This window comes from Salegentibacter profundi, assembly GCF_054121475.1.
In genome coordinates this window covers 1-115343 of the sequence record NZ_JBSYGG010000007.1, presented here as the reverse complement: position 1 = coordinate 115343, position 115343 = coordinate 1, and the positions used below count along the sequence as shown (strand labels likewise).

Annotated in this window: 108 protein-coding genes and 1 pseudogene (1 of these 109 running past the window's edge); 49 read left to right on the top strand and 60 right to left on the bottom strand. The window is 40.3% G+C overall.

Annotated features, from left to right (window positions below; genetic code table 11):
- The 7 genes from ACW6NC_RS10725 to ACW6NC_RS10695 all read right to left on the bottom strand — a co-directional run.
- On the bottom strand, positions 1-1447 hold the 5' portion of the coding sequence (locus ACW6NC_RS10725) for a PIG-L family deacetylase (protein ID WP_457865940.1). It extends 1040 nt beyond the left edge of the window; 1447 of the gene's 2487 nt are visible here — the first part of the coding sequence; its start codon is at positions 1445-1447; its stop codon lies beyond the left edge, outside the window.
- A 74-nt stretch (positions 1448-1521) separates the two neighbouring features.
- On the bottom strand, positions 1522-2061 hold the full coding sequence (locus tag ACW6NC_RS10720; RefSeq protein ID WP_457865938.1) for a mechanosensitive ion channel domain-containing protein: 540 nt from the start codon (positions 2059-2061) through the stop codon (positions 1522-1524).
- 60 nt (positions 2062-2121) lie between these two features.
- A complete protein-coding gene (locus tag ACW6NC_RS10715; protein WP_457865937.1) occupies positions 2122-2712 on the bottom strand; it encodes a Maf-like protein in 591 nt (196 codons plus the stop codon).
- A 3-nt stretch (positions 2713-2715) separates the two neighbouring features.
- Positions 2716-3636, bottom strand: a complete 921-nt coding sequence (locus ACW6NC_RS10710) for a geranylgeranylglycerol-phosphate geranylgeranyltransferase (RefSeq protein ID WP_457865935.1) — start codon at positions 3634-3636, stop codon at positions 2716-2718.
- Positions 3636-3962: a DMT family transporter gene (locus tag ACW6NC_RS10705; protein WP_457865933.1), complete on the bottom strand. Its 327-nt coding sequence runs from the start codon at positions 3960-3962 to the stop codon at positions 3636-3638. Before ACW6NC_RS10705 ends, ACW6NC_RS10710 begins: the two co-directional genes overlap by 1 nt.
- Positions 3963-4472 carry a KdsC family phosphatase gene (locus ACW6NC_RS10700; protein WP_457865931.1) on the bottom strand — a complete coding sequence of 170 codons (510 nt, stop codon included), beginning with the start codon at positions 4470-4472 and terminating at the stop codon, positions 3963-3965.
- Positions 4456-5217: a Rossmann-like and DUF2520 domain-containing protein gene (locus ACW6NC_RS10695; RefSeq protein WP_457865930.1), complete on the bottom strand. Its 762-nt coding sequence runs from the start codon at positions 5215-5217 to the stop codon at positions 4456-4458. The genes ACW6NC_RS10700 and ACW6NC_RS10695 overlap by 17 nt, the downstream gene beginning before the upstream one ends.
- A 113-nt stretch (positions 5218-5330) precedes the next feature.
- Here ACW6NC_RS10695 and ccsA point away from each other — a divergent pair, with 113 nt between their 5' ends.
- Positions 5331-8498: a cytochrome c biogenesis protein CcsA gene (gene ccsA / locus ACW6NC_RS10690; RefSeq protein ID WP_457865928.1), complete on the top strand. Its 3168-nt coding sequence runs from the start codon at positions 5331-5333 to the stop codon at positions 8496-8498.
- 71 nt (positions 8499-8569) lie between these two features.
- On the opposite strand, the gene fumC is transcribed toward ccsA, so the two are convergent.
- On the bottom strand, positions 8570-9967 hold the full coding sequence (gene fumC, locus ACW6NC_RS10685) for a class II fumarate hydratase (RefSeq protein ID WP_457865926.1): 1398 nt from the start codon (positions 9965-9967) through the stop codon (positions 8570-8572).
- Positions 9968-10148: 181 nt separating this feature from the next.
- Here fumC and ACW6NC_RS10680 point away from each other — a divergent pair, with 181 nt between their 5' ends.
- Positions 10149-10325, top strand: a complete 177-nt coding sequence (locus ACW6NC_RS10680; protein ID WP_198536999.1) for a hypothetical protein — start codon at positions 10149-10151, stop codon at positions 10323-10325.
- A 48-nt stretch (positions 10326-10373) separates the two neighbouring features.
- Here ACW6NC_RS10680 and ACW6NC_RS10675 read toward each other — a convergent pair whose 3' ends face one another.
- From ACW6NC_RS10675 to prfB, 4 genes are all read right to left on the bottom strand, one after another.
- Positions 10374-12872: a TonB-dependent receptor domain-containing protein gene (locus ACW6NC_RS10675; RefSeq protein WP_457865924.1), complete on the bottom strand. Its 2499-nt coding sequence runs from the start codon at positions 12870-12872 to the stop codon at positions 10374-10376.
- 121 nt (positions 12873-12993) lie between these two features.
- On the bottom strand, positions 12994-13362 hold the full coding sequence (locus tag ACW6NC_RS10670; RefSeq protein WP_457865922.1) for a hypothetical protein: 369 nt from the start codon (positions 13360-13362) through the stop codon (positions 12994-12996).
- Between the two features lie 34 nt (positions 13363-13396).
- Positions 13397-13741, bottom strand: coding sequence for an arsenate reductase (glutaredoxin) (arsC, locus tag ACW6NC_RS10665; RefSeq protein ID WP_457865920.1), 345 nt, complete (start codon positions 13739-13741; stop codon positions 13397-13399).
- A gap of 69 nt (positions 13742-13810) precedes the next feature.
- Positions 13811-14909, bottom strand: a protein-coding gene (gene prfB, locus ACW6NC_RS10660) for a peptide chain release factor 2 (RefSeq protein ID WP_457865918.1) whose coding sequence is annotated in 2 segments (ribosomal slippage) — positions 13811-14845 and positions 14847-14909 — 1098 coding nt in all. Because the reading frame shifts where the segments join, the coding sequence is not laid out codon by codon here.
- A 97-nt stretch (positions 14910-15006) separates the two neighbouring features.
- On the opposite strand from prfB, the gene ACW6NC_RS10655 reads away from it, so the two are divergent.
- Together ACW6NC_RS10655 and ACW6NC_RS10650 are read left to right on the top strand one after the other, a co-directional pair.
- A complete protein-coding gene (locus ACW6NC_RS10655; protein ID WP_457865917.1) occupies positions 15007-17433 on the top strand; it encodes a zinc-dependent metalloprotease in 2427 nt (808 codons plus the stop codon).
- 52 nt (positions 17434-17485) lie between these two features.
- Complete coding sequence (locus ACW6NC_RS10650) at positions 17486-18514, top strand: threonine aldolase family protein (RefSeq protein WP_457865915.1); 1029 nt, start codon at positions 17486-17488, stop codon at positions 18512-18514.
- Positions 18515-18578: 64 nt separating this feature from the next.
- Here ACW6NC_RS10650 and ACW6NC_RS10645 read toward each other — a convergent pair whose 3' ends face one another.
- Positions 18579-18902 (bottom strand): YbaB/EbfC family nucleoid-associated protein, encoded by a 324-nt coding sequence (locus ACW6NC_RS10645; protein WP_457865913.1) that lies wholly within the window; start codon positions 18900-18902, stop codon positions 18579-18581.
- Between the two features lie 61 nt (positions 18903-18963).
- Between ACW6NC_RS10645 and ACW6NC_RS10640 the strand changes: the two genes are divergently transcribed.
- The 3 genes from ACW6NC_RS10640 (at position 18964) to ACW6NC_RS10630 (ending at position 23628) form a co-directional block, all read left to right on the top strand.
- Entirely contained in the window at positions 18964-21090 is a 2127-nt protein-coding gene (locus ACW6NC_RS10640) for a S9 family peptidase (protein WP_457865911.1), read from the top strand.
- A 93-nt stretch (positions 21091-21183) separates the two neighbouring features.
- Positions 21184-22224, top strand: a complete 1041-nt coding sequence (locus tag ACW6NC_RS10635; RefSeq protein ID WP_457865909.1) for a PLP-dependent cysteine synthase family protein — start codon at positions 21184-21186, stop codon at positions 22222-22224.
- Between the two features lie 141 nt (positions 22225-22365).
- Positions 22366-23628, top strand: coding sequence for an aminotransferase class I/II-fold pyridoxal phosphate-dependent enzyme (locus ACW6NC_RS10630; protein ID WP_457865907.1), 1263 nt, complete (start codon positions 22366-22368; stop codon positions 23626-23628).
- 72 nt (positions 23629-23700) lie between these two features.
- Here ACW6NC_RS10630 and ACW6NC_RS10625 read toward each other — a convergent pair whose 3' ends face one another.
- Entirely contained in the window at positions 23701-24666 is a 966-nt protein-coding gene (locus tag ACW6NC_RS10625) for a transporter (protein ID WP_457865905.1), read from the bottom strand.
- Positions 24667-24770: 104 nt separating this feature from the next.
- Here ACW6NC_RS10625 and ACW6NC_RS10620 point away from each other — a divergent pair, with 104 nt between their 5' ends.
- From ACW6NC_RS10620 to ACW6NC_RS10605, 4 genes are read left to right on the top strand one after another with little or no spacing between them, the layout of a single operon-like run.
- Complete coding sequence (locus tag ACW6NC_RS10620) at positions 24771-25055, top strand: DUF4834 family protein (RefSeq protein ID WP_457865903.1); 285 nt, start codon at positions 24771-24773, stop codon at positions 25053-25055.
- A 26-nt stretch (positions 25056-25081) separates the two neighbouring features.
- Positions 25082-27499 (top strand): YfhO family protein, encoded by a 2418-nt coding sequence (locus ACW6NC_RS10615; protein WP_457865901.1) that lies wholly within the window; start codon positions 25082-25084, stop codon positions 27497-27499.
- Positions 27500-27504: 5 nt separating this feature from the next.
- Complete coding sequence (locus ACW6NC_RS10610; protein ID WP_457865899.1) at positions 27505-28785, top strand: glycosyltransferase family 4 protein; 1281 nt, start codon at positions 27505-27507, stop codon at positions 28783-28785.
- 9 nt (positions 28786-28794) lie between these two features.
- Positions 28795-30258 (top strand): lipopolysaccharide biosynthesis protein, encoded by a 1464-nt coding sequence (locus ACW6NC_RS10605; RefSeq protein WP_457865897.1) that lies wholly within the window; start codon positions 28795-28797, stop codon positions 30256-30258.
- Positions 30259-30337: 79 nt separating this feature from the next.
- Here ACW6NC_RS10605 and ACW6NC_RS10600 read toward each other — a convergent pair whose 3' ends face one another.
- Positions 30338-31585: a hypothetical protein gene (locus tag ACW6NC_RS10600; RefSeq protein ID WP_457865895.1), complete on the bottom strand. Its 1248-nt coding sequence runs from the start codon at positions 31583-31585 to the stop codon at positions 30338-30340.
- A 180-nt stretch (positions 31586-31765) separates the two neighbouring features.
- Positions 31766-34552, bottom strand: a complete 2787-nt coding sequence (uvrA, locus tag ACW6NC_RS10595; RefSeq protein ID WP_457865893.1) for an excinuclease ABC subunit UvrA — start codon at positions 34550-34552, stop codon at positions 31766-31768.
- A 237-nt stretch (positions 34553-34789) separates the two neighbouring features.
- Between uvrA and ACW6NC_RS10590 the strand changes: the two genes are divergently transcribed.
- The gene (locus tag ACW6NC_RS10590) at positions 34790-35374 is read left to right on the top strand and encodes an RNA polymerase sigma factor (protein ID WP_457865892.1); all 585 of its coding nucleotides are present in this window, start codon (positions 34790-34792) and stop codon (positions 35372-35374) included.
- Positions 35375-35639: 265 nt separating this feature from the next.
- Here the strand turns inward: ACW6NC_RS10590 and ACW6NC_RS10585 are convergent, their stop codons facing one another.
- Complete coding sequence (locus tag ACW6NC_RS10585; RefSeq protein WP_457865891.1) at positions 35640-36296, bottom strand: endonuclease III domain-containing protein; 657 nt, start codon at positions 36294-36296, stop codon at positions 35640-35642.
- 30 nt (positions 36297-36326) lie between these two features.
- Here ACW6NC_RS10585 and bcp point away from each other — a divergent pair, with 30 nt between their 5' ends.
- The gene (gene bcp / locus ACW6NC_RS10580) at positions 36327-36776 is read left to right on the top strand and encodes a thioredoxin-dependent thiol peroxidase (RefSeq protein ID WP_457865889.1); all 450 of its coding nucleotides are present in this window, start codon (positions 36327-36329) and stop codon (positions 36774-36776) included.
- A gap of 65 nt (positions 36777-36841) precedes the next feature.
- On the opposite strand, the gene ACW6NC_RS10575 is transcribed toward bcp, so the two are convergent.
- The 6 genes from ACW6NC_RS10575 to porX all read right to left on the bottom strand — a co-directional run bounded on the left by ACW6NC_RS10575 (position 36842) and on the right by porX (position 41525).
- Positions 36842-37219: a hypothetical protein gene (locus ACW6NC_RS10575; RefSeq protein ID WP_457865886.1), complete on the bottom strand. Its 378-nt coding sequence runs from the start codon at positions 37217-37219 to the stop codon at positions 36842-36844.
- A 50-nt stretch (positions 37220-37269) separates the two neighbouring features.
- Complete coding sequence (locus tag ACW6NC_RS10570; RefSeq protein WP_457865884.1) at positions 37270-38469, bottom strand: alanine dehydrogenase; 1200 nt, start codon at positions 38467-38469, stop codon at positions 37270-37272.
- A gap of 59 nt (positions 38470-38528) precedes the next feature.
- Positions 38529-38765 (bottom strand): hypothetical protein, encoded by a 237-nt coding sequence (locus ACW6NC_RS10565; protein WP_457865882.1) that lies wholly within the window; start codon positions 38763-38765, stop codon positions 38529-38531.
- A 292-nt stretch (positions 38766-39057) separates the two neighbouring features.
- Positions 39058-39204, bottom strand: coding sequence for a hypothetical protein (locus ACW6NC_RS10560; RefSeq protein ID WP_457865880.1), 147 nt, complete (start codon positions 39202-39204; stop codon positions 39058-39060).
- A 281-nt stretch (positions 39205-39485) separates the two neighbouring features.
- Positions 39486-39890 carry a tRNA (adenosine(37)-N6)-threonylcarbamoyltransferase complex ATPase subunit type 1 TsaE gene (tsaE, locus tag ACW6NC_RS10555; protein WP_457865878.1) on the bottom strand — a complete coding sequence of 135 codons (405 nt, stop codon included), beginning with the start codon at positions 39888-39890 and terminating at the stop codon, positions 39486-39488.
- Between the two features lie 84 nt (positions 39891-39974).
- Positions 39975-41525, bottom strand: a complete 1551-nt coding sequence (gene porX / locus ACW6NC_RS10550) for a T9SS response regulator signal transducer PorX (RefSeq protein WP_457865876.1) — start codon at positions 41523-41525, stop codon at positions 39975-39977.
- A gap of 36 nt (positions 41526-41561) precedes the next feature.
- Here porX and ACW6NC_RS10545 point away from each other — a divergent pair, with 36 nt between their 5' ends.
- The 19 genes from ACW6NC_RS10545 to hisIE all read left to right on the top strand — a co-directional run bounded on the left by ACW6NC_RS10545 (position 41562) and on the right by hisIE (position 60519).
- Complete coding sequence (locus ACW6NC_RS10545) at positions 41562-42791, top strand: HD domain-containing protein (RefSeq protein ID WP_457865875.1); 1230 nt, start codon at positions 41562-41564, stop codon at positions 42789-42791.
- Positions 42792-42815: 24 nt separating this feature from the next.
- Positions 42816-43844, top strand: a complete 1029-nt coding sequence (gene lpxD / locus ACW6NC_RS10540; RefSeq protein ID WP_457865873.1) for a UDP-3-O-(3-hydroxymyristoyl)glucosamine N-acyltransferase — start codon at positions 42816-42818, stop codon at positions 43842-43844.
- Positions 43837-45237, top strand: coding sequence for a bifunctional UDP-3-O-[3-hydroxymyristoyl] N-acetylglucosamine deacetylase/3-hydroxyacyl-ACP dehydratase (locus ACW6NC_RS10535; RefSeq protein ID WP_457865871.1), 1401 nt, complete (start codon positions 43837-43839; stop codon positions 45235-45237). The genes lpxD and ACW6NC_RS10535 overlap by 8 nt, the downstream gene beginning before the upstream one ends.
- A gap of 5 nt (positions 45238-45242) precedes the next feature.
- Complete coding sequence (gene lpxA, locus ACW6NC_RS10530; RefSeq protein ID WP_457865869.1) at positions 45243-46028, top strand: acyl-ACP--UDP-N-acetylglucosamine O-acyltransferase; 786 nt, start codon at positions 45243-45245, stop codon at positions 46026-46028.
- A gap of 12 nt (positions 46029-46040) precedes the next feature.
- Positions 46041-46607 (top strand): elongation factor P, encoded by a 567-nt coding sequence (gene efp / locus ACW6NC_RS10525; RefSeq protein ID WP_457865867.1) that lies wholly within the window; start codon positions 46041-46043, stop codon positions 46605-46607.
- Between the two features lie 61 nt (positions 46608-46668).
- Entirely contained in the window at positions 46669-47598 is a 930-nt protein-coding gene (locus tag ACW6NC_RS10520; RefSeq protein WP_457865865.1) for a UDP-3-O-(3-hydroxymyristoyl)glucosamine N-acyltransferase, read from the top strand.
- A gap of 6 nt (positions 47599-47604) precedes the next feature.
- Positions 47605-48000, top strand: a complete 396-nt coding sequence (locus ACW6NC_RS10515; protein WP_457865863.1) for a nuclear transport factor 2 family protein — start codon at positions 47605-47607, stop codon at positions 47998-48000.
- Positions 48001-48121: 121 nt separating this feature from the next.
- Positions 48122-48997: a succinate--CoA ligase subunit alpha gene (sucD, locus tag ACW6NC_RS10510; protein ID WP_457865861.1), complete on the top strand. Its 876-nt coding sequence runs from the start codon at positions 48122-48124 to the stop codon at positions 48995-48997.
- A 142-nt stretch (positions 48998-49139) separates the two neighbouring features.
- Positions 49140-49886, top strand: coding sequence for a 3-oxoacyl-[acyl-carrier-protein] reductase (gene fabG, locus ACW6NC_RS10505; protein WP_457865859.1), 747 nt, complete (start codon positions 49140-49142; stop codon positions 49884-49886).
- A 106-nt stretch (positions 49887-49992) separates the two neighbouring features.
- A complete protein-coding gene (locus ACW6NC_RS10500) occupies positions 49993-52023 on the top strand; it encodes a VWA domain-containing protein (protein WP_457865857.1) in 2031 nt (676 codons plus the stop codon).
- A gap of 15 nt (positions 52024-52038) precedes the next feature.
- Positions 52039-52854: a prohibitin family protein gene (locus tag ACW6NC_RS10495; RefSeq protein ID WP_457865855.1), complete on the top strand. Its 816-nt coding sequence runs from the start codon at positions 52039-52041 to the stop codon at positions 52852-52854.
- Positions 52855-53105: 251 nt separating this feature from the next.
- The gene (hisG, locus tag ACW6NC_RS10490) at positions 53106-53969 is read left to right on the top strand and encodes an ATP phosphoribosyltransferase (protein ID WP_457865853.1); all 864 of its coding nucleotides are present in this window, start codon (positions 53106-53108) and stop codon (positions 53967-53969) included.
- Between the two features lie 11 nt (positions 53970-53980).
- Complete coding sequence (hisD, locus tag ACW6NC_RS10485; protein WP_457865851.1) at positions 53981-55273, top strand: histidinol dehydrogenase; 1293 nt, start codon at positions 53981-53983, stop codon at positions 55271-55273.
- Positions 55270-56316, top strand: coding sequence for a histidinol-phosphate transaminase (hisC, locus tag ACW6NC_RS10480; RefSeq protein ID WP_457865850.1), 1047 nt, complete (start codon positions 55270-55272; stop codon positions 56314-56316). Before hisD ends, hisC begins: the two co-directional genes overlap by 4 nt.
- A gap of 118 nt (positions 56317-56434) precedes the next feature.
- Positions 56435-57574 (top strand): bifunctional histidinol-phosphatase/imidazoleglycerol-phosphate dehydratase HisB, encoded by a 1140-nt coding sequence (gene hisB, locus ACW6NC_RS10475; RefSeq protein ID WP_457865848.1) that lies wholly within the window; start codon positions 56435-56437, stop codon positions 57572-57574.
- Positions 57575-57639: 65 nt separating this feature from the next.
- Complete coding sequence (hisH, locus tag ACW6NC_RS10470) at positions 57640-58236, top strand: imidazole glycerol phosphate synthase subunit HisH (RefSeq protein WP_457865846.1); 597 nt, start codon at positions 57640-57642, stop codon at positions 58234-58236.
- A 97-nt stretch (positions 58237-58333) separates the two neighbouring features.
- Positions 58334-59095, top strand: coding sequence for a 1-(5-phosphoribosyl)-5-[(5-phosphoribosylamino)methylideneamino]imidazole-4-carboxamide isomerase (hisA, locus tag ACW6NC_RS10465; RefSeq protein ID WP_457865844.1), 762 nt, complete (start codon positions 58334-58336; stop codon positions 59093-59095).
- Between the two features lie 37 nt (positions 59096-59132).
- A complete protein-coding gene (gene hisF / locus ACW6NC_RS10460) occupies positions 59133-59888 on the top strand; it encodes an imidazole glycerol phosphate synthase subunit HisF (RefSeq protein WP_457865842.1) in 756 nt (251 codons plus the stop codon).
- Between the two features lie 10 nt (positions 59889-59898).
- Positions 59899-60519: a bifunctional phosphoribosyl-AMP cyclohydrolase/phosphoribosyl-ATP diphosphatase HisIE gene (hisIE, locus tag ACW6NC_RS10455; protein WP_457866018.1), complete on the top strand. Its 621-nt coding sequence runs from the start codon at positions 59899-59901 to the stop codon at positions 60517-60519.
- On the opposite strand, the gene ACW6NC_RS10450 is transcribed toward hisIE, so the two are convergent.
- From ACW6NC_RS10450 to ACW6NC_RS10400, 11 genes are all read right to left on the bottom strand, one after another.
- A complete protein-coding gene (locus tag ACW6NC_RS10450) occupies positions 60516-61364 on the bottom strand; it encodes a pirin family protein (protein ID WP_457865841.1) in 849 nt (282 codons plus the stop codon). The genes hisIE and ACW6NC_RS10450 overlap by 4 nt on opposite strands.
- A gap of 4 nt (positions 61365-61368) precedes the next feature.
- On the bottom strand, positions 61369-62109 hold the full coding sequence (locus tag ACW6NC_RS10445; RefSeq protein ID WP_457865839.1) for an NYN domain-containing protein: 741 nt from the start codon (positions 62107-62109) through the stop codon (positions 61369-61371).
- 90 nt (positions 62110-62199) lie between these two features.
- Positions 62200-63351, bottom strand: coding sequence for a baeRF7 domain-containing protein (locus ACW6NC_RS10440; protein ID WP_457865837.1), 1152 nt, complete (start codon positions 63349-63351; stop codon positions 62200-62202).
- Positions 63352-63563: 212 nt separating this feature from the next.
- Entirely contained in the window at positions 63564-64448 is an 885-nt protein-coding gene (locus ACW6NC_RS10435) for a cation diffusion facilitator family transporter (protein ID WP_457865835.1), read from the bottom strand.
- Between the two features lie 108 nt (positions 64449-64556).
- Complete coding sequence (locus ACW6NC_RS10430; protein ID WP_457865834.1) at positions 64557-65387, bottom strand: DUF1853 family protein; 831 nt, start codon at positions 65385-65387, stop codon at positions 64557-64559.
- Entirely contained in the window at positions 65387-66460 is a 1074-nt protein-coding gene (locus ACW6NC_RS10425; RefSeq protein WP_457865833.1) for an AI-2E family transporter, read from the bottom strand. Before ACW6NC_RS10425 ends, ACW6NC_RS10430 begins: the two co-directional genes overlap by 1 nt.
- Before the next feature lie 260 nt (positions 66461-66720).
- Entirely contained in the window at positions 66721-67551 is an 831-nt protein-coding gene (locus ACW6NC_RS10420; protein ID WP_457865831.1) for a GIN domain-containing protein, read from the bottom strand.
- A gap of 51 nt (positions 67552-67602) precedes the next feature.
- The gene (locus tag ACW6NC_RS10415) at positions 67603-67752 is read right to left on the bottom strand and encodes a hypothetical protein (RefSeq protein WP_457865830.1); all 150 of its coding nucleotides are present in this window, start codon (positions 67750-67752) and stop codon (positions 67603-67605) included.
- A gap of 15 nt (positions 67753-67767) precedes the next feature.
- Entirely contained in the window at positions 67768-69504 is a 1737-nt protein-coding gene (locus tag ACW6NC_RS10410) for a PspC domain-containing protein (RefSeq protein WP_457865829.1), read from the bottom strand.
- Positions 69497-69841 (bottom strand): PadR family transcriptional regulator, encoded by a 345-nt coding sequence (locus tag ACW6NC_RS10405; RefSeq protein ID WP_457865828.1) that lies wholly within the window; start codon positions 69839-69841, stop codon positions 69497-69499. Before ACW6NC_RS10405 ends, ACW6NC_RS10410 begins: the two co-directional genes overlap by 8 nt.
- Before the next feature lie 5 nt (positions 69842-69846).
- Positions 69847-70365 carry a DUF4870 domain-containing protein gene (locus tag ACW6NC_RS10400; protein ID WP_457865826.1) on the bottom strand — a complete coding sequence of 173 codons (519 nt, stop codon included), beginning with the start codon at positions 70363-70365 and terminating at the stop codon, positions 69847-69849.
- Positions 70366-70506: 141 nt separating this feature from the next.
- Here ACW6NC_RS10400 and ACW6NC_RS10395 point away from each other — a divergent pair, with 141 nt between their 5' ends.
- The 3 genes from ACW6NC_RS10395 to ACW6NC_RS10385 all read left to right on the top strand — a co-directional run bounded on the left by ACW6NC_RS10395 (position 70507) and on the right by ACW6NC_RS10385 (position 72120).
- Complete coding sequence (locus ACW6NC_RS10395) at positions 70507-70962, top strand: DUF4442 domain-containing protein (protein WP_457865824.1); 456 nt, start codon at positions 70507-70509, stop codon at positions 70960-70962.
- A gap of 28 nt (positions 70963-70990) precedes the next feature.
- Positions 70991-71791: a TIGR00266 family protein gene (locus tag ACW6NC_RS10390; RefSeq protein WP_457865822.1), complete on the top strand. Its 801-nt coding sequence runs from the start codon at positions 70991-70993 to the stop codon at positions 71789-71791.
- Positions 71792-71922: 131 nt separating this feature from the next.
- Positions 71923-72120, top strand: coding sequence for a hypothetical protein (locus ACW6NC_RS10385; RefSeq protein ID WP_093410819.1), 198 nt, complete (start codon positions 71923-71925; stop codon positions 72118-72120).
- A 121-nt stretch (positions 72121-72241) separates the two neighbouring features.
- Here ACW6NC_RS10385 and ACW6NC_RS10380 read toward each other — a convergent pair whose 3' ends face one another.
- The 7 genes from ACW6NC_RS10380 to ACW6NC_RS10350 all read right to left on the bottom strand — a co-directional run bounded on the left by ACW6NC_RS10380 (position 72242) and on the right by ACW6NC_RS10350 (position 79344).
- Positions 72242-73201, bottom strand: a complete 960-nt coding sequence (locus ACW6NC_RS10380) for a LysR family transcriptional regulator (protein WP_457865820.1) — start codon at positions 73199-73201, stop codon at positions 72242-72244.
- A gap of 81 nt (positions 73202-73282) precedes the next feature.
- Positions 73283-74614 carry a DUF58 domain-containing protein gene (locus ACW6NC_RS10375; protein ID WP_457865818.1) on the bottom strand — a complete coding sequence of 444 codons (1332 nt, stop codon included), beginning with the start codon at positions 74612-74614 and terminating at the stop codon, positions 73283-73285.
- Positions 74615-75616: an AAA family ATPase gene (locus tag ACW6NC_RS10370; RefSeq protein WP_457865817.1), complete on the bottom strand. Its 1002-nt coding sequence runs from the start codon at positions 75614-75616 to the stop codon at positions 74615-74617.
- Positions 75588-76784 carry a DUF4350 domain-containing protein gene (locus ACW6NC_RS10365; RefSeq protein WP_457865815.1) on the bottom strand — a complete coding sequence of 399 codons (1197 nt, stop codon included), beginning with the start codon at positions 76782-76784 and terminating at the stop codon, positions 75588-75590. The genes ACW6NC_RS10370 and ACW6NC_RS10365 overlap by 29 nt, the downstream gene beginning before the upstream one ends.
- On the bottom strand, positions 76777-77526 hold the full coding sequence (locus ACW6NC_RS10360) for a DUF4129 domain-containing protein (RefSeq protein WP_457865813.1): 750 nt from the start codon (positions 77524-77526) through the stop codon (positions 76777-76779). The genes ACW6NC_RS10365 and ACW6NC_RS10360 overlap by 8 nt, the downstream gene beginning before the upstream one ends.
- Positions 77526-78383: a hypothetical protein gene (locus ACW6NC_RS10355; RefSeq protein WP_457865812.1), complete on the bottom strand. Its 858-nt coding sequence runs from the start codon at positions 78381-78383 to the stop codon at positions 77526-77528. Before ACW6NC_RS10355 ends, ACW6NC_RS10360 begins: the two co-directional genes overlap by 1 nt.
- Positions 78358-79344, bottom strand: coding sequence for a stage II sporulation protein M (locus tag ACW6NC_RS10350; protein ID WP_457865810.1), 987 nt, complete (start codon positions 79342-79344; stop codon positions 78358-78360). The genes ACW6NC_RS10355 and ACW6NC_RS10350 overlap by 26 nt, the downstream gene beginning before the upstream one ends.
- A 34-nt stretch (positions 79345-79378) precedes the next feature.
- On the opposite strand from ACW6NC_RS10350, the gene ACW6NC_RS10345 reads away from it, so the two are divergent.
- Entirely contained in the window at positions 79379-80092 is a 714-nt protein-coding gene (locus ACW6NC_RS10345; RefSeq protein ID WP_457865809.1) for an RDD family protein, read from the top strand.
- Positions 80093-80094: 2 nt separating this feature from the next.
- Here ACW6NC_RS10345 and ACW6NC_RS10340 read toward each other — a convergent pair whose 3' ends face one another.
- Entirely contained in the window at positions 80095-80850 is a 756-nt protein-coding gene (locus tag ACW6NC_RS10340) for a peptidylprolyl isomerase (protein WP_457865807.1), read from the bottom strand.
- Between ACW6NC_RS10340 and ACW6NC_RS10335 the strand changes: the two genes are divergently transcribed.
- The 3 genes from ACW6NC_RS10335 to truA all read left to right on the top strand — a co-directional run bounded on the left by ACW6NC_RS10335 (position 80849) and on the right by truA (position 83187).
- Positions 80849-81490, top strand: a complete 642-nt coding sequence (locus ACW6NC_RS10335; RefSeq protein ID WP_457865805.1) for an NUDIX hydrolase — start codon at positions 80849-80851, stop codon at positions 81488-81490. The two genes, ACW6NC_RS10340 and ACW6NC_RS10335, sit on opposite strands and share 2 nt — an antisense overlap.
- Positions 81491-81564: 74 nt before the next feature.
- Positions 81565-82371 (top strand): lysophospholipid acyltransferase family protein, encoded by an 807-nt coding sequence (locus tag ACW6NC_RS10330; protein WP_457865803.1) that lies wholly within the window; start codon positions 81565-81567, stop codon positions 82369-82371.
- Positions 82372-82404: 33 nt separating this feature from the next.
- Positions 82405-83187 (top strand): tRNA pseudouridine(38-40) synthase TruA, encoded by a 783-nt coding sequence (gene truA / locus ACW6NC_RS10325; protein WP_457865801.1) that lies wholly within the window; start codon positions 82405-82407, stop codon positions 83185-83187.
- On the opposite strand, the gene recQ is transcribed toward truA, so the two are convergent.
- Positions 83188-85302, bottom strand: coding sequence for a DNA helicase RecQ (recQ, locus tag ACW6NC_RS10320; RefSeq protein WP_457865799.1), 2115 nt, complete (start codon positions 85300-85302; stop codon positions 83188-83190).
- 131 nt (positions 85303-85433) lie between these two features.
- Between recQ and ACW6NC_RS10315 the strand changes: the two genes are divergently transcribed.
- From ACW6NC_RS10315 to hemN, 4 genes are all read left to right on the top strand, one after another.
- A complete protein-coding gene (locus ACW6NC_RS10315; protein ID WP_457865797.1) occupies positions 85434-85829 on the top strand; it encodes a hypothetical protein in 396 nt (131 codons plus the stop codon).
- A 52-nt stretch (positions 85830-85881) separates the two neighbouring features.
- Complete coding sequence (locus ACW6NC_RS10310; RefSeq protein ID WP_457865795.1) at positions 85882-90213, top strand: CusA/CzcA family heavy metal efflux RND transporter; 4332 nt, start codon at positions 85882-85884, stop codon at positions 90211-90213.
- A gap of 10 nt (positions 90214-90223) precedes the next feature.
- Positions 90224-91363 carry an efflux RND transporter periplasmic adaptor subunit gene (locus ACW6NC_RS10305; RefSeq protein WP_457865793.1) on the top strand — a complete coding sequence of 380 codons (1140 nt, stop codon included), beginning with the start codon at positions 90224-90226 and terminating at the stop codon, positions 91361-91363.
- A gap of 81 nt (positions 91364-91444) precedes the next feature.
- On the top strand, positions 91445-92800 hold the full coding sequence (hemN, locus tag ACW6NC_RS10300; RefSeq protein ID WP_457865791.1) for an oxygen-independent coproporphyrinogen III oxidase: 1356 nt from the start codon (positions 91445-91447) through the stop codon (positions 92798-92800).
- 74 nt (positions 92801-92874) lie between these two features.
- Here the strand turns inward: hemN and ACW6NC_RS10295 are convergent, their stop codons facing one another.
- From ACW6NC_RS10295 to nhaA, 10 genes are all read right to left on the bottom strand, one after another.
- The gene (locus tag ACW6NC_RS10295; protein ID WP_457865789.1) at positions 92875-93009 is read right to left on the bottom strand and encodes a hypothetical protein; all 135 of its coding nucleotides are present in this window, start codon (positions 93007-93009) and stop codon (positions 92875-92877) included.
- Positions 93010-93016: 7 nt separating this feature from the next.
- Complete coding sequence (locus ACW6NC_RS10290; protein WP_457865787.1) at positions 93017-93718, bottom strand: sulfite exporter TauE/SafE family protein; 702 nt, start codon at positions 93716-93718, stop codon at positions 93017-93019.
- A gap of 3 nt (positions 93719-93721) precedes the next feature.
- Positions 93722-94168 (bottom strand): FixH family protein, encoded by a 447-nt coding sequence (locus ACW6NC_RS10285; RefSeq protein ID WP_457865786.1) that lies wholly within the window; start codon positions 94166-94168, stop codon positions 93722-93724.
- Positions 94169-94198: 30 nt separating this feature from the next.
- Positions 94199-95614, bottom strand: a complete 1416-nt coding sequence (ccoG, locus tag ACW6NC_RS10280; RefSeq protein WP_457865784.1) for a cytochrome c oxidase accessory protein CcoG — start codon at positions 95612-95614, stop codon at positions 94199-94201.
- A 29-nt stretch (positions 95615-95643) separates the two neighbouring features.
- Positions 95644-96528 (bottom strand): cbb3-type cytochrome c oxidase N-terminal domain-containing protein, encoded by an 885-nt coding sequence (locus ACW6NC_RS10275; protein WP_457865782.1) that lies wholly within the window; start codon positions 96526-96528, stop codon positions 95644-95646.
- The gene (locus ACW6NC_RS10270; RefSeq protein WP_457865779.1) at positions 96525-96713 is read right to left on the bottom strand and encodes a CcoQ/FixQ family Cbb3-type cytochrome c oxidase assembly chaperone; all 189 of its coding nucleotides are present in this window, start codon (positions 96711-96713) and stop codon (positions 96525-96527) included. Before ACW6NC_RS10270 ends, ACW6NC_RS10275 begins: the two co-directional genes overlap by 4 nt.
- Positions 96714-96715: 2 nt before the next feature.
- Positions 96716-98917, bottom strand: a complete 2202-nt coding sequence (gene ccoN, locus ACW6NC_RS10265) for a cytochrome-c oxidase, cbb3-type subunit I (protein ID WP_457865777.1) — start codon at positions 98915-98917, stop codon at positions 96716-96718.
- Between the two features lie 2 nt (positions 98918-98919).
- Complete coding sequence (ccoS, locus tag ACW6NC_RS10260; RefSeq protein WP_457865775.1) at positions 98920-99111, bottom strand: cbb3-type cytochrome oxidase assembly protein CcoS; 192 nt, start codon at positions 99109-99111, stop codon at positions 98920-98922.
- 80 nt (positions 99112-99191) lie between these two features.
- Entirely contained in the window at positions 99192-101567 is a 2376-nt protein-coding gene (locus tag ACW6NC_RS10255) for a heavy metal translocating P-type ATPase (protein ID WP_457865773.1), read from the bottom strand.
- A gap of 154 nt (positions 101568-101721) precedes the next feature.
- Positions 101722-103059 carry a Na+/H+ antiporter NhaA gene (gene nhaA, locus ACW6NC_RS10250; RefSeq protein ID WP_457865772.1) on the bottom strand — a complete coding sequence of 446 codons (1338 nt, stop codon included), beginning with the start codon at positions 103057-103059 and terminating at the stop codon, positions 101722-101724.
- Between the two features lie 276 nt (positions 103060-103335).
- Here nhaA and ACW6NC_RS10245 point away from each other — a divergent pair, with 276 nt between their 5' ends.
- The 4 genes from ACW6NC_RS10245 to ACW6NC_RS10230 all read left to right on the top strand — a co-directional run bounded on the left by ACW6NC_RS10245 (position 103336) and on the right by ACW6NC_RS10230 (position 107330).
- Entirely contained in the window at positions 103336-104529 is a 1194-nt protein-coding gene (locus ACW6NC_RS10245) for a hypothetical protein (protein WP_457865770.1), read from the top strand.
- Between the two features lie 221 nt (positions 104530-104750).
- Positions 104751-105833 (top strand): magnesium/cobalt transporter CorA, encoded by a 1083-nt coding sequence (gene corA, locus ACW6NC_RS10240; protein WP_457865768.1) that lies wholly within the window; start codon positions 104751-104753, stop codon positions 105831-105833.
- A gap of 12 nt (positions 105834-105845) precedes the next feature.
- Positions 105846-106949, top strand: a complete 1104-nt coding sequence (locus tag ACW6NC_RS10235; protein ID WP_457865766.1) for a lactonase family protein — start codon at positions 105846-105848, stop codon at positions 106947-106949.
- 60 nt (positions 106950-107009) lie between these two features.
- Positions 107010-107330, top strand: a complete 321-nt coding sequence (locus ACW6NC_RS10230) for a hypothetical protein (RefSeq protein ID WP_457865764.1) — start codon at positions 107010-107012, stop codon at positions 107328-107330.
- 54 nt (positions 107331-107384) lie between these two features.
- On the opposite strand, the gene ACW6NC_RS10225 is transcribed toward ACW6NC_RS10230, so the two are convergent.
- The 5 genes and pseudogenes from ACW6NC_RS10225 to ACW6NC_RS10205 form a co-directional block, all read right to left on the bottom strand.
- A complete protein-coding gene (locus ACW6NC_RS10225; RefSeq protein WP_457865763.1) occupies positions 107385-108290 on the bottom strand; it encodes a succinylglutamate desuccinylase in 906 nt (301 codons plus the stop codon).
- An 18-nt stretch (positions 108291-108308) separates the two neighbouring features.
- Positions 108309-109358, bottom strand: coding sequence for a glutathione synthetase (locus ACW6NC_RS10220; RefSeq protein ID WP_457865761.1), 1050 nt, complete (start codon positions 109356-109358; stop codon positions 108309-108311).
- Positions 109355-111205 carry a flavohemoglobin expression-modulating QEGLA motif protein gene (locus ACW6NC_RS10215; RefSeq protein ID WP_457865760.1) on the bottom strand — a complete coding sequence of 617 codons (1851 nt, stop codon included), beginning with the start codon at positions 111203-111205 and terminating at the stop codon, positions 109355-109357. The genes ACW6NC_RS10220 and ACW6NC_RS10215 overlap by 4 nt, the downstream gene beginning before the upstream one ends.
- 663 nt (positions 111206-111868) lie before the next feature.
- Complete coding sequence (locus ACW6NC_RS10210; RefSeq protein ID WP_457866017.1) at positions 111869-112513, bottom strand: aminotransferase class I/II-fold pyridoxal phosphate-dependent enzyme; 645 nt, start codon at positions 112511-112513, stop codon at positions 111869-111871.
- 211 nt (positions 112514-112724) lie between these two features.
- Positions 112725-112850: pseudogene (locus ACW6NC_RS10205) on the bottom strand (GntR family transcriptional regulator); the annotation flags it as partial.
- 188 nt (positions 112851-113038) lie between these two features.
- Here ACW6NC_RS10205 and ACW6NC_RS10200 point away from each other — a divergent pair.
- Complete coding sequence (locus tag ACW6NC_RS10200) at positions 113039-114274, top strand: M14 family metallopeptidase (RefSeq protein ID WP_457865758.1); 1236 nt, start codon at positions 113039-113041, stop codon at positions 114272-114274.
- Between the two features lie 240 nt (positions 114275-114514).
- Here ACW6NC_RS10200 and ACW6NC_RS10195 read toward each other — a convergent pair whose 3' ends face one another.
- The gene (locus tag ACW6NC_RS10195; protein WP_457865757.1) at positions 114515-115012 is read right to left on the bottom strand and encodes a DUF6252 family protein; all 498 of its coding nucleotides are present in this window, start codon (positions 115010-115012) and stop codon (positions 114515-114517) included.
- A 112-nt stretch (positions 115013-115124) separates the two neighbouring features.
- Entirely contained in the window at positions 115125-115316 is a 192-nt protein-coding gene (locus ACW6NC_RS10190) for a hypothetical protein (RefSeq protein ID WP_457865756.1), read from the bottom strand.
- Between ACW6NC_RS10190 and ACW6NC_RS10185 the strand changes: the two genes are divergently transcribed.
- A partial coding sequence (locus ACW6NC_RS10185; RefSeq protein WP_457866015.1) for a hypothetical protein occupies positions 115293-115343 on the top strand: 51 nt, incomplete at its 3' end. The genes ACW6NC_RS10190 and ACW6NC_RS10185 overlap by 24 nt on opposite strands.

Genomic DNA, 115343 nt, shown 5'->3' with positions numbered 1-115343 from the left:
TAAATTTATATATAACCGGTCTTTCGATAGGAATTTCTGTGCCATCAAAGTTCATTATGAAATGGACCTGGATTTGGTCAGGGGTTTCCGGAAGTCCTATAAGCTCAGGATTGGGTACTTTGTACATTCCGATAGTGGGGTCTTCCCTGAGCCAGTAAGGATTGGTTATTTCTGTCGATTCGGGAAGTCTCAATAAAAGCTCTTCTTTCCAGGAGTGGTTGTTATCCATGGTCGTATTAACCGGGATGCTGGAATTATTAGGACTTAAGACTACGGAGTTAAGCTTGATTGGAAAATCGCTGCGATTGATGGCTTCCAGGTTAAGCTGAACTTCCTCTCCTTTGGTGGCGGAAGGGCTTGCCGATACCGCCTCAAGAAAAAGCCCTGAACAGGCAAGAATAATTTTCTTGATGTGTCTTGACTTTACTTCTCTCCAATGCTCATTTTTGAGCTCTTTGATAAGCTTGTAGGCTTCTAAGAGTTGTGGGAGACTCTGGGAGGGATCCCTAAAATTAAATTCAGCCTCAACCTTAGCAAGAATTTTTCCGATTTCTTTTCCGCCATCAATCCTGCTCCAGCTGGTATCGATGCCTTCAAAAACACCAGTTTGCGGCATACTCCCTTTGATGAGTTCCAGGTATTCTTTGCTCTGGCCTCGGGTTCCTGTGCTTCCAAAACCTTGAGATTGATGCTGACTGCGGCTTACTGCCGCAATTTCTGAATTTGAAAGACCGAGTTGAGGGAAATATACCCCGACATCGAGAGAAAGCATATCGGATTTATCAGCTTCCTCGAAAGCTTCCCGACTTCCATAAAACCAGTAGGAAGTATTAAAGAACACTCTTTGGGGTTGAAAAACGGATGTAAATTTCAATTGCTCTGGAAAGGCAGTGGGTTGACCTGCCAATTCAAAGGCTTCCAGGCTTAAAATGGCTGACGAGGTATGATGGCCATGAGTACTGCCCGGGGAACGGTGGTCAAAGCGATTTATGATTACATCGGGTTTGAATTTCCTTATAGCCAGTACCACATCACTTAAAACTTTTTCTTTATCCCAGATTTGCAGGGTTTCTTCCGGATTTTTTGAATAGCCGAAGTCGTTAGCACGGGTAAAAATCTGCTGGCCTCCATCAATTTTCCGGGCAGCCAGTAATTCCTGGGTGCGTATTAATCCGAGTTGCTCTCGTAGTTCCGGGCCGATGAGATTTTGTCCTCCATCACCTCGAGTTAAAGAAAGATAGGCTACCCGAGCATGGCGTTTGTTGGAAAAATAGGAAATAAGTCTGGTGTTTTCATCATCTGGATGAGCTCCGACATATAAGACGGAACCCAGAAAATTTAACTTCTTAATTTCCTGATGAATTTCTGAAGCATTCAGTTTCTCGGGTTTTTGTGCCTGGGCATATCCCAGCACTAAAAACAGAAAAAGGCTTAAGATTTTTGGCATGTAATCTAAAATTATGTCTTTCTCAAATATAATAACTTTAGCGGCTCTGACGGTAGTGCCTTGCGCTTTAACATTTAAAGCGCCTCTTTTCCTTCATCGCCATACCCGTCTTTTTCTATCAATGAAACTGCTTTTTGAAGAATTAAATTGTTAGGATAGGTGATTAGCTCACCTTCTAAAGTCCTTAAATGCAAATGGAAAGCCTTTATGTCTTCAATAATTGCTTCAATAGGTAAATCCTTATCATGGATCTTTATTTTGTCACCTATTTTGTAGGGAAAACTAAAAAACAAAATAATTCCCGAGGTAATATTACTTAGAATAGACCAAATGGCGAATAATGCCACTCCGAGTACAGCAAAAACAGAAGAAAAAACCAGGGATAGTTCGGCAAGGCCTACACCCCAGGCCAGTGAAAGCAAAAAAGCTGCGATCAGAAGGATAAGGATGTTTATATACTGAAACATCAGCCTGGTACGGGTAATATGTATTTCTCCTCTTTGTCCTACGCGGTGGGCCGCCTTTCTAAGAATGAACTGAATAAAAAGCAGTACGATTATGGTAATAAGTGTATATGCGATTTCGTTGCGATATGAGCTGAGGATCTCGTACATTTAAGTTAATTATTTGGATTAAATAATATGTTTCAAAATATTGTAAATCAGTTTTTTAATTCAAAATCTCCCAATATCCAGGAGCGTGTCGTAAACCAGGTGTGTAGGAAGACCCACCACGTTAAAATAGCTACCCTCAATATGTGTAATTCCTATAAGACCTATCCATTCCTGGATGGCATATCCTCCTGCTTTATCGAATGGTTTGAATTGATCCACATAATAATCGATCTCCTCTCTGGTGAGGTCTTTAAAAGTTACTTTGGTTTTTGCATTTACAGTATGTTGCTTTTTGGAGGTGGTAAAACAAACCGAGGTGATTACATGGTGGGAGTGACCAGAGAGATCGCTTAGCATAGCTTTAGCTTCCTCCGGGGAACTGGGTTTACCCAGGGCTTTCCCTTTATGGCAAACAATAGTATCACTGGTAATGAGGATCTGGTGTGATTTTATTTCTTTTTGGAAGGCTTCAGCTTTGAGGGCTGCAAGAAAATCAGTGATTTCCTCATTCTCCAGCGAGGGGGGATACACCTCTTTAACAGGCCGTACATCAATGCTAAATGGTATGCCTAACTCCCTGAAAAATTGTTGTCTCCGGGGTGATCCTGAAGCAAGGATGATCTCTTTGTCCTTTAGAAAATTTTTCAACATAAATTATCGTAGTAATATTTGATGAAAACCGATAGATATTAATCCGAAAAATAAGATTATTTTAAGGATTAGGCTTAACCTGGTAAAGTCTTTTTTTTCCGAAGCACTCCAGATCTGGACCATAAAAAACAACAATGGAGCGAGAATGAGAATCAAGACATACAAAACAGCGGTGGTATTTTCAAATAGATATGAATACAAATAATAGAGTATGGCAATTAAGGGGATAAGGCCAATGGCAAAGATTACCTTATTGGTCCGGGCAGTACCCAAAATGATGGGAAGGGTCTTTCCGCCGGAATTATAATCTCCTTTGAGGTCTTCCTGATCCTTAACCATTTCCCTTAACAAATTGATGAAAAAACCGAAAAAGGAATAATCCAGTAAAATTGCAAAATACATCGCCTGGTGTTCCCTGTTGACCGCATTGATGGCCGGAAGGAGATCGAAAATCCCTGGAAGGGCGGCAACCCCAGCCACTAAAAAGCTCACCGCTATATTTCCTGCTAAAGGAACATTTTTAAGATAGGTGGAATAGATATAAAGTAGGGCAGAACTAAAAATAAACAAGGCAGAGAAGGCGGGTAGACCGATTACGTTGGCCAGGTAAAAACCAATGCCCACTCCAATGACATTGAGGCTAATAAACCAGTTAAATCCTGCCTTTTCAGATACTCCATTTCCGATGTAAAGCTTCTTAGGCTTATTGATCCTGTCTGAAGTCACATCATAGATGTCGTTGATGATATAACCTGCGGCGGCCAGGCACAGATTGGCTAAAATCAGCAGGGCATAACCGAAATCACTAAGGGCAACAGCTGCCGAAGTACTTTTAAAGAAAGCATACCGGATTAGTATTAGGCAAACAGCCACAAAGAGAAGGTTTCCAAAACGTATGAGTTTTAAAAATTTAATTAGCTTCATTATTTCGTAACTGCTTTTAGCCCTACCAAAGAAATAATCAGGGTGCTTAGGAAAAAAATACGCCAGAAATGAACAGGTTCTTTAAAGACCAGGATTCCCAGGATGACTGTGCCTACAGCTCCTATTCCCGTCCAAACAGCATAGGCGGTGCCGATAGGTAAGGTTTGGGTTGCTTTATAAAGCAAAAACATGCTTAAAAACAGACAGATCAAAAACCCGATCATCCACCAGGTTGCCGCACTGCCATTGCTGAATTTGGCCTTTCCCAGGCAAAAAGCAAACCCGACTTCAAATAATCCAGCGATCAGTAGAATTACCCAGTTCATTTAGTCTTCTATCCATTTGCCCTGAACCTTCATCACTTGTTCGATAATATCGCGCACACAACCTTTGCCTCCCTTTCTATGGGATACGTATTTGGAGATGTTTTTGATTTCTGCTACCGCATCCTGGGGGCAGCAGGGAAGCCCGATCTTTTGCATCGCGTAGTAGTCCGGAATATCGTCACCCATATAGAGGACCTCTTCAGGGCTTATTTCGTAAAGATCGAAGAATTCATCCATTTGCGTTACTTTGTCCTGGATGCCCAGGTAAATGTCAGTAAGTCCGAGACCGCGCAATCGACTTCTAACGCCTTCATTCTTACCTCCGGATATAATGCAAACTGTATAACCAGCCTGATGAGCAGCCTTCAGAGCAAAGCCGTCTTTCATATTCATGGTGCGAAGGAGTTCCCCTTTGGTGCTTATTTGAATGCTTCCATCGGTTAACACCCCATCTACGTCAAATACAAAAGTAGTAATGTCATTAAGGTGTTCTTTATAATTCTTTTCCATAGAATTCCTGGATAGATTGAGTTAATAATTTATAGAGTTCCTGTCGTTTGGGATCCAGCATTCCCAAATGACTGGATATTGTCTGCTTGTCGTTTCTTAGAGCGGGGCCAGTTTGAGATTCCAGGGGGGTCAGATTCTCAAGTTTATCCACAGTTTCCCTGATAAGGGGCTTGAGTATTTCAAAGGAAATTCCATTTTCCTTGCAAATTTCGGCCCCCAGCGCATATAGATGATTCGTGAAGTTATTCACGTACACCGCAGCCAGGTGCAAGGCTTTTCGTTGCTCGGAATCTATTTCAAAAATCTTCGTGGAAATTTCCCTGGCAATTTCTTTTAATAGGCTAAGATTTTCGCTGTTATTGGCTTCGAGGCCTATTGGAATTTCCCTGAAATCGACTCCCTTTTTCTTCGAGAAAGTCTGTACCGGATAAAAAACACCGCGATTTTTGAATTTATCCAGTGCTTTTAAGGGTACACTTCCGGAGGTATGCAAAACCATAGCGCCATTATCTTTAAGTAAAGCCGCAATTTCAGAAATAATATCATCCTTAAGAGCGATCAGATAGACATCCGCCTTATCCAGTTGGTCTAGGGAAGTGGTAGTTGGAGCAAAATCTTTAAGGTCAACCAAGCTCTCAGGCCTGTGATTATAAACCTGCTGAAGCTTTATCTTCCCAGTCTTGGAAAAAGCTTTTGCCAGATGAAAAGCCACATTGCCGGCTCCTAAAATCACAAGGTTGATCATTTGGCTAAATTATTAAAAATTTGTCTGGATTTAAAGGTGGGAGATTGAATAGATTTTAATCTGCTAACTGGTTAAAATTTCATAAATTTGCGGCCGTTTAAAGCCTTATCTCCATGCAGAATAAAATTGCCTCTGTTCTTTTTTCTACCCGTCTTTTAGCTGTCTTATTTGTAGTATTTGCCGTAGCCCTTGCACTGGGCACTTTTATTGAAAGCTGGTACACTATAGAAACCGCCCGAGTTATGATCTATAACACCTGGTGGTTCGAAGGTATTATGCTTCTCTTTGTAATTAACTTTGTAGGAAATATTAAGAGGTATCAGCTTTATAAACGCGAAAAGTGGTCCTCATTACTGCTTCACCTATCCTTTATTTTAATTCTTCTGGGCGCCTTTGTCACCCGATATATCAGCTATGAAGGGGTTATGCCCATCAGGGAAGGGGAGACCACCAATGTTTTCCTTTCACATAAGACTTTTATGACCACTTTTATCGATGGAGAGATAGAGGGAGAACCCAGAAGAAGGGTTCTTCAGGAAGAGGTGCTTTTTGCCCCGGAAACGGAAAACAATTATGTGCTTAATACTGACTTTAAAGGGCAACCGGTTAAGGTGGAAGCCCTGGATTTTATCCATGGCGCAGAAGAAACCCTTGTTCCGGTTGAGGATGGAGAAAATTATCTAAAAATAGTAGAAGCTGGTGCCGGAGATCGCCATGATCATTTCCTTAAAGAAGGGGAGGTGGAGAATATTCATAATGTCCTTTTTACCCTCAATAATCCTACAGAGGGCGCGATTAATATAGAATATGACAAAGCCAGTGATCAATACCTTATTAATTCACCATTCGAAGGGGACTTTATGAGGATGGCCGATCAGTTAAAAGGAGACCTGGCAAAAGATTCGACCCAGACCCTTATGCTGAGATCCTTATATAATATTGGGAATATGCAGTTTGTGATCCCAGAACCTATGATAAGAGGGAAATATGATGTGGTTCAAACCAAACAAAAATCCGAGGGTCAACCCGATGGAGTGATCCTGAAAGTCTCTTCTCAGGGTGAATCGCAAACCGTTAAATTGCTCGGTGGGCAGGGGATTGTTAATGAGCCTAAAAAAGTTGAGTTGGCCGGTCTTGATATTTTTCTGAATTATGGCAGTAGGGAAATAGAATTGCCCTTTAGTATAAAGCTCAATGATTTCATCGCCGATAAATACCCCGGAACCGAAAAGAGTTATTCTGCCTTTAAAAGTAAAATAGAAGTCATAGACCAGGAGCACGGGAATTTCCCCTATGAAATATACATGAACCACGTGTTGGATCATAAAGGATATCGTTTTTTCCAGGCTAGTTTTCATCCTGATGAAAAAGGAACCGTTCTTTCTGTGAATCATGATTACTGGGGAACCTGGATCACCTATATTGGATACACCCTGCTTTATATAGGTTTGATGTGGATTCTCTTTGCACCGGGGTCCCGTTTTGGAAACCTCAAAGTGATGCTTGACAAGGTAAAGTCCAAGAAGAAAAATCTCGCAGGAATCCTCGCCTTTTTACTGATTCCCCTTAGTGGCTTTGCCCAGGATCAGGGAGAACCAGATCATGCGCACATCGAAGCGCAACAGCGGCAGATAGATTCTATCTTACAGAAAAATGCAGTCAAGGATGACCATGCTGCTGAATTTGGGAAACTGGTTATTCAGGATGCCGGTGGAAGAATGAAACCCGCAAACACCTATTCTTCTGAATTATTGAGAAAGCTTAGCAAAAAAGATTCCTATAAAGGGCTGAGTTCAGATCAGGTGCTGATTTCTATTACCGAAAATCCAACTATCTGGTATACGGTGCCGCTTATTTATGTCAAACCTAATAATGACAGTATAAGGCATATTGCCGGGGTTAAAGAAGATAAAGAGTACTTGGCCTTAACCGATTTTTTTGATAACAATGGTTCATACAAACTCTCCCCTTATTTGGAAGAGGCCTACCAGGCAGCAGTGCCTAACCAGTTTCAGAAAGATTTTATCGAAACGGATAAAAAGGTCAATTTGATGTATCAGGCACTTCAGGGTAAAGTGTTGAAGATTTTTCCGATTCCTGAGCACGAAAATAATAAATGGGTATCCTATCCAGAAGTTGAAGAAGCCGGGTTTAAGGGAATGGATTCGGTTTATACCAAACAAATCCTTCCCCTATACATGAATGCCTTGCAGGAAGCTAGAAAGAGCGGAGATTATACCCGGGCGGAAGAATTCCTAAGCAGCATTAAGGGTTTTCAAAAGAAATTTGGAGCAGAGGTCTTGCCTTCGGAAGAAAGGATTAATGCGGAGATCACTTATAATAAATACGATGTTTTTAGAAATCTTTTCTGGATGTATATGGTTGCAGGGCTTTTCATGCTGGTGGTGGTCATCGTACAGATTTTTTCAGATAATAAACCAATCAGAATTCTGATCACATCGAGTGTTGTCATTATAAGTTTGTTGTTTGTTGCCCATACCTTAGGACTTGCGGCTCGTTGGTACATTTCCGGACACGCTCCCTGGAGTGATGCTTATGAATCAATGATTTATGTTGCCTGGGCCACGATGTTTTTTGGTCTGGCCTTTGGAAGAAATAGTAATCTCACCATCGCCTCAACAGCCTTTGTCACTTCTATGATCCTGATGATCGCACACTGGAACTGGATGGATCCCTCTATTGCTAATCTGGAGCCGGTACTGGATTCCTACTGGTTGATGATTCATGTATCGGTAATCGTAGGAAGTTATGGTCCTTTTACCTTAGGAATGATTTTGGGTGCAGTAGCCTTACTGCTTATGATAATGACAACATCCAAAAATAAAAAGAGAATGGACCTTACCATCAGGGAAATTACTATCATCACCGAGATGGCTCTTACTGTAGGTTTGGTGATGTTGACCATTGGAAACTTTTTAGGTGGCCAATGGGCCAATGAAAGCTGGGGGCGTTACTGGGGCTGGGATCCCAAGGAAACCTGGGCGCTGATTAGTATAATGGTGTATGCCTTTGTAATTCATATGAGATTGATTCCCGGACTTAGAAGCCGTTGGTTCTTTAATTTTATGGCTATTGTGGCTTTTGCCAGTATTTTGATGACGTACTTCGGTGTTAATTTCTACCTTGCCGGCTTACACTCATACGCCAGTGGGGATAAGGTGATCACTCCTAGCTTTATATATTATGCAGTAGCAGTGGTAGCCCTGCTTGGAGCTGTATCTTACTGGAGATTTCAAAAATTTTACTCCAAGAAAAAATAAATACCTTTTTCTATAAAATAAAAAATCCTGCCGTGGTGCAGGATTTTTTGTTAAATACAGGGCCAGTTGGTTTATTTCAACCCTCCAACCATATCTTTTGGCTGAACCCACTGGTCAAATTGCTCTGCGGTCACGTGTCCTAATTTAACGGCTTCTTCCTTTAAGGTCGTGCCGTTTTTGTGTGCTTGATTGGCTATTTCTGCCGCCTTATAATAACCAATTTTAGTATTGAGGGCGGTCACTAACATCAGCGAGTTGTTTAAATGTTCATTGATGCGCGGGGTGTTGGCCTGGATGCCTGAAGCACAATTCAGATCAAAGGATACGCAAGCATCCCCTAGTAGTTGTGCGCTTTGAAGCAGGTTTGCTGCCATTACTGGCTTAAATACATTAAGCTCAAACTGGCCCTGCATTCCTCCAACGCTTAAGGCTACATCATTTCCAACTACCTGGGCACATACCATAGTTAAAGCTTCTACCTGGGTAGGATTAACTTTTCCTGGCATAATAGAAGAACCCGGTTCATTGGCAGGAATGGTGATTTCTCCAATTCCGCTGCGTGGTCCGGAAGCGAGCATTCTTATATCGTTAGCAATTTTATTAAGCGAAACGGCAAGTTGTTTTAAAGCACCGTGTGTTTCCACAAAAGCATCGTGCGCTGCCAGGGCTTCAAATTTATTGGGTGCAGAGGTAAAGGGTAGGTCGGTGAATTTCGCGATGTATTCGGCAACTCTTTTTGAATATCCCTTAGGGGTATTTAGACCTGTTCCCACAGCGGTCCCTCCCAGGGCCAGTTCAGAAAGATGGGGTAAGGTATGCTCAAGGGCTTTGATACCATAGTCTAATTGCGCCGCATATCCGCTGAATTCCTGTCCCAGGGTCAGGGGCGTAGCATCCATAAAGTGCGTCCGTCCGATCTTTACCACCTCTTTGAATTCTTCCGATTTCTTCTTAAGGGTGTCTCTTAATTTCTTAACTCCCGGAAGGGTCACCTGGGTTATCTTTTTATAACCGGCAATATGCATTCCAGTAGGGAAGGTGTCGTTTGAGGATTGTGATTTATTGACATCATCGTTAGGAGAAAGTGTTTTCTCACCCTGGCCAATGGTTTTTCCGGCTATTTGATGGGCACGGTTAGCAATGACCTCATTGAGATTCATATTGCTTTGGGTGCCACTTCCCGTTTGCCAGATTACTAGTGGGAATTGGTCGTCATGTTTCCCGGCAAGGATCTCATCGCAAACCTGAGCTATATAATCTCTTTTTTCTACCGGGAGTGCTCCTAATTCGCAGTTGGTATAGGCAGCCGCTTTCTTTAAATAGGCAAAACCGTAAATAATTTCCATTGGCATACTGGCTGGCGGTCCAATTTTGAAATTGTTTCTAGAGCGCTCGGTCTGGGCCCCCCATAATTTATCAGCCGGTACCTTGACTTCTCCTATGGTATCCTTTTCTATTCTGTATTCCATAATTTTAATTATTAGTTCTCTTACAAATTTACAAGTTAAGCGGTTTCTTTTGCTTTAAATGAGGTAAAATTTAAACCTGTAAAGCAGGCAAAATATTTGGAAGACCTAAAATTTGAATTTTATTTATGAATTACTCCCGAGAGTTCATATATTTGAACCTGATTCAAAAATTTTTGAAATTATGTTCGAATTCGATCAGTACCTTGGTTTCTTGGCTTTCCTTGTTATTTTAACGATTGGATTCTGGCTTATGATCTTTTTAACGGCTATTGTGCCTTACTGGATAGGTGGTTCGGTTATGGAATTGCTTAAAGAGAAAAAAGAAGCCAGGAGAAAAGCTAAAGAAGAAAAAGCATAAAAAAAGGGACCTCTCAGCGTCCCTTTTTTTGTATCTGATTTTCAGGATTTATCCTTCAAAGTCTCCTTCATCCATATCTCCGTTCCCTCCGTTTCTGCGTCTTTCCTGTTCTCTTTTTTGCTGATTGAATCTGTAGATAAGCGAGACGGTAAAATTCTGACCCTGTCGCCATTGAAATTCACTATACCTGTCATAGGTATCAGTAGCGGTATAGGATTCACGTTTTCGAGAATTCAGAAGATCCCGGACATTAAAGGATAAGGTAGCGTTGTCATTAAAGATATCTTTACTCAATGCGAAATCTATCGAAAGGTACCCCTCTCGTCTTCCTTGTATGCCATCGGCTGCACCCCTATAAAAGGCGTTGGTCTGCCAGTCAATTTTAGCCGGTAAGGTTACCTTAGAGCTGAAACGGGCAAACCAACTGGTGTTTTCAGCATCATAATTCTTATCATTAAATTCACCTTCCGTCTCAAACTTAAAAAAATTAAAACTACCATTTAACCTCAGCCACCTTGCAGGATTGTAAAGTAACCCTAATTCGGCTCCTGTTCGCTTGTTACTGGCCAGGTTCACCGGGATGGTTCGAATAACGTTTGTGCCGGCAATATTTTCTTCAATCCTTTCAAAAGATTCGGTCTCGTGCTGGTAATACACCGATGATGTCAGGGTCAGTTTCTCCCATCTTTTGAGGTACCCGAGATCGAAAGCATTGGAATAAGCCGGTTGTAAATTAGGATTTCCCTGAAATACATTATTATTGCTGCTTCTGGAAGGAAAAGGATTGATGAACCATCCTCTGGGCCGATTTATTCTTCTGTTATAGCCCAAGGTGATATTTTCTTCTTCGGCAAGTTCATATATAAAATTCACGGTTGGGAACAGTCCTAAATAATTGTTATCAAAATCGGTGTCGATTGGAAAACCGAATACCTCTTCCAATTCAGCATCGGTAAGTTCGCTATCAATTTTCCCTTTAAGCTGCGTGTTTTCCAATCGAAGGCCTAAAAGGAAAGAAAACTGACCGAATTTAGATCCATACTGGGTATATAGTGCATTTACATTTTCTGTGTAATCGAATATATTGGTAAGGTTTTCATTGAGCTCCAGATTTCCGGTTTCTGGGTTTTCCTGGAAAAGTCTGTAATCGGTGATTTCGTTTTCAAAATTTCCGCGGTAACCTGCTTCAAATTGGGATTCTTCTCCAAAAGGACGAACATAATCAGCCTGAATAAGATACTCCTTCTGATCTTCTGTGGTGTTTATGTCTTCTCCGATCAACTGTAGTTCCCGATTTTCTGTATTGTAATCCTCTTTTTCTCCAATGGTGGTGAATTGGGTTTCCTTATCGGATTCAAATTGGAAATCCGCGGTGAGTTTATGGCCCTTATCATCAAAATTATTTATATAATTTAAAGAAACCTGCCAGCTGTCATCATTCTCGGTTTGTTTTTCTTCCCGTGTGGTACCTAAAACCTGGCTACCGTCAATGTAATTATCCGTTACATTGGTGGTGAGATCCTCATCCTCCCCATAACGATAAAAAACCGAACCGGTAATAGAAGAATTTTCCGAAAGAAAATATTCCATTCCCACATTGGTATTGAAGTTTCTGTTAAGCCGTGCTATGTCCCGGTCTTCGACAATTCGATCAAAGGCTACTCCACTGTTTTCTTTATACCTGGTATCGAAGAATCCTCCTCCGGGAGCATCAAAATACCTGAATCCTGTGGTTGTAAAAAGATTGAATTTATCCGTGCGATAATTGACATTGGCCGAAATACCTGCATTTGCAGGAGTACCTGCATTTAAGCTTAAAGACCCGTTAAAACCTAAGGTTTCTTTTTGCCTTAGAATTATATTGAGAATTCCTGCGGTACCTTCGGCATCATAACGGGCGGAAGGGGAGGTAATCACCTCCACGCGTTCAATGGCATCTGCCGGTAATTGATTCAAGACATTCGTATCCCCAAAACCAGCCATTGCAGAAGGTTTGCCATTGATAAGAATTCGTACATTTTCATTTCCTCTAAGGCTTATCCCTCCGTCAATATCTACCGTTACCGAAGGTACATTGTTGAGCGCATCGCTAACTGTACCTCCAGCCGTGGTGAGGTCTTTACCTATATTGTAAATCTTTTTATCCAACCTGACATCTACCTGTGTGGTTTCTGCCCGAACTACAACTTCATCCAGGCTGGAAGAAGAAACTCCTAATTGTATGGTACCTAGATTTAGATCAGATTCTATTTTGCGGTTATTGAAACGTTTAGGTTCGTATGAAATGAACTCCACCAGAATATTATAAGTGCCTTTTGCGACATCGATCGAGAACTTTCCATCGACATCGGTCACCCCGCCGTTAATATCTGAAGGGTCATTGGTATTGATAATAGAAATGGTCGCGTATTCCAATGGAACCTCGAGCTCGTTATCAATTACCGTCCCGGAAATAGTATGTTGAGAATTGCGTTGTGAATAGCCCTGGATACTAAGGCCTAAAAATAATAAAAGCGCTGTAAGCGACATTAGATTTTTGGAGGTCATATAAACTTTTTGTTCTATGACTTTTGAATCTCCAAATGGTTTAATGAAACACTGGTTAAACTTGCGTTAAACCTGCCTATTTTCCTTTTTGTGCCAAAGGTATAGTGTTGATAGCCAGTTGTTAGGTCTTGCGGGTTAAATTTTTATTGACTTCGATATATTTTTCAAACTGGTCTTCTGTTAGAAATTTCCTGAGCTTTTTGTGTTCGTTACGCTGAATGGCCTGGAGCCTTCTAATTAAAGAATCTTCATTGACCCCTGAGTTAAGGACCTCGTTTTTTCGAATGGTGTAGGCAATGATTACATCTTCCATTAATAAGGTTTGTTCGTGATCCAGGTCTAGTTCCTGTTTCCAGGTATAGGCCAGTTCCCGGGCTATGTCTTCTAATTCCGCCCTGTTTTTTTTATGAATATAGATTTGGGAATATACAAAACCGGCTACCAGTAATCCGGCTACACCAATAATTGCAATTCTTTCTTGTGCTTTCATTTCTGGTCGTTTATGCTTATAACATTATAATTGCCTAGCTAAGGAGCCTGTCAATCTCTTCAGCAGGGCGGCCAATCACGGCCTCCTTTTCCGTCTCAACAATAGGCCTTTCAATAAGTTTAGGGTTTTTTACCATTACCGTTATGAGCTCTTTGTCACTTAGGTCTTTACTTTTATAGTTTTCCTTCCAAAGCTTTTCGTTCTTTCTGACCAATTGAATGGGCGTGATGTTCATCTTTTTTATCAGTGCCGTTAGTTCTTCTTCCGAAAGTTCATCCTTTAAATATTCTCTTACGTTATATTTTTCTCCTGAAGCTTCTACTTTTTGCAGCCCTTCTCGTGATTTTTTGCAGCGTGTATTATGATAAATGGTAATCATTCTAAAAAGATTTTTCAGATATTAAAATAAACAATTATTCTTAAAATAAAAATAGCCTTGAGGTTTCTATCAAACTTCGTTCCGTTGCCCCATCATCATCAGGTAAGCCTTGAGAAAAGCATCGATGCCTCCATTCATTACATCGTCCACGTTCCCCGTTTCCTCAGCGGTTCTGACATCCTTTACCAGTTTGTAAGGGTGCATTACATAGTTTCTTATCTGAGACCCCCATTCAATCTTCATCTTGGAATCCTCAATTTCCCGTCTTTGAGCCTGTTGCTTTTGAAGTTCGATTTCATATAACTGACTCTTTAAAAGCTGCATAGCTTTAGTTTTATTCTCCAGTTGGGAACGTGTTTCTGAATTTTCAATTACAATTCCAGTAGGGGCGTGACGCAACCTAACTGCCGTTTCCACTTTGTTGACATTTTGTCCTCCAGCTCCTGATGATCGCATGGTTTCCCAGGAGAGGTCCGCCGGGTTAATGTCGATTTCGATGCTTTCATCGGCCAGCGGGTATACATATACCGATGCAAAAGAAGTGTGCCGCTTGGCATTGCTGTCAAATGGTGAAATCCTAACCAGCCTGTGGACCCCATTCTCTCCCTTTAACCATCCAAAGGCAAATTCGCCATCAATTTCCAGGGTAACCGTTTTGATGCCGGCAACATCACCGGCCTGGTAGTTTAGTTCCTTTATCTTATAACCGCGTTTTTCTGCCCACATAAGGTACATTCGCATGAGCATTTCTGCCCAATCGCAGCTCTCGGTACCTCCGGCTCCGGCTGTAATCTGCAGTACTGCGCTCATTTTGTCCCCTTCTTCGGAAAGCATATTCTTAAACTCCAGGTCTTCAATAAGCTCAAGTGCCTGGGATTTCTTTTCCTCTACATCTTCAGCCGAGGCTTCATCCTCCTGGTAGAATTCATAAAGAACTTCCAGGTCGTCCACCAGATTTTCTGCCTCTTTGTAGTCTTCTACCCATTTTTTTTCGGTATTGAGTTCCTGCATAAGAAGTTCAGCCTTCTTTGGATCGTTCCAAAAATCGGGAGCAAAGGTTTTTTCTTCAAGATTTGTGATTTCTATTTGTTTGGCATCAATGTCAAAGATACCTCCTTAACGCACCAAGGCGCTCTCTAAGATCTTTAACCTGTTCTGTTGAGATCATGTAGTCTAATTTTAGTGTAAAAATAGAATTAAAGGCAGCTACAGGAAAGTATTTAACGATAATTTTATAGTTTTAGCTTTCCAAAAAATACAGGCCTATGCACCGACCTTTCCTTACTTTGTTGTTTCTCAGTATTTCCCATTTTGCCTTTACACAATTTTTAGCCGAGAAAGAAAACCTCAAAACATATGAGGGCTTCTTTGATTTCCATTATAATGAGGAAGTGGACCAGATTTATCTCGAGGTAGATAAGCTTGATACCGCGTTTTTATATACCCATTTTCTTACCAGTGGAATCGGCTCCAATGATGTGGGACTGGATCGTGGAAAACTCGGTGGAGGTGTAGTGGTTAAATTCGTGAAAGCAGGAAATAAACTGCTTTTAATCCAGCCCAATCAAAAATACAGGGCTGAAACCGACAATTTGCTTGAGAAGGAAAGTGTGCAGCAAGCCTTTGCCCAGTCGGTAATCTTCGGTTTTGAGATCAAAGAAGAAAACAAGGAGGGGTATGTGATCGATTTCACTCCATTTTTAATGCGGGACGCCCATGGGGTAGCCACGAAATTAAAAAAGGGGGAATACGGTACTTATAAACTGGAAAAAGACAAAAGCGCCCTTGCGATGGAACGCACCAAAGCTTTTCCTGAAAATGTAGAGTTTGAAGCCCTGTTAACTTTTGAAGGAGAAGCAAAAGGAGGGACCTTAAAATCAGTGGTGCCGGATAGCGAGAATATAAGTGTGATTCAGCATCATTCATTTGTAAAACTTCCTGGAGAAGGTTATCAGAAAAGGATTTTCGATCCCCGAAGTGGTGCTATTCATATCTCTTACCTGGATTATGCCAGTCCGGTTTATGAACCCATACAAAAACGATATATCATTAGGCATCGTTTAAATAAGGAAAACCCGGAAGCCGACCTTAGCCAGGCAGAAGAACCCATAGTGTATTACCTGGATCCCGGAACCCCTGAGCCTGTAAGATCGGCTTTATTGGATGGCGCCAAATGGTGGAACGAAGCCTTCGAGGAAATAGGCTATAAAAATGCCTTCCAGGTTAAGATGCTTCCCAAAGATGCTGATCCCCTGGATGTACGTTATAATGTTATTCAATGGGTTCACCGGTCTACTCGTGGATGGAGCTATGGAGCAAGTGTGGTAGATCCCAGGACAGGAGAGATTATAAAGGGCCACGTTAGTTTGGGAAGCCTGCGTATTCGACAGGACTTTATGATTGCCCAGGCCCTAATGAACCGTCCTTTTGCAGAAAGTGACCAAAATCACCAGAAGATGATGGACATGGCCCTTGCCAGGATCAGGCAACTCTCCGCCCATGAAATTGGTCATACTTTAGGTTTTGCGCATAATTTTGCTGCCAGCGCCTCTCAGAGAGCTTCAGTGATGGATTATCCCCATCCCCAATTTAATCTGAAGAATGGAAATATCGATTTCAGTAATGTCTATGCCACGGGAATGGGAGAATGGGATAAGCTTACCGTAAAATATTCTTATGCTGACATTCCCGAAAACACTTCGGAAAGAGAATTCTTGAATTCGGTAATCGCTCAGGCTCACGCTAAAGGTATCCAGTTTATCTCCGATGCAGACGCCCGTGCTCAAGGTGGGGCACATGTTAGGGCGCATTTATGGGATAACGGGAAGGAGGCAGTCGATGAGCTTGAGAAGATTTTGGCTATACGAAAAAAGGCCATAGCTAATTTTTCTAAAGACAATATCCGTAGCGGCGAACCTTATTCGGTCCTTGAAGATGTATTTGTGCCGCTTTTTTTTCTTCACAGATACCAGACTGAGGCTGCGGTAAAATTGATTGGAGGTATGGATTATAATTATGCTGTCAAAGGAGGGGATGAGAAAATCTGGGAACCTCTAAACCATACATCACAGGAAAAAGCCCTTGAAGTAATATTAAATACCCTGGAGGCTCAGACCCTAAGCATCCCGAAATCAAAATTGGATCTTTTTCCTCCTCGTGCCTTCGGCTTTAACCGTAGCAGGGAATCCTTTAAAAGCAATACGGGTACAACTTTTGATGCCCTGGGAGCCCCGGTTACCGCGGCAGCGATGAGCCTTGAACTTTTATTACATCCCCAACGAGCAGCCAGGCTCGTTCAACAGAAAGCTCTGGATAACAAACAATTAGGATTAAAGGATGTTTTAGAGGATCTGATTGCTGAAACTATTCAATCCTCACCTCGGGATAGTTACCATTCTGCCGTTCAGAAAGCTATAAATTATACTGTATTTGAACACCTGCTTTCATTGGCAGGGAATAATAAAGCAACTCCACAGGTAAAAGCGATCACTAATTCAGCTATAGAAGAACTGAAAACCTGGTTAACTAAACAAGATGGGACCTTGGAGCATCAAATGCTAAGAGAGATTAGGCAATTCCGTGAGCATCCGGAAGATTTTAAAATTGAAAGTACTACACCGAAAATTCCCGATGGGAGTCCAATTGGGAGTTTCAGGTGTTACCATAATGAAAACCCACAGGTAAATAGATAAAAAGAATTGAAACAGGATTTTCGCATACGCGGAAATGAAAATGGATTATGTTATGAAAGAAATAGATCTTAGAAGCGATACGGTTACAAGACCTACAAGCGGCATGCTGAAAGCAATTATGAGTGCCGAAGTCGGAGATGATGTATATAAAGAGGATCCGACAGTTAATGTCCTGGAAAAAAAGCTGGCTGAAATGTTTGGTATGGATGAAGCTTTGTTTTTTCCTACCGGGAGCATGGCCAACCAGGCTGCAATAAAATTGCATACCCAACCCGCAGAGCAGTTGATTTGTGATAAATGGGCACATGTTTTTAACTATGAAGGTGGAGGGGTTTCTTTCAACAGTGGGGTTTCCTGTAAACTTGTGGATGGAGATCGTGGCATGATCACGGCCTCACAAATTGAAGAAAATATCAATCCACCGGATTTTTATCATAGTCCGCTTACGAGCCTGGTTTGTTTAGAAAATACGACCAATAAAGGTGGCGGGGCCTGTTATGACCTGGAAGTGATCAAAGAAATTCGGAAGACATGCAATACCCATGGGCTCGGACTTCACTTGGATGGGGCACGACTCTTTAACGCCCTTGTCGCAAAAAATGAAGATCCTAAGGATTATGGGAAGTTATTTGATACCATTTCAGTTTGTTTGTCAAAAGGATTGGGAACACCTATGGGATCAGTGCTTATAGGTAACAAAAACCTTATGGAAGGCGCTATGCGAGTTAGGAAAGTCCTTGGAGGCGGAATGCGCCAGATTGGTTTTATGGCTGCAGCTGGAGTATATGCTCTGGATCACCATATCGAGCGGTTGGCTTTAGATCACAAAAGAGCTTCAGAGATCGCCCAATGCCTGGAAGGTCAGGATTATATAAAACTTGTGGAAACGGTAGAAACCAATATTGTAATATTTTACCTTAAAGAGGCTTCGAAGGAAGAGGATTTTATAAAAGAACTTGAAAAGAAAAATATCCGAATAAGTAATATGGGGCAGGGGAAGCTTAGAATTGTCACTCACCTGGACTATTCCGAAGAAATGCATAGAAAATTTCTTGACGTTTTAGAACAGATCAATCTATAATGACCTTTAACAGCAAGGCCCCGCAGGTTTAGCGGGGCCTTGCATGATCATCTTTGGCCTTCAGCTATTTAAACATATCCAGGCCTGGAATATCTGGCATTCCATCTTTTGCCACGGCTGCCAGTTCGGTTTCATTCATTTCCGAAGCGCGCTCAATGGCCTTATTCAAAGTAAGAACAAGGTAATCCTCCAATTGATCCTTATCCTCAAGTAACTCATCGGCAATACTGATATTTTTAATTTCCCTGGCAGCTGTAATGGTGATCTTTAATAAACCATCGCTAGATTCTTCTTCAAAACTTACTGTCTTAAGCCTCTCCTTTGTTGCTTCAACTTTTTCCTGGGTTTCCTTGATCTTATTCATCATACCCATCATATCTCCAAACATAGTTGCTGTTTTTAATTTTTTTATTTACAAATTTACTAAATTACCCTCTTAACATCTTAAAATGAAAACAATATTATTTATTTTACTTGGAAGCCTTACATTTGCCACCGCCCAAAACAATACTGAATTGAAACAGGAAATTATACCTCCCAAAGCTAAAAAGATAGCAGAAAAACTGGAATTTCATGGAGATGTGCGGATAGATGATTATTACTGGATGAATAATCGGGAAAATCCTGAAGTGATTGACTATCTCAAGCGTGAAAATGAATATAATGAAAAAATGACGGCTCATACCAAGTCGTTTCAGGAGAAACTTTTTGAGGAAATGAAGTCCCGAATTAAGGAAGATGATAAATCAGTGCCTTATAAACTAAATGCTTACTGGTATTTAACACGTTTTGAAAAAGGTTATGATTATCCGATTTATTCCCGTAAGAAAGAAAGCCTGGATGCTCCTGAGATTGTTATGTTTAATGTCAATGATATGGCAGAAGGGCATGATTATTACAGTCTTGGCGGGCTTAATGTAAGTGAGGATAATAAACTGGTTGCCTTTGGGGTCGATACGGTGAGTCGAAGAAAATACACCATACAGGTCAAAAACCTGGAGACCGGTCAGATTCTTCCAGATCGGATAGAGAATACTACGGGGGGCTCTACCTGGGCCAGCGATAATAAAACGCTTTTTTATACTAAAAAGGATGATCAGACCCTTAGGTCCTTCAGGATCTATAAACACGTTCTGGGCACAGACGCCTCTGAAGATGAATTGGTTTTTGAGGAGAAAGATGAAACCTTCAATACCTATGTGTATAAATCGAAATCCCGTGAATATATAATTATTGGTTCCAGCAGTACCTTAACTACGGAATACAGGGTTTTGAAAGCGGATAATCCCAACGGGGAATTTAAACTTATCCAGGAGCGGGAGCGTGGGCTGGAATACAGTATCTCTCATTTTGGTGGTCATTTTTATATTCTTACCAATAAAGATGATGCGACCAATTTTAAGTTAATGAAGACTCCGGTAGGGGCAGCCTCTAGTGACCACTGGATCGATGTAATTCCACACAGGGAAGATTTTCTTCTGGAAGACATCGACATTTTTAAGGAATATCTGGTAGTCAGTGAACGTCATGAGGGTCTTAATAAAATTAGAATAATCAGATGGGATGGTGATAAGGAATATTATATTCCTTTTGATAATGAAACCTATACCGCCTATACTTCTATTAATCCCTCCTTTAATACGGATATATTAAGATATACATACAATTCTCTGACCACGCCCACGTCGGTCATTGATTTTAATATGAAAACCGGTGAAAAGAACGTGCTTAAGGAGCAGGATGTTTTAGGTGGAAAATTTGATAAGAACAACTATACCTCTGAAAGGATATGGGCTACTGCCGCCGATGGAACAAAAGTACCAGTATCCCTGGTATATCGGAAAGGCCTTGAAAAAGATTCAAAGAATCCGGTGCTCCAGTACGCTTATGGGTCATATGGTTCTACCATTGATCCTTATTTTTCCTCGGTAAGACTCAGTCTGTTAGACAGAGGCTTTATTTACGCCATTGCGCATATCCGGGGAGGAGAATATCTTGGTAGAAACTGGTATGAAGAGGGAAAACTCTTTAGAAAAAAGAACACTTTTACCGATTTTATCGATGTGTCCAAATATTTGATCGAAGAAAAATTCACTTCCAGGGAGCATTTATATGCTATGGGAGGTTCCGCCGGAGGTTTACTCATGGGTGCCATTGTCAATATGGCTCCAGAGCTCTATAACGGGGTGATAGCGGCTGTACCTTTTGTGGATGTGGTGACCACAATGCTCGATGACAGCATTCCCCTTACCACAGGGGAGTACGATGAATGGGGAAATCCGAACGAACTGGAATATTACCAGTATATGAAGTCTTATTCACCTTATGACAATGTCAAGGCCCAGGACTACCCAAATATGCTTGTTACCACGGGGTTACACGATTCCCAGGTGCAATACTGGGAGCCGGCCAAATGGGTGGCCAAATTGCGGGAATATAAAACAGATAAAAACAAGTTGCTATTTCATACCAATTTAGAAGCAGGACATGGCGGAGCCTCCGGAAGATTTGAAGCGCTCAAAGAAGTAGCCGAAGAGTATGCCTTTCTGTTGGATTTGGAAGGAATAACCGAATAATTAAAAAATTTGCCTTAACTTTGGCCGGTTTGCAATCTGAACTTTTTCAATTTTTGAAAAATCAGTAAATTAATTTTGTAAAGAACTTCATTTATGAAAGAAGCATTGCAAGTTTATGATAACGTATTGCAGTTAATTGGTAATACGCCCCTCATTCAACTTAAAAAAATCACAAAAGGAATTAAAGGTGAATTTTTCGCCAAAGTCGAAGCCTTTAATCCGGGACACTCCACCAAAGACCGTATCGCATTATATATTATCGAGGAAGCCGAGCGAAAAGGTATTCTAAAACCAGGTGATACTATAATTGAGACTACTTCAGGAAATACAGGCTTTAGTATTGCCATGGTAAGCATCATCAAGGGATATGAATGTATCTTAGCAGTTAGCTCAAAATCTTCTAACGATAAGATCGACATGCTCAAAACTATGGGAGCCAAGGTTTATGTATGCCCTGCTCACGTAGCAGCTGACGATCCCAGGTCCTATTATGAAGTAGCAAAAAGGTTGCATCAGGAAATAAAAGGTTCGGTCTATATCAATCAGTACTTCAATGAGCTGAATATGGATGCTCATTTTAACAGTACCGGTCCTGAGATTTGGAAACAAACCGAAGGTAAAATCACTCACCTGATAGCGTGTAGCGGTACAGGTGGAACTATTTCTGGAACGGCGCGTTACTTAAAGGAACAAAACCCGGAAATTAAAGTAGTTGGAATTGACGCCTATGGATCCGTGCTTAAAAAGTACCATGAGACAAGGGAATTCGATGCGGAAGAGATCTATCCTTATCGTATTGAAGGACTTGGCAAAAACCTTATTCCAACCGCCACAGATTTTGATGCAATAGATAAATTTGTGAAGGTCACTGACCAGGAAAGTGCTCACACTGCCCGGGAACTGGCTAAAACTGAAGGTTTGTTTGTGGGTTATACCAGTGGGGCTGCAATGCAGGGATTAAAGCATCTCGCCCAGGAAGGGGAATTTAATGCTGATAGTAATGTAGTTATTATTTTTCCGGATCACGGTTCAAGATATATGAGCAAGATTTATAATGATAACTGGATGAACGAGCAAGGCTTTTTTGATACCCAAAATAAAGCTGCTGCTGAGGAGATAGAATTTATAAAGTAAAATTTTGATTACATACTATACAAATATCGAGGCATCCCAAAACAAGGGATGCCTTTGTTTTTATGTAAAATAAAGGCCAAAAATAACTTTGTACAGTTGATTCTATTTTAAGTATTTTTGCGGCTAGTTAAAAAAATATCGATGAAAGACTTATTTGATAAAATATATAAAGATAAAGGACCATTAGGAAAGTGGGCAGAGCAAGCAGAGGGATACTTTGTATTTCCAAAACTGGAGGGCCCCATTTCCAACAGAATGAAGTTTAGAGGAAAAGACGTTATCACATGGAGTATCAACGATTATTTAGGGCTGTCCAATCATCCAGATGTAAGAAAGGTTGATGCAGAAGCTGCTGCTCAATACGGTTCCGCATATCCTATGGGTGCCCGAATGATGAGTGGGCATACCAGCCTCCATGAGCGCCTTCAGGATGAACTGGCTTCTTTTGTTCATAAACAGTCAGCATACCTTCTTAATTTTGGATATCAGGGAATGGTTTCTACCATCGATGCCCTGGTTTCCAAAGCCGATGTCATAGTTTACGATGTTGATGCCCATGCTTGTATTATTGACGGGGTACGGCTTCATTTGGGTCAGCGTTTTACCTACAAGCATAACGATATGGAAAGCATCGAAAAGAACCTGCAACGTGCCACCAAAATCGCTGAACAAACCGGTGGTGGAATTTTGCTTATTTCTGAAGGAGTTTTCGGTATGCGGGGAGAACAGGGAAGGCTTAAGGAAATAGTTGAGCTGAAAAAAAAGTATAACTTTCGATTATTTGTAGATGATGCGCACGGTTTTGGGACCCTGGGGAAAACCGGGGCAGGAGCAGGAGAAGAACAAGGTATCCAGGACGAGATAGATGTTTACTTTGCAACTTTTGCCAAAGCGATGGCCAGTACAGGGGCATTTATTGCTGCTGATAAAGAAATAATAGACTATTTAAAATATAATTTGCGTTCGCAGATGTTTGCAAAATCCCTGCAAATGCAACTGGTGGTTGGAGCATTGAAACGCTTGGAAATGCTGCGTACTATGCCGGAACTCAAGGAAAAGCTTTGGGAAAATGTAAATGCTTTACAAAACGGTTTAAAAGAGCGGGGCTTTGACCTTGGAACTACACAAAGTTGTGTAACCCCGGTATACCTGGAAGGAAGTATTCCTGAGGCTATGGCTCTTGTAAAGGATCTTAGAGAAAACCACGGGGTTTTCTGCTCCATTGTGGTGTATCCTGTCATTCCTAAAGGCATGATCCTTTTAAGGATGATACCAACGGCTAGTCACACCCTAGAAGATGTTAAGGAGACCCTGGAAGCTTTTACCGCCATAAGAGAGCGGCTCGAAAACGGTACATACAAAAGGTTATCAGCTTCGGTTGAGGCTGCGATGGCCAGAAAATAAAGGGCCTTTAATAAAGGGCCTTTAATAAAGTAAAAAATTAAAAAGGTGGCTGCTTAATGGTAGTCACCTTTTTCATTGATTCCCCTGATCATTTTCTTCGCCTTGATCTTTTTCGATGAATTCTCCTTCTTCATAGCGCCATCTGCTTTCGCCATCTTCCTCGATATACTCCTCATCTTTATGCATATCCATTCTATAGGAAATTCCTGCAGCGACCTGCCAACGGGAAGGAGTGTCTTTTACATTGATCAATCCGGAAATATCCAACTGGAAATCTTTGCCGAAGAGATAGGCAGCGCCTCCTCTAAAGAGGTCATCAGCGTAGATATCGCTTATCAAAGCCTGGTATTCGCCAAATAGGGCAAATTTTGGAGTGACCGCATGTGTTAAGGTCGCAATACCGGCATAGGTAGGGAATTCTTCGGTAAATTTGTCGGCAATTAAATTGATCACCAAAACCCAGCGTCCCCAATTATTTTGAGTGATAAGCGCCGCTTTTGGACTAATTCCGGATTCCCCCTGGTACATATAGGGATTATCCCACCAGGAGAAATTTGCACCGGCATAAACCGAAACTGCTGGGATCAATGTTTTCCAATTAAAGCCCTGGTTGGCCTTCCAACTATAAAGATTGGGTTTTTCTTCTTCCAGGCTTAGATAGGGATCAAAAAGCAGGAATTTGGCGCCGAGAGTGTTGCTTTTGAAGTTGGCTCTAGTGAACTCTTCTTCTACTGCACCACGGGAGAGTAAGGTATTTTCCTGTTGAAATGATCCAAAAAAGTTCAGTTCCAGGATCTCAGTAAGGAATCCATATCGAAGCCCATAGCTTGCTCCCAGGATATCCGAATCGGTATATAAAAGAGAATGAGTGTCATTTCCCATATAGCCACCGGCCTCTAGTTGAAGAACATTTTTGCCTACCGCGAAGGCCCCCTGGGACTCCCCAGGTCTGTTGGAATTGATGGTTTCGGTATATTGCCCCCTGGTTTGAAAAATTATGGTAATAATAAAAAGGAAAGAGACCGTTGTTTTTAGCATAGCAATTGTCTTTTAGATCAAAGATAGGAGAATTTATTATTAATTTAGGATTGATTTCCGCGCGATTATTAAGCCTAATTTTTATTTTTGCAAAAAGCCATTAAATGTTTGAAGCTTCTTTTACAGCTGTTTTAAAAACGATACTGATCATCTTGTTAGTATACTTCGGGTTTAAATTATTAATCCGATGGTTTGGCCCATTGATCCTTAAATATTTCATGAGGAAAGTGGGTAAGCAATTTGAGCAGCAATTTAATCAGCAGCGACAGCGACCTAATAATTCTCAAAAAAAGGATCCAAAGGTAAGCGTGGAGAAAAAATCGAATCGAGGAAAACCCAGATCCAACAAAAAAGTAGGAGAATACATCGATTACGAAGAAATTGATTAATTTCGAGCCTACTAAATTATTTTTTGATGGCTCAGTACAAGCGGTATCTCCCTCATATTCTTGTTTTATTTAGTTTTATTGTAATATCCCTGTTGTATTTCAGCCCTGTTCTGCAGGGTAAAATGATCTTTCAAAGCGATATCGTTCAGTATACCGGTATGGCCAAAGAGCAAAATGATTTCAGGGCTCAAACAGGTCAGGAACCCTACTGGACTAATGCCGCCTTTGGGGGGATGCCGACTTTTCAACTCGGAGCTAATTACCCACATAATTATGTGAAAAAACTGGATTCCGTCCTGCGCTTTCTTCCAAGACCGGCCGATTACCTCTTTATTTATTTCCTGGGCTTTTATATTTTATTACTTTGCTTGAAACTCGATTATAGGCTGGCCTTCCTCGGTGCGATCGCCTTCGGATTTTCCACCTATTTTATTATCATACTCGGGGTGGGGCATAATGCAAAGGCGCACGCTATAGCCTATATGCCTATGGTTCTTGGCGGCATTATTTTAACCTTCCGGCAAAAATTCTGGCTGGGAGGAATTTTACTTGCTATTTCTATGGCTCTTGAAATAGGGGCGAACCATTTCCAGATGACTTATTATTTGTTACTTCTGGTTATCATCCTGGGTCTTGCCTACCTGATTGATGCCTATAGAAAAGGAATTATTCCCAAATATTTTAAAGCGCTTGCGGTTATGGTAGTGGCCGTTATTGTGGCCGTAGGTACCAATGCTACTAATCTGCTGGCCACTGAACAATACACCCAGTTCAGTACCCGGGGAGATACCGGACTCACTATTGAGCCCGATGGCTCCCAGAAAAATGGTAGCGGGCTTGATTACCATTATATTACCGAGTACAGTTATGGCAAATTAGAAACTTTCAACTTATTTATTCCCCGGTTCATGGGAGGGTCCAATGCTGAAAAACTCGATGAGGATTCCAATATTTACCAGGCTATCATCGGCCTTGGGGCTTCTCCGGTGCAAGCTTCTAATTTTGCTGAAAATGCTCCAACATACTGGGGCGATCAACCTTTTGTTGGCGCCCCGGCCTATATCGGTGCGAGTGTTTTATTCTTTTTCGTATTTGCGCTATTTTTAATAAGAGGACGTCTAAAATGGTGGATAGTTGGTGCAAGTACCCTCGCATTATTGTTATCCTGGGGTAAAAATTTTGGTATCCTAACCGAATTATTTATCGAATATGTGCCGCTTTACGATAAATTCAGAGCGGTATCTTCTATTCAGGTGATCATTGAGTTATGTGTACCAGTATTAGCTGTGGTAGGGATCTCCCGATTGTTCGACAGGGAAATTCCCCGGGATAAAAAGGAATTTGCGCTTAAATGGGCCGGAATTATTACCGGAGGCCTTGCCTTGTTCTTTCTTTTGTTCAAATCAGTCCTTTTTGATTTCAGTGGAGCTGCTGACCCTGGTTTAAGGCAACAACTCGGGATGGATTTTATGCGCGCATTAAAGGAAGATCGAAAAGCCATCTTTACTGCCGATGCCCTTCGAAGTCTTATTTTAGTTGGTGTGTGCTTCTCCCTTATTTGGTTTTATCTAAAAGGGAAATTACGGGAAAATCTGCTGATTGTTGGTTTTGCTATTTTGATCCTTTTCGATCTGGTAGGGGTAGACCGCCGCTATGTAAATAATGATGATTTTGTGAATGCAAGACAGATGGAACAACCCTTCCAGCCAACCCAGGCTGATGAACAAATTCTTCAGGATGATTCCCACTACCGTGTATTCGATGTCAGTGGCAGCCCTTTTAATACCGGACGAACCTCCTATTTTCATAACAGTATCGGCGGTTATCATGCAGCTAAACCCGGCCGTATGCAGGAGCTTTTTGATTTCTATATTTCACAGAACAATATGGATATTTTGAATATGTTGAATGTGAAATATTTTATCGTTCCCTCTGAGGAAGGGAACCCACAGGCACAACAAAATCCTGGTGCTTACGGGAATGCCTGGCTGGTCAATAAACTCCAGTTTGTGGCTAATGCCGATGAGGAAATTTTGAAACTCGAGGACACGGATCTAAAAAATACGGCGATTGCAGATGAAAAGTTCAGATCTATTATTTCGGGAGAAACTCAGTGGAATGCCAATGGAGAAATAAATTTGATAAGTGCTGCTCCAAACGAAATGATCTATGAATTTCAATCTGCCAGTGAACAGCTTGCTGTATTTTCAGAAATGTATTATAATCCCGGATGGCAGGCCTATATAGATGGTAAACCCGTACCACATTTCAGGGTAGATTATGTTTTGCGGGCCCTTGAGATTCCTGCTGGAGAGCACAAGGTCATCTTTAGATTTGAGCCGGAGGTGGTCAATACAGGTAGTAGCATTGCCCTTGCAAGTTCGATCCTCCTTGTTTTTGCTATCCTGGGGGGGATATTTTACGCAGTGCGACGTAATGATTAACAGGTATGAAAAAGGTGCTTATCATAACATATTACTGGCCTCCTGCCGGTGGTCCCGGGGTACAGCGCTGGTTGAAATTTGTGAAATACCTAAGGGAGTTTGGGATTGAACCGGTTGTTTTTACGCCCAGGAATCCTAACTATCCCATTTGTGATGAAAACCTGGAAAGTGAGGTTCCTGAAAATCTTCAGATTATTAAACAACCAATCATCGAACCCTATAGACTGGCTGGTTTTTTTTCCAAAAAACAAACAGCGACCATAAGTTCCGGTATTATTGAAGAAGAGGAAAACCAGGGATGGTTGCAGCGCCTGATGTTATATATAAGGGGAAACTTTTTCATTCCTGATGCCAGAAAATTCTGGATAAAACCCTCGGTGAATTATTTGCTGAAATTTCTAAAATCAGAAAATATCGATACTGTAGTTACCACCGGTCCTCCTCATAGTGTTCATCTTATTGGCTTAGCTTTAAAGAAGGAATTGTCCATTCAATGGATCGCTGATTTCAGGGATCCCTGGACTCAGATCGGATACCATTCCAAATTAAAGCTCAGTAAAGATGCACAAAGAAAACATAAGGAGTATGAACAACAAGTATTAAAAACGGCCGATAAGATCATAGTGACCAGCCATACCACAAGGGCAGAATTTATAAGTAAGACCCAGAAACCGGTGCATTTAATTACCAACGGATATGATAAGGTGAACTTCTCACAGCCGATCATTCCAGATGAAAAATTCAGTTTCTCTCATATTGGTTCGCTTCTTTCCGGGCGAAATCCCAGGATCCTCTGGGAGAGCTTTAGGGAATTGATGGAGGAAGATGCTGAATTTGAGAGATCTTTCCAGCTCCGCCTGGTAGGGAAGGTAAGTCCCGAAGTATTAAGGAGCATAAAAGAAAATAACCTGGAAAAATACCTGGAACTGGTCCCTTACGTAAGTCATAGGGAAGCCTTAATATTCCAACGACAGAGCCAGGTCTTGCTTCTGTTAGAGATAGATAGTAGCGAAACACGAGGCATCATCCCCGGGAAATTATTTGAATATCTGAACGCGGAGCGCCCCATTTTAGCTATTGGACCGGATTTATGGGATGTTCAGAAAATCTTGGAAGAAACCGGGGCAGGGAAGGCCTATTCTTATTCGGATAAAGAATTAGTGAAAATTCAGCTTAAAAAACTTTTCTCAGATTTTAAAATGGGAAGTTTAAATTCAGCCCCGCGAAATATAGCACAATATAGCCGCAAGATGCTTACCGGTAAATTGGCTAACTTGTTAAGGTAAAATCATGCTATGGGTGTAATTTTCAATCAGTCTTTTAAAAACCTGGTGACCACGTATGCTGGTTTTGGGATCGGGGCTATTAACACCCTTTTTCTTTTTACTTATTTCCTTGAACAGCAATATTACGGTCTGGTGAGTTTTTTGCTTTCAGCTGCTAATTTGGTCTGGCCGTTTATGGCTTTCGGAGTCCATAGTACGCTTGTAAAATTCTTTAGTTTCTATAAAACCCGGGAAGAAAAGGACCGTCTTTTGAACCTGGTTTTGTTGCTGCCCTTGCTGGTATCTGGATTTTTAGGGATGCTTGGGCTTATGACTTATGAGCTGCTTATGGATTATTTTTCCCAGGGGAATAGCCTGGTTAAACCATATGTATGGTTAATATTTCTCATTGCTTTTGCGACAGCCTATTTTGAAGTGTTCTTTGCCTGGTCCAAGGTACATCTTCGCAGTGTCTTTGGAAATGTGATGAAGGAGGTATTTCACCGGGCTTGTATTAGCCTGCTTCTTGTTGCGGTTTATTTACAATGGCTAAGCGTTCATTGGTTTATCTATGGGGTTGCTTTGGTTTTTGTAATTCGGAGCCTGATTATGGCGCTGTATGCCTTTAGACTGTACCGGCCCAGGTTGAACTTTTTATTCCCTGAGAATCTTTCAAGTGTGTTGAAGTACACCTCGCTTATTCTAATTGCAGCCTCTGTGGCTATGGTCATGTTAGATCTGGATAAGGTTATGATAGAGCACTACCTGCCAATTGAAAATGTGGCTATCTATGGTATAATGGTGTATATCGCTACCGTGATATCCGTACCACAAAAGGCCATGCACCAGATCACCCATCCCATGACCGCATCAATGTTGAATTTCAAGGATAAAGAAGGCCTGGGAAATCTTTATAAGAAAAGTTCCATCAATCTTCTTATCGTCAGTGGATTAATTTTTATTCTGATTATAAGCAATGTAAACCAACTTTATGAATTGATTCCTCAGGAGTATGAACTGAGTATCCTGGTGGTCCTGTTAATCTCCCTGGTCAAGCTCTATGATAATTTTCTCGGAAATAACAATAGTATCTTATTTAATTCAGAATATTATCGCATTGTGCTGGTCATTGGAATTTTACTTGCGATTTTAGCCTTTGTATTCAATATAATATTTATACCGCTCTATGGGATTGAAGGCGCAGCGATCGCAAGTTTTCTGGCCTTTGGAATCTATAATACCGTAAAAATATACCTGGTATATACCAAATTCAGGCTTTTTCCCTTTGTTCCAAAAACCTGGTGGGTTCTGGGCATTACCCTTGCCTTTAGTTTGGGTTTTTATTTTTGGGAGTTTTCTTTTCATCCGTTAATTAATATAACCCTAAAGTCCCTTTTGATCACAGGACTCTTTCTTATTCTGGCATATAGGATGAATTTTTCAAGTGAAACTACAAAGCTGATTGAAGGACTGTTCAATAGAAAAGGGTCCTAAAAAGAGAAACCCCCAGGACAATAGTATTGTCCAAAGGGGTTTCCAACTAACCAACCAAAAAAATTTAAATTATGAACTTTTATCCTCTAGATCTCATATTTCGTGCCGAAGTGTTATTTCGGGTAGAAGTTTTTCCTCTTACAGCACTAGAGCGGGTTTTTCTTTGAGTTTTTACCGCTGCAGGTCTTCTGGTAGCCGGTGTTCTGCTTTGAACTTTCCGGTTTTCCCTTCTAGAGGAAGACCTAGCTGTACTGTTTCTATTAGTCGGGGTAGACCTGTTCACATTACTCCTTGTTTGCCTTGTAGCCTGTCTTTTTATTCTGGTGTTTCTTTGACTACTTTCCTGCACCCTGGAGTTTCTTGTATGACTCATTTGCGTCTTTCTAGCCTGGCTTCTATTACTGGTGGCCTGTGGGCTAGTCCTTGTTCTTGTCGGCTTATGAATAGCTTTGGTCTGAGAATTTCTTCTCGTTGTGACACCAGTGGTCTTTCCAGCAGAATTACTGCTTGATTGTCTTCTGGAGCTTATCGCTTTTTCCTTATAAGAACCTCTAGCTCTACTGGTGTTTTGCCGGCTTCTACGAGTATTATTCTCTGATACGACCTGGCTGGACCTACGTGTATTTATTTTCTGTAAGTCTCTTTTATCAGCAGTCCTTCTACCTTTATTATAGGAAACCACCTTCTGATCAGGACGGTAAAAATTCTTATTGACGTAGGTATTATAATTGTTCGTATAGTAAGTATTATGCTGCACATAGCTTATTCGATTCGGCTGGTAGTAAGCCCTGTATGGTCTATGAAACACGATACTTAAATGGCTGTGTGGTCGGGTGTAATACCTGTGCCATGGTCTGTATATATAGCGCCTGTTATAGCGGTTAATGTATCCTGAAAAATGAGCAAACCTATTAAACCGGTTGTAGGTTACATATAGATTTCCTACACGGGCTACTCTTCCATTATGATCATAATCGATGACCACATTCCCTGCCTGGATGATCCTTCCATAATAGTCGTAATAGATCGGTACATTCTCCACCTGGATAACCGCACCATAATCATCAAACTGAATATAGGGATCGTAGTTATATCCGGAATTATAACTGATATTGACATTTGGGGTTGCGATGTTTACAACCGTATTTCTTCTAAAATTAGGGTTATAATAGAAATCGAATTCTCCATTAGGATATATAGCAAACTCCACACCGTCTTCAACGAAGATAAATGAATCTGTATAGGCATTTCTTGGAAGCTCGTAAGCTTCTGAAGCCGAAGCTGAGATTCCAACCAGTAGACTGAATATGAGGATAATGTTTTTCATTTGTAAGGTTTTTAAGTTCTAGCGCCCATTGGGTGTTGGGGGGTGCCACCTAAAAGTCACAAACTGCGTGCCAAAATAAGGGTTCTCCGGTGTAATGCTGCTTTTAAGCCCTTTGTAATAGGAATCAAACCTTCTTAAGTGTACTGGTATTCAATGCTTTAAATATAGGCGTAAGGCTGTCTATAATTTTTCTTTAAGGTATTTAGCGGTATAGGATTCCTTATTATTAGCAACCTCTTCTGGAGTACCAAAAGCCACCAGATAACCTCCGTTTTCTCCTCCTTCCCGGCCCAGGTCGATCACGTGATCTGCGCATTTGACAAGGTCCATATTGTGCTCAATGACAATTACAGAATGACCTTTTTTAATCAGCGCGTTGAATGACTTTAATAATTTTTTGATATCGTGGAAATGCAAGCCGGTTGTAGGTTCATCGAAGATAAACAGCGCCTTTTCCTTGGTGCTTCCTTTGACCAGGAATGAAGCTAATTTGATTCGTTGCGCTTCCCCGCCGGATAGGGTAGAGGAACTCTGGCCTAATTGTACATAACCCAGACCCACCTCCTGTAAAGGCTTTAATTTTCTAACTATTTTTTCCTGTTTATGGTGGTGGAAAAAATCAATAGCATCATCGATGGTCATTTTTAAAACCTCATCAATGTTTTTATCGGCAAAAGTAACCTCTAGAATTTCTTTTTTAAAGCGTTTTCCATTACAGGCTTCACATTCCAGGTGAACATCAGCCATGAACTGCATTTCGATGGTCACTTCACCTTCTCCTTTACAAATTTCACAGCGACCTCCATCTACATTAAAAGAAAAATATTTGGGGGTATAATCCCTTATCCTGGATAGTTTTTGACTGGAAAATAAATTTCTAATGTCATCGTAGGCTTTTATATAAGTCACCGGGTTGGAACGTGAGCTTCTACCGATAGGGTTCTGATCAACAAACTCGATACTGCCTAGATTATCAAAATTTCCTTCAATAGCTGTAAATTGCCCGGCTTTTTCCCCATATCCACCAATCTCCTTTTGCGCAGCGGGATATAGAATTTTCTTTACCAGGGTACTTTTCCCACTACCGGAAACCCCGGTTATAGCCGTAAAGACTCCCAAAGGAAAAGTAACATCGATATTTTTCAGGTTGTTTTCCCTGGCTCCTAACACCTTTATATTTCTTTTGGTTTTACGCCTTTCTTCTGGTAATTCTATCTTTTCGGTGCCATTGAGGTATTGAGCCGTAAGGGAAGTCGACTTTAAAATATCGATCATTTTACCCACTGCAACTACCTGACCACCATTTGTACCTGCTTCGGGCCCGATATCAATAATTTCATCGGCGGCCTTCATAATATCCTCATCATGTTCTACTACAATGACGGTATTACCCAAATCCCGAAGGTGTTTTAACACCCCTATTAATCTTTCCGTATCTTTTGGATGAAGACCAATTGAAGGTTCATCCAGGATATACATAGAGCCCACCAAGCTGCTCCCCAGGGATGTTGCTAGGTTGATTCGTTGGGATTCTCCTCCCGAAAGGGTATTTGATCGTCGGTTGAGAGTGAGATAATCCAGACCTACCTGGGAGAGAAAATCCAGGCGATTCCTTATCTCGGTTAATAACCTTTTTGCGACCTGAGTATCATATTCATTTAGTTCCAGGTTCTTGAAGAAGCCTCTTACTTTATCTAAGGGTTTTTCTACAAGATCTGTAATGCTATGTCCATCAATTTTCACATTTTGAGCTTCTGGTCTTAGGCGCTTACCTTTACAGGCACTACATTTTGTTTTACCACGATAACGGCTTAGCATGACCCTGTTTTGAATCTTGTAAGCTTTGCTTTCAAGGAATTCGAAAAAGGCATTGAGACCTTCAAAATACTTGTTCCCAGTCCAAACCAGGTCTTTTTGCTCCTCAGAAAGTTCAAACCAGGGTTTATGTATAGGGAAATCAAATTTATGGGAGTTATTAACCAGTTGATCCCGATACCAGCTCATGCTTTCTCCTCGCCAGGGGAAAATCGCATTCTCATAAACTGAGAGGCCTGTATTTGGAATAACCAGGTCTGCATCTATTCCAATGACATCCCCATAACCCTCACATTTAGGGCAGGCTCCATAGGGGTTGTTAAAACTAAAAAGGTGGACGTTAGGCTCTGGAAAGCTTATGCCATCGAGTTCAAATCTATTGCTGAAATGACGCAAGGCATTATCACTAAGTTTTTCAATGTATAGTTCTCCTTTTCCTTCAAAGAAGGCAGCATCGGTAGCATCTGCCAGGCGATTATAGAAATCCTCTTCATCTTTTGTAATAATCCGATCTACAACAAGAAAGGTTTCTGAAGCATCTGCATGGGCTAAATCGGCCTGATCAATACGCTTTACTTGATCCTTGATTTTTACCCTGCTATATCCCTGCTGGGAAAGGACCTTTAGCTTTTCTTCGAGGGTTCTTCCGTTTTCAAGGTGAATAGGGGAGAGCAATAGGAGTTTTTCTCCCTCGGCAAAGGTTTTTACATAGTTTACCACATCGGTAACCGTATCTTTTTTGACTTCATTGCCTGAAATAGGGGAATAGGTCTTACCAATTCGGGCATAAAGAAGCTTTAGATAATCATAAATCTCTGTAGAAGTCCCTACCGTAGACCGAGGATTGGTAGAATTTACTTTCTGTTCAATGGCAATGGCCGGGGCTATTCCTTTTATATAATCAACTTTGGGCTTATTGAGCCTTCCAAGGAATTGCCTGGCGTAGGAAGAAAGACTTTCAACATATCGTCGTTGGCCCTCAGCATACAAGGTATCGAAGGCCAAACTGGATTTCCCTGAACCTGACAGCCCTGTGATAACTACCAGCTTATTCCGGGGAATGATGACATTAATATCTTTTAGATTGTGCAGTTTTGCACCTTTGATGATTATATTTTTTTTGGGGTCAACCTTCTCTACGTCAATATTCATGCTATGTTGTATGGTCTTGAAATGCAAATGTACTCAATAAGGCGCAGGGGAAAAAGCCCCTTATTTCTTATAGTAATGTTAAAATATTAAGCTTTTATTTGTTATTGTAGAATTTATCTTGCTATATTTGAGCCCACAGTTGAACTAAAAATATCTTGCCTATTGCATAAAGTTACTTTTAAAACTAAATAACCTAACCTCAGGTTGCCCCTACCATCCTGAACAAAAGTAACTAATATGGAAAACCTTAAAGTAAGCGATGCTATTCTCGTGCGGGAATATCTTGGTGGAAATGAAAATGCACTTTCAAAATTAATTTCCAGGCATCAACACCGAATTTATAGTTTTATTTATTCCAAAGTATTTGATAAGGATGTCGCTGAAGACGTTTTTCAGGATACCTTTATTAAAGTGATCAATACCCTCAAGAAAGGGAAGTATAACGAAGAAGGTAAGTTTTTACCGTGGGTAATGCGAATTGCGCATAACCTGGTTATCGATCATTTCAGAAAGAATAAGCGCATGCCAAAATTTGAAAATAAGGGTGACTTTAATATTTTTTCTGTTTTAAGCGATTCTAATCTTAATGCAGAAACACAATTAATCAAAGAGCAAATAGAATGCGATGTGCAGGAGCTCATAAAAGAACTACCTGAAGATCAACTTGAAGTTTTAACTATGCGAATCTATAAGGACATGAGTTTCAAGGAGATATCCGAACGTACAGGCGTTAGTATAAATACGGCGTTAGGAAGAATGCGTTATGCTTTAATAAATCTCAGAAAAATAATTGATAAGCATAACTTAATTTTAACAAATTAAGCTATACTATCCCTCATTTGATTGCGTTATCTATTTAAACCAACGCAAAATTTTTAAAATGGGGAACTTTTACACAAAAAACACCTCGAAAGAGGGAAAATTGAATGAATCAAAACCTAAGAAAGAGACAATAAACTTTCTTTTAAACTATTCAAGAGCTTTGAATATTTCCAAATATCAAAGTATGACGTTCGAATCCTTTCTTAATTAATTCCTGATTAAGAAGTAATGTAAAAAGACCTGTCCTTAGCCTGCAGGTCTTTTTTTATTTTTTATTTTTCAAATATTCCTTTATGATGCTTTTACGGCCAATGGTCCTGGTAATGATATCTTTTTCCAAATTCCATGCCCGGGCCGGGGAATACTGCCGTCCATACCAGATTATTTGAAGATGAAGCTTGTTCCAGAGATCTTTTGGGAAAAGTCTTTTGGCATCCTTTTCTGTTTGTTTTACGCTTTTTCCGTTGCTTAGGTTCCAGCGGTACATCAGTCTTTGAATATGGGTGTCCACAGGAAATGCAGGTATATTAAAGGCCTGGGACATGACCACACTTGCCGTTTTGTGTCCAACTGCAGGAAGTTCTTCCAGGGCTTCAAAATCAGCTGGGACCTGTCCATTATGCTTCTCAATAAGGATTTCTGAAAGCCCGTGAATTCCCTTAGATTTCATAGGAGAAAGGCCCACAGGTTTAATAATCTCCCTGATTTCTTCTACGCTGAGTTTTATCATATCAAAGGGGTTATCAGCAATTTGGAAAAGTTCAGGGGTGATTTGGTTGACTTTTACATCGGTGCTTTGGGCTGAAAGCAGGACGGCTATTAAAAGCGTGTAAGGGTCTTTGTGGTCTAAAGGAATGGGAACTTCAGGATAAATATCATTTAAGGTATCTATAACAAACTGTACCTTTTCTTGTTTGTTCATATTGCTTAATTTTACACAAAAGTAATAATTATGACAACATTGGAAGCGGGCGACAAGGCCCCCGATTTTAAAGCCGAAGATCAAGACGGAAATACTGTACAACTCTCAGATTTTAAGGGAAAGAAGCTGGTCTTATTCTTCTATCCCAAAGCCAGTACTCCTGGCTGTACTGCGGAAGCCTGTAACCTTAGGGACAACTGGGAACAATTTCAAGAGAAAGGTTATGCTGTTCTTGGGGTAAGTGCTGATTCTAAGAAAAGACAATCAAATTTCAAAAATAAATACGATTTCCCTTTTCCCTTGCTTGCTGATGAGGAAAAGGAGGTGATCAATGCCTATGGAGTCTGGGGACCTAAAAAATTTATGGGAAAAGAATATGATGGGATCCATCGTACTACATTTATAATCGATGAAGAAGGGAATATTGAGGATGTCATAAGAAAGGTTAAAACCAAAGAGCACACCGCCCAGATCCTTTAGATCGAAAATAATTTGAAGGTAACTTGCCGGCGGCTTATGGTGCCGGCAAATGCTTTCTTAATTTTTTACTTTCCCACGAGCTTCGCTTCTTTAAGTGTAGCCAGGCTATCGCAGTTCTCGATCTGAAGCTCAAGGGTTTCAGAATTAATTTTATCAGAGATTAGGTAGATATTACAGGGATCCCCATCAGTGTTACTGCGCTTAAAATCAACATCTCCTGTTTCCAGAATCTGGCCAACTACTGCGGTATCGAGATTATTCCTTTCAAAATAGCGTAAAACTTCAGGTGAAAATGTTCTGGATTTTGTGCGAATATTCTTTAATACCCTGTCAGTAGGGGTGTAATCACACGAAGCTCTTTTTCCTCCCAGGAAAAAGATCAATAGCACAATACCAAAAAATAAGCCTAACGAGAAGTAACCTATACGGTGAATTAATTTCATTTAAGGATATACTTGAGAAAAAGATTTGATCATTTATAAATTTCCTAAGCCTAAAATATAAGCAAATTAATGTCCCTGTAGGAGAGACCAAACCAATCTGCTATAGATTTATTGGTTAGAATTCCGTGGTAAAAATACAAACCATTTCTTAAACCTTTATCAAATCTCAAGGTGTTTTCCAAACCTCCTTCTTCTGCTATATGCAATAGGTAAGGCGTAAAAATATTGCTAATGGATAACGAAGATGTCCTGGCATACCTGGAAGGTATATTTGGCACACAATAATGAATGATATCGTGTTTGGTAAAGATCGGTTGGTCGTGGGAAGTAATTTCACTGGTTTCCACGCAACCTCCCATATCTATACTGACATCTATAATGACAGCGCCGCGCTTCATGGTTTGGACCATTTCCTCAGTAATGAGCACGGGAGACCGGTTTTTTCCTCTGACCGCCCCGATTAATACATCGCAACGCTTTATGGCTTTGCTTAAATTTTTTGGTTGGATGGTGGAGGTATAAAAGGTATTTCCAAGATTTGACTGAATATTTCTTAGTTTGGTAAGGGAGCTGTCAAAAACCTTTACACTGGCTCCCAGACCTATAGAGGAACGCGTGGCAAATTCACCCACCGTCCCGGCACCCAGTATTACCACTTCAATGGGAGGCACTCCGCTGATGTTCCCAAACATTAACCCATTGCCTTTTACATGATTGCTCATGATTTCCGAGGCAATAAGCACAGAAGCTGTACCAGCAATTTCACTCATTGCTCTTACAATGGGATAGCTACCATCATCGTCTCGAATGAATTCGAAAGCCAGTGCGGTAATTCGTTTTTCTGCCAGTTTCTGAAAGTATTGCTTGCATTGGGTTTTAAGTTGGAGCGCACAGATTAAAATCGTTTGAGGATTGAGAAGCTCCAATTCTTCCATTGAAGGGGGTTCAACCTTTAAAATAGTAGGGCAGGAGAAAACCTTTTGAGTATCTTTAGTAATCTCTGCCCCGGCCTCGGAATAATCCTTATCGCTAAAGCGTGCCCATTGTCCGGCACCTGATTCAATCATCACCCGGTGTCCGTGGGCTGTTATGGCTGCAACTGCATCGGGACTTAAGCAAATGCGTTTTTCCTGGTAGGAGGTTTCTTTAGGTAAGCCAATAAAAAGCTTTCCCTTATTCTTGAAAATTTCCAGGGTTTCTTCCTGTGGAATGAGTTGTTCTTTGGTAAAAGGGGAGACCTGTTTTCCCATATTAAGACTTGTGAAACTTTAAAGATTTAAAATACGACTATTTTAGAGAATAGCGACAATTAAAGTTTCTGGTAGTAATCCTCCTGAATATCGCCCTCATAGTTTTCATTCCGAAATTGATGTAATTCCATACGGTCACGTTCTGAAATAGGGGACATCACCGATACATCGGTTTCTTCGAGCTCACTTAAATCAATACCATAGACTCTATCAAAAATTTTTATTCTGATAAGGTAAACAATAGATAGGATTATAATGAAGAAAGGTGCTAAGTATATTAATTGGTTCGTATCCATTAAATTAACCTGTAAATATACATCTTCATAAAATGAGACTATTAGCTGGTAAGTATACATTGAAATGGGGATCAAAATAGTATGATACCACCAGTGCTTGCAGGTGAAAAACCAAATTAGCAGGAGAAAAAGAGGAGTTATTTTACCTAAATAGGTCCAAGCGGCTGTTAGAACGCTTTCATAATATAAGCTCTCATAGGTAAAAAATGAAGTTTCCCAAACGCGTCCGTTTGGGAAAATTTCATATAGATAAAATATATAAGGTGAAAATGCTATACATATAGCAATTATACTACCCAGCAGCAGGAACTTTGATCTTTGATCTTTCGACAGCTTGTTTTTGGATTTCATTTCCTGAATTATCGTTATCAGTTGTGGAAGTTACAAAAAAACTGGCTCCAAAGATAGCTGCTCCGAATAATAATGCTTTAAGTTTCATAAGTATAGATTTAGTAGTTGTTATTTCGTTTTGATTTCTGAAACAAACCTATAACATTATAAAACACTATAAATTAATACATTAATTGTACTTTTGCCGCCTTTTTCGGAATAAGAAACTGCTATTTTTGAATAAAAAATATTTTTTAGCAGTAAGTTGAAAGGCCTGTTTTCGTCGTTTTTGGTTAACAAATGACTAGTTGAGCTTTTAATCTTCCCAAACTTCGTAATAATATTCTTACAGCCAAATTCGGCTGCAAAATTTAAAGCTTTAAGATTTCATTAACAAATATTTAACACTCTTGAATTTTCATTTTTTATTTCAAGCTCGATTTTTTGCCATTGTGGTTCCAATAAATTAGCAATTTTTTGGGGCCATTCGATCAGTTTCCAGCCGGGACTATCAAAATAATCTTCAATTCCCATATCCAGTGCCTCATTTTCATTTTCGATACGGTAAAAATCAAAATGATAAATAGTGCCCTCTTTACTATTATATTCGTTTACTAAAGAAAAAGTAGGACTGGCTGCTAAATCCTCACTTCCAAGTGCTTTTACCAAAGCCCGGATCAAGGTAGTTTTTCCCGCTCCCATCTCTCCATAGAATAAAAGGGTTTTGTTTTTAGCGTTTTTAAGAATGTAATCGACCGCCTGGTCAATTTCATTTAAATTATAGCTTAGGGGCATAAAACCTTAACTTTTATTAGGTACAAAGATAAGTAAAAACTTATAAAACCTTACAAATCTTTGATATACAAAGGATTTAACAGGTTATTTAGGGGCCATTACCACGAAAGGTATTACCATTTCCTCAAGGGAAACTCCTCCATGCTGATAGGTGTTTCGGTAATAACTAACGTAATGATTAAAATTATTTGGATAGGCAAAAAATAAATCACCCTTGGCGAAAATAAAGGAACTACTCATATTTAAAGTAGGCAGGTGAATACTTTTGGGATCCTGGGCTGCCAAAACATCTTTTTCCTCATAGGTGAGACTTTTTCCGGTCTTATACCTTAAATTAAGACTGGTGTTTTTATCTCCAATCACTTTGGAAGGGTGCTTAACATTGATGGTGCCATGGTCGGTGGTAAGAATGAGTTTAAAACCTAGTTGTTGGGCCTGTTGAATAATCTCTAATAAGGGAGAGTTTTTAAACCAACTATGAGTGAGTGACCGATAGGATTTATCATTCGAAGCCAGTTCCTTGATTACCTCCATTTCGGTTTTGGAATGGGAGAGCATATCTACAAAATTGTAAACCACTACTGTAAGATCATTATCCTTTTGGGTCTTAAAATTCTCCACTAGCTTTTTTCCAGCCTTTAAACTGGTGATCTTGTGATATTCGTGTTTAATATTCAAGCCAAGACGTTTAAGCTGTTCATTAAGGAATTCTGCTTCAAAGTTGTTTTTGCCCCCCTCATCGGTGTCGTTTCTCCAATATTTGGGGTAAAGCTTTTCCATTTCACTGGGCATGAGTCCGGAAAACATTGCGTTTCTGGCATACTGGGTAGCCGTTGGAAGAATACTATAGAAAGGAGATTCTTCTGTCTTTTTATAATAAGTACTTACCACTGGTTCAAAGGCTTTCCACTGGTCATATCTTAGGTTGTCCACCACCACTAAAAGAGTTGGCTGGTCTTTTGAGATTTCGGGAACGACCTTCTCCTTGAAAATAGTGTGGGACATTACCGGCGCATCGGCATTTTTAGCAAACCAGCCAGGGTAATTCTTATCGATAAACTTGCAGAACTGGGTGTTGGCTTCCTGTTTTTGTGATTCCAGGATTTCAAACATGCCACTATCTTCAATGGTTTCCAATTGAAGTTCCCAGTAAATAAGACGTTGATATAATTCGGCCCATTCTTCAAAGGAGTTTACCTGGGCCATATCCATTGCTATTTTTCTGAATTCCTGCTGGTAATTTGAAGTTGTTTTTTCCGAAATAAGCCTGGAGTGGTCCAGGTTCTTTTTGATACTTAGCAGGATCTGGTTTGGGTTGACAGGTTTTATTAGATAATCTGCGATCTTGGATCCTATGGCCTCCTCCATGATATATTCCTCTTCACTTTTGGTGATCATAACAATTGGAAGGTTTTCCCTCTTTTCCTTGATTTCGGCCAGGGTTTCCAGACCGGTAAGTCCTGGCATGTTTTCATCGAGAAATACAATATCAAAATTTTCCTGCTCAATTTGTTCTAAAGCTTCCGTACCGCTCTTGCTTGTTGTCACCTCATAATTTTTACTCTCAAGGAAAAGGATATGTGGCTTTAGTAAATCGATCTCATCATCTACCCACAATATTTTGATATTATTCATATATGTATATTTGTTTTAAATTAAAGAAAATAAGGCTTGGCATCTCAACACAAACTTAAAATATTAAACGACCCAATTTACGGATTTATTACCATCCCGAGTCAGCAGATCTTCAACCTTATCGAGCATCCATACTTTCAAAGATTACGCCGTATCTCGCAAATGGGACTTTCCTACCTGGTCTATCCGGGAGCCCATCACACCAGGTTTCATCATGCCCTTGGTTGCGTGCACCTCATGCAGAAAGCGGTGAGAATTCTTCGGTATAAAGGAGTTGTGATTTCCGAAGCCGAAGAGGAAGCCTTGCAAATTGCCATTCTGTTGCATGATATTGGACACGGCCCATTTTCTCATGCTATGGAGCACAGTATTGTTGAGGGCATTGATCACGAAAGTATATCATTGCTTTTTATGGAAGAAATCAACCGGGAATTTAACCAAAGTTTAACGCTGGCCATCGAGATCTTTAAGGGTAACTATCAAAAGAAGTTTTTAAACCAGCTGGTCTCCAGCCAACTCGATATGGATCGACTTGATTACCTGAAAAGAGATAGTTTTTATACCGGGGCTGCTGAAGGTAACATTAATAGTGAGCGCCTCATTACCATGCTTAATGTGATAAACGGGGAGCTGGTAGTTGAAGAGAAAGGAATTTATTCCGTGGAAAAATTCCTGGTAGCGCGTCGCCTGATGTACTGGCAAGTATATCTTCACAAAACAAGCCTGGTAGCCGAACAGTTACTTATAAGAGTATTAAAAAGGGCAAAGGAACTCATAGAAGAAGGTACTGAGCTCCATGCCAGTAAAGCACTGATGTTTTTTCTGAATACTAAAGTCACCCGGGAAAATTTCGACAAGGAAACCCTGGATATTTTTGCTCGCCTTGATGATTACAATATTGTAATGGCGATGAAGGAATGGATAGATTGTGAGGATTTTGTTTTAAGTAACCTTTGTGGGATGATTATTAATCGGGATCTGCTTAAGGTGAAGATCAAAAAGAAAAAACCATCCTCGGAAAAACTTGCGCGATACAGGGAAAAGCTTAAGAAGGAATATAAGATATCAGAAAAGGAAGCCAATTACTTTGTATTTAGCGGTGAGATTGCAAATCTGGCTTACAAGACTGAAAAAAACAACATCAATATTCTCCATAAAAACGGGAAAACCAGCGATGTGGCCAAGGTATCAGATCAATTGAATCTTAAAGCGCTTTCTAAAACGGTAGTCAAATATTATATCTGTTACCCTAAGCCTAAACATTAAACCATTTTTTTTACTTTTGCCAGAATGAAATTTAGAGCATCACAAATTGCAGAGATACTGGAGGGAAAGATCGAGGGTGATCCTGAAGCCGAAGTATCTGAACTTGCCAAGATCGAAGAAGGTACGAAAGGGGCATTGACATTCTTAAGCAATCCTAAATATAACTCCTATATATATACAACCAAAGCTTCCATTACGATAGTAAACGAAGACTTTAAACCAGAACAACCTATACACACTACTCTGATAAAAGTAAAGGATGCCTATAAGGCTTTCTCGAAATTGTTAGAATATTACAATCAGGTAAAGCTGAATAAATCCGGAATTGAACAACCCAGTTTTATTTCTAAGGAAGCGCAATACGGGGATGATATTTACCTTGGAGCTTTTTCTTATGTTGGGAAGAAGGCCAAAATCGGTAATAATGTAAAAATTTATCCAAACGTATACTTAGGAGATAACGTAAGAATTGGAGACAACGTAGTTCTTTTTTCGGGGGTGAAAATTTATTCAGACTGTATTGTAGGAGACAATTGTGTTATCCATAGTGGGGTCATTGTGGGTGCCGATGGTTTTGGTTTTAGTCCTGAAGAAGACGGAAAATATGCTAAGGTTCCCCAGATTGGAAATGTGATTATTGAGGAAGATGTGGAAATAGGAGCAGGAACCACTATTGACAGGGCTACGCTCGGATCAACAATTATCAGAAAAGGCGTTAAGCTGGATAATCAAATTCAGATAGCTCATAATGTGGAAATCGGTGAACATACCGCTATCGCTGCCCAAACTGGTATTGCAGGTTCTACAAAAATAGGAAAGAACTGTCTCATTGGTGGACAGGTGGGCATTGCCGGTCACTTATACATTGGAGACAGGGTTAGAATTCAGGCACAGTCCGGGATTGGCCGCAATGTCAAAGACGGGGAGGCTTTACAGGGAAGCCCCGCATTTGGTTACAACGATTACAATAAGTCTTATATACATTTTAAAAATTTGCCCAAAACAGTTGACAGCATAGAGCAACTAAGGAAAAAAATTGAAAAGAATGGCTGAAAAAATTTCTAAGCAAACAACCATAGGGAAAGAGGTTTCCCTTAAGGGCGTTGGTCTTCACACCGGCCAGGCGGTTACTATTACCTTTAAACCAGCACCGGAAAATACTGGGTATGTCTTTAAAAGGCTTGACCTGGAAGGGGAACCTGAAGTTGAAGCAGATGTAGCTTTTGTGGTAAATACCCAGCGCGGAACCAACCTTGAGAAAAACGGGGTTTCTATCCAAACATCTGAACATGTACTTGCCGCCTGCGTGGGACTGGAGATAGACAACCTTATCATGGAGCTTGATGCCTCTGAACCTCCAATAATGGATGGCTCCTCTAAATTTTTCGTTCAAGCCCTTGAAGATGCTGGGGTTGAACAACTCGATGCTGATCGCCAGGAGTATGAAGTCGATGAAGTAATCTGTTATCATGATGATGAAACAGGAAGTGAAATTATCGTGATGCCCGCTGAGGAATACCAGGTGACCACTATGGTAGATTTTGGCACCAAGGTACTGGGAACGCAGAATGCCACGCTTCATCGTCTATCCGATTTTAAGTCGGAAATTGCCAGTGCCAGGACCTTTAGTTTTCTTCATGAACTGGAAGCTCTTCTGGATCATGGACTGATCAAAGGGGGAGATCTGAACAACGCTATTGTATATGTAGATAAGGAAATCGGTGAGGAAACGATGAAAAAGCTACGTGTGGCTTTTAATCGTAAAGAAATGTCCGTCAAGCCTAACGGTATTCTTGACAACCTTACTTTACATTATCCCAATGAAGCGGCAAGACATAAACTCCTTGATGTCATAGGAGATCTTGCACTTATCGGGACCAGAATAAAAGGTAAAGTAATCGCCAATAAACCTGGGCATTATGTGAATACCCAGTTTGCAAAAAAAATGGCGAAAATCATCAAGGCAGCTAAGAGGAATAATGTTCCTAAGATCAATCCGGATGTTAAGCCATTGATGGATGTCAATGATATCATGAATACCTTGCCCCACAGACCTCCTTTTCTTTTGGTGGATAAAATTTATTCCTGTACCGATACCTGTGTTATAGGAATGAAAAATGTCACTATGAATGAACCTTTTTTTGTAGGTCATTTTCCTGGTAAACCGGTAATGCCAGGGGTCCTTCAGGTAGAGGCTATGGCGCAAACCGGTGGTATTCTGGCCTTAAGATCGGTACCCGATCCAGAAAACTACCTTACTTATTTTATGAAAATCGATAATGTCAGGTTCAAACAACAGGTTGTACCTGGAGATACCTTAATATTTAAACTCGAATTATTAGCGCCTATACGTAGGGGAATTTGCCAAATGCAGGGCTATGCTTATGTCAATGGAAAGTTAGCAACCGAAGCGGTTCTTATGGCGCAAATTGTAAAATCAAAATAAAAAATATGAACCAACCTTTAGCATATGTGCATCCCGGAGCTAAAATTGCCAAAAATGTGGTAATTGAACCCTTTACAACCATTCATAATAATGTTGTTATTGGAGAAGGCACCTGGATTGGTTCTAACGTTACGATAATGGAAGGCGCCCGTATAGGAAAAAACTGTAGTATTTTCCCGGGGGCTGTAATTTCTGCAATTCCGCAGGATAAGAAATTTGATGATGAAGATACCTTAACGGTCATCGGCGATAATACAACTATAAGAGAATGTGTCACAATAAATCGCGGGACGACAGATCGCATGAAAACCGTCGTTGGCAATAATTGCTGGATTATGGCCTATTGCCATATTGCTCATGATTGCATCGTAGGTGATAACTGCATTTTTTCTAATAACAGTACCTTGGCCGGTCATATTAATGTTGGAGATTATGTAATCCTTGCCGGAATGGCCGCAATTCAACAGTTTTGCAGCATAGGTAATCATGCATTTGTAACTGGAGGATCACTGGTCAGGAAAGATGTTCCGCCCTTTGTTAAGGCCGGAAGAGAACCTTTATCCTATGTGGGAATTAATTCCATCGGCCTGAGAAGAAGAGGGTTCAGTACGGAAAAAATCAGGGAGATTCAGGATATTTACCGAATCCTGTATCAAAAAAATTATAACAATTCCCAGGCTGTAGCAATAATTGAAGCTGAAATGCAGGCCACTGCCGAACGGGATGAGATACTCGAATTCATTAAAAATTCACAACGAGGTATCATGAAAGGATACGTCGGTTCAAACTAATAAATTAAAATTATGGCAACTACCAGCGACATTAGAAATGGATTGTGCATTAGGTACAACCACGATATTTTTAAAATTGTTGAATTCCTTCATGTGAAACCTGGAAAGGGACCGGCTTTTGTTCGGACCAAATTAAAAAGTGTGACTACCGGGAAGGTAATTGAAAATACTTTTTCGGCAGGACATAAAATTGATGATGTAAGGGTAGAAACTCATAAATTCCAGTTTCTATATAATGATGAGGAATTTTACCATTTCATGAATGTAGAAGATTACACGCAAATTCGACTTCTAGAATCTGCCCTGGATCAACCAAAACTCTTAAAGGAGGGGGAAATCGTTACGGTGATTATCAATACGGAGGATAATATGCCTCTTTCCGTGGAAATGCCGGCCAGCGTGGTATTAGAAGTGACCCATACAGAACCGGGAGTTAAAGGGAACACCGCCACAAACGCCACCAAACCGGCCACTGTTGAAACCGGTGCGGAGGTTAATGTTCCGCTATTTATCAACGAAGGGGATAAGATTCGGATAGAAACAGAGAAAGGCACATACAAGGAAAGAATAAAGGAGTAAAGCTTAATAATAACAAAGAACCAGGAATTTTCCCTGGTTTTTGTTTTTTAAATCGATATAGATGAAATTTCCGCAGGAGCATAGTTTACAACAAATAGCCACGATCCTTGATTGTGAATATATCGGTGCTGAAGATTTTCCGGTAACCGGTATGAACGAAATCCATGTGGTTACTCCCGGAGATATTGTTTTTGTGGATCATCCTAAATATTACGACAAGGCACTTAATTCTGAGGCAACTGTAATATTGATCAATAAAAAAGTAGAGGTTCCCAAAGGAAAAGCATTATTGATCTCCGAGGATCCCTTTCGTGATTTCAATAAACTAACACGATACTTTAAACCCTTTCAAAGAGCCGATAAATCAATTTCCGACACGGCCCAAATCGGAGCGGGCACCAATATCCAACCGAATGTGTTTATAGGACATAATGTGGTCATAGGCAAAAATTGTCTGATTCATGCTAATGTAAGTATCTATGATGATACCGTTATTGGGGATAATGTAACAGTTCATTCGGGAACGGTCCTTGGAGGGGACGCTTTTTACTATAAGAACAGGAGCGATGGATTTGATAAATTGCTTTCCGGAGGTCGTGTGGTCATCGAGGACAATGTAGACATTGGTGCTAACTGCACCATCGATAAAGGAGTTTCAGGAGATACTACCATAAAAGAGGGCACTAAGCTCGATAATCTTATCCAGGTAGGTCATGATACGGTTATCGGTAAAAAGTGTCTTATCGCTTCCCAGGTGGGAATTGCAGGAGCTGTTATTATTGAAGATGAGGTCACCATTTGGGGGCAGGTCGGTTTCCGCAGTGGAATTACGGTTAAGAAAGGTGGAGTGATGATGGGACAGGCCGGTATTACAAAATCAACCAAAGAAAATACAGTATACACAGGAAATCCGGCCATGGAAGCCAGAGCCAAATTAAAAGAGTTGGCGCTTTTAAGACAATTGCCTAAATTACTCCAGAAATTAAAATAAACGATTATGGGTTTAAGCGGAAAAGAAATTGTTGAAAATTTTTATAGTTCCGATTTTTATCAGGATGAAAAAATTATCAGAGAGTTCTTACATCCACAGGCTGAGTTATCATGGTATGGTACTACCGGGCTTAAAAAACTTAATTTCGACGAAATCACGGCAATAAGTCTTCAATTAGCTCAGTCCTTTGAATCGTTGAGAGCTGAAATCGACCATGTGATTTCAGAAAATGAGAAAACAGCCATACATTTCACTTATCATGTTCGAACCATAGAGAATCCTGACGAGGAAATGCCTCTGGCCCATTTTATGGCTATCTGGGAACTCAAAGATGGTAAACTCTACCGGGGTGTGCAGATTAGTCAACTTGGAGAAGAGGTACCTGAACAAGCCTGGATTTAAAGTTTTCTTAATTAGAATTGATTTACTTGAATCCATTGCTAAACCTGACAATTAACTTCCAAAAAACTTTAGGTTTTATTATTAAAAACCTACTTTTGTTATCGCAAAAAATAAAAAATTTATGAGCGTTTTAGTCAATAAAAATTCAAAGATAATCGTGCAGGGGTTTACCGGAAGTGAAGGTACATTCCACGCCGAACAAATGATAGAATACGGTACCAACGTAGTTGGAGGGGTTACACCTGGAAAAGGTGGACAAAAACACCTGGACCGTCCCGTTTTTAACACTGTTTCTGATGCGGTGAAGGAAACAGGAGCTGATGTTTCTCTTATTTTCGTTCCCCCGGCTTTTGCAGCCGATGCGATTATGGAAGCTGCCGACGCAGGAATAAAGGTGATTATAACAATTACAGAAGGTATTCCTGTGGCCGATATGGTAAAGGCATCGAATTACATTAAAGGCAAAGATACCAGACTAGTTGGTCCTAACTGTCCGGGTGTGATTACCCCGGGTGAAGCTAAGGTGGGAATTATGCCAGGTTTCGTTTTCAAAAAAGGAAGTGTTGGTATTGTTTCTAAATCCGGTACCCTTACCTACGAAGCGGCTGACCAGGTTGTAAAACAAGGTCTTGGAATTACCACTGCCATTGGAATTGGAGGAGACCCGATTATTGGGACCACTACTAAGGAAGCGGTTGAATTGCTGATGAATGACGACGAGACCGAAATTATAGTGATGATCGGTGAAATTGGAGGTCAACTCGAGGCTGATGCTGCCCAATGGGTTAAGGAAAACGGAAACAAGAAACCTGTTGTCGGTTTTATTGCCGGAGAAACTGCGCCTGCAGGCCGTACGATGGGTCACGCCGGAGCCATTGTCGGAGGTAGTGAAGATACCGCTCAGGCCAAGAAAAAGATTCTTAAGGAAAATGGAATTCACGTTGTGGACTCTCCTGCCGAAATCGGTAAGAAAGTAGCTGAAGTGCTTAAAGCTTAGTCTCCAAAAGCAAAGAAAGTTTAAAGTAATCCTTCTGTTTCTCCTTGATTTGGATGAACACAGAAGGATTTTTTAATGGAAAATATTAAAGCTTTTTGCTTTTATTATATTTGGGAAAAATAAACAACCAATCTTTAAAAATATGAAACTTTTAGAAGGAAAAAATGCCATTATAACCGGAGGAAGTCGGGGAATAGGAAAAGGGATCGCACAGGTCTTTGCTGAGCACGGCGCAAATGTAGCTTTCACCTATAATTCCTCTGCTGAATCAGCTAACCAGCTTGCCAGTGAACTTAGCCAGGCCGGAGTGAAGGCCAAAGCTTATAAATCCAATGCCGCCAGTTTCTCAGAGGCTGAAAAACTTGTTAAAGATGTGATTGAAGATTTTGGAAGTATTGATATTCTGGTAAATAATGCTGGAATCACTAAGGACAATCTTCTCATGCGGATGAGTGAAGAGGATTTTGATAAGGTGATTGAGGTTAACCTCAAATCCATCTTCAATATGACCAAGGCGGTTCAAAGAACCATGTTAAAACAGCGTAAAGGAAGCATTATCAATATGAGTTCGGTTGTTGGTGTTAAGGGGAATGCAGGCCAGGCAAATTACGCCGCCTCGAAAGCTGGAATTATAGGGTTCTCCAAATCGATGGCTCTGGAGCTCGGATCAAGGAATATTCGAACCAATGTGATCGCACCTGGTTTTATAGAAACCGAGATGACCGGAAAACTAGATGAAAAAACCGTGGAAGGCTGGCGAGAGGCCATTCCCCTTAAACGTGGTGGCACCCCTAAGGATATTGCCAATGCTTGTGTTTTCCTTGGTAGTGATATGAGTGATTATGTCACAGGACAGGTGCTTCATATCGATGGTGGCATGCATACCTAATATTATGAAAAGGTGGAGTTCCAAAGATAATCGCTCAACAGTAAAGAGGGAAAATACTTCGCAGTGCTAATTTCTAACTTCGTGGGTTTTTATTTATCTTTCCTCAATGGATCTTAACAACATCATTTTAATAGCCCTGGCTGCAATAATTGCGCTAGGGTTTTCTTTTTTTCAGTATATATTCCGACGCAAAAAAGCACATCTGGATAATTATGTCCTTTTCGGGTTACGATCTTTATCTGTTTTCATCCTTTTATTGTTGTTGATGGATCTAAAGATTACCACAACCACTTTTGAGTTAGAAAAACCAAACCTTATCCTGGCAGCTGATAATTCCGTATCAATAGCTCATTTAAATCAAGCCGATACACTAAGGCATCTTATTAATTCTCTGGAAAATAATCAGCGACTCCAGGAGCGATTTGATATTTCCAATCTAAGTTTTGGAAGCGATATTCAACTTAGTGACAGCCTTAGCTTTCAGAAAGATCAGACCGATATCCATAATGTTTTGAGCCGGGGCCAGGAGCTGTTTCACAGGAAAAATACCGCCATGGTACTTTTCAGCGATGGACACCAAACCTTCGGGAGGGATTACCCATTTTTTAAAAGTCGATCTGGTTATGCTGTGCTTCCTTTAGTTTTAGGAGATACTACTTCATATGCGGACCTGGAAATCCGCAGGCTCAATGTGAATCGTTACGCTTTTCTTGGTAATCGCTTCCCTGTTGAGATCATGATTAATTATAAGGGACAGGAACCTGTTTCTACCAGTTTGGAACTTCGCTTGGGAACCACAGTAGTTTACCAGCAGAATTTGGATTTGGGACCTGAAAACGCTTCTGCAATTATCAATACTACCCTTCCTGCCAATGGAATTGGTGTACATACTTATCAGGCGATGATCACGCCACTGGCCAGGGAAAGGAATACAGAAAATAACAAGCGGAATTTCGCAGTGGAAGTCATAGATGAACGTGCCAAAATCCTATTGCTTAGTGATCTTACGCACCCCGATCTTGGAGCTCTGAAAAAATCGGTAGAGCACAACCTGAATCGAGAGCTGGAAATAAAATATATAGGTAAGGATAATTATGTGTTGGAGGATTATCAATTGGTGGTCCTTTACCAACCTAATACACAGTTCCGGAAAGTTTTTGAACAATTGCATTCCACAGCTATTGGTCGATTGATTATTACCGGTACCCAAACGGATTGGCGTTTTCTAAATTCCCATCAGGAGTTATTTAATAAGGATTTTACGGCTCAATCACAGGAGTTTGAAGCTTTGTATAATTCCGATTTCACGCGTTTTCAGTTTGAAGACATCGGCTTTGAAGATTTTCCACCTCTTATGGATCATTTTGGAGAAATTCAGCCAAATGGATTGGATCCCCTTTTATATCAAAAAATTGCTAATGTAGAAACACTTCAGCCCTTACTGGCTATTGCCGAAAGCAAGGAAAATAAAACCGGGGTTCTGTTTGGGGAAGGGATATGGCGCTGGCGGGCAGCCTCCTGGAGATCCAGTGGTTCCTTTGAAGATTTTGATGATTTTCTGGGTAAAATCGTACAATATCTTTCCACTCAAAGAAAGCGAGAGCGACTTAGTATAGATTATAAATCATTTTATTACAGCAACGAGCGTATATCCTTAGCGGCAAGATTTTTCGATGAGAATTATGCTTTTGATCCCGAAGGGTCGCTACATATGAGGATCGAGAACATTCAAACGGGCCAGGAGTATCAACGTGGAATGCTTTTAAAAAATAATGCTTATGTGTTGGATCTGGAAAATTTACCGGAAGGAAATTATGAATTTACCCTCAGGGAAGAACACACTGGTTTAACCCAGAAAGGGAAATTCAGTATTGTAGCCTCATCGGTAGAGACCCAACTTTCTTCAGCTAATCTGGACAAACTTCAGTTTCTGGCAACTAATAATAATGAAAATTTGTACTTTCCTGATAATTTGCAGGCTTTGATCTCCCAGCTGCTTAATGACGAAAGATTCATTCCTGTGCAGAAAAGCAATCAAAAAAACGTACCTTTGGTCAACTGGTATTATCTTTTGTTTTTGCTCGTTGCTTTGCTTGCAGCAGAATGGTTCTTCAGAAAATACCGGGGTCTAATTTAAAATTCAAAAATATAGATGGAAAAATTACCTAAAATTGGTTTACCGATCATTATCGGTATTGTATTATTAATCATATTTATTTCAAAATCCACCGTAACGATCGGTTCCGGGGAAGCCGGCGTGCTTTATAAAACCTTCAGTGGCGGAGTAGTTACCGACGAGCCTCCACTCAATGAAGGTTTTCACCTTGTAGCTCCCTGGAATAAAATCTTTGTTTATGAGGTGCGTCAACAATCTCTGGAGGAGTCCATGACAGTTCTAAGTTCCAACGGACTAGAGATAAGGGTGGATGCTTCTACCTGGTTCCAACCAACTTATAATGATCTGGGAAAACTTCATAGTGAAAAAGGAGAGGCCTACATCCAACGTTTGCTCCAACCGGCGGTTCGGTCAGCAGCCAGAGCTGTGGTAGGGAGGTACATACCAGAACAATTATATGCCAGTAAAAGAGAAGCAATTCAGAAGGAGATCCTGGAAGAAACCAGAATACTTTTAAAAGATCAGTATGTTCAGGTCAATGAAGTTTTGGTTCGCGATGTAGCATTGCCGCCAAATATCAAGGATGCCATAGAACGAAAACTTCGTCAGGAGCAGGAATCCCTGGAATATGAGTTTCGTTTGACCAAAGCAGAACAGGAAGCAGAACGCCAGCGGATCGATGCAGAAGGTAAGGCAAGGGCCAATGAAATCCTTAATGCATCGCTTACACCTAATATCCTTCGGGAAAAAGGAATCCAGGCGACCCTGGAACTAGCTAAGTCCAGCAACGCTAAAACAGTGATAATTGGAGGTGGAGAAGAAGGTCTGCCCATTATCTTAGGAAATAATTAATCAAACAATTCATAAAATTTGAGGCAGCTTTTTTGTTTATTAGATTTTATGTTTTAAGTTTGTCCTGACAATGAGAACAATTCAATTACATCATCATCATTTTTACCCCCACGCTCAGGCGAGGTAAATTTGATATGTAGTAATTTCGCATATTTAAAAAACCCGTTTGAGGACTTCAAACGGGTTTTTTATTTTTAAGAATTCCTGTTTGAAGGCCATAGAAGATTAAACCAAAAATTAGATTTTAGAAAATGAATCAGGAAAAATTAAGAATCGCTATTCAGAAATCAGGAAGGTTAAATGAAGATTCTCTCAAAATTCTCAAGGAAGCTGGAATTTCTATAGACAATGGTAAAGAGCAGCTTAAGGCTACTGCCCGTAACTTTCCGCTGGAGGTCATGTATTTGAGAAATGGTGATATCCCCCAGTATTTACGAGATGGAGTGGTAGATGTGGCTATTCTTGGAGAAAATGTACTTATTGAAAAAGGTAAGGATATTATTCGAGGAGAAAAGCTCGGATTTTCTAAATGTCGTGTATCCCTGGCTGTACCTAAGTCGATGCAATATAAAGGAATACAGGATCTAAATGGCAAGAAGATCGCTACTTCATATCCCAATACAGTAAATGAATTCCTTTCTAAAAAAGGGATCTCCGCAGAATTACACATCATTAATGGTTCGGTAGAGATCGCACCAAATATAGGCCTGGCCAATGCTATTTGTGATATTGTATCCAGTGGCAGTACTTTGTTTAAAAATGGCTTGAAAGAGGTGGAAGTTATGCTCAAAAGCGAAGCGGTATTAGCTATTTCCCCAAAGATCTCATCAGAGCGAAAAAACATATTGGAGAAACTTCAGTTTAGGTTAAAATCAGTGTTGAATGCCCGCACTTCTAAATATATTCTACTGAATGCTCCTAATGAAAATCTTGAGAAGATCATAAAATTGCTACCGGGAATGCGTAGCCCAACGGTTCTGCCACTTGCGGAAGAGGGTTGGAGTTCTGTACATACCGTGATCAATGAAGAAAGATTTTGGGAAGTAATCGACGAGCTTAAGGAAAATGGTGCAGAAGGAATTCTGGTAGCTCCAATAGAAAAAATGGTAATATAAAGCGTTAAGCAATGAAAAGATTTAGTAATCCCGCACGTGAAAATTGGTCGGAAATTCTCAAACGCCCCACTCAAAGTCTGGAAGAGGTGGAAGAAATCGTCCAGCAGGTTTTTTCCGAAGTAAAAACAAAAGGAGATCTTGCAGTAGGAAAGTACACGGAATTATTTGATGATTTTAAATTAAATGAACCCCGGGTTTCCAGGGAAGAAACCGAAACGGCTATTGAGCAGGTGCCAGCCGAGCTTAAGGAAGCCATTCAACTTGCAAAATCCAATATTTCCAAATTTCATAAAGCCCAGAGCAAAGAAAAGGTTTTTGTGGAAACTACCGAGGGAGTGGAGTGCTGGCAGGAAAAAAGGCCTATTCAAAAGGTAGGGCTATATATTCCTGGTGGTAGCGCCCCATTGTTTTCTACTATATTAATGCTGGCCGTACCCGCTGCAATTGCCGGGTGTAAGGAAATTGTACTATGTACACCTCCCTCAAAAGATGGGAAAATACATCCTGCTATTCTCTATACCGCGGAATTATGTGGGGTCACAAAAATATTTAAAGTTGGGGGTATTCAGGCCATTGCTGCGATGACTTTTGGCACCGATAGTATTCCGAAGGTCTACAAGATTTTTGGCCCTGGAAATCAATTTGTCACTGTAGCAAAACAATACGCTACCCGGTATGATGTAGCCATTGATATGCCTGCCGGTCCTTCAGAATTACTCGTAATGGCTGATGATACGGCTGATGCCGGATTTGTGGCTTCTGATCTACTGAGTCAGGCGGAACACGGGGCGGACAGCCAGGTAGTGCTGGTCTCTACTTCTGAAGCGCTTCTCGATGCCGTAGAAGTCGAGATCCAGCATCAGCTGGAAGCTCTTCCACGAAAAGCCTTAGCTGAGCAAGCTATCCAGCACTGTAGGTTTATTGCTATGAACTTAGATGAAACAGCCCTTGATCTTATCAACTTTTATGCCCCTGAACATTTTATCATTTGTACAAATAACCCTGATTTTTATACCCATGGAATTGAGAATGCCGGTTCAGTATTTATTGGAAATTACACCCCGGAGAGCGCAGGCGACTATGCCTCAGGCACTAATCATACCCTTCCTACCAATGGCTATGCCAGGCAATATAGCGGGGTAAACCTTGATAGTTTTATGAAAGCAATGACCTTTCAGAGAATTTCTCCTGAAGGAATTAAAAATATCGGGCCGGCCATAGCACTGATGGCCCAGGCCGAAGGCCTACAGGCCCATAAGAACGCCGTGAGTTTAAGGTTAAATAATTTGAAGGATAAACGATGAAGTACTTCGATCTAGATGCGTTGGTTAGACCTAATGTGGCAACACTAAAGCCTTATTCTTCAGCAAGGGATGAATACAAATCAGTAGGAGAGGAAATGGTTTTTCTGGATGCCAATGAAAACCCTTTTTCCACCGATGTGAACCGTTATCCTGATCCCCATCAGCGCAATCTAAAAGTTAAATTGGCTCATATTAAAGGGGTCTTTCCAGAGAACATCCTGCTGGGAAACGGAAGTGATGAAGTCCTGGACTTATTGTTTCGAGCTTTCTGCCAACCTGGTGTGGACAACATCATTACTTTACCACCGACCTACGGAATGTATTCGGTCCTTGCAGGGATTAATAATGTGGAAAACAGGGAGGTTTTACTTTCTGCTGATTTCCAGCCTGAAACTCCGGAAATTTTTAAGGTGATTACCGATAAGACCAAAATGATCTTTTTATGCTCCCCGAACAATCCTACCGGTAATAGTTTTACCCAAGCCAAAGTACTGGAGATTTTAGAAAATTTCAGAGGTATTGTAGTGATCGATGAAGCCTATATCGATTTTTCTCAAAAGGAAAGTTGGTTAACCAGGTTGGAAAAATACCCGAACCTGGTTATCACTCAAACGCTTTCCAAGGCTTATGGACTGGCGGGAATCAGATTAGGTATCCTTTATGCCTCCAGAGAGATTATAGGAATCCTTAACAGGATCAAACCACCCTATAACGTAAATGAATTAACCCAGCAAAGAGCCCTTACGGAGTTAAAAAATAAGGAAAAGCTAAATTCCCAGGTCAATGAGATTTTGGAAGAAAGGTCCAAATTACTCCAAGGTCTTCAGGGAATTGAATTTGTCAAAAAAATATATGAGTCCGATGCCAATTTTATCCTTGTCAGGGTTGATGATGCCAATAAACGATATCAGCAATTAATCGAGAAAGGAATTGTAGTCAGAAACCGAAGTACCCAGCCACTATGTGAAAATACCCTTAGGCTGACTATAGGGACATCAGAGGAAAACCATAGCTTACTAAAGGTGTTGAAACAATTGAAATAATTGAAAAATATTTAAGTTTGAGAGGAGTTTCGCTAAAGCTTAAACCAAGGAATAAGTACTGACATCTCTGGAAACGAAAATTTAAATTCCACCATGGTGGAAAAGAGCATTAAAAATTATGAAAAAAGTATTGTTTATAGACCGTGATGGCACCCTGGTGCTGGAACCGGAAGATTACCAGGTAGATAGCCTGGATAAACTGGAATTTTATCCGGAAGTATTTTATTATTTATCCCGTATTGCCCGTGAATTAGATTATGAGCTGGTTATGGTGACCAATCAGGATGGGTTGGGAACAGACAATTATCCGGAGGAAAGTTACCAGAAAGTGCAAAATTTTATTTTGAAGAGTTTCGAAAATGAAGGAGTAACATTTAGCTCGATTCTCATGGACCGAACTTTCCCAGAAGAAAAATCCCCAAATCGCAAACCTAATACCGGTTTATTAAAGCAAAACTATCTAGGTAATTCTGCATATGACCTTGAAAATTCCTATATGATAGGGGATCGCCTCACCGATATGGAATTTGCCCTGAATTATGGTGGAAAGGGAATTTTTATCGACACTCATGAAGACCTTGGTAGTGCTGAAATCCAGGAAAAAATGGACCAGGTAAAAAAGGTAATTTCCCTGAGAACATCAAGTTGGAAAGAGATCTATGAATTTCTAAAGTTAAAAGCCAGAACCGCCCAGATATCAAGAAAAACCAACGAAACCGAAATCTTTATTCGAATTAATCTGGATGGCACGGGAAGATCAGATATCTCGACTGGTTTGGCATTTTTCGATCATATGCTGGATCAAATTGCTCGCCATGGCCAGATCGATATGGAAATAAAAGTAAAGGGCGACCTTGAAGTGGATGAACATCATACCATAGAAGATACTGCCATTGCCCTTGGAGAGGTTTTCAGCAAGGCTCTTGGTGATAAACTGGGTATTGAACGTTATGGGTTTTGCCTGCCCATGGATGATTGTCTCTCCCAGGTAGCCATTGATTTTGGTGGTAGAAACTGGCTGATGTGGGAGGCTGAATTTAGTCGTGAGATGATCGGAAAAATGCCTACGGAAATGTTCTATCATTTCTTTAAATCTTTCACAGATGGAGCCAAGGCTAATTTGAATATAAAGGCCGAAGGCACTAATGAACATCATAAAATTGAGGCCATCTTTAAAGCCTTTGCCAAAGCAATTAAAATGGCCGTTAAGCGCGATGCGGAAAAAATGATTCTGCCGTCGACAAAAGGTATGTTATAATTTAGAAATCAGAAGTTGAAAACAAATGCTAAGCTATTTTTCAACTATCATTATAATTTTAAAAATTGAAAATAATAATTGTTGATTACGGAGCAGGGAATATTCAAAGCATCAAATTTGCGATTAAACGGCTTGGTTATAATGCGGAATTGAGCAGTGACCCCAAAGCGATCAGAGCAGCTGATAAGGTTATTTTTCCCGGGGTAGGCGAGGCCGGAAGTGCCATGAAGATGTTGAAAAGTACCGGCCTGGATAAAGTTATTCCTGAGCTGGACCAACCCGTACTGGGGATTTGTCTGGGAATGCAGTTGATGTGCCGCCATTCCCAGGAAGGCAATACCAAGGGATTGGGTATTTTTCACGCCGATGTGGTAAAATTTGATAACGATCTTAAGGTGCCGCAAATTGGGTGGAATAGCATCTATGATTTGAAGTCCCCTCTTTTTGAGGGAATCCGGGAGCAGGAGTTTGTATACCTTGTACATAGCTTTTATGTGCCAGAATGTGCAGAGACCATTGCCTCCACCGAATATGGAGTAGAATACACCACCGCCATTCAAAAAGACAATTTTTATGGCGTACAATTTCATCCTGAAAAAAGTAGCGACGCGGGAGAGCGCATACTGAAAAATTTTTTAGAAATTCCAGGAGCTAAAAAATAAAGATGAACCTGGTTGAATAAAAGAGGTGAAGCGAAAATAAGAAATTCCAGTTCTCCTGAAAGCAAATTAAATTTAGAACAAAGCGCTGATTTTAACTATGAGAATTATACCAGCTATAGATATTATTGAAGGAAAATGCGTAAGGCTTTCCAAAGGTGATTATCAAACAAAAAAAATATACAATGAAAACCCGCTTGAAGTAGCCAAAAATTTTGAGGCCCATGGAATTCAGTATTTACATTTAGTAGACCTCGATGGGGCAAAATCTAAACATATTGTAAATCATAAGATCCTGGAGCAAATCGCCTCTAAAACAACGCTAAGAATTGATTTTGGAGGAGGATTGAAATCGGATGAGGATCTGCGCATAGCTTTTGAAAGTGGTGCCAGCCAGGTTACCGGTGGGAGTATTGCTGTAAAGGACCCGGAAATTTTTAAAAGCTGGATTAAAAAATTTGGTAGGGAAAAAATAATCCTGGGAGCGGATGCCAATGATGAAAAGATTGCCGTGAGCGGTTGGCAGGAAGAATCAGGCCTGGCTTTGATACCATTTATCCAGGAATATCAAAAGGAAGGCATACAATATGTTATATGTACCGATATCTCTAAGGATGGTATGCTGGAAGGACCTGCCTTTGATCTTTATCAAAGGATTATGGAACAAACCAGCCATCTTCCAAAAAGCGATTCAAAAAGGCAGGAGAAGCTTAAATTAATCGCCTCGGGAGGGATTTCAAAATTCGAGGAATTACCCAAATTAGCTGCTCTTGGGTGTGAAGGGACTATTATAGGTAAGGCTATTTATGAAGGCCGTATCCCATTAAAAAAACTAGAAAATTACATTCTTCATAATGAATAATTCACCAAACCGAACTTTGTATATCTAATCTCACATTATGCTTACAAAACGAATCATACCCTGTCTGGACATAAAAGATGGAAGAACCGTCAAAGGGATTAATTTTATTGATCTTCGCGATGCAGGGGACCCAGTGGAACTGGCTGAAATTTACGCCAGATCCGGGGCCGATGAATTGGTCTTCCTGGATATAACTGCTACTGAGCAGAAAAGAAAAACCCTGGCCAAACTGGTTAGACGGGTGGCCGAGAAAGTAAATATACCCTTTACAGTCGGCGGTGGGATTTCCTCGGTAGAAGATGTGGATATATTGCTGAAAAATGGTGCCGATAAGGTTTCTGTTAATTCATCGGCTGTTAAACGACCACAACTTATCAATGAGCTGGCCGCCAAATTTGGCAGTCAGTGTATTACCGTGGCTATTGATGCCAGAGAGGTCAATGGTGAATGGTTAGTGCATCTTGTTGGCGGAAAGGTGCCTACTGATATTAATCTTTTTCAGTGGGCAAAAGAAGTGGAAGAAAGAGGCGCTGGAGAAATCCTGTTTACTTCTATGAATAATGATGGAACCAAGGCGGGATTTGCCAATGAGGCTCTGGCAATTTTGTCCTCGGAATTAAAAATTCCTGTAATCGCTTCCGGGGGAGCTGGCAATATGCAGCATTTTACTGATGTCTTTTTAAAAGGAAAGGCAGATGCCGCCCTGGCAGCCAGCGTTTTTCATTTTAAGGAAATAGAAATTAAAGACTTAAAAACAGAATTACGAGCTAACGCAATTGAAGTAAGACTCTAAAGACTTGATGATGAATATAGATTTTAACAAGGATAAAAGCGGGCTTGTTCCCGCGATCATTCAGGATGTGAACACAAAAAATGTGTTGATGCTAGGATATATGAACGAGGAAGCTTTCTTAAAGACCAATCAGACCAAGAAGGTGACTTTTTTTAGCAGAACTAAGAACCGCCTTTGGACCAAAGGGGAGGAAAGTGGAAATTACCTGAATCTGGTCGAAATTAAACTGGATTGTGATAATGATACTTTACTTGTTTTGGTGACACCCCAGGGACCTACCTGCCACCTGGGTACCGATACCTGTTGGGGAGATCATAACGAACCAAATTTTGGATTTCTGAGCAACCTTGAGGGAATTATCGAACAACGAAAAAGATGGAGTGAGGTAGAACCAGCCCTACGAGAAGACAAGAAAAGTTACGTGGTATCCCTTTTTGATGAAGGGATAAATAAAATCGCACAGAAAGTAGGAGAGGAAGCTGTGGAGACCGTCATTGAGGCAAAAGATGATAATGAAGACCTGTTTTTGAATGAAAGTGCCGATCTTTTATTCCATTACCTGATATTGCTGCAGGCAAAAGGATTTGCCTTAAAAGATATAACAAAAGTGCTGGAAGAGAGACATCGCTAATCGTTCCAGACTCCGAATTGTCCAGATTGGTAATCCCTGTAAGCCTGATTAATCTCTTCCAAAGTGTTCATCACAAAGGGACCCCGGGCAACTACGGGCTCCTTCAAAGGTAAGGCGTGGCCAAAAAGCAACACGGAGTTTTCTATGGCTTTAAGCATTAGTTCTTCGGAATCATTTTCGAAATCCACAAGATGCAACGCCATGGCTTGTTTTCCATTCACATGGAGTTCTCCTTTAATCACGTAAAAGAAAATGTTATGATCACTTGGGACTTTTAACTGAAGCTTAGTGTCTTTTTCCAGGGAGATCGTGGCCAAATGGATACCGGTTTCAGAGCTAAAAGCGCCTTGGGTATCGAGAAATTCTCCTGAGATTACCTGGGCCTGGCCGCCCTCAAATTCCTTTAAGGGAATTTCAGCATTTTGAAGTCCTTTATACCAAGGACTGGTCATTTTTAACCTGGCCGGTAAATTCACCCAAAGCTGTAGAATCTCGAGTCTACCGCCTTTTTCTTTAAATTCTTCCGAAGAAACTTCCGCATGTATGAGCCCACTTCCTGCCCTCATCCACTGGACACCTCCGGCTCCGATGATGCTTTCATTTCCCTTAGAGTCCTTATGCGAGATATCTCCCTCTAAAATAAAGGTTATTGTTTCCATACCGCGATGGGGGTGAGGTCCAAATGGGAGCCCCTGGTTGTTAGGAGGATAGGATTGTGGTCCGTGGTGATTGAGAAAGATGAAAGGATCAATCATATCGATACTGCCCGTTGGCATGGGTGAATAGGTGATTAAATCCCCAATGGGACGATATTCAGCCTTAACGATCTTCCGGATACTTCTCATTGGATTACTTATTACGCACGTAAATAAGTTTAAATCTACTGTTTTGACCTGAACGGGATTCTACTTCAAATTTCGGGACAGAGCTGATAAGCGGGGTGAGTTTTTCGTAACCATAATTACGGGAATCGAAATTTGGCTGTTTTTTCTGCAGCAGGCTTCCAACATCGCCAAGGAACGCCCAGCCATCTTCATCGGCGACATCCGAAATGGTCGCTGAAATAAGCTTAATGACTTTCGGGGTGATTTTATCCACGGTTTTCTTCTGCCGCTTTTTACCGCCTTTACCACTTTCATCTCCAGAATCTTTCTCTTCACTGTCCTTGAGAATTTCTAAATAAATAAACCGATCGCAGGCGACAATAAAGGGGTCAGGGGTTTTCTTTTCTCCAATTCCGTATACCTTCATCCCTGCCTCCCGCAGGCGGGTGGCCAGTTTAGTAAAATCACTATCACTGGAAACCAGGCAGAAACCATCCACTTTATTGGAATATAGGATATCCATCGCATCGATAATCATCGCTGAATCCGTAGCGTTTTTTCCCTGGGTATAAGCATATTGCTGGATAGGGTTGATGGCATTTTCCAATAGTACGCCTTTCCACTTAGCAAGGTGTGGTTTGGTCCAGTCTCCATAAATTCGTTTTATAGTAGGATTGCCATATTTGGCGATTTCCTCCATCATTTCTTTAATATATGCAGAAGGTATATTATCTCCATCAATGAGTACTGCAAGATTGTGATCCATATTTAATTTTGAAATTATTTCTAAAGGTACAAAAAAAGGCCGCCCCAAGACCTTCCAGGTTGAGGGCGGCAGTAAAAAAGGAATCTAAATTTAGCTATATCGATAAATAGCGTTCATTTTAGAACTATTTTCGGGCATCTGTTCCTGCTCAACCAGAAAGACATTCCCACCTTGATTAAGCACATTGCGGGCAGCCCAGTTCATAAGAGAGAAATTTCCGTTATGTTGACCTTCCTGAATATCTACCTTCATATTATCCTCATTATAAGTCCCCCAGATCTCCGCAGTCCTATCCAGAAATAAGGTATCCACTTTACCTTGATGGATGGCCGGTAAGATGTCATGAATGCTTACGGCTGTTTTTCCATTCTCCTCCTGGAATTTGTCTAATTTCTCACGCTTTTGTTTTTCAAACAGAGGCTCTATGGTTTCCCAGGCCCTTTGATGTAAGCCAAGCATGTCCGTATCCTGAGGGTTTCCTATAACCCCTTCCGGATACAGATCGTCATAGGTATTGGCCTCCTTATAAATTGGAAAAAGGTAATCCTGACAGGCGATTAACAAGGGTAATTTTTCTTCCTGAAAAAGAGGGTGCAGCCCTTTATCTATTGCCCTGAAAAACCTGAATATTTCATTTTTCCGTTCTCGGTCCGCCCCAGCATGGCCATGCATAGCCTGTTGGCCCATAGAGGTAGCACTGCTTTTTTGTTGAAGGGTTTTTTCCTCATAATCATAACCTACACGATCTTCCAGGCGTGAAGGTACCATTTCCTCTATATTTTTTGGAACAATACTGTATTTTGAAGCTTCATAGAAGGCTACATGCTCCACTTGAAGCGATAACAGGTAAAATCTTCCGTCCCCTGAAAATAAAGGAACCAAAGGTTTTACGTAGAATTCATTGTTGATATAATAATACGGATCAAATTGTAAGGGAAGCGTGAATTTCCTGAAAAAGTCTTCGGCGACATAGATGGCCAAGCCATCAGACTGGTGACGCCAAAATCCCTTGTCGTTTAATAATTGTTGAATGGGCTCGTCGAGCTTTTCAATTTTATCATTTGGAATCTCTTTTTCTTGGAGTTTATTTTTGATTTCTTTCCACAGGGATTTCAAGTGGGTTTTGTTTTTTTCTTCCAGCACTTCTTTGCCGGCTCGCTGGGTCGGGATAAAAATAGAAACACTCACTTCATTATTAAATCCAGCTAATTCCTGAAACTCTTTTTCACTTATCAAGGACATAATTTCATATTTTTGTTAAAAATCATGAAGAAAAAACCTATGGTTCTTCTTCGCGATTTTTTGGTTTAAACTTAATGATAAGATAAGCCGATTTGGGGGGAAATCAAAGGTTTTATGCCCAGGTCAGTGCTAAATTTTTCTTAAGAATTAGGAGGAGAGACAATCTCTTGGAAGGTGTTATAAAAGAATCAAGTCCAGGATATGGCTCTGCATTATGCTTTTTGAGCTACTCCTGGTTCCACATGAATTAGTACATCAAAAATTTCGGGTAGGCCGGAAAGGAGTTCTTTTTTTACCTTATGGGCAATATCATGGCCTTCTTTCACTGTTATTTCAGCATCTACAATTATATGCAGATCAACGTGAAAATGCATTCCTGTTTTGCGAACAAGACATTTTTCCGTTTCCAGAACTCCCGGGACTTTTTCACTAATTTTTTTTATCTCCTCTATCATTTCATCGAACATATGTTCGTCCATGACTTCTCCAAGGGCAGGCCTCAGGATTAAATAGGCGTTATACAAGATAAATCCTGCTGCCAGTAAAGCAGCCCAGTCATCGGCTGTTTCGTATCCTGGACCCATAAAGATCGCTATGGAGATTCCAAGAAAGGCCATAAGGGAAGTAATAGCATCACTTCGGTGGTGCCAGGCATCGGCTTTTAATGAGCTGCTTTTGGTTTGGTCTCCTTTTTTGGAAAAAAATCTATAAAAAACTTCCTTGATTAGAACGATAATGGCCAGGACAATAAGTGTATAGTTCTCCGGTATTTGGTGTGGGGTCCTTATGTGTTCAATACTTTCATATACAATTACTGTAGCTGAAATCACAAGAAAACCTACAACGGCAAAGGTGATCAAGGGCTCAGCCTTACCGTGGCCATAAGGATGGTTTTCATCAGGCGGTTTGCTGGAATATTTGAGTCCAAGTAAAACCAGAAAAGATGAAAAAACATCTGTGGTTGATTCTATCCCGTCTGCAATCAAGGCATAGGAATTCCCAAAGATACCGGTGAGGAATTTAGCCACGGCCAACACTGCATTGCCGGCTATACTCAAATAAGAGGCCTTAATGGCTTTTTGGGTGTTTTTGTTCATAAGGATAAATCGCAATTCAAAAATAAAGGTTTTTACGGGGAATTCGCAGTGGTGAATTCTAATTTATTGGGATTTCGGGTAGGCCGAAACTCACAGATTCCTTCTTCTTTACCACCACACCACGAAAAAAGCTTCGAATTCGGTTTCGGAACGTTTCATCCAGATAAGAGGGGATCTTTTCCTGGCAAATGAGCGGTGGATCTTTTCTTTAATCTCAGTAAAAGACACCCACTGCCTTCCAAGGCTTGGCCATACAGGCCAATCTAGTTTTGAGGGGGAATGATATTCGAATTCTTTGTATTGACTAGTATCAAATTCACTGAAAGATAAATAGTAACCGGCAATGCATTCCCTGTTTATTCTGGAAAAGGTATGTTTTTGGAATGCCCGTGGAATAAACAACTTTGCTTTAAAATAGGTCTGTTGAACAATATCCGTAGCAGTGAGATCCAATTGGTTCAACAAAAGGCTGGTTTCAGGTTTATAGAGTAGCGGAAATTGTTTCCTTTTTAATTTTTCGACTTTTTGCAGAAATGAATCTTTTCTATTAGGACCAATCCACCGCATTTCTTCCCTAGAATATGAAGGATCATAAATATAGAATTTATACACCAGTTCCAGGTGAATATTCTGGTGTGTATATAGGTCCATTATTAAAAAATCCAGTTCTCCCAAGGTGATCTTTTCCCGGCTTATCTGGATGTTATTGGTCAGTAACTTGTAGCGATCACTGTTTTTTATAAGAAGTTCAAAGAAACTTTCCATTCGCTTGCCCAGGACAAAATTGGATGATATGTTTGGAAGAGAAGCCTTGAGATCCGGAATTTCCCGGGAAAAAGCCTTGCCGGGATCAAATTGGGTTAATCCGAGTAATTCGCCACGCCAGAGTGGTGGGGTATGTAGGTAGCCTAGAAGTTGGTTCTTAATACGGTCTTCCATTATCCTTTCCCTGGTTTGCTATCGGTACTCAACAAATATCCAAAGGGCTTCATGGAGGGTACATTATTGAAAATAACATTGAGTATTCCTAAGACGGGAATTGCCAGGATCATCCCCATTACCCCCCAAACCATATTACCAAGGATAATAGCAAGGATTACAAAGAATGGATGAATATCTACTTTATCCCCTACAATGTATGGCTCTAAGATATAGCTTTCTATAAATTGTACGATGGTAAAAGTTAGAATGATTCCTATCAATACACCGGTTTCTCCCTGGGTGAGGTATCCAAAGAAAACTGCCAGGCCCATCCCGATTATATTTCCAATAAAAGGAATTAAAGTCAGAAATGCGGCTAGAATGGAAATAAGAATGAAGTTGTTGACCCCGGAAATCCCAAGTCCGATACTGTAAAATACCGAAAGCAGAAAAATTAGAATGAGTTTACCCCTGAGGTAGTACTGGGCAATGTGAGCGGTTTCATTGATGATTTCCTTTACTTCTTCCTTCCTGGAATCTGAAAATAATTTTAAAATGAATTTCTTGAACCTGCTGCGATAATTCAGAAGAAAAAAGATATAGATAAAAGTGAGCAGGTAATTACTCAGAAAGCTCATTACTGAGTTAAAGAAATTAAAAGCCTTTTTTCCAGAATCCATACTACTAACCATACTTCCCAGGTCATTTTCTTTCCGGTAATTTTCGAGGTCTTCCTTGTTTACTGGGGTATGTTCATAGACATAGGTGACCAGTTGTTCCACCTTTGGTTTCATCGTTTCGGTTATTTTATCCCAGTCATCTACAAAATTTTTAATCTGAAAGGAAATAAGAGCAAAGACCCCAAGGGAAAAAATAAACAAGCCAATGGTACTAAGCAAAGAGGAAATACTTCGGTTCAATGGTCCTTTTTCCATTAAATTCCCCAGTGGTATAAGCAGTAAAGCAAGAATTATTGCTGTAACCAGGGGCGCCAGAAAAGCCTTTGCCTCAGTAAGACCGATAAAGAAAAAATAGCTACCTATTATTATTGCAACTAGCGGGAAAAGGAGTTTTTCGTGAGACTTTATCATGGGTAAGTTAGGTTAGTTGCTAACAAATTAGAAAAACTTTTTGGCATTTAGAACCTTCTTTACAACTCTTATCAAAGGCTTAACAGATTTTTAAAATAAAACAAATGGTCCTGTTCCTATCTTTTGATTTCCACCGGTGTTATTTTTCAGATTTACCCTCACTCTGTTTCTGGCCGGGGTGGGCAAGGCAAAGCTATTAAAGCCATAAGTGAAATAGGAGGAGGGCACAAGAATTTTATTCTTGCCTAACAAAAGCTAAGTTAGTGTTCCTTTTTTTTAAGGGTCGACTTTTCCGTAAATTCCTTGAGCTCAATATTTGGATCCCCATATACCTCAATTACACTCCGGTCTCTGGCAGTGAGGATTAACTTGTCGCTTACCTGGACTTCATTTTTTGAGCGGCCTTCTGCCGTTACTTGTGCATTTACAGAGGTAAGCTTACTTCCATTGAATTTAGTGGAATGGTCACTACGAAGTTCGAACTGGTCGATTTCTCCTTCTATCCTGGCAGAGGCTTTTTCATAAAGGTCTAATTTGAAAACAGGCGAATATACCAGGGCTTCCAGGTCACTGGAATTATTTAATTGAAAATAAGTTTTATTTGCAGTAAGGTTCAGCTGGGTTTTACTATTATTATTCTTATATAGCTCGAATTCTCCTGCTGTTACGGTTAACCAGGCTTTGGCTTTTCCTTCGATTCGGACCTCGACATCCTGCAAATACAAATCTTCATCACTATACAATTCTACATTATCAGTTATTAGGATATGTTCTAAAAATCCCGGAAAGCTCAGAATGATCTCTAGGGATTTGCTGCTTTTAATAGGTTTGCTGCTTTTAATGTAAAGCGTATTGTCCACGATATTTGCTTTTATGAGGTCCTGCAGGTTATCATCGGCTGTAACTTCCATAGTTGCCACATCACCATTTTTTAGGCCCACTTCGAAATCGCCATGGATTTCTAGAGAGGTGAAATCCTCCATATCAATTCGTTGCACGGTAACATTCCGGCTTCCTTTAACTTTTTGGGATCCACAGGCGTACATCGTACCTAAAACAAGGAATAATAATAACAGTTTTTTCATTTCCATACATCGCATATTAACAAAGATATGAAAAGCCTCCCTTTTGGGGAGGCTCACTTAACATTTGTAAGTTTTTGAGTCATCTTCAGCGGCCTTACATTCTACTGAAATCTCTGTTTGCTCAGGTGGGGGATCCGTTACTACTTCCTGCTGAAAACCTAATGCGGCCAAAAGCATATTGATCAGAATATTTAACAATGTAGTCATCCTTCCTGTTTTAAATTAAGAAATAGTGAGCGTTCCGTCACCTACCTGAATGGTCTTTTTAAACTTCAGAGTTCTGGCCTGGCTGCTATCCCGTTCCATACGAGCATTAAAATCATCGGCTTCATCCCATTGGTCATTGCTTTCTATTTCCACATCAATGCTGTCTTCAGGAAAAGAAGTATCGGTATCTTCAAAATCACTTATTGGGCAATCCAGGCAAATGCTGCCGTCTTCGGTTATTTCAACAAAGTGACCTTCTTCACCACGGCTGAGAATATCTCCCCAGTGGAAAGAAGAGATATTATCATCAGCAAAAAGAGTAAGCCCCTCTGGTAAGTATAGCGTCAGTCGAACTTCCTGGTCGCGGAATTTATTTTCTGAGGGTGTAGTAAAGTAGGAATCCAACAATAATTCATTACCGGAAAAACTTGTACTATAGTCTATATTTCGAGCACGATCCCGGGCCTCAACATAATCTTTCCCTTCCGCAGTGCGGATGATTTCCAACCTGGCTATAGAATCTCTGGTGGATTTAATGGTAAGCCTGACATCGGAACTGTACAAAACCTTCTGGTTATTATTATCGTACTTGATTTTAAAATCACTTCTTCTATGAGCATATGCCGAATAATCAGGGTTATTTCTCATTCTAAGGTATAAAGTGTCCTGGGGAGTGATGGCCAGGTTTTCGGTGTTGACCTGCTCTCCATCGAATGCTCTATGAGTGGCCTGTTGCACCCCTATAGTAATAAGCCCGATTACCGCAAGTAACCATAATCCAAGCAAAACTAATTTTGCCGTTGTTCCTATGGATTTCAATCTTTTTACCAGGATCTTTAGTCCCAGGATAAAGAGAAAGAAAAATGGAATACCCACTGCAAAAAAGCTTAATAATGAAAGGACCCACAGTGGCGCACCGCTGGTAGCCATTTCGATATAATCACTCCATGGCGCATCAAATAATCCAAAAGTCCCTACGGTAAATAATCCTATAAACAACCCGATTAAAGTAGCCCCGGCAACAAGTAAAAGCAATACCCCTACCAGTTTCACAAAGACATTAATTAGGAATCTTATCACATCCCCTAGGGCAGTGGCGGCCGAACCGGCACCTTCTCTGGCTTTGTTTCCATATTTATCGTAATCAATATCTTTAACCTTTCCGGTTACATTGTCAAAACCCTCACGGATCTTTTTTTCGATGTTGCTTATGGTTACTTCCTCTCCGCGCATGGCGAGTTTATCGGCTGTGGTCTTTGCCTCAGGAACAAATATCCATAAGGCTAAATATATAAGTACAAAGGCACCACTGGAGAATATGGTAAGCAATATCCAAAGCAATCTTATCCAAATTGGTTCGATATTAAGGTAATGAGCCAGTCCTGAAGAAACTCCTCCTACATAAGAATGCTGCGTATCCCTGAAGAGTTGTTTTCCTTTAGAGCCAGTAGTTGTTTTTGGTGCGGGTTCATCCTCGAAGATTTCTTCATCGAGCATATAGTCTTCTGGTTGGCCCATAATGGCGATAACTTCTTCCACCTCTTTTACACTGATCACCTGGCGGTCGTTTTGAATCTTTTCATTAAAAAGTTCGGCGATCCGGGCTTCAATATCGGCAATGATCTCGTCGCTACCCTGGGTGGTGGTGAAAGAGCGTTTTATAGCATCCAGATAGTGCTGTAGCTTTGCGTAGGCGTCTTCATCAATATGAAAGAAAATACCTGCCAGATTTATATTTACGGTCTTATTCATGATTCTTGTTTTTTTGTTTGGTTACAATACTTACTGCGGTTTGTAATTCATCCCAGGTAGTAGTTAATTCTTTTAAGAAAAGCCTTCCGGTATCGGTGAGTCCGTAGTATTTACGAGGTGGTCCACTACTGGATTCTTCCCAACGATAGGTCAGAAGCCCCGCGTTTTTTAACCTGGTAAGTAAGGGGTAAATAGTACCTTCCACTACCAGCAGTTTGGCGTCTTTAAGGGTGTCCAGAATCTCGGCTACATAGGCGTCTTCGTCTTTTAAGACAGAGAGAATGCAGTATTCCAGAACCCCTTTGCGCATTTGCGCTTTGGTGTTTTCAATCTTCATAGCCTTTAGTTTTGAGTGTTGTTAAACTGTTCATTTTTTGATTGATGATTTGATGAATTATTATCTGCTCCTAAAAAATTAATGCTGAGGGGATATCGGTAAGTTTTACCTTCGCTGGCCTTGATTGCGGCCTGTACAACGGCAAAGATTTCCAGGATGAAAAGTCCAAGAAGCAGGGTGAGTACGCCCCCAAGGATTAATCCAAAAGGGAATAGCCTGGCCAATTCTCCCAGATTAGGGTCGTCCTTAAAGGGAAAATGGGTGCTGTCCAGACTCAATTGCATTCCGGTAAAGACCATTCCTGCAATTCCTCCCATAACTAGAACTATAAAGTAAAGAAAGATACTAATCTGAAAGTTAAGGGCCTGTTTACCATGATGGTCGATAAATCTATTTTCTTTTCTTATCAGCCATAATACCAATGGAAAAATAAAATTTCCCAGGGGAATAAAGTACTTGGTAAAGGCTGAAAGATGTAGCAGACTTGCCAGGGTTCGGTCTTCTTTTTTGATTGCTGAGTTCATAACCTATTAATTTATATTACAAATATATGTCTAAAAGAAGGTATTATGCAACACATAGTACCTAAATTTAACATTTAATTAAGAAAATAGTGGTGAAGGGGTAATGTTAAAATCGATATTTTAGGGAGAAAATAGAATGTCATGTCCTTAACCCCTGCTAAACTGAATTTATATTTAATGACCAAGCTTCCGAGCGCCTGGATCACAGGAGTACGTGTCAAACAAATCGATGCCGATTCTTGTAAGGTAGGCGTAAAGCATTCCTGGATTAATCAAAATCCGTTTAAATCCATGTATTTTGCTGTACAGGCGATGGCTGCCGAGTTAAGTACTGGTGCACTGGTCATGCAGCAAATAAAAGCAAGTAATAAAAAGATATCGATGTTAGTGGCGCGAAACAAAGCGGTTTTTACAAAAAAGGCTACAGGACGGATTATTTTCACCTGTGTTGAGGGACATATGGTCAACCAGGCTATTGAAAATACTATTGCTAGTGGAAAAGGGCAGACATTTTGGATGAAGGCTACCGGGCTAAACGAAACCGGAGAGGTGGTTTCAGAATTCGATTTTGAATGGACTGTAAAATTAAAAGAATAGGATTATAAACTAACCAACAGGGAATAAAATGAATGCACACGAAATTGATTTTCAAATATACGGGGAGGAGATGCAGTTTGTTGAACTGGAACTGGATCCCCAGGAGGCCGTAATTGCCGAGGCAGGAAATTTCATGATGATGGACCAGGAAATTCAAATGAACACCATCTTTGGGGATGGTTCAAAACAAAATGAAGGTTTTCTTGGTAAAGTCCTTGGTGCCGGAAAACGGCTACTTACCGGCGAAAGCCTTTTTATGACGATATTTTCCAATGCGGGATCAGGTAAGAAAAAAGTAAGTTTTGCTTCTCCTTATCCCGGCAAGATTATTCCCATAGACCTTACCCGTTATGATGGTAAATTCATTTGTCAGAAAGATGCTTTTCTCTGTGCCGCCCGTGGGGTTTCAATTGGAATTGAATTCAGCCGGAAACTTGGTCGCGGATTTTTTGGCGGTGAAGGGTTTATTATGCAGCAAATAGAAGGCGATGGGATGGCTTTTGTACATGCCGGGGGTACCATGGCCAGGAAAGAATTACGCGTAGGAGAAAAACTCAAAGTAGACACCGGGTGCATTATTGGTTTTACCCAGACTATCCAATATGATATCGAGTTCGTAGGCGGTATTAAAAACACTTTTTTTGGTGGGGAAGGTTTATTCTTTGCCACCCTAACCGGGCCGGGGACGGTTTATATACAAAGCCTCCCATTTTCAAGGCTGGCTAACAGGGTATTGCAAGCCGCTCCACAAGGAGGTGGAAAGGATAAAGGTGAAGGCAGCATTTTGGGCGGACTCGGAGATGTTATTGGAGGGGATCGGCGGTTTTGAGATGTTAAAATAAAAATATATGCTTAAACAATTCAAAAATTTTCCTTATATTGAAGCAGTTTAAAATCCACCGCTTATAGCAAATTTCTACGCTTTAATTAACCTATCTAATAACTTAAACAGTTCAAATTATGGCGAGAGCGATGTTTGAATACACCAAAACTGTACTTGATAAAGTTAGTTTTGACCCGGTGTTATTTTGCAAAGAAGTAAAAAAAGCTTTGCAGCGCCTTTTACCTCACGAGATTGAGGAACTTAGAATCTGGATCGAAGCCTTAACCCGCAAACATCCCGAATTGAATCAATGTTTAATCTATTTAAATCCATAAAAAAGCGGCTTTCGAGCCGCTTTTTCTTTTTGGATGATTCTTCGAAGTATTATTCGGAAAAATAGGATTTCCCTTAGTGAGGCTTCTATGAGGTTATGATTTTAAAAATCTAATTAAATTCCTAGAGTTGAAGTTCCTTTTTACTGTTGCTAAGGGGACTTATGATCTTTACATTCTGAAAAGCAATGGCACCCTTTACTACACCTGCGATAGTGCTTCGAAGCGCTTCAATGATCTGCATTTTAAGTTCGCTGCGGTTATAAATAAGACTTACTTCCCTTGCCGGCACGGGATCATGAAACATTCTAAGATTTTCTTTTTCAGAATCTTTAATATCCAGGGTATGCAGGTAGGGCAGTAGGGTCATACCCAACCCTTCATTAGAGAGTTTGATAAGGGTTTCAAAACTCCCGCTCTCCAATTGGAAATGGTCTTCATCATAATTTCGGGTGGCCTTACAAAGGTTTAGAATGCCATCTTTAAAACAATGCCCGTCTTCCAGTAAAAGTATATCGTCTATATCCAGATCTTCTACTTTGATCTTGGCCTCTTTATGCAACCTATGGGAAGGGGGAATGTAGCCTACAAAGGGCTCATAGTATAATACATTTTCCTTTATCCCGTTAAGTTCCAGTGGGGTGGCTGCGATTGCTGCATCAAGATGCCCCTCACGAAGTCTTTCGATGATAGCCTGAGTACTGAGTTCCTCTATTTTAAGTTTGACCTTTGGATACTTTTTGATAAAATTACTGATAAACATCGGTAGTAACGTAGGCATAACGGTTGGGATAATTCCCAATCTGAAAATTCCGCCGATATAGCCTTTCTGCTGATCTACAATATCCTGAATCCTGTCGCTTTCATTTACAATATTACGAGCTTGCTGTACGATTTTCCTTCCGGTTTCGGTAAGTTGAATCGGTTTTTTACTTCTATCAAAGATCTGTACATCCAACTCTTCTTCGAGTTTCTGGATCTGCATACTCAAGGTAGGTTGGGTCACAAACACCTTCTGGGCGGCTCTGGTAAAGTTTTTATGTTCGGCAACCGCCAGGACGTAATGTAATTGCGTTATTGTCATAGATATTAATTTTCAGTAGATGCAAATGTATAAGATTTTTCTATTAAGAAAAGAAAGATTCTTTATTTTATAGCGGACTGATTATAACATTCCTCGAGCTTTGATCTCAAGATATTTATTGATGGTATTGATACTTAGCTTTTCAGGTTTAGAGAGGATGGCCTGTATCCCATTTCTTTGAAGTTCCTTGAGTATTAATTTTTTATTTTGTTCGAATTCTTCTGCAACCGTTTGATGTGCCGCAATATGGATATCCTTAGCACCAGCTTCAATAAGCTTATGTAAAGTGGTATTTTCAAAAAGAATAACTACTAAAAGATGATTTTTGGCAAGGGCTTTTAAGGATGCTAATCGTTTTTTTAACCCTGATATATGTTCAAAATTGGTATACAAAATAAGCAGGCTGCGCTGGGGAAGCTGCTTTTTTAAATGGGAGTATAAGAGTCCATAGTCTGAATCGAAGTAATTGGTTTCAATATTATACAAATGTTCCTGAATCAGGTTTAACTGGCTCATCCGGGAGTTGGCCTTCAGCAAAAATTCCATTTTATTAGAAAAGCTAATCAAACCTACTTTGTCCTTCTTTTTCAGAGCGATGTTGGAAAATGCAAGGCTGGAATTAATCGCGTAATCCAGAAGGCTAAGTCCTTCAAAAGGCATCTTCATCACCCGACCAGTATCGATTACCGAATACACTGGTTGGGAACGTTCATCCTGAAACTGGTTCACCATCAGGTTTCCCTGTTTGGCAGTGGCCTTCCAGTTTATAGTCCTGGCATCGTCGCCTCTTACGTATTCTTTTATTTGTTCGAACTCCATGGTATGGCCAATACGGCGGATCTTTTTCAAGCCTGGACGTGAGATCCGCTGATCGGTTGCCAGAAAATCCAGTTGTCGCATCTGCTTAAAAGATGGGTAAACCTTAACCATCTGATCACTATCGAAAGTATATCGTTTTTTTACTAGTCCCAGGTTTGCAGTGGTGAAAATATTCAGCCTGCCAAAATGGTACTCTCCACGGGCAACGGGTCGTACAAAATAGCTGGCCTCTTTTTCCGTGCCGGCTTCCAGAAGAAAACGCATTAAAAAATCCCTTTTCTGAAACTGTAAGGGCAACTCATCAATGAGTTCACAGTGAATTTTGAAATTTCTCAGATTACGAATTTCAAGCTTCACTTCATTTTCGTCTGAATTTGAGAATTTCACCGGTAATATCCGCTTAGCAGAAATTCCTTTTCCCTTAAAGAGAATTCCTATGTCTATTAGTACTAGTACAAACATCAAAACGGCCACCATCCAGGTCACCGGATATAAAAAGGGGATCCAGTAGGAAAACAAAAAGCCTACCGAGATCCCAAAAAGAAGCTGGAAAAAGCGCTGGGTTAAGTAAAGGGATTTAAAGAACTTTCTCACCTAACGAGGAATTTCAATGGAATGACTGATCATCTCAATGACATCCTTGGTCCGCAGGCCTTCCATTTCTCGGTCAGGACTTAGGATAAGACGATGCCCTAATACCGGCTGCAACATCTTCCTAATATCTTCAGGAATAACGAAATCTCTACCATTAATTGCAGCCATGGCTTTAGCCCCATTCATAATAGCAATGGAGGCCCGGGGGGAGGCCCCAAGATAAAGATGTGGATGGTGTCGCGTTTTACCTACTATTTGAGTAATGTACTCTAAAAGCTTTTCTTCTATTTTTATCTCATGGATCTGATTTTTTAATTCCTCCAGACGTGCCGGTTCCAAAACGGGTTCGATTTCGCCTTCTGGGAGCATGCCTTTTCTTGTTTGATGTCCTTTCAAAATACTGAGTTCTTCTTCCGCACTTGGATAATCTACCTCTATTTTAAAGAGGAACCGGTCAAGCTGTGCTTCGGGCAAGGCGTAGGTTCCTTCCTGTTCTATAGGATTTTGGGTTGCCAGTACCATAAATGGTGCCTTCATCGCATACATCTTTCCGTCTATAGTAATCTGACGTTCTTCCATGACCTCAAATAGTGCGGCCTGGGTTTTCGCCGGAGCACGGTTGATCTCGTCTATAAGGACAATATTGGAAAAGATCGGTCCGGGCTTGAATTCAAATTCAGAGTTTTTCATATTCAATACCGAGGTTCCCAATACATCACTAGGCATAAGATCTGGTGTGAATTGTATCCTGCTAAAACCTGTATGAAGCGTCCTGGAAAATAATTTAGCAGTTAAGGTCTTTGCAATACCCGGAACCCCTTCTATAAGCACATGCCCATTAGTAAGCAGACCCACGATAAGTAATTCCACAAATTCCTCCTGGCCCACTATGATCTTTGAAAGTTGGGATTTAAGACTATTTACCGAGTCTTTCAGGTCCTCAAGGGGAAGGCGGCTGTCAAAATTTATTTCATTATTCGGGGTGCTGTCCTTTTTTTCCATTTTTTGGGTTTTTAAAGCTGGCCATGGCACGGCTGAGTTGCAGGAATTCTTCCTTACTGATATTTTCTTGTGCCTTAAGCTGCTGTATTTTGCTGAATAATACTTTGGTTTGTTTTTCCTTATTTCCGCTTTTAGCCGTTAATTTCTCCTGAAAATCTGCCTTGAGATCCTGAGTCGACAACTGGTATTTGCTGCGGATATACTCTAAAAATAATTCAATTTTTTTAAAAGTTATTTCCCGGTAGCGATCCTGCTCCAAAAACAAATTACTGATGTTTCGGGTATATTCATAAGTTTTGTTCTCCTGGGGGTTAACAATAGGGATTGGTCTTTGGCGTCGTTTTCCCTGGAAGATAAGATAAAGTACTGTGGCAAGAAGTAAAAAATAATAGGACCATTTTAAAGGTCTATTTTCCAAAAGGTAATATAGGGGAGAACTGTAAAGACTTTTTCCCGATTTATAATAACTGTCCCAGTACAGGGGCTCTGAGGGATCTAAATAGCCCAGAACCGTCTCGGCATAGTGGTAATTATTGGCCTGTAACATAAAATAGTTACTGAATGCCTCCGGGCTGGAATGCAGCAGTATTTGCCCTTTTCCGAATCTGGTTTGTACGAAATTTGGTTTTTCGTCAGATTTCTCCCCTTTTAAAACGGCGGTTCCCAGGATAGAATGGGCCAGGGAATCGGTTTTGGTAAAGGCTAGGGTTTCAATGTCAAAATTAAGTTTATAGTTTTCAGGATAATTCCTGAGTTTTAATTCTGGCCTACTCTTAATATGCCTTGTTTGGGCCTCTAGATTCAGCGTATCCAAAAGATTCTTTCCTATATATCCGGTCGAAATAAAGACGGTATTTCCCTGGTCTACCCAGTCCAATAGCTTATGGAGTTCACTTTGATCAAAGACCACATGGTCATTTAAAAAGAAATAAATGCCGCCGGGTGCATTTCCTTTAGCTAAAAACTCAAATGGAGGCTGAGTAATATTCTGGATATTACGGGTTTTTTTCCAGCTTTGATAGAAGGCAAAACTACCCAGTGGGAGCTTGTCCTTTTCAGAATAACTGGGATTCATATTCAGGGGAGCAGGTTCGTTGGCTTCCAGAATGGTCAAGGCTATTACAAAAAGAAAAAATAATCCTAATCCTATTTTCCACTTTTTATCCATAGAATTGGGATTTTATCATTTCTTCAATATCTAAAAAGGCACTTTCTGCCAGGTGGTATTTCTCCTGGCTAACCTGGAAATCTCCATACCAACTATATTCGTATATGCGGGTTATCCTATTAAACTGATATTGGAGCTTCTGGGATTTTAATTCTGCAGAATAATCCTGATTAGTCTTATCAAAATTATAATCGATGACCCCATATCTATCCATTTTTCTGAGCGTATCCAGGTAGTGATACCGAATGGCCAGACGGAAATTTTCCTGGGAAACCGCTTTCCTAATGAGTTTTCTTATATCCTCGGATCGGATAATCTTCTCCTCCTGGGAATAAAATACCTTTGCTTGCGTTGCGGAATGGGCCGGAGCATAGTTCGGGTTAAACTTTACAAATAGCCACGCGATCAGGAATAAAACCATTAAAAGCAATAAGTAGGGGAATGCTACTATTAAAAGTTCCAGAAGGCTTCCAGGCTCATAACCTCCAAAGAGCCATTCTATGAGATCATGATATATTTTACCGATCCAAGCTTTAAACTGAGTCCACCAGCTAATGGTAGTTTCCCGGTCCAGGTAGGCAAAATCCTTATCGCTGCGCCACTTTTCAAGAAGTTTTTCATCGAATTCAAGGCTTTGTAAATCACCTGCCCCCTGCGAGGTAGTTTCAATGATATGCTCCTGTGAATATGTTTTTCCAGGGAAATGAAGAAATAAACCTAAAGCAGGGAGCAGTATTTTCATCAGGAATTATTTCCAAGCCTATCGATACGTTCGTACGTGCCGGTGAAGTGCTTCTTTTCGTTAAGGTGAAAATAAAGAAAAGCAACCCCAATTGGGATAAGAGAATAAAAAATATACTGTACCAGGGAGGATAAAATACTAAAAAGGATATACACCCAATCGAACATCTCACTCATATCCGCAGCGGAAGCTTCATTAACGCTGGTAAATGCCTTTACAAAAGTGTAGATTATTAGTGGTAATTGGAATACAAGGCTTATTACATAAATAATAATCCAGAAAAAAAGCAAAGTCAAAAAACTCATCCACCAATTGTCCTTGACTAGTTTAAAGCCTTCGGTTATACTTTCAGTTATGCTTTGATGTTTAAAGACCATAGCAGCCATCGCAATACTTAGAGGCACACTAATATATATTCCGGGAATCAAAAAAAGCATCATTCCTGTAAAGATAAATATCCAGGAAATGATATTGAGACCGAACATTTTTCCCATGTCATCCTTGGCCCATGTAGTAACTTGCTCATCCCTGATTTCACCTTCATTTTCAATATAGGATCTAATCAGGTTAAATACTGTAGCATAGACTGCAGAAAAATATAGAAGTAGGGTAAGGGCTAAAATTCCGAATGAAATGATAAACCCACCTGACATAAAAATTTCTGAATTCAGGGGATCGCCAAGGGTGCTATACGAATAATAACTCAGAGCAGCTATTAACAGTAAAAATGCCGGTCCGGCCACTTTGATCAGCAAGCGGAAATAAGCCCTGTAATTTTCCCTGAGGAACTTAAAGCTAATGCTTATAATTTCCCCCATTTCCCTTTGTTGTTTAAACTGAATTAGGTCGCGATTCATCCTTGAATTTTAATTTTTTATAAAGATAACTTGGGTAAAATACATAGTAAAATAAAATTAGGGCCAGGGAACCTGAAATTATTAAGATCGCCAGCCAATCGGGCATAAGGGTAATACGCGTAACGAAACCTTCCAGAAAGCCTGCAAGGACAAAAAAGGGAACTGTGCTCACGACTATTTTAAGACCGCTTTTTATTCCCCGTGTAAAGGATGTGAGCCTGGTGTAGGTGCCGGGAAAAAGTATCCCCTTACCAACGACCAGTCCGGCACAACCGGCAATGATAATCACCGAAATCTCCAGAGTACCGTGTATCCAAATCGTTCTTGCAGATTCCCACAAGAGTCCCTTATCATAAAAGAAATATTGAAAGGAACCCAACATTATGGCGTTTTGCATCATCACAAAGACAGTTCCAACCCCGGCAAAAATACCCAGAATAAACACGCTAAAAGCTACCCTGATATTATTGATAGTAATCCCCAGAAACATATCGGTTCGCGCCATTTTCTTATACACTGCCATGGGATCGTTATCAGCGATGTTTTGCAGGGTCATATTCACATATTCATCACCCATTATAAACCGCACAAAGGCAGCATCTCCCGAGGCTGAAAATGCTCCGACAATGGCAAATAATATGAATATTAAAAAACTTAGAAGAAGTTGTTTCCGATATGAATAGAATTCCAGAGGAAATTGCCTCATAAAGAAGACCACTAATCGATTTCCCGATTCCTTTCGACTATGGTGAATTTTTCGGTGAGCCCTGGCTGCCAGGGAGTTTATGTAGGAGGTGGTGTTACTTTGAGGATAAAAGGTCTGGGCATAGCTCAAATCGTCACTTACCTCAATATATAAAGCCGAAAGCTGATCAGGAGCTAGTGCATTTTTATTCTCAAGGAGGCTTTCAAACTTTAACCATTTATCCTTATTTTGCCTAACAAAGGCTGCCTCACGCATAGTTTTGTTATTAAGACTCAAAGAAACATATTAAATGGATAACTTTCAAATTGAAACCGCTCAAAATATTAGTATTCAGCAAAACGTGGCAGGGGTTGGGGACCGCATCCTTGCATTTATTGTAGACAGTTTTATATTAGGAATTTATCTTATTCTGAGTTCATTTATGATTTCTGGTACTGGCCTGGACAGTGCAGGAGAATTTGTGTACTATTTAATCCTTGGAGTGCCCCTTTTGCTTTATTACCTGCTCTGGGAAAGTCTTTGGAATGGACAAACCCCTGGTAAAAAAATTCTCCAGTTACGGGTTGTAAAAATAGACGGATCCCGTCCTGAACTTTCAAATTTTGTCATTCGCTGGTTGCTTCGACTAATAGATATAAGCATCAGCAGTGGAGCCATTGCCGTTGTAAGCATTTTATTAAACGGCAAAGGTCAGCGTCTGGGCGATATTGCTGCAGGAACCACTGTGATTAGCGAGAAGAAACAAATCGGCCTTGAAAATAGCCTGGGGGTTGATCTTCCAGAAGATTACCGGCCGCTTTATCCGCAGGTCAGTATGTTGAGCGATTCGGATATTCAGGAAGTCAAAAACTTATATGGCAATGCCAGGATTAGCGGGAATCATCAGATTATCATTGAACTCTCCAAAAAGTTAGCTCAGATTCTGGATATCACCCCCCAACAACAACCCAGGGATTTTGTCCAACAGGTGATTACTGATTATAATTTTTATACAGGGCGCTGAGATTATTCGATAATTTCGACATCTATTTCAATATTATCAATGGGCCATTCGGACTGGCCAGTTTTTACCTTGGATATTTCATCGGCAACATCCATCCCTTTTGTAACCCGGCCAAAAACAGTATGGTCATTGTCAAGATGATGTGCGCCATCAGCCTTGGTGACGATAAAAAACTCAAATGGAGAGGAAGCTTTACTGACATTTTGTTCGCTGTATTTTGCTGCTGAAAAGGCACCCCGAACGTGTCTGTGTCCAGCCTCAAATTCACTGGGAATCAGGTAGGAACCTATTTTGCTCCTGTGTCGGGCCGTAGCCCTGTTATCCGAATTCCCACCCTGGATAACAAAATTAGGAGCCACCCGGTAAATATAGGTGTGGTCAAAATAATGATCTTTTGTGAGCATTATAAAATTAGCACGATGCAATGGAGTATCCCTGTAAAGACTAACTTCTATATCTCCAAAGTTGGTAATAATCCTGATACGGGTTTCGGGATTATGTTGGCCATATTCTGTTAGGGTTGGTATCAATTCCTCCTGTTCAATAGGGAAGTCTATGCTAGTAACACCCTTTTCTTCAGGTGGTTCAGAAGGGGCCTTTTGATCCGGTAAAGGAGTTAGAGAATCCACCTTTTTTTCTTTATTTTCCAAGGTGTCTGCCAGGGTTTCTGTATTACTTTTAGAAGAAGATTGTTTATCTTCACAACTACTGAAGATCAAAATAAATGCAAAGGGTAAAACCGAAAGGAATCGTATCATGGATTTTCAATATTTTAAAGACAGCATCCCAAAATTAAAAAAATTACCGCTTCCCGGCGAGGAAGCCCACCATAAATTGATACCAGCTACCAGACTTGAGGAGCTATCCCTATTGGACATCAACAAAAGAAATCCTTTAAGAGCCGGAGTGATGGCGGTATTTTATCCGGGAAAAGACCTCCATACCAAAATGGTATTAATATTACGTAAAACCTATCAAGGGGTGCATTCCAACCAGATTGGTTTTCCTGGAGGGCGACAGGAGAGCTCAGATCGTGATATTATACATACGGCATTAAGAGAAACTGAAGAGGAGGTGGGAATCCCTCAATCTGATATAAAAGTAATTAAGGCTCTTACAAAATTATATATTCCACCGAGTAATTTTTGGGTTCACCCTTTTATGGGGCTCCTTGAACACACTCCTAATTTGAAACCTCAGGAAAGCGAAGTAGAGGAAATCCTGGAAGTAGCCCTTGCAGATTTTATGGATAATAAATGTTTTGTGAATCAGACCCTGAGCACCAGTTACGCAAAAAACATCGAAGTACCGGCCTTCCTGCTCAATGATCAGATAGTTTGGGGGGCTACTGCCATGATGCTTAGTGAAATAAAGGTATTACTAGAAAAAGCCTTCTAAAAACTGAATTATATTATATTTGCCCGGTTTCCCGGACTTCGGTAAAGGCTAATAAAAAATATTAAAGTAAGAACATGGGCTTGTTAAAAAGAAACCCATTTGGGCATATTCTGTTTTTAAAAAAATGGCTTATCCGGATCTTCGGGGTGCTTACCCATCAAAGATACCAGGGGTTTAATCAGCTGAAGATCGAGGGCTCAGAGATCATCAAGGACCTTCCCGATACCAATGTACTTTTTATTTCCAATCACCAGACCTATTTCGCTGATGTGACAGCGATGTTCCATGTTTTTAATGCTAGTCTTAGCGGGCGGGTTGATACCATTAAAAACATCGGATACATCTGGCAACCTAAACTTAATATCTACTATGTGGCGGCCAAAGAAACGATGCGATCCGGACTTTTGACCAGAATTATGGCTTATGCAGGTTCCATTAGTGTAGAGCGCACCTGGCGTGAGAAAGGAAAGGAAGTTGAACGCCAGGTAAATCCACATGATACGGAGAATATTGGAAAAGCTTTAAAGGATGGATGGGTGATTACTTTCCCACAGGGTACCACCAAACCTTTTAAACCGATCAGGAAAGGAACCGCTCATATTATTAAAAACCATAAACCTATTGTAATCCCTATAGTGATTGATGGCTTTAGACGATCATTCGACAAGAAGGGATTACGAATTAAAAAGCGGGGAATCCTACAATCTTTTGTCATTAAACCCCCATTGGAAATCGATTATGAAAATGAGAGTATCGAAGAAATCGTAAGTAAAATAGAATATGCCATTGAACAACATCCATCCTTTTTAAAAGTCATACCGAGTGCAGAGATTGAAGAGATGGAAAAAATGAATGAAAAACGACGCTGGGGGGAATATTAATTCATCCGGCATAGAAAAGAGGAGAGATTTAATTTGCAACGGAAACGCTTTTATTATTTAATCAAGATACAGTACCTCGGGTTTAGGTTGCATGGATGGCAAAAACAACCAGATGTTAAAACTGTAGAGGGATTGATTACCAAGACCCTCCAATATGTCATCCCTACCGAGAAATTCAAAATTTTAGGAACCAGCCGCACCGATGCGATGGTGTCCGCTATGGACAGCGCCTTTGAGCTTTTTATAGAAGAGAACCCCCTGGAAGACCTGGATGGATTTCTCAAACTTTTCAATCTTAATTTACCCCAAGATATCCGGGCAACATCCATTACTGAAGTCGATTCGAAATTCAACATCATTCAGCATCCAAAATTCAAGGAATACACATATCTCTTTAGTTTTGGAGAAAAGAATCATCCTTTTTGCGCCCCTTTAATGGCCAATTTTCAGGAGGAATTGGATATTGAAAAAATGAAACAGGCTGCAACTTTATTTAAAGGAAAACATAATTTTAGAAATTACTGCATAAGGGTTTCACCAAACAGCATTTTTGATCGCAATATTCTAAACTCCGAAATTTTGGAGAATACGGAAATAACAGCCAGTTTCTTTCCTGAACATACTTTCCTATTTCGAATAAGTGGGGCAGGTTTCCTACGCCACCAGGTAAGGCTTATGATGGGCGCTTTAGTACTGGTGGGTCGTGGAGAATTAAATTTGGATGATATTCGCCTGAGCCTGCAATCCGAAAACATGCAAATGGATTATATTGCCCCGGCTTCCGGACTTATTCTTAGTAAAGTTGAATTTGAATGATTATTCCTGTTCTTTGTTTTTCTTATCTAAAACTGCCAGCCCACAGCGGATGCTCCAGTAATCCAGGCTCCCTTCAAAATGTTCATAATAGGCCTTTAAGGTCCCCGGATTATCTAAAACCTGGCGCGCTTTCTCTATAGCCTCTATTTCATTTTTAGTGACAAATCTCCCCATATCAATATCCTCACCATTATTGTAGAGTTTGGCCAGATGGGAATAAATAGTGGTTATTGCAAGTTCGCGTTTTCTCGAAATCTCTTCCACGGTATGGCCTTCCTGGTAAAGCTCTAGGGTTATTTTATGGGTATTACCATTTCTGGTTTTTTTGCTTGTGGGCTTCTCCTTTGAAAAAGCGATAATTTCCTTGATGAATCGGTAACCATAATCCTGCATTTTTTTACGACCCACTCCATTAATAAGGATAAAAGCTTTGTCAGTCATAGGGCGTTCTTTCTCCATTTCTTTCAAAGCGGCGTCATTGAAGATTTGGTAAGCGGGTATACCTTGTTCACGGGCGATTGTTAAGCGCAATTCCCTGAGCTTTTCGAAAAGAGAATTCTTAGCAGCAATTTGGGTAGTCTTCTTATTATTTAAACCCGCTTTGCGCTCAGGCACCCTAGCCAGCTGTACTTTCTCTGATTTGAAAAGGACGTTTTTTGCAATTTTAGTAAGTCGTAAATTATTGTGTCGATGGAATGCGATCTCCAAATAGCCAAGGTTAATTAATTGGATTAGATAGTTTTGCCAATGTGTCCATGAGATATCCTTTCCGATTCCAAAAGTTTTTAAATCAGAGTAATTCCTGGTAAAAATCGTTTCATTTTGGGCACCTCTTAATACGTCAATGACCGTAGTTAAGGGTTCCTGATCTTTTAATCGATAAATGCAGGAGAGCGCCTTTTGAGCAATAATAGTTCCATCGAAAAATTTAGGAGGATTTCGGCATATATCACAATTCCCGCAATCTTCCTGTTTGAGCTCCCCGAAATAATTCAATAAAATTTTTCTTCTGCAGGTAAGCGATTCAGAATATTGTTTCATCCGGTCCAGTTTGGCAAGCTGAACTTCACTGTTTCCAGCTGTGGAGGCAAATTTTTGCAATTGAACCACATCGGCATAACTGTGAAACAATAAAGTCTCTGATGGCAGTCCATCCCTTCCTGCACGACCTATTTCCTGGTAATAGCCCTCCATATTTTTGGGCATATTATAATGTATGACCCAGCGAATATTGGATTTATCTATTCCCATGCCAAAAGCAATAGTAGCACAAATGATCTTACTGTGGTCATTTATAAAATCGTCCTGAATTTTTATCCGGGTCTCGTGATCCAAACCGGCGTGATAAGCTTCTGCTGAAAGCCCCCGGGCCTTTAGCTTAGAAGCGAGTTCTTCAGTGGTTTTGCGGCTAAGGCAATAAATAATTCCACTTTCGTTCTTTCGCAAGTGAATAAATTTTTCGATCTGTTCAAAGCGCTTTATCCCGGGCCGCACCTCTAAACTTAAGTTTTTCCGATCGAAAGAGGCGATATGTTTTTGGGCCTTGCTAATACCTAGCTGATTACAAATATCCTGTCTAGTTGCTTTATCAGCAGTGGCCGTTAGCGCAATCAAAGGGGTTTTTGGGAATCGTTTTTTAAGAAAACCCAGCTGGGTGTAAGCCGGTCTGAAATCATGACCCCAACTCGAAATACAGTGAGCTTCATCAATGGCGATTAAACTCACTTTACCCTTAGAAAGGAATCGATCTATCATCTGAAGACTTTCAGGAGCCACATAAAGGAGTTTTAGCTCCCCGTTTTCTATACTTGTAAAAATATCCCGTTGTTGCTTTTCAGTCTGGCTGCTGTTAAAAAAGGCCGCCGGAATACCGTTTGCTGTAAGTCCATCAACCTGGTCCTTCATTAATGCGATCAAGGGGGATATCACCAGAGTGATCTCCGGGAGTAATAATGCTGGAAGTTGAAAGCAAATAGATTTTCCTCCCCCCGTTGGCATGATAACCAGGTTATCCTGAACCTTAAATACCGAGGTGATTATTTTTTCCTGAAGCGGTCTGAAAGAATCATAACCGAAATATTCTTTAAGGGTACCTAACAAACGGGATTTTTCCATAGCCCCAAATTTAGGTTTTTGAGTTGGAAAGAAGAAGAGGGTTGAACCTTGAAAATATTGTTTTAATTATTAAGAAGGACCTTGCAATACCAAATCGCATCAAAATATTTCGTAAATTTAGGATGATAATTATGAAGCAGCTCACCCTTATATATCTAAGCTTTACCCTTTTATTGCAAGGGTTCAATCCAGGACTAACAGACTTGGTTAAGGTAGCGGATATGTTGCAGCACTTTGAATATCATTCTCAATTATACGGAGATAATTTCACTGATTTTATTTCCAAGCATTACGGGGCTGCGAAAATGGCACATCAGGAAGATCCGGAAGATCATCCGGATCACGAACACTTACCTTTTAATCAACAAAATTCCCTGCAGACCACTTTGGCTTTTTATATTCCGCAGTATAAACTTCCTTTATTAAAATTACCTGTAGTAGAGAAACATTCCTTAAATTTCATTTATAAAGAAGGGCACTCTGTATTTGGTAACACCGAAATTTTTCAGCCTCCCCGAACCCTGTAATCTATTTTAGTTTTTCCGCTTTTGCTTTGTTTCACAGATTACACCAACTAATATGCTGTCCAAAATTATCAGTTTCAGTATTAAGAATAAACTAATTATTCTTTTGTTCACCCTTTTTATAATTGCCTACGGACTTTTTTCCCTAAGCCAATTATCCATAGGAGCGGTACCCGATATCACCAATAACCAGGTCCAGGTTATTACCACTTCCCAAAACCTTTCTACCCAGGATATGGAGCAATTCATAACCTATCCCGTAGAACTGGAAATGGCAAATTTACCTGGAGTGGAGGAGATTCGTTCGGTGTCAAAATTTGGATTATCGGTAGTGACCATTGTTTTCGATGAGTCCATGGGCACCTATTTACCAAGACAGCTCCTGGCAGAAAAAATCAAATCGGCTTCAGAAAATATTCCTGAGAGTTTTGGCCAACCTGAAATGGGACCGATAACTACGGGACTTGGCGAAATCTATCAATACATATTGGATACCAAACCCGGCTATGAGGACCAGTATTCGGCCATGGAACTCAGAACGATCCAGGACTGGATAGTCAAGAGGCAACTGTCAGGAATCCCTGGAGTTGTTGAGGTAAACAGTTGGGGAGGGAAGCTTAAGCAATATGAAGTAGCTTTAGACTCAGAGAAGTTAATGGCGATGAACATCACTGCCTCTGAGGTCTATACTGCCCTGGAGAAAAATAACAGCATTGCAGGCGGAGGTTATATTGAACGTCTTAATCAGGCTTATTTTATCCGTGGTGAAGGCCTGTTAACTTCCCTGGAGGATATTGAGCACATCGTGGTTAAAAATCCTGATGGGAACCCTATTTACATTAGGGATATTGCGGAGGTTGGTTTCGGTTATGCCACTCGTTTTGGCGCGATAACAGGAAACGGGGAAGGTGAGAAAGTGCTTGGCCAGGTGATGATGATCAAAGATGGAAACTCCAAACAGGTTATTGAAGCGGTAAAAGATAGGGTAGCCGAGGTTTCAGAAAGCTTACCCGAAGGTGTTTATATCAATGCTTTCCTGGACAGAAGTGAACTCATAGACAAGACCACCTGGACCATTACAGAGAATCTGATCCTGGGATGTCTTATTGTAATCTTCGTTGTGGTCTTATTACTTGGTAACTTGCGATCTGGCTTGGTGGTGGCTTCCGTAATTCCCCTGGCTTTACTCTTTGCCTTCTCCCTTATGTATCTCTTTGAAGTCGATGCCAATTTAATGAGCCTGGGAGCCATCGATTTCGGAATAATAATCGATGGTGCAGTGATCATAGTGGAGTTTATCGCCTACCAGATGACGATGAAAAAAACTGATCTTGAAAATCTTTCCAAAACAGAATTAAGTATTGCCAAGGATAAGATCACCTTTACCGGGGCCTCGAAAATGATGAATTCCGCAATCTTCGGGCAACTTATTATATTAATCGTGTTTATTCCCATTTTGTCCCTTAGTGGAGTGGAAGGGAAGATGTTTAGACCAATGGCCTTAACATTCAGCTTTGCATTAATTGGAGCGATGATTCTGTGTTTTACCTATGTTCCAGTAATTTCTTCAATGGTTTTGAAACCCGGGAAATTATCCGATAAGAATATTTCCGTTCGATTGATGCGTTTTATCACCAAACTCTATGGGCCGACAATTGCATGGGCTCTAAAAGCTAAAAAGCTCATCCTGGGCCTTGCTGTTGCTATCCTGGGCATAACTTTATATATATTCACAACCATGGGAGCGGAATTTGTCCCAACCCTGGATGAAGGGGACTTTGTTATTCAGCCGGTATTTAAAACAGGAACCTCTTTGAGTAAGACTATAGAGCTCACCACTAAAATGGAGAAAATCCTACTGGAATTCCCAGAAGTTAAACAGGCGGTGACAAGAATTGGAGCAGCTGAAGTTCCAACAGACCCGATGTCCATGGAAGAAAGTGATGTAATAATCACTTTAAGTCCTAAAAAGGATTGGGTCACAGCAAAAACCAAGGATGGTCTTGCAGAAAAGTTTAAAGAGGCCCTGATGATTATTCCAGGGATGGAAGTTGAATTTACCCAGCCCATTGAGATGCGTTTTAATGAACTTATTACTGGGGTAAGGGCTGATATTGCGATCAAGATCTTCGGGGAGGATTTAGATATACTGAATCGAAAAGCCCATCAGATTGAAAGCCTTATAAGAAATGTGGAGGGTGCCGCAGATATTACGGTGGAAAAGATCGCCGGACTTCCACAAATGAGTGTAAAATATGACCGGGCCAAAATTGCTCGGTATGGCCTTAATATTTCAGAGGTTAATGAGCTGGTAAGTGCTGGTTTTGCCGGAAAAAAAATGGGAAGTGTATTTGAAGGAGAGAAACGCTTTGACCTTGTGGTGAGACTTAATGAGGAAAACCGCCAGGATATTTCCAACCTGGAAAACCTTTATGTAGATACCCCAAAGGGAAATAAAATCCCATTAAATGAACTGGCGGAAATAAGCTATCAAAAAGGGGCGGCTAAGATTTCCAGAGATGATACCAGGAGAAGGATTGTAGTCGGGGTCAATGTTAGGAATCGTGATCTTCAATCGGTGGTGGATGATGTGGAGGCCCTGATCAATACTAATATTGAATTACCTCCAGGCTATAATATTACCTATGGCGGCCAGTTTGAGAATTTGCAAAGTGCCAAAAATAGGTTAAAAATAGCTGTGCCTGTAGCGTTGGTCCTCATTTTTATTCTGCTGTATTTCGCTTTTCAGTCGGTGCGAGATGCATTGATAATTTATTCGGCTATTCCACTGGCAGCAGTGGGCGGTGTATTACTGCTTTGGCTCCGAGGTATGCCTTTTAGTATTTCGGCGGGCGTTGGGTTTATCGCGCTCTTTGGGATCGCTGTATTAAACGGTATAGTCCTTATTGAACATTATAAAGAATTAAAAAAGGAGGGTATGGAACATTCAGACCATTTAATGCAAAAAGGAGCCAAAGATCGCCTGAGAGCTGTGCTATTAACAGCTTCTGCTGCAGCCCTTGGATTCCTTCCTATGGCCGTCTCGGCAGGAGCCGGGGCCGAGGTTCAACGACCATTAGCAACGGTGGTCATAGGAGGCTTGGTAACGGCGACCTTACTGACCCTGGTAGTCCTTCCTGTTTTGTATTCTATTTTTGGTGGAAAGGAAGCTGGAGAAGGTAATGTGCATTTTAAAAAGAGTAAATATAAACTACCTATAATCATCCTGCTTTTTTCCCTTCCCGGGTTCAGTCAGGATAAGGAGTTGAAATTCGAAGAGGTTCGCGAGCTGGCCATGGAAAATAATGCTGGGTTAAAGGTTTCAGACCTTAACAGGGCTGAAGCTGATGCCATGGTAAATTCGGCATTTGATTTCGATAAAACCGAGATCTATTATAATTATAACCAAATGGAACAAGGGCCTACCGATGAGCCCTTTAGAATATTCGGAATTCAACAGAATTTCTCTTTTCCCACGGTTTATTTTTCGACTAAAAAACTCAATAAAGCTAACGTGAACGTTCAGAAGGAAGCTTTCCAACTAGGGATCCTTCAATTGGAAAAGGAACTGGCTTCCGCCTTTTATCAGCTCAGGTATGAACAGGAGAAAGAAGAAATCTTTAAGGTTCTTGACAGTTTATACAGCAGGTTTGCTTATGCCGCGACACGAAGGTATGAACTGGGGGCTACCAATTACCTTGAAAAGATAACGGCCCAGGCAAAACAAAGGGAACTACAAACCCGGTATCAACAAGCAGGGGAAGAGGTTAAGGCGGCCTACCAGATGTTGTGGAGCAGGGTTCAGGCTGACGAAGAATTCAAGATAGCGAAAGGGAATTTGGAGAAATTGGAACTGACACGTTTGGGAATTGAAAACCACCAACTTCTTGATTATTATACAAGTAGAGAAACCTATTTTAAGGCTAGAAATAGGTTGGAAAAACAACAACTTTTACCGGATTTCAGCCTAAACTATTTTGAAGGGACCACTCCAGATATTGATTATAGCTTATATGGATATCAGATAGGAATTAAAATCCCTCTACTTTTTAGCCATCAGGCTTCAAGGATCAAAGCCTCCAAAATAGCCATGGACCGGGCAGCCCAGCAGACCCTAAATAACAGGACCCTTCTATTAACCAAATTCAACCAACTCCAGGCACAACTTAGAAAATACCAACAGGCGCTGCGTTACTATGAAAACGAAGGCAGGGAGCTCTCCAGGGAGATCCTGAAGACTGCAAATGGAAGCTATGAAAATGGGGAGATTGATTTTTTTCAATACATACAAAGCCTTGAAAATGCTTATGATATTCAACTGTCTTACCTGGAAAACCTCAATGCCTACAATCAAACTATCATTTCCTTGAATTATTTAAATCTTTAATATCTCACCGATGAAAGCCATATTAATCTTCATATTATCATTGAGCCTAAGTTTAATTTCCTGTAAAGACACTACTGATCCATCCCAGCAGGAGAAGGTAGTACAGGAAAACTTAATCACCATTTCAGAAGCCCAGTTTCAGGATAGTGAACTCCGCACAGCAATGCTGAGAACCTTTAACTTTCCTGAAGTAGTGCGGAGCAATGGGCGTATTGATGTGCCCCCTGGAAATAGAGCCAGTATCAATGCCTTTATGGGGGGCTATATTCGAAAAATAAATCTGCTGGAAGGAGATAAAGTGTCTAAAGGACAATTCCTGGTGAGCCTGGAAAGTACCGAATATGTTCAATTGCAACAGGACTATATGGATGTCGTGGGACAGCTGGATTACCTAAAGGCGGAATTTGAGCGCCAGAAAACTATGCTTGAAGAAAATATTACCTCCAGAAAAAATTTTCTGAAAGCCGAAAGTGATTATAAACGGGCACAAACCGCACGAAATAGTCTGCAAAGTAAACTGCACATGTTGAATATTGACCCTACCGCTGTAGAAAATGGGGATATCCGTTCTGTAGTCAATATTTATTCGCCTATAAGCGGTAATGTCAGTAATATTTCCGTGAGCCGGGGAAGCTTTGTTTCTCCAACGGATAGGATCATGGAAATTATCAACGAGGAAGATATTCATTTGGAGTTGGTTGTCTTTGAAAAGGATGTCCGGAAAGTTAAGGAAGGGCAGAAGATTATATTCAATACCCCGGAAGCTTCCAGTGAAAATTTTGAAGCAGAAGTCGTTCTAGTGGGTAAAACCATAGACCAGCAGAAAAGGAATGTTAGAGTGCACGGGCACATTCCCGATAGTATCACCTCTCAATTTACTGTGGGAATGTTCGTTGAGGCACAAATCCATACAAGCCAAACTCAAAAATCCGCATTGCCGGAGGAGGCTGTCATTGAACAGGACGGCGATTATTTTGTGCTGATTCTGGAGGACAAGGATGAAGAAAACTATTATTTCAGAATGCAAAGTGTTGTTCCTCTCGAGACCTTTGAAGGAAAAATTAGTTTGAAAGATCCGGAAAGTATAGGAAATCAGGAAATCCTGGTAAAAGGAGCTTTTGGTCTAATCAGGGAAGCCCCTGGAGAATAAATTTGCAAAGGCTGTGGACCTGATCCTAATCATATGAATCCTTTAGTTGAGGCTTTAACTTTGTGGCCTAAACTAAACTAAATGAGTTCCGACCTTATCAGAAAATACAATATCCCGGGGCCACGTTATACAAGTTACCCTACCGTGCCGTACTGGGAAGAGACCGGGTTTTCGGTTCACACCTGGAAAGACAGCTTGCTTAAACGTTTCAGAGAAAACCGGGAAATAAGCCTTTATTTACACCTGCCTTTTTGTGAGAGCCTCTGCACTTTTTGTGGTTGTAACAAACGTATCACCAAACAACATGGGGTGGAGATTCCATATATTGAAACCCTGATCAGAGAATGGGAACTGTATCTGCAGGAATTACCCTATAAACCGATCATCAAAGAAGTCCATCTGGGTGGTGGAACTCCGACTTTTTTCTCCCCGGAAAACCTTGAATTATTACTAAAAACCATTTTCAGAAAAGGAGAACTTGCCGACAAAGTGGAGTTTAGTTTTGAAGGACACCCCAATAATACCACGAAAGAACATCTTAACAAACTCGCTGAATTAGGTTTTAGAAGAGTCAGTTATGGGGTACAGGATTATAACATGAAAGTGCAGATGGCCATTCATAGAATACAGCCTTTTGAAAATGTAAAAAAGGCTACCGAACAGGCACGACAAGCAGGGTATACTTCAATAGGGCATGATATAATTTTCGGTCTTCCCTTTCAAACCAAGGAGCATATCATTGAAACCATAGAAAAAACAAAGCTGCTAATGCCGGATCGTATTGCATTTTACAGTTATGCACATGTTCCTTGGATAAAGGGGAGTGGACAACGAGGATTTAATGAAGACGATCTGCCTGATGGAGAAACCAAACGGGAAATGTATGAAACCGGGAAACGGATGCTGGAAGAGGCTGGATATGTTGAAATAGGCATGGACCATTTTGCCTTGAAAACCGATTCGCTTTTTAAAGCGGTTGAAGACAAAGATCTTCACCGGAATTTTATGGGGTATACCACTTCCAACACAGGGTTGATGATCGGACTGGGGGTTTCAGCCATTAGCGACAGCTGGTATGGTTTTGCACAGAATGAAAAAACCGTAGAAGCCTATCAGGCCCGTGTTGAAAACGGTGAAATACCGGTTTTTAGAGGTCATATTTTAACCCAGGAAGATCTCAAAATACGAAAACATATTCTTAATCTTATGTGTCGCCTGGAAACACGCTGGGATTCTCCTGAAGATTATTTTGAAGAACTGCCGGAAGTACTGATTAAATTAAGAGAGATGGAAACAGATGGGCTGGTAGCCTTCTCAGAAACAGGCTTACATATACCAGAGAAAGGGAGACCTTTTGTCCGAAATATTTGTATGGCCTTTGACTTACGCCTGCAACGAAAAGTACCAGAGACCAGGCTCTTTTCTATGACCATGTAAGAGAGCAAAAATTTAAATAAAAAACCACGGAATGCCGTGGTTTTTTATTTTAAGGTTAGACCAAGTATGGAGGATTATTCTTTCTTACCTCCAAAAATCATTTTTAAAACGACCAATACAAGGACGGCACATACTACGAAAAAAAAACCGATAATATAGGTGCCCATTTCCCAGTTCACCAGTGCAAGATAATTAGCTAGATTCATCATTTATATATTAATGGCAGGATTGAACTGCGGTTATTTTTTGTGTCATTTCCACGGGAGATAAATAAGGAATACCCAATCCCATTCCGCGGATAATAAAAAGTAGTCCTATAAGAACTACAAATACGGGGATAGCCCTGGTAATCTTCTGTCTTAGCCTGGCATTAATAAAATTACCCAGGTAGACCGCCGTGGTCATCATCGGTACAGTACCAAGGCCGAAAAGCACCATATAAAGACTGCCATGCAGTGCACTTGCAGAAGCTACTGCACCAAATACAGCCATATACACCAATCCGCAAGGGAGAAAACCATTAAGGAATCCGGCGGTAAAAAAGGTGTCTGGTCTCCTGCTCTTTAGAGTTTGCCCCAAATGGGATTTTATCTTGGCAATAATCCTGTAGAGCGGACCAGAGCCATTAATTTTACTAAAAGTTTTATAAGGCATGAGAACCACCAGGATCATTAAGACTCCAACGGCAATAGATAATTGCTGTTGAAGTCCGAACAGGCCAAAGCTTTTTCCTAAAATTCCAAATAACAATCCGATTATGGCATAGGAGATTATTCTACCTAAATGATACAGGCTTACCTGTCCAGCTTTCCGCATGGAGTTTTCCCGGTCCACTGGCAGTAAAAAGGCTATGGGCCCACACATCCCAATGCAATGAAAGCTACCTAAAAGACCAAATATGAGCGCAGAAATCACCATAGGCTAATAAACGATCTCTTTTTTATAAAGGAAAGTCTCGCCCTGGTACTCCCAGTGGATATAAATGTTCCACCTTCCGGGGATCAGGTTTTCCTCGTCTATTTCAATCTGATGAGTGTCCAGGTTTAATGGAATATCAAAATCCAGTTTGGCGTTAGAGGGCCGATAGAATTTTAAATTTCCAGAAACCTCCGCAAGATTGAGTTCCTTTGGAAACTCAATAAGCCAACCGTTATTGATTCTTCGGTCGCTTATATTTTCCGTAAGGGCATTTGCGCGTGTTTCCGCATCTATTTCCTGCTGGAATAAAAGTTCCTTTTTATAATATTCCTCAGTTACTAGGTCATGATCAAATTTCTCATCGGTTAGCATATTGAATACCAAATAAAGGATAAAACTTATAAAAAGTGTCATCCCTATCACTATGCCTGTACCCCAATTTATTTTCATAAGTTTAGTTTAAATGACATTAATATTGTGCTAATTAAAGCTCCGAGGTCCCATAAACATTGTTTTTGTGGTCTCAATGAGCCTATCCCCGCTGTAAATACCTACCTCAACTTTTTCCTTTTCATCTTCAAGAGCCGAAGCATTGATTTCAATAAACAAGGTTCCCTCGCTGAGTTCCTGTCCAGGAACTACAATTTCTTTATCCTGTACTGGTTTAACTGTTCCTGGATGTGAGATTAGCTTAAATTCAATATCTCCATAATCAGCGGTGGTTTTGTTTACCAGTTTATACGTATATACATTGCTGATTACATTATTATCTTTATGTTCATATAGCTGTCCAGGTAATCGTAAAATTCGTGCTTCTACTTCGCTTCGTACGAATAGCATTCCGATTAATACCACTGTTAGAATACCTAAGACAACCGAATACCCTTTCAGCCTTGGAGTAAATCTGAACTTGGCCTTTTTCTCAATATTTTCTTCACTGGCATAGCGGATTAGTCCTTTAGGCAGATCTACGGCTTCCATCATGGAATCACAAGCATCGATACAAGCGGTACAGTTAATACATTCAAGCTGGGTGCCGTTGCGGATGTCAATTCCTGTTGGACATACCTGTACACACTGGAAACAATCAATACAATCTCCTTTTCCACTGGCTTCCCTGTCCTCATTCTTTTTGAATTTGGCGCGACCTTTTTCTTTTTCGCCACGTTTATGATCATAGGCAACTATAATGGATTTGTTGTCCAGAAGTACACCCTGAAGCCTCCCGTAAGGACAGGCAATGACACAGACCTGCTCTCTGAACCAGGCAAATACAAAATAGAAAACCCCGGTAAAAATAAGGAGAGAAAAGAAAGTACTTAAGTGATTCATCGGTCCATCGGTTACGTATTGCAGCAACCTGTCGCCTCCAATGAGATAGGCCAGAAAAACATTGGCTATCAGAAAAGAAATAACAAAAAAAAGAAACCATTTTATCCCTTTTTTCCTGATCTTCTCAGCATTCCATTCCTGTTTATTTAATCTCATCTGTTTTCCCCGGTCGCCCTCGATCCAATATTCAATTCTGCGGAAAACCATTTCCATAAAGATGGTTTGCGGACAAAGCCAACCGCAGAAAATCCTACCGAAAGCAACGGTGAAGAGAATGATAAAAACCACCCCGATCACCATCATGATCACAAAAATGTGGAAATCCTGTGGCCAAAAGGGAAAACCGAAGATGTTGAAACGGCGTTCCAGAATATTGAACATAAGAAACTGGTTCCCATTAATTTTTACAAATGGTGCGGCAAAAAGAAAGATCAAAAGGAGGTAACTAACGTATTTACGATAGTCATAGAACTTTCCCGAAGGCTTTTTGGGATAGATCCATTTTCGCTCTCCTTTTGAACCCGCGGTGGCTATAGTGTCTCTAAAACTTTCGTTGTTTTCCAACTTCTTTTGTTCTTAAATTCAATTTTCAGTTATTCCGATTCTTCTGTCCATAGATCTCCCTCAGGACCTTTTGGATCGGGAGGATTGGTTCCTTCCAGGCTCATCACATAACTTGCTACCTGAGCGATCTCCTCAGCACTTAAGGAAGATTTCCAGGCGACCATTCCCTTTCCGTCACGTCCACCTTCTGAAATAGTATGAAAAATATTGCTTATTCCTCCTCCGAGTATCCAGTGCTCATCGGTTAGATTAGGGCCTATAGCGCCTCCACCATCAGCACGATGACAAGCCATACAATTGGCCATATAAACTGTTTGGCCGGCTTCAAGATCAGCTGCATCGGTGAGTAATTCAACATTTGATGCATCCAGTAGATCGGGATTTTCCTTTTTATAGGCCTCAACCTGTTCCTTAGCCCTGGCTACTTCTGCAAGGTATTCTTCAGTCTGATCGGCTCCGTTAAATACATGATATCTTGCCATGTAAATAACCGCGAAAATGATACTGATGTAAAAACCATATAACCACCAAGCGGGAAGATCATTATCCAGTTCACGAATTCCATCGTAATTATGGTCCAGGATAATTTCATCTTCTTTTTCCAAAGGTTTTTTGGTGAGCAACTTATCATAAATCCGTCTAAACCAGGCTGTGCGTTTGTCGTGTTGAGCTTTTTCTATTTGTAAAAGCTTTTCGCGACCCTGCTCATCCAGACTCTTATTTACCATATTCCTGAGCGCTATCAGAGAAGCTTCAATGGCTATGGCGATGATAAGGATTAAGCCTAATACTACCCAAACAAATGGATATTGTTCAAAAACCCAGGTGGTTTCGGCCTCTATAGTTAGTTCTATAAGCAGAAAGGCCAGGATTAAAAATCCCGCAATTCTTAAATATGACGAAGTAGATCTCATAACTCGGTATTTTCTTGGTTTTGGTCTAAGGGTAACTGGCTTACTTCATTAATATGTTCCTTTTTTGCGGTGAATACCCACCAGAAGAGGGCTACAAAAAAAATGAAGAAGATAAGCAGAGAGATGATGGGGTAGATCGTAACCCCATCAATGGCTTCGAGATTTCCTTTGATAAATTTCAACATAGTTACTGGTTTTTGTCAGTTAATTCCTGGCTATCTTTTACCTTAATATCCGTTCCTAAACGTTGCAGGTAAGCAATCAGCGCCACAATTTCCCTGTTGCGCATCTCCACAAATTCGGTGTTGTTCTCCTGGGCATATTTTTTATCCGCCTGATAAGTACGAGCAAAGTCTGGATCGGAATGGAGGTTCTCTTCAATTTCAGTTCCCTGTTCCAACATCCATTGCTGGGCATTGGCAATTTCTTCTTCAGTATAAGGGACACCCAGGCTGCTAAGGGCTCTCATTTTAGCTTCCGTATCACTCTTATCAAGTTCATCGGTTATCAGCCATTTGTAGGCCGGCATAATGGAGCCTGAAGAGGTGCTCTGTGGATCATACATGTGGTTAAGGTGCCAGTTATCCGAATATTTTCCTCCCACGCGCATGAGATCGGGTCCGGTACGTTTACTTCCCCAAAGGAAAGGATAATCGTAAACGTATTCTCCTGATTTGGAGTATTCTCCATAGCGTTCTACCTCACTTCTAAAAGGTCTGATCATTTGGGAGTGACATCCCACGCAACCTTCCCTGATATAGATATCACGGCCTTCGAGTTCCAGGGGTGTATAAGGTTTTACACTGGAAATCACAGGAACGTATTCATCAACCATTAGTGAAGGTACTATCTGGACAATTCCTCCAATAAGAATGGCGATGGTAGCGTAAAGGGTGAGCTTTACTGGTCGTCTTTCCAACCAGGTATGATATCCTTCCCCGATAACGCGTTTACGCGTTACTTTCTGTAGGGGTGCAGCTTCAGCAAGCTCATCTTCTACAGCACTTCCCTGTCTTACCGTTTTTACAATGTTATAAAGTAAAATGAAAGCCCCGACGATATATAAACTACCACCAATGGCCCGCATCCAGTACATAGGGATAATTGAACTTACTGTTTCAAGGAAGTTCCCGTAAGTAAGGGTCCCATCAGGATTGAATTGCTTCCACATTGAAGCCTGAACAAATCCTGCAACGTACATTGGCAAGGTATAAATAATTATACCCAGGGTACCAATCCAGAAATGGGCATTGGCAAGTTTTATCGAATAAAGTTTAGTTTTAAATAGTCGCGGTACCATCCAGTAAACCATACCAAAGGTTAAGAACCCGTTCCAGGCCAAAGCACCTACGTGAACGTGCGCGATAATCCAGTCACTGAAGTGGGCAATAGCATTGACATTTTTAAGCGAAAGCATAGGACCTTCGAAGGTTGCCATTCCATAACCTGTAATGGCCACAACCATAAACTTAAGTACAGGATCGGTTCTTACCTTATCCCAGGCTCCTCGCAGTGTCAGTAAACCGTTGATCATTCCCCCCCAGGATGGGAATAACAGCATTACTGAGAAAGCTACCCCGAGGTTCTGAGCCCAATCGGGCAAAGAGGAATATAAGAGATGGTGGGGTCCCGCCCAGATATAAATAAATATCAGGGACCAGAAGTGAATTATCGACAACCTATAGGAATATACAGGTCTGTTGGCTGCTTTAGGTACAAAATAATACATAAGGCCAAGAAAAGGCGTAGTAAGGAAAAATGCCACCGCGTTATGCCCGTACCACCATTGTACAAGGGCATCCTGTACTCCAGAGAAAATAGAATAACTTTTAAATGCAGAAACAGGAATTTCAAGATTATTTACAATATGCAGGACAGCCACGGTCACGAAAGTTGCCAGGTAAAACCAAATTGCGACATATAAGTGACGTTGTCGGCGTTTTATCATGGTCATAATAAGATTCAATCCGAAAGCAACCCAAACAATAGTTATGGCGATATCGATAGGCCATTCAAGTTCGGCGTACTCTTTGGAACTTGTAAAGCCCATTGGAAGGGTAATAGCTGCTGCAACAATAATCGCCTGCCATCCCCAGAAGTTTATGTTACTAAGTGCATCGCTCCACATTCTAGCTTTGAGCAGTCGTTGGGTAGAATAATAAACCCCGGCAAAAATAGCGTTTCCGACAAAGGCAAAGATTACCGCATTGGTATGGAGTGGTCTTAACCTACCAAAACTAAGCCAGGAAATACCGTCGGTGAGGTTTGGAAATAAAAACATAAAGGCCAGTAGCAGGCCAACACTCATTCCCACAATACCCCAGACGAGGGTGGCAATGGTAAACTTCTTTACGATCTTATTATCGTAATAAAACTGTTCTGTTTGCATAGTTATTCAGTTTTCTCTTTTTTGGTGGTTTTATTTTTGGATTTCGAGTTTACTAATTCGTCTTCAAATAGCATGCGGACCGAAGGTGTATACATATCGTCATACTGGCCCTTTTTTACCGAGAAGATAAAAGCTATAAAGAAAATTATGGCTACCAGAACGCTGAGTGCCAGTAGCAGGTAGATAATGTTCATTGTTTAGTTAATTGCGCCACAAAAATAATGGCTAATTAATTTTTAAAATATGACCTCAATCAGGTTTAATCGGTTTAAAATTACTTAAGTCTTTTCCCTGCAAGTTTGGTTGCCAGGCTGGTAAAAGCTACTATACTAATGGAACTAAGGGGCATAAGGATTGCAGCGACCACCGGCATTAAATTACCGGTAACCGCAAATGCCAACCCCACAAGGTTATAGCATAGACTCAACACAAAACTCCATTTAATAATCTTCATTCCTTTGTGAGAAATCTCAAAGAAGCTATGCAGATCTTTCAATCTGGAGGCATCTAAAATCCCATCACAGGCAGGAGAAAAAACATTGATATTTTCCGAAACTGATATCCCTACATCACTTTGGGCTAATGCCCCGGCATCATTTAATCCGTCCCCGATCATCATTACCTTGCTTCCCTGTTGCTGAAGCCGTTTTATAAAATTTAGTTTGTCTTCAGGTTTCTGATTAAAGTAATATTTGGTTTGGAGCGGGAGCATTTTCTCCAGCCTTTCTTTCTCGCCATCATTATCGCCGGAGAGAATAAAAATTTGTTTGCCTTTGCCTAATTTTTCCAGCAGGGGTTCCAGGCCTTCCCTGTAAGAATTCCTGAAAACATACCGTCCCTTGTATTCCCGGTTACTGCTAATATAAACGGCCGTTTTGTTAGCCTCGGCGACCTGCGAAGCAGGTTGTCGTACAAATTCAGCCGAACCTATCTTTAAGTTGCTTTGTTTATGTTTTGCCTCAATACCTTTTCCGGTATATTCGGTAAATTCATCGGGAGTCAGAATATCATTTTTATTGAGAATATCGTATAATTGACGACTAAGCGGATGGCCCGAGGCCCGAAGGCTTCCGCTGAGAAGTCTTTCCTCTTCCGCGGAGAGCGTAAGGCCTTCATAATAGATCTCGGCTTTTTTATTGGTGGTGATCGTTCCTGTCTTATCAAAGACCAGACAATCAATCTGTGCTATTTGTTCAATAATTCCTGCTTCCTTGAGGTAAAATTTATTTCTTCCAAAAATCCGCAACAAATTTCCCAGGGTAAAAGGCGTCGCCAGGGCAATGGCACAGGGACAGGCAATAATTAAAACTGCGGTAAATACATTTAGGACTTTGGTAGGATCGTAAATGATCCAAAACAAACTTGCCAGGAAGGCAATACTTAAGACGCCCGTGGTAAACCGTTTACTAATCTGATTAATAAGACTCTGAAAAGCCGAATCCTTATTCTTTTTAAAAACTTCATTACTCCAGAGTTTGGTGAGATAACTCTGATTTATTGCTTTAATGGCTTCAATTTCGATTAATCCACCTTGCTGGCGGCCCCCGGCGAACAGGGTCTCTCCATATAATTTTTCCACGGGATTGGCCTCACCGGTCACAAAGCTATAATCGATTAGCGCATTGCCTTTTATCAGGACGGCGTCAATGGGAATTAATTCCCCATTTCGTATCAGGATTCGATCCCCGGGTTCAATATCGTAAACCTGAACCTGCTCTTCACTCTTTTCTGCATTAAGCCGGGTTACGCCAATAGGAAAATAGGATTTGTAATCCCTTTCAAAGGACAGATAAGAATAGGTCTTTTGTTGAAAAAATCTGCCTAAAAGCAAAAAGAAAACTAGTCCTGTTAGACTATCAAAGAAACCAGTTCCAAGATCCAGGACAATCTCCGTTGTGCTGCGAATAAATAATACGGCTATACCCAGAGCTATAGGGACGTCAATATTCAACAGATTTGCCCTGAGCCCTTTATAAGCAGAAATAAAATATCCAGAACCTGCATAAAAAACAACAGGAAGCGAAAAAGCAAACATCATCCAGCGGAACAGATTTTTAAAGCGGTCCAACCAGAATTCATCCACCTCAAAGTATTCGGGAAAGGAGAGAAACATTACATTTCCAAAAGCAAAGCCAGCCACCCCTAATTTATAGATCAGACTTCGGTTAATACCGGGTTTCTTTTGATCAAAATCCTTAAGGGATATATAAGGTTCGTAGCCAATCCTACTTAACAAATACGCCAGGTCTTTTAAAGAGACTTCATCTGAATTAAAAGTGATCCGGACTGTTTTTCCAGGAAAATCAACCTGGGAAGTTTTTACACCTGGGTTGAGTTTATTGAGGTTTTCCAATACCCAGATACAGGAACTACAATGCATGGATGGAATGAGTAAATTGACCACCTGTATGTTATCCTCATTGAATTCCAGAAGTTTTGCAACGATTTCCTGGTTGTCAAGAAAATCAAACTTTCGCTCGGAAGAAGCAGGAGAAATCCCCGGATTATTATCCAGGTCGTAATAATAGGAAAGGTCACTTTCATTAAGGATCTCATAGACGGTTTTACAGCCCGTACAACAGAAATCCCTCTCCTGATATCGTAAATGTTCTTCTCTACATTCCTCCCCGCAGTGAAAACAATTGGTCATATGCAAGCCCAAATTTTTGGCAAATTTTAATTAATTGTGTCGGTAGTACTATGATTAGAATCAGGTTTATGCGTTAATTAGGAATAGTTCATAGTATTTATATATGTTAAAATTAGGAAAATTTTAAGGAAAGTCTTTTGCTTTACTGTTAAACTTAAACTTTTTGTTTTCTGGGTTTTGAAATAAGGATCAGGTAAAAATACCCTATTAAACCTGCAATCATCGAGGCCAAAAGAATTCCGATCTTTGCCTGGCCTTGCAAAGCTTCATCCACAAAGGCGAGTTCGGTAATAAATAAGGACATTGTAAAGCCGATAGCTGCAAGGAATCCCAGGCCATAGATGTGTTTCCATTTAACATTTCTGGGCAGGTCCGATATTTTAAAGAATACCATTAATCTTGTGAAGAGGACGATGCCGATGAATTTTCCGATTATTAAACCAAAGATAACTCCGAGGGTCACAGGGCTTTTAAAAAGCACAAAGGAATCCAAATCAATAGTAACACCTGCATTGGCAAAGGCAAAAACAGGGAGGACTACAAAACTCACAAAAGGGTAAAGGGCATGTTCCAGACGTTGGAGGGGAGGAGTTGCATCTTCGGTTAACGAGGAGAGTTTCTCAATGGTATGGGTGATCTTTTCTTCTGCCTCAATGGGATTTTTCTCCCTGTCCCGGTAGTGCTGTTTAATTTCAAAAGAAAGCATTTTCGCTTTACGCAGAAAAAGAGGGGTATTGATGCGTTTGGAAGTGGGTATGGCAAAAGCAGCCAGCACCGCAGCGATGGTTGCATGAACCCCAGAGAGCAGAATTGCCAGCCATAAACCACCTATTCCCATAATGGCGTAAAACAAAGTATTTCTTATGCCAATAATATTTGCGCTGATCAGGATTAAAAGAAAGAAAGCACCAACCGCCAGGCTTTCCATTGAAATTTCCGAGGTATAAAAGAAGGCAATAATCAGGACGGCTCCCATATCATCGACTATAGCAATTGCTGTAAGGAGAATCTTTAAGGTAAATGGGACCCTATCCCCTAAAAGAAAAAGAATTCCTAAAGCAAAGGCAATATCGGTAGCCATTGGAATTCCCCAACCGGAGGCGCCCGGCCCCGCGGCATTTAAATAATAATAAATTAAGGCAGGAACAATCATACCACCAAGGGCTGCTGCAACAGGTAAGAAAGATTTACCCAGACTGGATAATTCGCCCTGCAGGATCTCTCTTTTTAATTCCAGACCTACCATAAAAAAGAAAATAGACATTAATCCATCATTGATCCAGTGCAATAGGTTTTTTCGTAATATAAAATCATTTATCCCGAGATGAATGTATTGTTTCCAAAGACTGTGATAGGCTTCTGCAAATGGAGAGTTAGCCACGATCATAGCCAGGATAGCTGAAAATATTAAGACTAATCCCACGGAAGTCTGTTTTTCTATGAAATTCTTGATAGGCAGTAAAATATAGAGATCAAGGCCAGACTTTTTCATGATAAACAAAGGGATTTGATAATAAAGTTACAACACCTTTAAAATAAGGAATATGATAAGGCTCAGGTTTAAAATGATAAATGGACTTACTAGCTCACAAAATGAAATAATGGGTAAAAGATAAACACTTTATAACAGTAGTTTAGAAAAGTTTCACAGTTCCTAAGTTTTTCTGCATTAAATTTACCTTTCAGAGACCATGGCACAAAATATGTTAAAAATATGTGCGTTTTAAGCTTATAATCTGGAAATCAAGTTTGATAAACCCTAAATACTATGAAAAAGATACCCTTGTTTATATTTTTTCTGATGCTTTGCCTTCCCGCAGTAAGTCAGGCTCAGGATTTGAGTGATAATCAGTCGGTGACAGAACAGGTGCTAACCGAGCTCAACAGGGAACGTAGCCTGCTTAGCCGGAATCTGGATTACAGAATAAAAGAAATCGATTCTAAAATCAGCTCCCTGGATGAGAGCATTAAAAATTCAAATTCTTCTGCTGAGAAAGTGGAAAAACTACTTGAGCGTGTAAAATACCTTGAGGAGCGGCAAGAGGAACTTGATAAGAATACTGTGAGTGTTTATAAATACAATTATAGTTCGGCGGTGTTGAATCTGGCCTCGATGGAACGTGAAATAAAACCCCTCAATCTTTTCAACAGTTCGAGAGAATTCTACGCTACCCTGGATCAGGTTAGTAATCCAATGAATTACGATGGTTACCAGGAATGGTTTGGCACTTTTAAAAAGTATGTAGATGAGGAAAAAAAAGATGATGCTCGTCTGGATGCTTTAAGTCATATTCTCAATGTGACCGGAGACCTTACTAAAGGAACTCCTTTTACCGGTATGCTTGCCGGTAGCCTGTTTGACGGTATTGGAAATTTCATCAATAACCTTAAACGCCGTGATAGAGACCTTAGGGAACGAAGTAATGAGATGCTGAAACTTACTACTTCTGTAGCTCAATTTACCCATGACAAGAATCTGATTGAGACCGAATGGGAATCGATCAACAAGAGTCTGGATGAGTTGAAGAAGCTTCAGAACAAAGCGATGGAGGAGAACCTTACCGATATGCTGGGGATTGATTTAAAAGAGTTTGAGAATAATTTCACCAATGAAACTGATGCTAAAAAACGGACCCAGTATATATTGGATATTTCCAAGGTGGCTGAGAATAAAATCGTAGAGGAAAAAGCTAAAAATCCTGAAAACTGGAAACAGGATTATCATGACCAGATGATCGCTGTCCAAAATCTGAAAATTAGATTTGGAACTATTACTTTTAGGATTCTTGAGAACCTCAATAAATATGAGCACCTTATAGAAAAGTATAAGGACGATAAATATCTTAGGGACAGAATGGCCCAACTCAAATTAAAACTGGACCTGGTAAGAAATAGCTTTGAAAAAACATTTAATCCTCAGGAATATATCAAGGCTTCCAATGAGATGTATGTGGTCGAATAATTGGTTCCAAATGAATTGGTTGATCTAAGGATCAGAAAGTACTTCATATAAATCCCTTAACTTAAAGAGTAGGTTGACCTTAAAAGGATTGCCATTGCCTAATAATAGATAAGCCAGGCATCTAATCTTTAGGGATACTTTTTTATTTATAAATTTTCATGGTGTAATTTCTGCCATGATACTTTGAGTCTTTTTCCTACCTTTATGGGAAAGAATTCCCGATGATTAAAAGAAAGAGGTACTCCCTGCGTCGCCCCAAGCCAAATAAAGCTTTACACCAGGCACCAGGCACTGCAACCTATGTAGGTCATAAAGAGTCGGTTGAAACCAAACTGGAGGTTATTGATTATAATAAGAAAAGTTTTGAACGCTTTATTTCCAAGACCCCGGAGGATGCGTTCAAATTTGAAGCCCCTGATAAGGTAACCTGGTTCAATATCGATGGTCTCAGCAATACAAAAAACATTGAAAAGTTAGGGGAATATTATGACCTTCACCAGCTCATCATTGAGGATATTGTAAATACGAACCAACGTCCAAAAATAGATGAGTATCAGGATTACATCTTCGTGGTGGCAAAAATGTTGTACCACGGGAAGAATGGACATATTGAAAATGAACATATAAGTTTTGTACTTGGGAAGGATTATGTTTTAAGTTTTCAGGAGGCAGGGGGAGATGTTTTCGATAATGTAAGGGACCGACTTAGTCGCTCGCACGGGCGCATCCGTTCCAACGGTGCCGATTACCTGTTATTCGCACTACTTGATGCCATTGTCGACAACTACTTTATTGTTATAGAGGATATTGCTGATAAGATTGAATATCTAGAGGAACGCCTTTTTGACAGCCAGCCGAACGATGATATCACCTTTGAAATTCAGGAACTCAAACGTACGATTTTACGAATCAGAAGGGCTGTTTTTCCGCTTCGGGAGGTAGTGAGCAGACTTGAAAAAATGGACGGGGATCTCATTAATGCTCGCACCCGAAATTATTTGCAGGATCTTTATGATCACATCCTTCAGGTCTCTGATAATATCGATATCTACCGGGAGATGACCTGGGGGCTAATGGATATGTACATGACTACCATTAGTAATAAAATGAATGAAGTGATGAAAGTCCTTACGATCATTGCCACGATTTTCATTCCACTGACCTTTATTGCCGGAATTTACGGGATGAATTTTGAATTCATGCCCGAACTCCGTTGGAAATACAGTTATTATGTGCTTTGGGGGATAATGCTCACTATATTTGTATTAATGCTTTTCTATTTTAAACGTAAAAAATGGTTATAAATAATAAATAAAATGAAGTTTCTTCCTATTATATTGAGTCTGATAAGTTTCCACGTGTTTTCACAAAACCCTGTATATATCGGCACCTATACTAAATCAGAAGCCCACGTTGAGGGTAAAGCTGACGGCATTTATTTGATGCATCAGGATGCAGAAACCGGAGATTTAAGTGAGCCCGTATGTGTGGCCGAAGTCGTTAATCCGAGCTTTGTAAAGACCTCATCCGATGGTAAAAACCTTTACGCTGTAAGTGAGTTAGGTCCAGGGGATGCACCATCAGGTTATATCCATTCCTTCCGCATAAAGGAGGATCATTATTTGGAGGAATTAGGAAGGGTTTCCACTGCCGGATTTGCACCTTGTCATATTGAGACCGATCAAAGCGGGGAATTCGTTTTTGTTTCAAATTATGTAGGTGGAGTAGTTATGGTTTATAAAAGAGACCAGAAGGGCAACCTTATAATACAACAGAAAATAGTACTTGACAATCCCGAAGAATCACATCCTCATTCTGTGAGTATTTCTTCAGATAATAAGTACGCCTATATCAATGACCTGGGTAATAATAAACTTTGGATCTTTAACTTTGATGTCAAAACGGGAAAACTGGTGCCCAATAAAATGCCGTATGTCAATCTTCCAGAAGGTGCCGGTCCAAGACATTTTAGCTTTTCAAAAGATGAAGATTTCGCCTATACCATTAATGAACTCAATAGTACTCTAAGTGCCTTTCAAAGGGATTCATTAGGAGGATTGTCCTTGCTTGAAACCTATTCCAGTCTTCCGGAAAATTTTGATGAAAAAAATTTCACGGCAGATATTCACCTTCACCCCACGGGTAATTTTCTTTATGCTTCAAATCGGGGGCATAATAGTATTGTAGCTTACCGGGTTAACAGGGAAAATGGAGAAATCCAATTGATAGATCATTATGCTACTCAAGGGGAGTTCCCAAGGAATTTTGCGATCTCTCCTGATGGTAATTTTTTATACGCCGCAAATCAGAATTCGGGGAATATTGCTATTTTTAGAATTAATAGAATGGATGGTAGATTAACTTCTCATTTAGACCCAGTGGAGGTTAAAACACCGGTGTGTATTGAATTTTCAAAATAAGTGTCTCTTAACCCCTTTTTATTTTGTTTAAATGGAGGGCTCTTTAAAAATACTATGGAAATGAAAAAGATTATTTTTTTACTACTAAGTCTTTCAATATTTTCATGCGGAACCAGTGTTCCCGCGATAAAGGGAGATATTATCAGACAAGCACAGAACACCCCTGATGCTTTTATTGTACCCCAGGGAATGGTATTAGAGGCTAAAACCTGCAAAAGCCCTATGATAGACCCCAGAACGGGGCTTGAAATAAAGCTCATTCGTTCTCAAGGTGGAGTTGGTGATTACAAAGTGCCTGACGGACAGTACGGGTTAAAAAATAAAGAGTTACTACGGCTTTATTGTGAAACAGGTAAAATTGCGGGTGTGGTTAAAAAATAAAAAGCCCCCTAAAAACTGGATGTTAAGGGGACTTTTCTTTGACTTGCTTCTTGCTTAATCAACCTGCTCAACGATAAAAAAGCCATCATTTCCCTGGGCCTGATATAGCGGCATAAAAATGCGTGCATTCCATTCACTTTTAATTTTCTTCCCATTATGAATAGCCAGAAACTCTCCTTTTGTGATCTTTTGAAAGTTTTCGAAGCCAGGTTCCATTTTAAACTGATCTGAATCTTCCAGGCCGTATCGGTGGACAAGTTCAAAAGTCCTTTGCTCAGGAGCATTTTTTTCTGCGAAATTATTGACACAGTCGGGATAGCCTGAAATCTTTGTAAGGTCGAGATTACAGGCTTCTTTCAAAGCAAGCCAGATCACACCTTCGTGGTTTTCAACTGAAGTCTTATCCGTGTGCTGACCGGCTTCAAGAACGAATCCTGTAAGTCCTGTTCTGCTTAAATAATGGTCAATGCATCCGTAAACCATATCGCTAAAACCTCTTACTATATAAGTTGGAAATTTGTGTGCCCACTGATCATTGTCATTGACCTCTTGAACAGAAATATAAGGAAGGCTGGGGGAGGAGGTGGTGTGGCAATCTAAAAAATAACGTTTGGTGAAATCGCTTTCCGGATATTGCTCGAGTACTTCAATAATCTCCCACATCTCCCTTTGCTCGTGGGTTTCTTTTTTCTTTTGCTTAATATTTTCTTCAGTCCAGGTACGATTAAGGTCTTCCTCTAAGTACCTCTTATTTTGATTAAGTGCCTCCTTATTACCAGAAACACCAATTAAAGTGCCTTCGATCTCTGGACTTGTCTTTTTTAATTCAGCAAAAACTCTTTCAAGGGCTTCTATACCGCTCGGTTCATTTCCGTGTACACCGCCGGTAACAAAAAGCAGTGGTCCTTTTTTACCACTTGTATATTTTCCTATAATTCTCGGGATCTCTTTCTTCTCCATACAATTCCATTTTTTGGTTTAATCCATTGTGGCCAGCACCTGATTAGAGAGCTGTCCTTTATACATTGACTTGTAATCGATCTTTCGTTCAATGGCTTCGATCACCATTGGGGTGAAATCTGGCAATCCAATGTCCTTGAATCTTTCCATACCTCCAGGACTTAAAACGTTGATCTCAATGAGTTTATCCTTGACCACATCTAATCCAACAAAAAAGAGCCCGTCTCGGATTAGTTTGGGTGCCGTTAGATCTACAATACGTTGCATTTCTGGAGTGAGATCACTACTATTGGCGGTGGCACCTTGGGTAAAATTGCTTCTGAATTCTCCTTCCCCAGGAGAACGGCGGATTATAGCCTGAACACCATCTTTAACCATTACCCTTCCATTGAGTAAGAGGATTCTCACATCACCATCTTTCACGGCAGGAAGAAATTCCTGGGCAATAACATAGCCCTGCTGACTTATGGTTTCAATGATTTGGTTAACGTTCCTTTCATTTTCGTCAATTAGATATACATCTCTACCCCCGGAACCTTCCAGAGGCTTTAAGACCATTTTCTTATCATGTTTTTCCCAAAACTTCAGGATGTCTTCCTTGCTTCGGGTAATAAGGGAATCCGGTTTGATGGATTCTGGTAATTCTTCGAAATAAAGTTTGTCTATAAAGGCATGGGAAAGTGCATAAGCATCATTTAGAACAAGTACGCCTTCCTGTTGCATCATCCTTCCAAAGGCAACGCCGGATTGCTCTGCCCATTCACGACCCGAACCCTCTTCAGTGGGATTATTTCTAATAAAGAGGACATCGAGATCTTTAGAAGTTAGCCTCTTTTTCTTAGCCTTGCTGCTTTGCAGAATCTCAAGAAATTTCTTCGGAGATTTGGTTTTAGTATTTTTTGGGATATGAGTGGCATTAATACTTACCGGGCTATCATGGTGAAAATTAAAATCTCCAACCCCCATAGCAAATACTTCATGACCTCGGTTAAAAGCTGCACTCATTAACAATAGCGATGTGCCAACCTTCTCGGTTTCCACATCATTTAATACAAAGCATATTTTCATCTAGTTATCATTTTTGAAAGAGGTAAACCCTCCTTGATTAGGTTTAATTTATTTTGAACATTTTCGGTTAATAAATAACTGGGCTTAAGCACCGATTTCTTTAATACTTTTCTTTCGGTTAGTTCTTTGATGATTTCGATATGTTTTAAGCCGAATTTTCCTGCCAGTAATGGTTCAAATTCGCCGCCATTTTGAAGGTGTTGCCTTAATTCGACCAGACCTTTGAGGTAGATGATATCTTTTAAAAAACCTCCTCCCTGCATCACTCTGGAAGTTATATTAAAGGCTCTCTCCCCCGAAAAGCCATAATCAGCCGTTAGAAGACGAAATATCTGCTGGAAATCTCCTCCCTCCAACAGGGCCGATCCTGCTATTACTCTTCCAGCCAGGGTTCTCAGACGGTTCGCGGTTAGGCCATCTACCAGGTATTCGGACATAACTGCTAAACCTTCCTGTAAAGGATCATAATCTGCAAGGCCGGTTCTTAATAACGATAAGGGTTGCTGGCTTCCGTTGTAATATGTTAATACATGGGTACCTACCTCATGCTGGATCAAGGCTTCAGTTTCGGTTTTATTCATCCTATAATCCTCTGGTATAAAAAGTTCCCCTTTGGAGACCATCATTATATTGACATCTTTGCGGATATGAACCTTACTTTTAAAATTTTCATCCTGCTCGGTAAAATAATCGAATTCCCGGCGCGCTAGACTGGAAAAACCTTTCGAGTCAATCATTTCAGCATCCTTTGAAGGTCCTTCTTCGTCAACTTCCCTTAAGAGTTTACCGGCTTCTTCACTTAAGATGGTTTCTATTCCTTTATATAGCCTGATGCTGTTATAGAAAAAGTTTTTGGTACCTCTCTCACTGAGCATGCTAATTTGCTGGTCCAATTCCTCTCGTTTTTCCCTGAAAAGGTGGGACATCGCAGGATCGTCTATTTCCTCGATTTTGAGATTATATAACTCCCGTTTAAGAACATCGGGATCGATAGGTAAAAGTCGGTAGTGATAATCAAGTACTTTATCGAAATTCGAATCGAAAAATTTCTTTTTGATTTCATGTATATTAGAAGGAGAGATAAGCCATAGGAATTCATAAGAACTCTCAATTTGTCCTAACTTTTTATCGATTTCAAAAACTTTGTCCTTTAAGTATTTTCTTCCCAATGCATGAAAGCTTGCCAACCCACATGAGGTTTGCACCCTTATGTAATCAAAGATTCCTTTATGGATTGCTTTTATTATGAAATCACGGTAACCCCGAAAAAACACAGGGTAAAGCTTTCCTTCTATGTTTCGAAATACAGGGGGAATTTCAAGACCAACTACTACAGCCCCGGCTTGCTTGGTTTGTTCGATCTCCATTAAAGGGGAAGCACCTTCCTTTTGGCGATTAGGGGTATCCTTGATTTCGGCTTTAAGATAAAGCCCTGAATAGCGTTCATTTATCTTTTCCAATTCTTCTTGCAAAAGCTCAAGGGAAGACGCCAGTTTTTTAGCAGGACCTTTTATCGTAAAACAATTGGTGCCTGACTCTCCTGCATAGATTTCAAATAAGAGATAGGATTTAAATTCAGTGGCTAATTTATCAGATATGCGAAAAAGTAGATCCTGGTATGCTTTAAAATCCTTATTTCCAATAATAAGATAGGAAGCCTCACTCATGACCATCCGGGCTGTACCTGGATCATTTTCTCCTCGGCGGTATACAATTAAATAGGGTAGATCCTTCTCAATATGAAGCATGCCACCCCCGGGAAGACTACAACTTAATTCCTTTTCTTCCTCAAGGTTTGTTAAAATTTGCTTAATCGATTTCTCAGATAATTCCGATATATCTAGCATTCTTTTAAACGTCTTGTTTTGTTATAATGAATTCATTTTTTTGCAACGGTCTGAAAGCCTTTGATAAAGCCCTTTAGTTTCCAGAACCATCTGAATAAATTTAGAAAGAAAATCGAGCATAAAAGGGTGGAAATCAGACTTTGGGTTTTTTTTAGGATATAAATTACAGCGATTTAAAGAGAGATTGTTGGCTGAAGTAGGCCTTTTTATTAATATGAATCAAAAATTTAAAAAGGAGTTCTCTAGCTTAATTAGCACATATTTTTCATAAAAGATAGGAGAATCTTTACAAGATGAGGATAATAATAGATTTATATCGAATTTGTGGGGCTTTTATAGAATAAATTATGCACATACCATAAAAGCGACTATATTTAATGAAACTCAAGGAGTTTACACCTTTTTGCCCCCAATTTTCCCTATTGATTTTTATCACTATTTGGAGATTGATAATTCGTGCCCTACCTATTTTTAATAGAGAATTGTTGATCATAAAAAGCCCTGGTTCGTCCCGGGCTTTTTTTATAAAGAACGGTTCTAATCCTAATATTTATTCAGGCTACTATAAATTAAACTGCAGGATATTTCCAGCCCTTATTTTTGTTCTTAAAAACCGTTTTTCTTTGCCCTTAAATTTGAGAATTATTTGGAGCCCTAAACTCCTTATTTTATATACCGATACAAATCTACTGGTAATGGTTGTAAAACTGTAAAAGCATCGAGTAAATAGGGAGGAACAATCATGTATCCTAAACGTAAAGAAGGATGAGTCCGTTTGTTGAAACTTCCCAGGTAAATGACGCGATGTTGTTTATCCAGGCTAAAAAGAGATGTCATAGGATTATTCCAATTGGTAAATTCCTGATCATTATCATCTTCAATAATTACCGCTCCTTTTTGGGAGGCCCATTTTAGTATTTCAGCTCTTCGTGCCATACTTATCTTCACCACGGTGGGATACTGATTAGAAGGCGTGGTATAAATAATTTTTGGATTGCTACTACTATCCTTTGGAATGTGAAGACCCTCCTTATCTATTGATGCAGGTATATTTCTGGCCTCTATACTTTTAAATAGCTGACTAACCATAGTGAAGGTTGGGTTTTCCAGCACAACTTCATCCTGTGTATTAACCAAAGCAGTAGCAAGATAAAGAGAATGTACTGTATCTGAAGTAATTAATATCTGTTCGGGAGAACAGTCTATATTTCTATGAATTTTCAGGTAAGAAGCCAGGTTTTTCCGAAGTTCGGGAAGTCCGATGGGGTTGGAATAAGATAGTTCAGAAGGTTTTGCCTCGCCAGTAATCTACAATGAGTTTTCTCCAAATCTTGACGGGAAAAATATCTAAAGGGGGCAATCCCGGCCGAAATGCGATATTTCCGATATTTTTTGGTTTTGGAGAAGCAGCATTTTTAAGGAAAGCTTTTGCTCGATTTGAGATTTCAGGATGAGCTCTCTGCTTATCCTGAAGTTTAAAATTTAATCGAAGTTTTTTTTCTTTTGGCGATCGGATAAATTAACCTGAACCCTTTTTAGACTTAATGAAATCTTCAAGAATAAGAATTTCATAAGCTTTGACAACATTGCTTCTGGATATGCCCAGATCTTTAGCAAGTATCCGCGTGGGTGGTAGTTTGCTTCCTGGAGGAAGAGTACGTTTTTAAGATAGCCTCTCTTAATGCATCATATAAGCTCTTATATAACGGCTCTTTTTTTAGATCCAGGGTTAAACCATGTAGTTTAAGAACGCCTCGAATATTAAAACGCAAAATAGGTCTGGTAAATCTACCTAATTGTCTTTAAATTCACCGATTCAATTAAAAGAAATATATGAGTCCCAAAATTACTCTGGCTGGAAAAGCCTTTATTTTTTTAAGTATTGCAAGCCTGTTAAGTTGTTCGACACCTCAGAAAGTATCTTTTGAGAGTCCTGTTGATACCAGGGATAAGCCGGTACAACTTCAAGAAAAAACAACTTATGAACTTGAATATTTGAACGTTTATGCAAGTAATGAGTTCGATGGTGCCCGATTAAACGGGTTCAAAAAACTTAATGATAGTACTGTACAGGTAATAATTCGTCCTGAGAATAAACCTATCAATCCCAGTCCACATTATGCCTTTAACCTTTGGAGTTCCAGACCCAAGGATATTTATGTAGCCTTTCATTATCCGGATAGTTCAAAGCATCGGTACCTACCCAAAATTAAAGAAGACAATCAAACTTGGAAGCAGATAGATTCGACTAACTTTCATAAAATTGACTCCCTGTTTTCCGTAAAAGTTTCCCTTGATGAGGATCCTGTGATGATTGCTGCTCAGGAACTGGCAAATTCGTCAGATGTCAAAAACTGGTACACTCAGCTAACAAAGGGGAAGGACTATGTAAAAGTCAAGAAATATGGATCCTCCAAGTTAGGCAGGGAATTAAATGTTCTGGACATATACAAAGGAAAGAAAAAGGGAAAGCCAATAGTGGTTTTACTTACCCGGCAACATCCACCTGAAGTTACCGGTTATCTCGCATACCAGAGTTTCCTTGAAACCATCTTGGAGGAAAATGAACTTTCTGATCAATTTTTAAATGAATACAGAATTCTGGCTTTTCCTTTACTAAACCCAGATGGGGTAGACCTGGGTCATTGGAGACACAGTGTAGGTGGAATAGATTTAAACCGGGACTGGTCTCGGTATCGTCAACCGGAAGTTTATCAAACAGTAAAATATATTGATAAACAGGTTGAGAAAAATAATTCCAATTTGGTGCTAGGCCTGGACTTTCATTCTACTTTTGAGGATGTTTTTTATACCAACGATCGAAGAGAGGGAACCGCGCTCCCTGATTTTATTGATAATTGGTTTGAAGCTTTAGAGGCTGAGATTCCTTCCTATCAAGTGAATGAAGCCTCTAGCAATAGTAAAAAGCCTGTGTCTAAAGGGTGGTTTCTCAAAAGACATGATGCAGTAGGGATAACCTATGAAATTGGAGATAAAACGCCCAGGGATAGGATTGATGAAATAGGGCGGATTTCTGCTAACGAAATGATGAAAATACTAATCGATTAAATATCTAAACGAATACTAAGCTTTAATTATTTCAATGCTGATTTTATGGGCCGGAAATGCGGCTACAGCACAACAGCAGGTAACAGGGACGGTGCAGGATGCACAGGGGCCTTTATCGAGAAGAGGAAACTTTTAGCCATAATTCTATTAAACCTATCCAGTTATTAGGCTTTTCATGAGCGAGACCTTGGTACCCGTGCACTCTTTTCACTGTTAATGTTGTCGATTAAAAAATACGTACTATAAATCAGATTGGTTTATAATAGTTCCTCTGAATTTCCCACTGGTGAAATTTAGAATGTCAATTTCGCTTTCAGGATTACTATATTCCTGAAGCATTGTGAGGGTGAAATTCCCTTTTATCGTATTTCTCTCAGAATTGTACTCTGTAATAGTAAGTTGCGAGTCGGATTCCGGGTCGAGCTTATAGAGACTTGTGAGAACATCCCCACCCACGGTTGTATAATAGCTGCCTTGAGAATCTGATAAATCATAGGTTCCTTCTTCTTTTAATTTAATTTTAATTACAATAACCTGTTCATCCCCTGAGCCAAGTATGGTTAAAGTATCGGTTTCCTGATCAAGATAAACTTCTGGTGCTCCTCCATGCCAGTCCTCTTCATTTATTGTGGCTGAGATAAAATCAGATTTTTCATTGATATCATCATCTTTACTGCAAGAGAAAATACCAAGAGATAGGAGTATAATCAACAGCGGAATAAGCTTTAATTTTTTCATTATCTAATAGTTTAGCTTATTCTTTAGATGTGTCAAATGGTAAAAGGTTGCGTGAATTAAATTATATTCTTAATTATAAGTAAGTAAATCGTGGGGAAAATCCGGAAATATCTTAGGTTTCAAAAAATTGCGTGAAAATGCTTTTTGTATTCCCCGTTTTTCTATAGACAAGAATGTTTTCATCTCCATAATAAGGACCTAATCTGGCGGCATCGCTATTCAAGGCCATTGACTGGCCAACTCCATGAAAACCATTGCCAGGAAATGCTTCCCTAAAGCCATACAGGTTACAGATCGATTTCATGTGCAGAAACTTACCTTAGAAGCCTTA

Excerpts from the sequence above, each read along its gene's own strand:
- ACW6NC_RS10585 (WP_457865891.1), bottom strand. The coding sequence starts at position 36,296 with ATGAACAAACAAGAAAAGGTACAGTTTGTTATAGATACCTTAAATGAT.
- ACW6NC_RS10405 (WP_457865828.1), bottom strand. The coding sequence starts at position 69,841 with ATGAAGATTGAAAACACCAAAGCGCAAATGCGCAAAGGGGTTCTGGAA.
- recQ (WP_457865799.1), bottom strand. The coding sequence starts at position 85,302 with ATGGAAAAATCCCGTTTGTTAGGTACCCTTAAAGAATATTTCGGTTAT.
- ACW6NC_RS10200 (WP_457865758.1), top strand. The coding sequence starts at position 113,039 with ATGAGTCCCAAAATTACTCTGGCTGGAAAAGCCTTTATTTTTTTAAGT.
- ACW6NC_RS10330 (WP_457865803.1), top strand. The coding sequence starts at position 81,565 with ATGGGCTTGTTAAAAAGAAACCCATTTGGGCATATTCTGTTTTTAAAA.
- ACW6NC_RS10560 (WP_457865880.1), bottom strand. The coding sequence starts at position 39,204 with ATGAAACTTAAAGCATTATTATTCGGAGCAGCTATCTTTGGAGCCAGT.
- hisG (WP_457865853.1), top strand. The coding sequence starts at position 53,106 with ATGAATCAGGAAAAATTAAGAATCGCTATTCAGAAATCAGGAAGGTTA.
- ccsA (WP_457865928.1), top strand. The coding sequence starts at position 5,331 with ATGCAGAATAAAATTGCCTCTGTTCTTTTTTCTACCCGTCTTTTAGCT.
- ACW6NC_RS10335 (WP_457865805.1), top strand. The coding sequence starts at position 80,849 with ATGGATTTTCAATATTTTAAAGACAGCATCCCAAAATTAAAAAAATTA.
- hisD (WP_457865851.1), top strand. The coding sequence starts at position 53,981 with ATGAAAAGATTTAGTAATCCCGCACGTGAAAATTGGTCGGAAATTCTC.
- ACW6NC_RS10500 (WP_457865857.1), top strand. The coding sequence starts at position 49,993 with ATGGATCTTAACAACATCATTTTAATAGCCCTGGCTGCAATAATTGCG.
- ACW6NC_RS10680 (WP_198536999.1), top strand. The coding sequence starts at position 10,149 with ATGTTCGAATTCGATCAGTACCTTGGTTTCTTGGCTTTCCTTGTTATT.
- ACW6NC_RS10670 (WP_457865922.1), bottom strand. The coding sequence starts at position 13,362 with ATGAAAGCACAAGAAAGAATTGCAATTATTGGTGTAGCCGGATTACTG.
- arsC (WP_457865920.1), bottom strand. The coding sequence starts at position 13,741 with ATGATTACCATTTATCATAATACACGCTGCAAAAAATCACGAGAAGGG.
- ACW6NC_RS10245 (WP_457865770.1), top strand. The coding sequence starts at position 103,336 with ATGAAAAAGATACCCTTGTTTATATTTTTTCTGATGCTTTGCCTTCCC.
- ACW6NC_RS10390 (WP_457865822.1), top strand. The coding sequence starts at position 70,991 with ATGAATGCACACGAAATTGATTTTCAAATATACGGGGAGGAGATGCAG.
- ACW6NC_RS10420 (WP_457865831.1), bottom strand. The coding sequence starts at position 67,551 with ATGGAAATGAAAAAACTGTTATTATTATTCCTTGTTTTAGGTACGATG.
- ACW6NC_RS10495 (WP_457865855.1), top strand. The coding sequence starts at position 52,039 with ATGGAAAAATTACCTAAAATTGGTTTACCGATCATTATCGGTATTGTA.
- ACW6NC_RS10640 (WP_457865911.1), top strand. The coding sequence starts at position 18,964 with ATGAAAACAATATTATTTATTTTACTTGGAAGCCTTACATTTGCCACC.
- fabG (WP_457865859.1), top strand. The coding sequence starts at position 49,140 with ATGAAACTTTTAGAAGGAAAAAATGCCATTATAACCGGAGGAAGTCGG.
- ACW6NC_RS10190 (WP_457865756.1), bottom strand. The coding sequence starts at position 115,316 with ATGAAATCGATCTGTAACCTGTATGGCTTTAGGGAAGCATTTCCTGGC.
- ACW6NC_RS10415 (WP_457865830.1), bottom strand. The coding sequence starts at position 67,752 with ATGACTACATTGTTAAATATTCTGATCAATATGCTTTTGGCCGCATTA.
- ACW6NC_RS10255 (WP_457865773.1), bottom strand. The coding sequence starts at position 101,567 with ATGACCAATTGTTTTCACTGCGGGGAGGAATGTAGAGAAGAACATTTA.
- ACW6NC_RS10695 (WP_457865930.1), bottom strand. The coding sequence starts at position 5,217 with ATGATCAACCTTGTGATTTTAGGAGCCGGCAATGTGGCTTTTCATCTG.
- ACW6NC_RS10675 (WP_457865924.1), bottom strand. The coding sequence starts at position 12,872 with ATGACCTCCAAAAATCTAATGTCGCTTACAGCGCTTTTATTATTTTTA.
- ACW6NC_RS10615 (WP_457865901.1), top strand. The coding sequence starts at position 25,082 with ATGGCTCAGTACAAGCGGTATCTCCCTCATATTCTTGTTTTATTTAGT.
- ACW6NC_RS10715 (WP_457865937.1), bottom strand. The coding sequence starts at position 2,712 with ATGTTGAAAAATTTTCTAAAGGACAAAGAGATCATCCTTGCTTCAGGA.
- ACW6NC_RS10590 (WP_457865892.1), top strand. The coding sequence starts at position 34,790 with ATGGAAAACCTTAAAGTAAGCGATGCTATTCTCGTGCGGGAATATCTT.
- ccoN (WP_457865777.1), bottom strand. The coding sequence starts at position 98,917 with ATGCAAACAGAACAGTTTTATTACGATAATAAGATCGTAAAGAAGTTT.
- ccoS (WP_457865775.1), bottom strand. The coding sequence starts at position 99,111 with ATGAACATTATCTACCTGCTACTGGCACTCAGCGTTCTGGTAGCCATA.
- ACW6NC_RS10350 (WP_457865810.1), bottom strand. The coding sequence starts at position 79,344 with ATGCGTGAGGCAGCCTTTGTTAGGCAAAATAAGGATAAATGGTTAAAG.
- ACW6NC_RS10620 (WP_457865903.1), top strand. The coding sequence starts at position 24,771 with ATGTTTGAAGCTTCTTTTACAGCTGTTTTAAAAACGATACTGATCATC.
- ACW6NC_RS10385 (WP_093410819.1), top strand. The coding sequence starts at position 71,923 with ATGGCGAGAGCGATGTTTGAATACACCAAAACTGTACTTGATAAAGTT.
- ACW6NC_RS10215 (WP_457865760.1), bottom strand. The coding sequence starts at position 111,205 with ATGCTAGATATATCGGAATTATCTGAGAAATCGATTAAGCAAATTTTA.
- ACW6NC_RS10630 (WP_457865907.1), top strand. The coding sequence starts at position 22,366 with ATGAAAGACTTATTTGATAAAATATATAAAGATAAAGGACCATTAGGA.
- bcp (WP_457865889.1), top strand. The coding sequence starts at position 36,327 with ATGACAACATTGGAAGCGGGCGACAAGGCCCCCGATTTTAAAGCCGAA.
- ACW6NC_RS10355 (WP_457865812.1), bottom strand. The coding sequence starts at position 78,383 with ATGAATCGCGACCTAATTCAGTTTAAACAACAAAGGGAAATGGGGGAA.
- tsaE (WP_457865878.1), bottom strand. The coding sequence starts at position 39,890 with ATGCCCCTAAGCTATAATTTAAATGAAATTGACCAGGCGGTCGATTAC.
- ACW6NC_RS10370 (WP_457865817.1), bottom strand. The coding sequence starts at position 75,616 with ATGGAAAAAAAGGACAGCACCCCGAATAATGAAATAAATTTTGACAGC.
- lpxA (WP_457865869.1), top strand. The coding sequence starts at position 45,243 with ATGAACCAACCTTTAGCATATGTGCATCCCGGAGCTAAAATTGCCAAA.
- ACW6NC_RS10655 (WP_457865917.1), top strand. The coding sequence starts at position 15,007 with ATGCACCGACCTTTCCTTACTTTGTTGTTTCTCAGTATTTCCCATTTT.
- ACW6NC_RS10515 (WP_457865863.1), top strand. The coding sequence starts at position 47,605 with ATGGGTTTAAGCGGAAAAGAAATTGTTGAAAATTTTTATAGTTCCGAT.
- hisF (WP_457865842.1), top strand. The coding sequence starts at position 59,133 with ATGCTTACAAAACGAATCATACCCTGTCTGGACATAAAAGATGGAAGA.
- ACW6NC_RS10610 (WP_457865899.1), top strand. The coding sequence starts at position 27,505 with ATGAAAAAGGTGCTTATCATAACATATTACTGGCCTCCTGCCGGTGGT.
- ACW6NC_RS10235 (WP_457865766.1), top strand. The coding sequence starts at position 105,846 with ATGAAGTTTCTTCCTATTATATTGAGTCTGATAAGTTTCCACGTGTTT.
- nhaA (WP_457865772.1), bottom strand. The coding sequence starts at position 103,059 with ATGAAAAAGTCTGGCCTTGATCTCTATATTTTACTGCCTATCAAGAAT.
- ACW6NC_RS10705 (WP_457865933.1), bottom strand. The coding sequence starts at position 3,962 with ATGAACTGGGTAATTCTACTGATCGCTGGATTATTTGAAGTCGGGTTT.
- ACW6NC_RS10425 (WP_457865833.1), bottom strand. The coding sequence starts at position 66,460 with ATGATAAAGTCTCACGAAAAACTCCTTTTCCCGCTAGTTGCAATAATA.
- ACW6NC_RS10195 (WP_457865757.1), bottom strand. The coding sequence starts at position 115,012 with ATGAAAAAATTAAAGCTTATTCCGCTGTTGATTATACTCCTATCTCTT.
- ACW6NC_RS10720 (WP_457865938.1), bottom strand. The coding sequence starts at position 2,061 with ATGTACGAGATCCTCAGCTCATATCGCAACGAAATCGCATATACACTT.
- ACW6NC_RS10410 (WP_457865829.1), bottom strand. The coding sequence starts at position 69,504 with ATGAATAAGACCGTAAATATAAATCTGGCAGGTATTTTCTTTCATATT.
- ACW6NC_RS10220 (WP_457865761.1), bottom strand. The coding sequence starts at position 109,358 with ATGAAAATATGCTTTGTATTAAATGATGTGGAAACCGAGAAGGTTGGC.
- hisIE (WP_457866018.1), top strand. The coding sequence starts at position 59,899 with ATGAATATAGATTTTAACAAGGATAAAAGCGGGCTTGTTCCCGCGATC.
- ACW6NC_RS10310 (WP_457865795.1), top strand. The coding sequence starts at position 85,882 with ATGCTGTCCAAAATTATCAGTTTCAGTATTAAGAATAAACTAATTATT.
- sucD (WP_457865861.1), top strand. The coding sequence starts at position 48,122 with ATGAGCGTTTTAGTCAATAAAAATTCAAAGATAATCGTGCAGGGGTTT.
- hisA (WP_457865844.1), top strand. The coding sequence starts at position 58,334 with ATGAGAATTATACCAGCTATAGATATTATTGAAGGAAAATGCGTAAGG.
- ACW6NC_RS10605 (WP_457865897.1), top strand. The coding sequence starts at position 28,795 with ATGGGTGTAATTTTCAATCAGTCTTTTAAAAACCTGGTGACCACGTAT.
- ACW6NC_RS10295 (WP_457865789.1), bottom strand. The coding sequence starts at position 93,009 with ATGATGAATCTAGCTAATTATCTTGCACTGGTGAACTGGGAAATGGGC.
- ACW6NC_RS10315 (WP_457865797.1), top strand. The coding sequence starts at position 85,434 with ATGAAGCAGCTCACCCTTATATATCTAAGCTTTACCCTTTTATTGCAA.
- ACW6NC_RS10400 (WP_457865826.1), bottom strand. The coding sequence starts at position 70,365 with ATGAACTCAGCAATCAAAAAAGAAGACCGAACCCTGGCAAGTCTGCTA.
- ACW6NC_RS10345 (WP_457865809.1), top strand. The coding sequence starts at position 79,379 with ATGGATAACTTTCAAATTGAAACCGCTCAAAATATTAGTATTCAGCAA.
- ACW6NC_RS10625 (WP_457865905.1), bottom strand. The coding sequence starts at position 24,666 with ATGCTAAAAACAACGGTCTCTTTCCTTTTTATTATTACCATAATTTTT.
- ACW6NC_RS10445 (WP_457865839.1), bottom strand. The coding sequence starts at position 62,109 with ATGGATCACAATCTTGCAGTACTCATTGATGGAGATAATATACCTTCT.
- fumC (WP_457865926.1), bottom strand. The coding sequence starts at position 9,967 with ATGGAATACAGAATAGAAAAGGATACCATAGGAGAAGTCAAGGTACCG.
- ACW6NC_RS10450 (WP_457865841.1), bottom strand. The coding sequence starts at position 61,364 with ATGAGAAGTATCCGGAAGATCGTTAAGGCTGAATATCGTCCCATTGGG.
- ACW6NC_RS10430 (WP_457865834.1), bottom strand. The coding sequence starts at position 65,387 with ATGGAAGACCGTATTAAGAACCAACTTCTAGGCTACCTACATACCCCA.
- ACW6NC_RS10230 (WP_457865764.1), top strand. The coding sequence starts at position 107,010 with ATGAAAAAGATTATTTTTTTACTACTAAGTCTTTCAATATTTTCATGC.
- ACW6NC_RS10700 (WP_457865931.1), bottom strand. The coding sequence starts at position 4,472 with ATGGAAAAGAATTATAAAGAACACCTTAATGACATTACTACTTTTGTA.
- ACW6NC_RS10710 (WP_457865935.1), bottom strand. The coding sequence starts at position 3,636 with ATGAAGCTAATTAAATTTTTAAAACTCATACGTTTTGGAAACCTTCTC.
- ACW6NC_RS10565 (WP_457865882.1), bottom strand. The coding sequence starts at position 38,765 with ATGGATACGAACCAATTAATATACTTAGCACCTTTCTTCATTATAATC.
- ACW6NC_RS10520 (WP_457865865.1), top strand. The coding sequence starts at position 46,669 with ATGAAATTTCCGCAGGAGCATAGTTTACAACAAATAGCCACGATCCTT.
- efp (WP_457865867.1), top strand. The coding sequence starts at position 46,041 with ATGGCAACTACCAGCGACATTAGAAATGGATTGTGCATTAGGTACAAC.
- ACW6NC_RS10635 (WP_457865909.1), top strand. The coding sequence starts at position 21,184 with ATGAAAGAAGCATTGCAAGTTTATGATAACGTATTGCAGTTAATTGGT.
- ACW6NC_RS10360 (WP_457865813.1), bottom strand. The coding sequence starts at position 77,526 with ATGAAAATACTGCTCCCTGCTTTAGGTTTATTTCTTCATTTCCCTGGA.
- ACW6NC_RS10270 (WP_457865779.1), bottom strand. The coding sequence starts at position 96,713 with ATGTTGAAATTTATCAAAGGAAATCTCGAAGCCATTGATGGGGTTACG.
- hisC (WP_457865850.1), top strand. The coding sequence starts at position 55,270 with ATGAAGTACTTCGATCTAGATGCGTTGGTTAGACCTAATGTGGCAACA.
- lpxD (WP_457865873.1), top strand. The coding sequence starts at position 42,816 with ATGAAATTTAGAGCATCACAAATTGCAGAGATACTGGAGGGAAAGATC.
- ACW6NC_RS10285 (WP_457865786.1), bottom strand. The coding sequence starts at position 94,168 with ATGAAAATAAATTGGGGTACAGGCATAGTGATAGGGATGACACTTTTT.
- ACW6NC_RS10575 (WP_457865886.1), bottom strand. The coding sequence starts at position 37,219 with ATGAAATTAATTCACCGTATAGGTTACTTCTCGTTAGGCTTATTTTTT.
- ACW6NC_RS10290 (WP_457865787.1), bottom strand. The coding sequence starts at position 93,718 with ATGGTGATTTCTGCGCTCATATTTGGTCTTTTAGGTAGCTTTCATTGC.
- hemN (WP_457865791.1), top strand. The coding sequence starts at position 91,445 with ATGAGTTCCGACCTTATCAGAAAATACAATATCCCGGGGCCACGTTAT.
- ACW6NC_RS10275 (WP_457865782.1), bottom strand. The coding sequence starts at position 96,528 with ATGAGATCTACTTCGTCATATTTAAGAATTGCGGGATTTTTAATCCTG.
- ACW6NC_RS10340 (WP_457865807.1), bottom strand. The coding sequence starts at position 80,850 with ATGATACGATTCCTTTCGGTTTTACCCTTTGCATTTATTTTGATCTTC.
- ACW6NC_RS10650 (WP_457865915.1), top strand. The coding sequence starts at position 17,486 with ATGAAAGAAATAGATCTTAGAAGCGATACGGTTACAAGACCTACAAGC.
- hisB (WP_457865848.1), top strand. The coding sequence starts at position 56,435 with ATGAAAAAAGTATTGTTTATAGACCGTGATGGCACCCTGGTGCTGGAA.
- ACW6NC_RS10435 (WP_457865835.1), bottom strand. The coding sequence starts at position 64,448 with ATGAACAAAAACACCCAAAAAGCCATTAAGGCCTCTTATTTGAGTATA.
- ACW6NC_RS10380 (WP_457865820.1), bottom strand. The coding sequence starts at position 73,201 with ATGACAATAACGCAATTACATTACGTCCTGGCGGTTGCCGAACATAAA.
- ACW6NC_RS10440 (WP_457865837.1), bottom strand. The coding sequence starts at position 63,351 with ATGTCCTTGATAAGTGAAAAAGAGTTTCAGGAATTAGCTGGATTTAAT.
- ACW6NC_RS10365 (WP_457865815.1), bottom strand. The coding sequence starts at position 76,784 with ATGGATAAAAAGTGGAAAATAGGATTAGGATTATTTTTTCTTTTTGTA.
- ACW6NC_RS10395 (WP_457865824.1), top strand. The coding sequence starts at position 70,507 with ATGTCCTTAACCCCTGCTAAACTGAATTTATATTTAATGACCAAGCTT.
- ACW6NC_RS10305 (WP_457865793.1), top strand. The coding sequence starts at position 90,224 with ATGAAAGCCATATTAATCTTCATATTATCATTGAGCCTAAGTTTAATT.
- ACW6NC_RS10225 (WP_457865763.1), bottom strand. The coding sequence starts at position 108,290 with ATGGAGAAGAAAGAGATCCCGAGAATTATAGGAAAATATACAAGTGGT.
- ACW6NC_RS10535 (WP_457865871.1), top strand. The coding sequence starts at position 43,837 with ATGGCTGAAAAAATTTCTAAGCAAACAACCATAGGGAAAGAGGTTTCC.
- ACW6NC_RS10570 (WP_457865884.1), bottom strand. The coding sequence starts at position 38,469 with ATGGGAAAACAGGTCTCCCCTTTTACCAAAGAACAACTCATTCCACAG.
- uvrA (WP_457865893.1), bottom strand. The coding sequence starts at position 34,552 with ATGAATATTGACGTAGAGAAGGTTGACCCCAAAAAAAATATAATCATC.
- porX (WP_457865876.1), bottom strand. The coding sequence starts at position 41,525 with ATGAATAATATCAAAATATTGTGGGTAGATGATGAGATCGATTTACTA.
- corA (WP_457865768.1), top strand. The coding sequence starts at position 104,751 with ATGATTAAAAGAAAGAGGTACTCCCTGCGTCGCCCCAAGCCAAATAAA.
- ACW6NC_RS10645 (WP_457865913.1), bottom strand. The coding sequence starts at position 18,902 with ATGTTTGGAGATATGATGGGTATGATGAATAAGATCAAGGAAACCCAG.
- ACW6NC_RS10600 (WP_457865895.1), bottom strand. The coding sequence starts at position 31,585 with ATGAAAAACATTATCCTCATATTCAGTCTACTGGTTGGAATCTCAGCT.